Origin of the sequence: Microtetraspora sp. NBRC 16547, from assembly GCF_030268965.1 — a bacterium.
Lineage (GTDB): Bacteria > Actinomycetota > Actinomycetes > Streptosporangiales > Streptosporangiaceae > Microtetraspora.
Genome location: NZ_BSSE01000008.1, coordinates 1 through 112,819, shown reverse-complemented (window position 1 = coordinate 112,819; position 112,819 = coordinate 1). Strand labels below are relative to the sequence as shown.

Sequence of the window (112,819 nt, the reverse complement as noted above, 5' to 3'; positions counted from 1 at the left end):
CCCGCCCGGATGATCAAGTCGGACGAGCGGATGGCGCAGGTCCTGCGTCGCGCGGTGGAAGGCTACATCCGTCTCGAGACACTGACGAACGGGACCGACGAGGCACTCAGCGTCAGTTTCCGGGGAGCCAGTCTCCAGGTCGCGTTCTCCGAAGTCGCCGCCTTCGCCTCGGAGGCGCGGGACGCGGCCGGCCCTTATATGGTCCGCCGCCGCCGGTTCGTCGACATGCTCCTCGATCGGTTGATGCACGAGTACGCCACGGTCACACGGACGCGGATGGACGACAAGACGTTCCGTTTCCAACTGGAGAAACAAGCGCGGGTGGCGACACTGCTCAACTCCGTCTGGCCGGCGTTGAACGCCGGGCGCGTGCTGCGCGAACTGCTGGGCGACACGAAATCGCTCCGGAAGGCATCCACCGGACTCTTCACCACCGAGGAACAGCTCGCCATCGCCCGCCCGCAGGCCCGCCGGATCACGGACGAACACTGGACGATCGACGACCTGGTCTGCCTGGAGGAACTGCGCCACCTGCTGTCCGGAGAGGAACCACAGCGGTATCGCCACATCGTCGTGGACGAGGCGCAGGACCTCACTCCCATGCAGGCACGGTCTTTGGCCCGGCGCTGCCCGAGTGGGTCCATGACCGTGCTTGGTGACCTGGCGCAGGCCACCGGAGCCCGGCAGTACGACGTCTGGGGCCGGCTCGCGAACATCCTCGCGGGAAGCGCCCCCTGGCATATCGCGGAGCTCAGCACGGGATATCGCGTGCCCACCGAAGTCATGAACTTCGCCGCCCCGCTGGCCGCCCTCATCTCACCTTCAACGGCCTTTCCCGTATCGGTGCGCCCGCCAGCCGAGAGCGCCCTGACGTTGGTGCCGGTCGACCGAGAACACTTTGTGGCCGAGACAGTGAAGCGGGCGCTCGAACTCGCAGCATTGGATCGAGAACAGGCCAGGTCGGTTGCTCTGGTCGTTCCCGACGCGGAGACGGGGCGAGAGCTATCGGCCGCCTTGCCGGAATCGATGGAGCAGGTCTCGGTCATTCCCGCGCCGCTGGCCAAAGGGCTGGAGTTTGACCACGTGGTCGTGCTGGAACCCCGCGCGATCGCCGAGCAGGGCCCAGCCGGGCTCCGCCGGCTCTACGTGGCGATCACCAGATGTACTCAGACGCTGACCATCGTGCACTCAGCACCGCTACCCGTCGTACTCGGTGGCCCTGAAGACCTCGCTGTTGTCGAGGCCGAGCCAACCGTCTCCCGAGGAACCGCGGTCACGGCCATCATGGACGACATGCCCCCTTCCGAACGGTACGACAGCTATCAGGATTTCCTCGCTTCCCTAAGGGAACATGTCAGCGCTGACAGGCGAGACTTTCCACATGAGCGGCTGCGCCACAGTCTCATCTCCGACCTGTACGGCGCCCGCCTCCAGCCACTGAGCGACTCGCCCTTGGCCGATATCACCTGCCAGACCCCTAACGGATCCGCTGTCTACGAGGTCGTCGCCAAGGACGTCTCAACGTACGCGCAGATACGGAAGGCCGCCGTACGCCTGCTGGAGATCGACGGGGCCATGGACGAGCGTGCAGACCACCTCTTTCTCGTCCTCGCCGAGGCGCCTCAGGATGCCTGGGCCATCGACCTCCTGGACGAGACGTTCAACGTCTCCGTGATCTGGAAAAGCGGCACTGGATGGGAAGGCGCCCACGCGGACATTGCCTTGGGAGAGGTGCAGTCAGTGGCGACGCCGCACGAAGAGTAAGCACGCGCGGGCGGCCTTACTGGGACATTCAGGGGACCGTTTCCTGACCATCAAATTTCAGCCCCTACGCCACACGAGGAAGATTCGTTGTCGACGACACGTGAAAACTGACCCCCAGGCGACGACTGAAATCTGACCCCTCTGCTGTCACCGTGGAGGGTGATCAAGGTGGAGGACTGGGCGGAGATCCGCCGCTTGAGCCGGGCCGAAGGGATGCCGATCAAGGCGATCGCTCGGCGGATGGGCATCTCGAAGAACACCGTGAAACGCGCGTTGGCGGCCGAGGAACCGCCGAAGTACCAGCGGGCGAGCAAGGGGTCGATCGTGGACGCGGTGGAGCCGCAGATCCGGCAACTGCTGAAGGACTTCCCCGACATGCCCGCGACCGTGATCGCCGAGCGGATCGGCTGGACGAACTCGATCACGGTGCTCAAGGACCGGATCCGGACCCTGCGCCCGCACTACAAGCCCGCCGATCCGGCGTCACGAACGACGTATCAGCCGGGCGAGCTGGCACAGTGCGATCTGTGGTTCCCGCCGGTCAAGGTGCCGGTGGGCGCCGGACAGGCGGCCAGCCTGCCGGTGCTGGTGATGGTCTGCGGGTACTCGCGGTGGCTGATGGCACGGATGCTGCCCTCACGAGCGGCTGGCGATCTGTTCACCGGGATGTGGACGCTGCTGCGCATGCTGGGCGCCGTGCCCAAGACACTGGTCTGGGACAACGAGAGCGCGATCGGGCAGTGGAGGGGCGGCCGGCCGCAGCTGACCGGTGAGGCGAACGCGTTCCGCGGCACCCTGGGAGTGCGGATCCTGCAGTGCAAACCAGGCGACCCGGAGGCCAAAGGGCTGGTCGAGCGGGCCAACGGCTACCTGGAGACCTCGTTCCTGCCGGGCCGCTCGTTCACCGACCCGCACGATTTCAACGCGCAGCTGGATGGCTGGCTGGCGCATCGGGCCAACACCCGCCATCACCGGCGGATCGAGTGCAGGCCCGCGGACCGGATCGTCACCGACCTTGCCGCGATGGTGCCGCTGCCGCCGGTTGCGCCGGTGGTCGGGTGGCGCACAGCGACCCGGCTGGCGCGCGACCACTACGTGCGGGTCGCGTCCAATGATTACTCGGTGCACCCGTCGGTGGTCGGCCGGCTGGTCGAGGTGATGGCCGACCCGCAGCAGGTGACCGTCACCTGCGCGGGACAGGTAGTGGCCCGCCATGAGCGGTGCTGGGCCACCCACCAGACCATCACCGACCCCGACCACGCCCAGGCCGCGGCGGCGATGCGACACGCACAACGCCTCCAACTCGCCGCCCGCGTTCCGGCCGATATCCAGGTCGAGGAGCGCAGGCTCGGCGATTACGACGCTGCGCTGGGCGTCGAGGGGGTGGCGTGATGGCCTCCGCCACGACTACCAGCGCGGGTGTCGGCAGGAACGTTGCGGCCGAACTGGCCTACCTCACCCGGGTGTTGAAGGCCCCGTCGTTGCACGCGGCTGTCGAACGGCTCGGTGAGCGGGCCAGGGCCGAGTCCTGGACGCATGAGGAGTTCCTCGCCGCCTGCCTGCAGCGGGAGGTCGCCGCCCGCGAGTCTCACGGTGGTGAGGCTCGCATCCGCTCAGCCCGCTTCCCCGCGCGAAAGGCGTTGGAGGACTTCGACTTCGACCATCAGCGGTCCCTGAAACGGGAGGTCATCGCTCATCTGGGCACTCTCGACTTTGTCGCCGCGAAAGAGAACGTTGTCTTCCTCGGCCCGCCCGGTACTGGCAAGACTCACCTGTCGATTGGCCTGGGTATCCGGGCCTGCCAGGCGGGGCATCGGGTCGCTTTCGCCACCGCTGCTGCGTGGGTCGCCCGTCTCGCTGACGCTCATGCCGCCGGGCGGCTCCAGGACGAGCTGACCAAACTCGCTCGCATCCCCGTCCTCATCGTTGATGAGGTCGGCTACATCCCTTTCGAGCCCGAGGCTGCGAACTTGTTCTTTCAGCTGGTTTCCAGCCGATACGAACGCGCGTCGCTGATCGTCACCTCCAACAAGCCGTTCGGCCGCTGGGGTGAGGTCTTCGGTGACGATGTTGTCGCTGCTGCGATGATCGACCGCCTCGTCCATCATGCCGAGGTCATCAGCTTGAAGGGAGACAGCTACCGGCTGAAGAACCGAGATCTCGGTCGTGTTCCCGCAGCCGAGACCAGTAACGACCATCAGTAACAAGCCGTGGCAAACATCAACGTCAGGGGGTCAACTTTCAGGCGTCGATAAGGGGTCCGTTTTCGAGCGTCGTTGACAAGATTCGCTCCCGTGACAGACACGAAGCCGCCCCTGCTCAGCACCGATTCCATTGGTGCGATTGCAGACATCGCACGATCAACTCGTGACGCGGAACGCGCGTTCTCCTCGGTCGGCATCACGCTGCGCAGGAGGCCCGCCACGACGCATAGCGGCACCACGGTCGTTCCCAGCACGGCGAGCCATGTCTCCACCACGCTTCGCGGTCTCGACCTCGCCGATCCCGGCGTGGTCAGCGCCGTATTGCGCGCGACGATGACGCTGGCCGAGATCTACGAGTCGGCGCCTTCGACGGACAGGAGCAGGCTGGTGCGGCTACGCCACTGCCTCGCCGCCGACGGGTTCCCGCTCGACCCCAGCGGGGATCCGATGGCCGCCATCCGCGCTCTGGGCACCGCCGCCTCGGACGTCCTACCGGACGCGTCAGCCATCCGTGTCGAGTTGGCCCGACTGGAGAGATCCCTGGACGACGACCCCAGCCTGGCGATCGGTAAGGCGAAGAACCTCATCGAGGCCACGGCCAAGGCCGTTCTGGCTCAGCAGGGTCAGCCTGTCGGCAACAACCTGAACATCCCCACTCTGGTCAGAAAGACGATGGAGGCTCTGGGCGTCCACCCGGACCAGGTCGACGCCGCCACGTCACCCATCGTCCGGGCCATCCTGAGTGACCTGCAGGACATCGCACTTAGAATCGGCACGCTACGGAACAAGGCCGGTGACGGTCACGGCAGTACGTCCGCCGTGACCGGGATCGCGGCCAGGGACAGCCGTCTCGCGGTACGCACAGCCATCGCCTGGTGCGCATACATACTGGACACGCTCAGCGAACCCGGCGGACCATCACCGGCGTCAGGTCACTCCGGCAGTCCTGGCTGAGCCGCTCGCTGGGCGAACTCCTCACGTAGGTCGGAGAGCAGCTTCAGCCCGTTCTCCGTCGCCGCGTACCAGAACTCCCAGCCGTTGCAGCTCTTCACGTCGAGCACGGCGCAGGCGGCACCCGATGGCGTATCGAAGGTCTCGCCGTCGACGTCGATCTTTCCGTCCGAAGTCACGACCGCGGTCGCGTCTGTCCCGCGCTGGTGATCGATAAGGGTGGCGCCGACCTCCAGTAGGCCGAGGTCGATGAGGTCGGCGATCTTGACGCCGAAGACGCCATTAGGTTTCGGCACGGCCTCCAGGGCACCAGGGGCCGGGTATTTGGGGTGGTAGGACTGGTCCCGCAACAGGGTGAACGCGTCCCTAGTCACCTGCGCCATCAGATGACGGCGTGCCGTCAGGAAGGACTGGTAGTCCATCGCATGCCAGTTCTCCGGGAGGGCGTGCAGGTAGGCGTGCCTGGCCAGCTCGCCGGAGGGCAGGTTCGCCTCGGCGACCTCCTCCGGCCAGTACGCGGAGGGTTCCCTGTCGGAGATGGCGATGTTGGTGTACCACTCAACCAACGCCATGTTGGCGATCTGGTTGATCTTGTTGGTGTCCGTGACCTGAAGTGTTCCACGGAGATGCTTGCGCGGGAACAAGTGATGCCGTTCGATCCCTCTCTTGGCGATGACGGCGGGGTCGAGCCGGGCTCTGACGCGGATGCGGGACAGCAGCGCGGGCGCGTCGTGGATGTTGAGAGCGGCGATGTATGCCATTAGCGCCGGGGACTTCGCCGCTGAGGTGGCCAGGCCGTTAGGCAGCGTGATCGTCCAGAAGTCGTTGGTCAGCGTGTCGTTGATCAGGTTGTCGAGCGTCTCGCAGTAGCCGTCCGTGTCTCCGGGGGCAATGCCATCGAGCAGGGCAAAGTCCCGCTCCGCCTGGCTCTCGAACGAGCTCGAGTAGCGACCGGTGGTGTGCGCCATGAAGAACCAGCGCGCGATGACCTCGCGAAGCCGGGGAATCGGCACGCCGTAGTGGACCTTGCCGAAGAGCCACATCGCGTACGTGAACAGGATGGCGTTGTCACTGGAGATCATCTTGCTGCTGCGGAACCCGGCACGTTCCAGGCACAGGAGGAACTCGTGCCAGTGGGTGAGATTGAGAACGTGCGCCTGGGCCTCTTCGAGCTTTGCGAATCGCTCCTGCCTGCCCTGGGGAGAGTGGCTTCCCGACTCCGGATCCCGGCCACGCAGCAGGGTGTAGACGTTCTTCAACACCGCTCGCTGGAAGGCCAATGCGACGGTAACGCGGAGCAACTGCGGCGGCTGCGGCTGGATGTACCAGTTGAACGGGGAGGCCGTGTCGAGCGTGGGCGTCTTGGCGGCTCGGCAGAAGTCCTCGAGTTCCCGGCGGCCCTTCTCCCAGAACACGCTCATCAGCGTGAGGATGAAGTCGGCCTGGTTGAGCGTCACGCCCTCGCTGTTAATCCGTACGAAGATCTCGGCAACGCGTTCCTCGTCGACGTTGCTGGACAGCTCCATTACCTTGAACAAGTATCCGTCCAGGCCGCGCAACCGGCCCAGGGTCTCCGCGAGGCGATCGCTCTCGGCCTGGTCCAGGCTGCGTTTGGCCGTCAGCCGATCGTGGAACTCCCGTACCGTCTGAAGGAAGCTCTCCGCCGTCCAGAGCACGCTGATGTCCGGAATGAACTCGGGGTCTTTCTCAATGGCCGCGTCGGTGACCGCGAAGGTCTCGTCCGCCGGGCGGAATGCGATTCGAATGCGGGCCGCGGAGTAGTCCTCACGCAGGACCTCCATGCCCTTCATGACCGCGTACAGCGAGGTGAGCCGCTGCTGTCCATCGACGATCAGATAGCGAGGGACGGCTTTTCCGGTGCCGATCTGTCGGGCGCCCGGGTCGGCGTCGGTTTCCCAGAACAGCAGGAAGCCGACCGGGAACCCCTTGTACATGGAGTCGAAGAGTGAGCGGACCTTGGTCGCCTGCCAGACAAACGGACGCTGAATGTCGGGCAGCGCGATCTGCCCGAGATCGATGGCCTGGACCAGAAAGCTGACGGGGTAGCTGGAGTCCTTGAAAAGCATCGCAGCCATGATCACCTACAAGTCGGGGGCGAGGTAGCTGATCATTAACCCTAGCTGCGGAGTTCGAGGTCGTCCCTGGACTTGGAAAATCATCAGGACCTGGAGTCCATGGCTTCTTGTCCCGATTCCACTTGACACCCCAGTCCGATCGCCATCGCCACATGCGAGAGCTGGCACAGGGATGTCCATGTTCCCGATGGGCACGTCGCGGAGCGGATGATGTGCACCGCTTGCGTGCGCTCGGGGACATCCGCCAAGACCGTTGACGAGGTTCGCGGTCGAGGCGCGACCACTTCCCGATCATGGAATTGTGCACGATCTGTGCACGCGAGCACGCCACGAGCACGCAGAGGGGGGATCTCTATTCCAGAGAAGCCTTGAACTCTGCGTTTCCGCAGGTCAGGGCCATGATGATGAGCGCGCCCTGAGGGATTCGAACCCCCGACCGTCGGATTAGAAGTCCGATGCTCTATCCGGCTGAGCTAAGGGCGCTCGTGCCTAATTGTGCATGATCCTGCGAGTAGGTACGTACCCGGTCGGGCGACTGTTCCCCCGTGCGACCCAGGAAGATCAGATATGGGATGACCTTGGCGGGAGGAGTCGCCGGAATCAGGACCGTGACGCGGCTTCGGGAAGGGGGGCGCCCGAGGGGCTGCCACCACGTCCGATCAGGAAATCCGCTCCCCCGCACGACGCCGTGGGCGCAGGCGGCGGCCACCGTGGCCGGCAGCGTGAGAAGCCGACCGTGGTCGGCCGGACAGTTGAGACATCGGGCACCATGGAGGGATGACGCGGGCAGGCGAAGATTCCGGCGGCATGTCCGATGTGCTGCTCGACCCATCGGGCATGGTCACCGATCCGCGGTTCCGCATGCTGGCCGATCTCGTCGCGGACGGCGACGTGGTGGTCCTGAGCGGGGCCGGCCTGTCGACCGAGTCCGGCATCCCCGACTACCGCGGGGAGACCGGTCGCAGGCGGCGGGCCGAGCCGATGACGTACCAGACGTTCACCGGCAGCGCCGCGGCCCGCAGGCGCTACTGGGCACGCAGCCATCTGGGCTGGCGCCACATCGCGCGCGCCACCCCCAACGCCGGCCATCGCGCGGTCACCGGACTACAGGGTCGGGGGCTGATCGCCGGGATCATCACTCAGAACGTCGACGGCCTGCACCAGAGCTCCGGTTCCCGGAACGTGATCGAACTGCACGGCAGCCTCGACCGGGTCCGCTGTCTCGCCTGCGGTGAACGCACCCCTCGCCAACTGCTCGACGAGCGCCTGCGCGCGGCCAATCCCGGCTGGCACGCCCAGATCGCCGTGATCAACCCCGACGGCGACGCCGTACTCCCCGACGACCGGATCGACGCCTTCCACGTCCAGGACTGCCACAGCTGCGGCGGCGTGCTCAAACCCGACGTGGTGTTCTTCGGAGAGAACGTGCCACGACCACGGGTCCAGGACTGCTACGCGTTGATCGAGCGCGCCGGCATGCTGCTGGTTCTCGGTTCCTCGCTGACCGTGATGTCCGGCTACCGGTTTGTACGCCACGCCGCCGAACGTGCGATACCCATCGCGATCATCAACCGGGGGGCGACCAGGGGCGACGCCCATGCCCTCCTGACCTTCGACGTCCCTCTCGGCTCGGCCCTCACCGCGCTTCTCGCGGGAGTCGATCTGGCGCGGTGAACTCAGCAGCGGTCGCCGCGCTGATCGATGCCGTCGCATGAGGCCGGACTCCCATGCCACACTTTGCCGGTGCCCAGTACGGTTATACGACGAAAAATGGCTCTTTTGGCTATACGTCGCATAGCGGCAACGATGGTGGACTATGCACTGGTCATGGCATATGTCGGGGCACTGGTGCTGATCGGTGTCTCCGTCCGCGCGGCCGGGTTCTCCCTCACCTTCGGCATCGACGGCTTCGCCGGCCGAGCGGTCGCACAACTCGCCGCCATGGCGGTGCTCACCATCCCGGCCACGATGTGGCTCGCCTCCCGTGAGGCGTCGGAGCGGCGGGCGACGCCCGGCAAGCGCCTGCTCGGGCTGGCCGTCGCCACGCGGTCGGGAGAGACGCTGAGCCGGCCGCGAGCGTTCGCCCGGTCCGCGCTCAAGCTGCTGATCCCCTGGGAGCTGGCGCACACCGCGATCTGGAACGTCTTCACCTGGCCGGGAGCGCCCAGCGACGGCCTCAACATGGTCCTGTTCGCGTTGACCTATCTGCTGCTGATCGTCTACGCCGTCACGCTCTTCCTCGGCACCGGCCGGACACCGTACGACCGGCTCTGCGGGAGCGTGGTGTCGGAACCGGCTCGGCCCGGCGGCCTCACCGCGCGGGCGCACCCGCCCGCAGGGTCAGGGCGCTGACCCGTCCGGGAAGCTCGCCCGCTCCGCCGGATGCCGTGGCCCCACGCCCTCCCGGAACGACTCCGGAAGTTGTCGGTACGGCTTGATAGGGGTGGGCGATGCGCATCTCTCGCCTCCCGCTCGACGGCCAGCTCGCCGCCATGACCTCGACCCTGCGGACCAACCGGACGCTGATGGAGGTCCTGCGGCGGGCCCGGTCGATGGAGCTGCCGGGCTGGTACGTCGCCGCGGGCGCGATCGCGCAGACCATCTGGAACGGCACCACGGGGCGGCCACCCGAGCACGGCATCAAGGACTACGACCTGATCTACTTCGACGACGGAGACCTGTCGTGGGAGGCCGAGGACGAGGTCATCCGGGCAGGCCGGAGCCTGTTCGGCGAGCTGCCCGTGGAGATCCGCAACCAGGCGCGGGTGCACCTGTGGTACGAGGACAGGTGGGGGGTGCCCTGCCCTCCCCACGACTCCACCGAGTCGGGCATCGACTCCTTCCCATGCACCACCTGTCATCTCGGCGTACGGCTGACGCCGGCGGACAGCTGGCAGGTCTACGCGCCGCGCGGCCTCTCCGACGTGTTCGACCTCGTCCTGCGCCCCAACCCCGGGTTGGCTCCGCGCGAGGTCTACGACGCCAAGGTGGCCCGGTGGACCAGGGACTGGCCCGAGCTCACCGCCTTTCCCTGGCCACTATGACGTGCCTCCCTCGCCAGTCAGCCCGCCACAGTCAGTCCGCCAAGGTCAGCCCGCCTTGGTGTTGAACGCGACCACCGCGACCAGCTTCTTCTCGCCGTACTGCTCGGAGCGATGTACCGCATGGCGAGATGCCCCATGAGGTAGTTGACGCTTGTCAGGCCCTTGGAATCCCAGAACATGTTGTCGGGCAGCCTCCCGTCGAAGGGTGCTCGCGGCGGCGGCGGAGACGGCGGGGGCGATGCGCTGGGCCAGGGCGGTGTCCTGCGGCTGGGCGAGGATCACGTTCGTGCCCGACTTTGGCCGTCGACCAGCGCGGTGATCTCCTCGTCGGTGACGACGGTGGTTACAAAGGGCATAGATCGTATCAATAGCCCCAAACCGGATCTGAGTGGATGATCTGAACGTCAGCCTCAGCTACCGTGAAGCGTTATGACTGAGTCGGGAGCCGAACCGGAAGCCAAGCCGAGAGCGGGATCGGGAGCGGGCGAGACCCATCGGGTCACCGCGTTCTGGCGCGGCCTGGGCCTGCCCGGCCTGATCGACGTGCACACGCACTTCATGCCGGAACGGGTGCTGACCAAGGTGTGGGCGTACTTCGACGCCGTGGGCCCGCTGGTCGGCCGGCCCTGGCCGATCGCGTACCGGCTGGAGGAGGACGAACGGCTCGCGCGGCTGCGATCCTTCGGCGTCCTGGCCTTCACCTCGATGCTGTATCCACACAAACCGTCCATGGCGGCCTGGCTGAACGGCTGGGCCGCGGACTTCGCCGAGCGCACGCCCGACTGCCTGCACACGGCGACCTTCTTCCCCGAGCCCGACGCCGCGCGGTACGTCACGGAGGCGATCGAGTCCGGCGCGCGGGTGTTCAAGGCCCATCTCCAGGTAGGGGCGTACGACCCGAACGACCCGCTCCTGGACGACGTCTGGGGCGTGCTCGCGGAGACCGGCGTCCCCGTCGTGGCGCACTGCGGCTCCGGGCCGGCGCCAGGGCGGCACACCGGACCCGGCCCGATCGGCGCGGTGCTCGCCCGGCACCCTCGGCTGCAGCTGATCGTCGCGCACATGGGCCTGCCGGAGTACGCCGAGTTCCTCGACCTGGCCGCCCGCCATCCGTACGTCCATCTCGACACGACGATGGCCTTCACCGGGTTCACCGAGGAGGCCACCCCGTTCCCCCTGCGGGAGCTGCCCCGGCTGCTCGACCTCCAGGACCGGATCCTGTTCGGCAGCGACTTCCCCAACATCCCCTATCCGTACGCGGACGCCCTGGAGGCTCTCGCCGGGCTCGGGCTCGGGGACGACTGGCTGCGCGCCGCCTGCCACGACAACGCCGCGCGCCTCTTCCCGGCCACGACACCCGCGGCTACACCCGCGCCGCGATCCTGAGGTCGCGCTCGACCACCTCGACGTCCTCGACGTCCTCGACGTCCTCGCCCGTCAGCCGGAGCCCGTCGGCCACACCCAGCGGGTCCCCTGCACAGCGTTCCGGGACACCTGGGGTCACGGCCGTCCGGGCAGGCCGCGCTATGTTGTGCCGCATGGACGCACGCGCGCTACGCCCGCTGGGCCGTACCCGCCTGATGGTGACCCCGCTCGGTCTCGGGCTGGCCGCAGTGGGCCGTCCCGCGTACATCACGCTCGGCCGGGCCGAGGATCTCGGCCCCGACCGGAGCGTCGCCGCGATGCGGGTGCGGGCGTGGGACCTGCTCGACGCGGCCTGGGACGCCGGGGTGCGCTACTTCGACACCGCCCGTTCGTACGGCCTGGCCGAGGAGTTCCTCGCCGGATGGCTGCGCGAGCGCGGCATCGCCCCGGGGGCTGCGACCATCGGCTCCAAGTGGGGATACGCGTACGTCGGCGGCTGGCGGATGGACGCCCGAAACCACGAGGTGAAGGAGCTGTCGGCGGGGCAGCTGCGCCGCCAGCTGGAGGAGACGCGCGCCCTGCTCGGGGAGCATCTCTCGCTCTATCAGATCCACTCCGCGACCGTGGAGAGCGGAGTGCTCGACGACGAGGAGGTGCTCGTCCGGTTGCACGCGCTGCGCGCGGAGGGAGTCGCGGTCGGGCTCAGCACGACCGGGCCGCACCAGGCCGGGACGATCGAGCGGGCGGTCGAGAGCGGGGTCTTCGACACGGTGCAGTCGACCTGGAACCTGCTGGAACGCTCCTGCGACGCGGCGCTCGCCCGCGCGCACGAGGCCGGTCTCGGGGTGATCGTCAAGGAGGCGGTGGCGAACGGGCGGCTGACCGCCCAGGCGGCACCCGCCGCGCTCGCCGAGGCGGCCCGCGAGCGCGGCGTCACGCCGGACGCGATCGCGCTCGCCGCCGTACTCGCGCGGCCGTGGACCGGGGTGGTGCTGAGCGGCGCGGTCTCGGTGCCGCAGCTGCACAGCAACCTGACCGCGGCGGACGTCGAGTGGGACCAGGAGCTCGACGAGCGCCTCGCCGGGCTGGCGGAGGATCCGGAGACCTACTGGGACACCCGGGCCGCGCTCTCCTGGCGCTGAGCCCGGTTCCCGTACCCGGTTCCTGTACCACGTCACCGCGGCCGCGCTGCCCGGCTCACATGTTGATCATGTGCCCGGCCAGGCCGTGGATCGCCTCCTTGACGGCCTCGCCCAGCGTCGGGTGCGCGTGGACGTTGCGCGCCACCTCGTTGACGGTCAGGTCCCACTGCTGCGCCAGCGTCAGCTCCGGCAGCAGCTCCGTGACGTCGGGCCCGATCAGGTGGGCGCCGAGCAGCTCGCCGTACTTCGCGTCGCTGAGGATCTTGACGAAACCGACGGTGTCGCCGAGGCCGTGCGCCTTGCCGTTCGCGCTGAAGGGGAACTTCGCCACCTTCACATCGAAGCCCTGCTCGCGCGCCTGCGCCTCGGTCCACCCGAAGCTCGCGATCTGCGGCTGGCAGTACGTCGCCCTTGGGATCATGACGTAGTCCAGCTCCATGGTCTCGGCGTTCGCGATCGTCTCGGCCGCGACGACGCCCATGGCCTCGGCCGCGTGTGCGAGCATCAGCTTCGCCGTGACGTCGCCGATGGCGTAGATGTGCGGGACGCTGGTGCGGCACCGGCCGTCCACGTCGATGGCGCCCCGGTCGGTCACGCGTACCCCGGTGTTCTCCAGGCCGTATCCCGTGACGTTCGGCTGGAACCCGATGGCCTGCAGCACCTTGTCGGTCTCCAGGACCTGCTGCCTGCCCTCGTGCGACACCGTCACCCGGACCTTCTCGCCCGTGTCGTCGATGCCCTCGACCCGGGTGGAGGTGAGGACGTTGACGCCGAGCCGCCGGTAGCGCCGCGCCAGCTCAGCCGACACCTCCGCATCCTCCAGCGGGACCATCCGGTCGAAGAACTCCACGATGGTCACGTCCACGCCATAGCTGTTCAGCACGTAGCCGAACTCCACGCCGATGGCGCCCGCTCCCGCGATCACGATGCTGCCCGGCAGCTTGTCGCTGAGGATCTGCTCCTCGTACGTCACGACCCGCTCGCTCAGGGACGTGCCCGGCAGCAGCCTCGGGGACGCGCCCGCCGCGATGATGCAGGACCCGAACGTCACCGTCTCGGAGCCGCCGTCGTTCAAGGCCACCTGCAGGGTGTTGGCGTCGGTGAAGTGGCCACGCCCCTCGAACTGGGTGATCGCGTTCTTCTTCATCAGGTAGTGGACGCCCTTGACCCGGCCGTCCGCGACCTTGCGGCTGCGCTCGTAGGCCACCCCGTAGTCGAAGCCGACCTCGCCGTCGACGCGGATGCCGTACGTCTTCGCCTCGTTGGCGAACAGGTGCACCAGCTCGGCGTTGCGCAGCAGCGCCTTGGACGGGATGCACCCGACGTTGAGGCAGACGCCGCCCCAGTAGCGTTCCTCGATCACGGCCGTTTTGAGCCCGAGTTGGGCCGCGCGGATCGCCGCGACATATCCGCCTGGGCCGGCACCAAGCACGACCACGTCAAAGTGTTTGCTCATGGGCCAACAATAGGACGCGCCCCCGGACGCCGACCCGTCGCGCCGCCTGCCGTTTCAGGGTGGTCCGCATGTGATCGCGTGGACGCGCCGGTGCCGGGTATCACGCGCGGATGACCAGCGAGAAGGTCGCCTTCACCGGCGTACGGCAAACCCTCCTCGTCACCCTGTACGGCAGAGCGCTCGACAGCCGCTCGGACCACCCCGTCCTCGGGGACAGGACGGCGCAGGACACGGTCCGCCGTGTCGCGTACGACTTCACCACGTTCCGCATGAGCGGCGGCGAGGCGGCCGTCGTCGCCATGCGGGGACGGCAGTTCGACGAATGGACCGCCGAGTTCCTCGCCGCCCACCCGGACGCCACCGTTGTCCATCTGGGATGCGGCCTCGACGGCCGGGTCTTCCGGATCGCCCCGCCCCCCAGGGTGCGGTGGTTCGACGTGGACTACCCCGAGGTCGTCGACTTGCGCCGTCGCCTGTATCCCGAAAGTCCCGGATATCGGCTGATCGGATCGTCGGTGACCGATCCCGGATGGCTGCCCGAGATCCCTGGGGACCGCCCCACCCTGGTCGTGGCCGAGGGACTCACGATGTACCTCACCGACTCCAGCGTGGAGACGCTCGTCCACCGGATCGCCAACCACTTTTCCGTGGGCGGCCAGATCGTCTTCGACGCGGTCAGCCCGCTCGGCATACGGGCCCAGCGGCTCAACCGCATCCTGCGTACCACCGGCGCTACCCTCACCTGGGGTCTCGACGATCCCCATCGCCTGGAGAGCTGGGATCCACGATTCACGCTGCTCACCGAACTGGCCGTCGTGGACCTCCCCTGGATCGACCGCCTGCCGCCGCGCTACCGGTTGGCCTGCCGCCTCATGCAGCTGATCCCGGCGCTCCGAAAGGTGGGCCTCCTCCTGCGCTACCAGTTCTCCCCGTGACCGGTTGTCCCTGGCCTCCCCACCTCCACTCCGCTCCCCGCCACACCCAACTCGCCGTCGCCCGATACGCCGTCGCCCGATACGCCGTCGTCACGAAGCCCCGCCGCCATGAACGGGCGCGTATCGGCCCGCACGCCGCCGTTTCCGCCGAACCGGGGGTGGCCTGGCAGATCCGGGTCAGAAGGGCGGGATGTCGTCGGCCGGGTCGGGCGGCGGGCCGGACGTGGTTTCGGGTCCTGCCTCTTGCGCCGGGCTCGGTGCGGGGATGGGTTCTTCCCACCAGGCGGGTTCGTAGGTCCAGGTCGGCAGGAACGGGAGTTCGTCGTTGGCGGGGTCGGTGATGCTGCCCGCGCCATACCCGACAGCTGCGAGCCCGCCTACTCCGCTGGTTCCCGACCTGTCGGGCATGGCCCAGCCTGCAGGGGCGAAGGGCTCCGGCAGGGATTCGATGATCGGCGGCGGCTGAACCGGATAGCGGTGGCCGGTCCGGCTGATCCAGGTCACATGTCCTGGCGCGGTCTGGATGACCCGCCAGCCGTTGTCGCGCAGGTCATGGTCATGCGCACACGCGGCAGCCAGGTTGTCCTCGGTCGTGGGGCCGCCGTGGGCGTACTGGCGGGTGTGATCCAGCTCCGACCGGGTGGCCGGAGCACGACAGCCGGGATGGGAGCAGACCCTGTCGCGGATCTCGATCCGCCGCCGCAGTCCCGCTGTGGGGAACCGCCGCCGCGCATCCCCACCGGCCGCCCCACAGCCGACCACAGACCCTCGGGCAGCGTCGTTCTCCACAGCACCCTGCCGTACAGGCCCGCCTGCCGCAGCGCCGTCCCCCGCCGAACCATCACCTGCCGAAACGTCACCCGCAGAACTGCCACCAACAGAAGCGTCACCCGCCGAACCATCACCAGAAGCGTCACCCGCGGAACCATCACCTGCCGAACCGTCACCCGCACTGTGGCCGTGGCCGTCATCGTCGGTCGGAAAGCTCTGTTCGATGGCCTGGTCGTATTGGCGCATGACGTCAGCGATCACACCGGCCCAGCCGCCCTGGGCGTGGATGTCGGCGTACAGCGCCCGCAGCAGCGACAGCGGGAACTGCAACTCGACGATCCCACGACGGCGGACCGACACAGCCCTCGCGCGGGGATCCCCTTCTCGCTCCTGGTCCGACTCGTGGGCAGGCTTCGCCCTTGTCCCGCCGATGTCTGCGGAAGCGGTATCAGCTGCGGGGCGGGGCGTGGATGAGGTGTCAGGCGCGCGGCCGGGGCCGGGCGCCTCACAGGAATCGGACGCGTAAGGCGCGGCTGGTACCGGACCAAGCGCCGGCGGGGAACCGCGGCCGCCTGCGGGGCCGGAGTCCTGTTGACGACCGGCGGTCGGGCGGGATGCGGGAGGTGACGGTGTTGGAGGGGTCGGGCGGCGGGGCCACCCCGCAGGGCGGCGTCGGGTGATCCCGGCGTAGAGGAGGTGACCGTCCTCATCGCAGATGGCGAACCGCCACTCGCCGCCGATCTGTCGTTTGGCGAGCCTGCGGGCCAGATGAGCGTGAATCGGCCCCCACCCGGCAAGCTCTGAGGGCAGGTCGTCCAGGTGCATGAGCGTGGACACTCGAACCCGCAGCTCACCCGCCGCGAACCCCACCGGCTCCACCACGCCCGCGCTCGACTTCACGCTGCCGCCCTGAGCACTCCCAGCGCCACCGTCACCACGGCTACGGCTACGGCTGTGGCCACCATGGCCGCTGTCTCCATCGCCGTCGTCCTTACTGCCGTCCCGGCCGCTGTCGCCGTCGCCACTCCCACCACAGCCACCGCCGCCGCCGTCGCCGTCATCAGGGGCGCCCGCGTGGCTATCGCCACAGCCGTCATCGCCGTCGTCGCTGTCATTGGGGTCGTCCGCGCCGCCAGCGCCACAACCGCCAGGGCCACCGTCGCCGCCGTTGCCGTCACCGGGGGCGCCCGCGTGGCTATCGCCACAGCCGTCATCGCCGTCGTCGCTGTCATTGGGGTCGTCCGCGCCGCCATCGCCACAACCGCCAGGGCCACCGTCGCCGCCGTCGCCGTCATTGGGGGCATCCGCTCCGCCAGCGCCACAGCCGCCATCGCTGTCACCACAGCCACCGTCGCCATCGCCGAAGTCGTCGCCGGTGTGGTCGGGGTCGTCCCAGCTTTGGGGGTCGGGGTCCCCGCCTTGGGGGCCGGGGCCGTCCCAGCCGCAGGGGTCGGGGTCCGCGCCCTGGGGGTCAGGGTCGTCGAAAGGGGCGTCGGAGAGCTGGTCGTCGTAGTCGTCCTCCTCACCGGCCGCCTTACGGGCGGCGTTGGCGAACAGGACAGCGATGATCGCGTCGTCGTCCAGGCCCGACATGCTCCCCTCAAGCAAGCCGAGAAACACATCCGCCCGCACATGATCAATCGGGGCGTGCAGGCCACTCTTCTTCGCCCGCACCGCGATCGCATCCACCCGCGCGATCGCAGCGGCCGCCTGATCCACCGGCAACTGCTCGCCGGTGATACTCGCCGAACCATCGGCATGCCGCACCCCGATCACCCGCCGCTGGTGAACAGCCCGCTCATACTTACGGCGCGCCCAAGCCGGATCCGCGGCGATCAACAACTTCTTGATCTTCTCCCGCAGCTCACTCGTCGTCCACTTGCCCGCCTTGGGCAGCAGATGATCGGCGACAGCGCGGGCGAGTTCGATGGGGACGTCTTCCAGCCAGTCGCAGAACACCACCGCCCGCGCCTTGTCGATCAAACCCGCCGACAGGGCGTCCCGCACCCGCGGGAGACGAACTTTCAGGTCGTAGGCGAACCCGTATTCCCGCTCGGCGGCCCGGCGGGTGAGCCCCAACGCCGACCTGACCTCATCGGGTGAGTTCTTGTCCGGCTCCGCCATTTTCTCCATGCCGGAGACGGAAATCTCATACAGGCCGACTTCGGCCATCACGGTGGCTTTCCGGGCTTGCATGTGCGCTTCGAGGCGGGCGTATGCCTGCATGACGATGACGGCGTCGAAGCCGTCCAGCCTGGCGATATCGATCCCATCGAGCACGGCGGCCAGCTCCACGCCGGGGGCCATCAGCTCCAGGCCGGCGGGGATCGGCTGCCGTTCGATAATCACACCCGAACGCTAACAACCCCCACCGACAAAAACGCCTCCCAGACGACCCCGATAAAGCGCCGAAAAGAATTCACCTGGAATCACAGTTCTACTCCAATAACTCTTCTGCGATGACTAGAACGATCACGGGTGAGGGTGCATCCGATCCGTTCAGTCCCCAGCGGGCCCGGTGATCTCCAGCCGGTCGCCGACCAGATGGCAGGCTGTTCCCTCAATCACGCCGGTGGCGATCGGCCAGCCCTGCTCCAATGCACGGTCGTAACGTGGAAACTCCCGGGGGCTCGACAGGTAGCGGACAGCGGCCTGCAGGGCGTCGCGCCGATGGTCGGGCATCGTGGCGGGGCCTGGGTTGTCAGGTCGGCGATGACCGGACGGTGTCGTCCAGCGCGCCCAGGTCAACGTTGACGTCTGGTGACGCGAGGCGGGGCCTCTTTGGAACGATCCATATGCGAGCCTCACCGAAGGGTGCAAACATCGCCGGGCGACCTGGAAGGTGAATAACTTGAGTGAGCCCGCGGTTTGGCCGAACGAGACGACGGTGCCGTTGATGCCGTGCGCGTCAGTGGAGGAGACTTTGGCGTTCTATGAGGCGCTGGGGTTCGAGGCGACCTATAAACAAAGCAAGCCCTATGTCTATCTGGCGCTGCAGTGGAGCGGATTCCAGCTGCACTTCGGCCCGGCGCCCAAGGGCCTGGATCCGGCCCGGGAGGGGTCCGGAGGCTGCCTGGTCATGGTCGACGCCGTGGCGCCGTACCATGCGGCGTTCGTCGCGGCGATGCGCCGAGTCTACGGGAAAGTGCTGAGTTCCGGCCTTCCGCGGATCACCCGCTACCGGCCCGGCGCGTCCCGGTTCACGCTGATCGATCCGTCCGGGAACTCGATCATATTCATCCAGCGCGACGAGCCCGCCGAGCTGGAGTATGGCGGCTCGAAGAAGCTGACGGGCCTGGCCAAGGCGCTCGACAACGCCCGGATACTGCGCGAGTTCAAGAACGATGACCTGCAGGCCTTCCGTGCGCTCAAGTCCGCGGTGCGCAGGCACGGAGCGGACGCCTCGCTGGTCGAGCGGGCCATCGCCCTGTGCCACCTCATCGACTTGGCCATGGTCCTCGGTGAGCCCACCGATCCCTGGCTCGCCGATCTGCGTGGTCTGGAGCTCACCACTGACGACAAGCAGCGCATCGAGTCGGAACTCGGGCATCTCGCCGGACTTCAGGACTGGCTGTCGTCAGCTTCTCGGCCCTGAAGGGCCAAGCTTGCGGCTCCTCGCCGTACCTGGCAGGTACGGGTCAGGCCGCGTCGTCGGCAGCGTGACTCACTGCCCAACCCGCGACACCGCGCGAGGCGATGTTGCGGGCCGCGTTGACGTCGGCGTGCTCAGCGAAGCCGCACAACGTACACGAGAAAGTTGCCTGGCCCGGCCGGTTGGCCTTGTCCACATGCCCGCAGGCCGAGCAGGTCTGGGAGGTGTAGGCCGGATCGACGTGGATCACGGCGACCCCATGCCGGGCCGCCTTGTAGGCGATGAAGCTCCCCAACTGGTGGAAACTCCACGAGTGCAGCGTGACCCGCTGGGGCTTGCGGAGCCGTACCCGGTCACGGATCCCGCCCAGGTCTTCCAGGGCGATGCCGCGTCCGGTGCGTTCTGCCTCGGTCACGATGCGTTTGGCGATGCGGTGATTGGTGTCGGCGGCAAACCGCGCTTCCTTGCGGCGGCGCTTCTTCAGCAGCCGTTTGGCGGACCTGGTGGCCTTGGCCTGCAAACGGCGGCGCAGCTCCCGGTTGCGGTGGCGGACCGCGTTCAGGCCCTTACCGCAGTGGCGGGCGCCGTCGCTGGTGGTGGCGATGTTGGCGATGCCCAGATCCACACCTATGAACCCGTCGGGTTCGGTGACCGGAACATCAGGGATCTCACACGTCGCGTACAGAAACCACATGCCGTCCCGGCAGACCAGGTCGGATTCGCCCTTCCGGTACAAGGCGAGCGTCTTGAGCTGGTCGGCCGACCCGACGAACGCGACATTCTTCAACCGGCCGGCCGTGGTCCAGATCGACACCGTGCGCGCGTCGATCTGCCAGGACAGGCAGCGGTCATCGAACGGCTGCGCGGCACCGGCGCGGAAGGCGATCGGTTTGCTCTCGGCCCGCGCGCGGCGCCGGGAGCCTTCCGGTCCCAGGTTCTTGGCCCGGATGTTGGCTTTCAGTGTGGTGTAGGCGTCGGCGACCTTCTTGATCACATGTTGGGCGGCTTGCGCCCCCAACCCGCGCGCTTTCACCTCGCGATAGGTGTGCTTGCGCAGCGCGTACTCGCGCCGGTCCCCGGTTGTGAACGCGGTCGCCGAGGCGAAGTTCGCGGCGTCGTTGCAGGCGCGCAGGGTCGCCTCCAGCGCCGCCGCCTGCTCGGGCGTCGGCCGGAGCCTCACCTGCACCACCAGCTTCACATCGAACACATTATCGGCTGGTGCGCGTCGCCGTGATGGAAACCGAAACCGGATATCCGCAGACGTCGCGGTGTGGTCTACCGGTCTACAGCCTCCACGCGCATTCGGTCTTCCCCACCACGTACCGGCGTGGTGTGTTCACGGGCGAACTCCTGTCACGCTGCGAGGAGATCATGATCGAGGTGTGCGACAGTTTCGGAGCGGAGCTGCGCGAGTTCAACGGCGACAGCGACCACGTGCATCTGCTGGTGTGCTACCCACCCAAGGTGGCCCTGTCCGTCCTGGTCAACTCCCTCAAGGGCGTCTCGGCACGCCTGCTGCGCAAGGAGTTCCCCAGCCACATCCGCAAGTATCTGTGGGGCGGGCACTTCTGGCCTCCGTCCTACTTCGCCGCCTCCTGTGGCGGTGCCCGCCGAGACGGCAGACTCAGTCGGCTGCCGCTGTCGATCATCAGGAAGTACATCGAGAACCAGAAACGCCCGGACTAGCGTCCTGGCGGGGAGAGGGAAGCGATTCCTCCCGGGCGTGAACGCCCGGGGTTCCTCGCTAAATCACGCTCAATGTGATGCGGCTCCTTCTGAGGAAGCAAAGTTGATCAGGCGGTGAGGTTGTATTCGTCCTGGTTGTGAGCGTGGTGAACGCGGCGGTGCTCTCGAATGAGGTGGTAGCGCCTCCGAGCCGGGCACCACACTGTGCGCCGAGGAAGCGCCGCCAAGGCCAGCGGCCGGTCCGTGCCCGCCGAGGCGACCGGCGGGTTCTGCGCCGGAGCGGGTCCGTGCCGAAGATGGTCCGAGCCTGCCTGAGATGGTCCATGCCGGAGATGGTTCGTACTGGAGAAGGTCCGTCCGGAGATGGTCCGTGCCGCAGTTCGCGACCAGTACACCGCCGACCATGGGCGTGACCGCCGGCGGCGGGGTGACCGGATGGCCCTGGCAGAGATGGCCGCAGGCGAGAACGGCGGTAAAGCCGCCCGATATGGAGGAGCGCAGAGCCGATGCGAGGGCGGCGGGGAGCGGAGCGGAGGTGGGTGGTTGTGGAGGCGCGCGTAGGACCGTGCCAGCAACCACCGCGCCCGCGAACGCCGCGACAGCGGCATCACCAGGACGCAACTATCACGGCGCGCCGGAACAACCACCCACCGCAGCGCAGCGCAGCGACTTGGCCTACGGCGAATCAGACATCCGCGAAGTGTTGATGAAAGAACCTTCCGCAGTGATCGAAACACTTTCGAGAAACGTGCTCGATCACACGGAGGACTCGGCGGCCTGAGCCGCCCCACTGTCCTGGCCGGACTCCCCCACCGTCCTGGCCAAGCCGCCCCACCGTCCTGGCCAAGCCGCCCCACTGTCCTGGCCGGACTCCCCCACCGTCCTACCGTTGGGCTCCCCCACCGTCCCGGCCGGGCTCCCTACCGTCCGGCCTGTTCCGTACCGTACGAAGACGGCTGGCATGCTGGGAACATGGCCGGACAGGAGCTGTCCGTCACCGTCGCGCCCGAGTTGCGGCTGTTCCTCTCGCCTCGCCTGAGACGCGGCGAACCGGGGCCCGAGGGGACTGGAGAGACCGGAGCCGCGGACGCCCGAGCGGGGGAGACCGAGGTTCGGGTCGCCTATGACGGGACCTCGTCCCTCGGGCATGTGGTCGGGTCGATGGGCGTGCCGCTCACAGAGGTCGGCTCGCTGGCGGTGAACGGGCGTAGGGTGCCCCCGTCGTACCGACCGGGCCCGGGCGAGGCCGTACGCGTGCTGGGGATCGAGCGGCCGCAGCGCGTCCCGTCGCCCAGGTTCTTGCTCGACGTCCATCTGGGCACGCTGGCCCGGCGGCTGCGCGTGGTGGGCGTCGACGCCGCGTACCGGAACGATCTGGACGATGACACGTTGATCGAGCGGGCGAATGCCGAGCGGCGCGTGTTGCTGACACAGGATCGCGGGCTGCTCAGGCGCAGGGCATTGTGGTTGGGGGGATATGTCCGGGGCACCCGGGCGGACGAGCAACTTGCCGATGTGCTGGACAGGTTCGCGCCGCCGCTGGACCCATGGACGCGGTGCACGGCGTGCAACGGATTGCTGGTGCCGACGGGCAAGGCGGAGGTGGAGCGGATGTTGCCGCCGGGGACGCGCCGCACCTATGAGACGTTCGCCCGCTGCGGCGTGTGCCACCGGGTCTACTGGCACGGCGCGCACGGCGGCCACCTTGAGGCGATCATCGCCAAGGCTCGCCAACTCATGTGACATGTCCGGAATATGCAAACGACAGCCAGGCGCACTTCGCCCGGGTGTTCCGCGCGCTCGGCAGGCCCACTTCGGCCGGGTGTTCCGCGCGCTCACCGGGCAAGCCCACTTCGCCCGGGTGTTCCGCGCGCTCACCGGGCAAGCCCACTTCGGCCACACCCCAGCCAGGCCCGGTCAGCCGGAGTCGTACGGCAGCCGCCGCTGGATGGCGAGCAGCCACGCGATGGCCGGCAGGACCAGCAGCGCGCCCACCCCGAGCACGATCAGCGTGACGACGAGCACCTCGGGCCCCGCCGCCGCCTGCCGGTAGGTGAAAGCGGGCGGCAGCATCACGGGATACTGCGCGAGCGGCCACCCCCACATGACCGCGGTCACCGCGAGGATCGCCGTGACCCGGACCAGCAGGTAGGCGCGCGCCAAGAGCAGCCCGAGGGACGCGATCCCCATGGCGGCGCTGGCCACGACGGCGGGCAGCGCACGATGGGTGAGCCCGGCGAAGAGCGCGGGGGCGTCCAGGCGCAGTACGGCGATGCCCGCGAGCGCGACCACCCCCACCACGATCCCGGTGCCGATCGCCCTCCGGCGGAACCCTGCGGGGTCGAGCCCGGCCCGTACGGCGTCGTCGCACAGGTAGACGGCGGCCAGGTAGGCGCAGACGCCCACGGCGAGCACCCCGCCGTACATCGAGGTGGGGTTCACCCAGCTCGACAGCAGGTTTCCCGCGGCCAGGCCGGGCGGGACGCGGCCCGAGGCGATGGCGCCCGCGACCGTGCCCAGAAAGAACGGCGTGAGCACGGACGAGATCGCGAAGGACGCGCCGAACAGGCGTTGCTGCCACCATTCGGTGCTGGCCTTGCGGAAGACGAACGCCGAACCCCGGAAGATGATCCCGAGGGCGGCCAGCGTCAACGGGATGTAGAGCGTGGACATGATCGCCGCGAACACCGGCGGGAACCCGGTCCACAGGACGACCAGCACGAAGATCAGCCATACGTGGTTGGCCTCCCAGACCGGCCCGATCGCGTGCTCGATGAGCTTCCTGTTCTGGTGCTCGCGCCCGGCGAGCAGGTCCCAGACGCCGCCACCGAAGTCGGCGCCGCCCAGCAGCGCGTAGAGGGTGAGCCCCACCCACATCACGACCAGCAGGATCTGCGCGGCATCCATCAGTCGCGCTCCTGCGGGGCGAACGGCCGGACCGGCGCGGTCCTCGTCATGCGCCGCAGCACGTAGACGGTCGCCACGGTGAGGACGACGTAGACCAGCGCGACGATGAGGAACCCGATCCAGAGGCCGGGCGCCGGGTTCACCGCCTCGACCGTGCGCATCCTGCCGTACGCGATCCAGGGCTGGCGGCCCACCTCGGTCACGATCCAGCCCGCCTCGACCGCGACGACCGCGGCCACCCCGGCGACGGCGGCCAGCCGCAGGAACCACGGGGAGCGGGGCAGGTCCCGCCGCCGCCACCAGGTCAGCGCCAGCCAGGCGGACAGCAGGAGCAGGAAGAACCCGATCCCCACCATCGTGTCGAATCCCAGGTGGACGGGGTTGACCGGCGCCCGGTCGCGCGGGGGGACCAGGTCCAGGCCCTTCACGACCGTCGCGGGGCTGAACCCGACGAGCATCGACAGGCCGCTCGGGATCTCGACCGCGTAGTGCAGCGCGTCGCCGTACGCGATGCCGCCGAGGCTGAGCGGTGCGTGCGAGCGGGTGAGGAAGAGCCCCTCGGCCGCCGCGAGCTTGGCCGGCTGGTACTCGGCGAGGAACTTCGCCGCGTAGTCGCCGACGACGATCTGGATCGGCGAGAGCACCGCGCCGAGGGTGAACGGGATCAGGAACCCCAGCCGGTGGTAGCGGTCCCGGTGTCCGCGCAGCAGGGCCACCGCGTACACCCCGGCGGTGGCGAAAGCGGCCACCATGAACGCCGCCACGATCATGTGGATGGTCTGCGGCGGCGTGGCGGGGTTGAACATGGCCGCCCACGGGTCGACCCGGGTCACCCGGCCGTTCTCCAGGTCGAAGCCGCGCGGCTGGTTCATCCAGGCGTTGGCCGCCACCACGAAGAACGCCGACGACACGCCCGCGATCGCGATGGGCACCCCGCTCAGCAGGTGAGTGCGCGGCGACAGCCGGTCCCAGGCGTACAGGTAGATGCCGAGGAAGATCGCCTCGATGAAGAAGGCGACTCCCTCCATCGCGAACGGGACCCCGATCACCTGGCCGTACACGTCCATGAGGCCCGGCCACAGCAGGCCCATCTCGAAGCTGAGGATCGTGCCGGACACGGCGCCCACGGCGAAGAGCACGCCGATGGCCTTGGCCCAGCGCCGCGCCAGCAGCATGAGGTCGGCGTCACCCGTGCGCACGGCCCGCCATTCCACGAAGAGGAGCAGGCCGGGCATGCCCACGCCCAGGCAGGCGAGGATGATGTGCCAGCCGAGCGAGAGGCCCATCTGCAGCCGCGCCGCGAGCATGTCGGCCGGGCTGGCCGGGCCCGCCGCGAGGGCGAGCGGGCTCATCACGGCATCGCTCATCACGGCATCGCTCGCCATGGCAGCGCTCACCACGGCAGCGCTCATCATGGCAGCGCTCACCACGGCAGGGCTCACCACGGCAGGGCCCAATCGGATGACATATCACGACAAATCCCCATCGCGCATCGCCAGTAAACGACACTGGGCACACATATGATGCCGCTGCGTAATCTGCGCGTAATCGACGGGTGATCGGCGGGTAATCGACGGAACGGTGCCGCGACCTGAGGTCACAGCGCGCGCTCAGGCGACGGCCGGGTACGGCCGCGGGTCGATTTCGGGCGGTTCAGCGTGCCACGCTGAGCGCGAGGGCGAAGTCGCCGTCCGGGTCGGTGTACCAGCGGTCGAGGTCGAAGCCCGCCCGCGCCAACTCGCCCTCGACGCCCTCCTTGCGGAACTTTGCGCTGATCTCGGTGCGCATCTCCTCCCCGCGCACGAAGCAGACCGAGAGGTCGAGATCGCGTACGTGCACCCGCATGGGACGGGTGGCGCGCAGCCGCATCTCAATCCACTCGTTCTCCTCGTCGTACCGGGCGACGTGCGCGAAGTCGTCCGGGACGAAGTCGGCGCCCAGCTCCCTGTTGATCACGTGCAGCACGTTGCGGTTGAACGCGGCCGTCACCCCCTCGCCATCGTCGTACGCGGCGAGCAGGCGGCCCGGGTCCTTCACCAAATCCACTCCGAGGAGGAAGGCGTCGCCGGGCTTCCTGGTGGAGCGCAACTCCTTGAGGAACACCTCCCGAGCCTCGGGATCGAGGTTGCCGACGGTCCCGCCCAGGAAGGCCACCATCCCCGGCGGCAGCAGCGACAGGTGGTGCTCGAAGTCCGCGCACACCGGTCGTACGGCGAGGCGGGGGAAGCGCGCGGACAGCCGCCGCGCGGTGGCCCGGAGCGTGACCGCGTCCACGTCCACCGGCATGTAGACGCGCATGCCGGAAAGCAGCAGGCCGGTCTTCTCGCTGGTGCCGGAGCCGAGCTCGATCAAGGTGTCGGAGCCGCTCCGCCGCACGATGTCGGCGGCGTGGGACCGGAGGATGGCCAGCTCCCGCCGGGTCGGGTAGTACTCCTCCAGCCGGGTGATCCGAGAGAACAGCTCGCTGCCCGCCGCGTCGTAGAACCACTTGGGCGGCAGCCACTTCGGTTCGGAGGCGAGTCCGGTGCGTACGTCGCGTTCGAGTGCCTGGCGCAGATAACCGCCATCGAGATGGTTGATCACTTCCGCTCCTCGGATACGTGTCAGTTGCCGTGCTTGACGGGTCAGATACGTGTCACGCTCACGCCGTCGGGGGAGGCGAGAACCAGGGTCCGGTCGTCGACGGCACGCCAGCCCGGCCTGCCGTCCAGGGGCTCGCTCGCCAGGAGCACGCCCTCGTGAACATGGGTGAAAAGGGTGTCGCCCCACGCGGTGGCGACGATCTCGGTTCCCCCGCAGACGAGCAGGTTGAGCCGGGCCGCCGGATCCGCCCGCGCCGCCTCGGTGACGACCCGCGCCACCGCCTCGGCCACCGGCATGCCAGCGCGGAGCCGCGTGAACACGGCGGAGGCGAGCCACGCCGAGTCGCACGGGCTCTCGGGCTCGGTGTCGTCGAACACGCCGCTCCCGGCGACGGCCTCGCGCTCCACCCGGCCGTTGTGGCTGAGCAACCACCGCCCGTCGGCGAAGGGCGCCGTCGCGCTCTCCTCGATCGGCATGCCCGCGGTCGCGGACCGCACGGCCGCCAGCAGGCAGCCCGACCGCGCCACCTCGGCCAGCCCGGCCAGGTTGGCGTCCGCCCAGATGGGCACCGATCGGCGGTAGCGGACCGGCTCGGCCCGCGCCGGGTCGTACCAGCCCATGCCGAACCCGTCGGCGTTGACGGTCCCGTACCGCTGCAGCCGGGGCGCGTACGCCTGCCGGAGCAGGCCGTGCTCCGGGTCACCGATCAGCGACGACAGCGGCCGGGATGGCCCCAGCCAGGCCGCGTGCCTGCACACGCGCCCCTCACCCGGCCCCGCGGGCGCACCGGAACCCGGCGAAGATCTGCCGCCGGATCGGATAGTCCCAGTTGCGGAACGTCGTACGGACGGCCGTGGGGTGGGTGGCCCACGATCCACCGCGCAGCACGCGGTAGGTCTCGCCGAAGAACACCTCGCTGTATTCGGCGTAAGGGAAGCTGCGGAACCCCGGATAGGGCTGGAACCAGGACCCGGTCCACTCCCACACGTCGCCGATCAGCTGCTCCGCGCCGTACGGCCCGGCCCCGGCGGGGTACGCGCCGACGGGCGCCGGCCTGGCCGCCCGGTGGCCGACGTTGGCCTGGTCCGCCCCGGGGCCGGTGTCGCCCCACGGGAAGGTCCGGCCGCCGCAGGCCTTCTCCCACTCCGCCTCGGTCGGCAGCCGCTTGCCCGCCCACCGGGCGTAGGCGTCGGCCTCGTACCAGGAGACGTGCTGCACCGGCTCGTCCGGCGGCACCGGCTCCATCCGGCCGAAACGGCTGCGCCACCAGCCGTCATCGCCGTTCCCGGTCCAGAACAGCGGGGCGTGGATTCCCTGCTTCTGGAGCCACGCCCAGCCTTCCGGCCGCCACCAGCGCGGGTCGCCGTACCCGCCCTCCCCGATGAAGACGAGATAGTCGCGGTTGCTCACCGGCCAGCGGTCGATCCAGTACCCCGGCAGGTCCACCAGATGGGCGGGCCGCTCGTTGTCGTACGCCCAGGGCAGCGTGTCCGTCCCCATCATGAAGGGACCCGGAGGCACGAAGACCTCGGCGGGCGACGCCCCGGCCCGCGGGACGGAGGGATGGCGGCCGGGTGGGAGCTCGCCGTCCCGGACCAGCCCCGGCTCCCCGGACAGCTGCAGGGTGGCGAGCATCGTCTCGTCGTGCTGGTGCTCGTGCTGGACAACCAGGCCGAACACGAAACCTCCCGCGCGCAGCGGGTCGGGGTCGTCCAGGTCGACGGAGTCGAGCACGTCGAGGACCCGGCCCCGCACGCCGGAGATGTAGCGCCGCGCCTCCGCCGGGCTCAGGAGGGGAAGCGCGGGCCGGTCCTGGCGCGCGTGCTTGAACGCGTCGTACATGTCGTCGATCTCGGGCCGGAGCGGGGTGATCCCCCCGGCCTCGCGCAGCACCCACAGCTCCTCGTAGTTGCCGACGTGGGCGAGATCCCACACCAGCGGGGACATCAGCGGCGAGTGCTGGCGCACCAGCAGGTCGTCCTCGATGTCCGTGTACGCGAGCGACCGCTCCCGCGCGGCGGCCAGCTCGAAGGCGATCAGCTCCCTCCCCGGGCGAGTCTGCGAGGCCGGTCGCGGGTTCCGTTCCGGCTGGGCGAGCCGTTCTCTCATACGCGCGTCTCCAGGTCCAGGGCCGGGGAGCGGCCGGGTTCGATGTGCCGGGCGGCGAACATGTCCACCCGGTCGACCAGCCAGGGCTCCGCCCCCAGACGGGGCAGCGCCTCGGCCGCGGCGCGGAAGCACGTCTCGGCCGCCCGTCTCAGGCGGGGTTCGGCGAGGCCGAACCGGGCGGCCCGCGTCCAGGCCCCGCGCACCGGCCAGGCCGCGTCGAGTGCCGTGTCCCCCGCCCGGTCGTCCGTGACGAGCGCGTGGAGCACCGCCACGCAGACCGGCCAGTCGTCCGGCCCCTGGGCGTCGAGGTAGCGCGTCTCCATCCAGCCGCGCGGCCGTACCGGCGGGAAGAGGGTCGTCGCGTGGTAGGCCAGGTCGTCGCCGGTCGGCGGCCTCCCGGCGACCCGCGCGAAGTCCCGGTACGGCGAGCCGTCCAGGACCACCCGGCACCCGACGGCACCGTCCGCCGCTCCCCTGGCCTCGGCCGCGCGGTCGCGGACCAGCATGAGCCGGGCGTCGAGGAGGTACTCGGCCCACTCCGCCGCCGGGTCGCCCCCCGACGCCACGGGGGCCGTCCTGGTCCGGTCCAGGTGGTGCCAGACGGCCTGGCGGCCGGACATCCACCCGTCCCTCGGCGAGTTGGCGAAGGCCGCGACCAGCACCGGCCCGAGCAGGTGGGCCCGGTTCCAGCGGGCGCGGGGGTGCGCCCCGAAGTCGAGGTTCACCTGGACGGAGGCCGTCGAGCACATCATCAGCCGCCCGTACGGCAGGCCCAGGAAGGCCGCCATCGCGTCGTACCTCGGCAGGCGGAGCTGGCGCCTGGGCGGCCGGAGCTGGTCGAGGGCGCGGCCTCCGAGCACCAGCCCGGCTCCGGAGAACGCGAGCCGTACGGCGTCCAGGTCGGCGACGAGACCCGCCACGGCCTGCGACAACGAGAGCGGGGGTGCGGCGAGCTCCAGCTGCCCGCCCGGCTCGAACGTGGCGCGGCTCCCGCCGGGCAGCGGTGGAAGCGCGTCGGCGACGCGGGCGATGGGCACCTGGCGCGTCGGCGTCTCCGCGTCAAATACCAGGAACTCCAGCTCTACGCCCACCCGGTCCGTTTCGGTGCGCTGGAAGCACCCCCGTGCAAAAGCCTCAACATCCGTCATCGCCCCTCCAGCTACGGGTCCCGAGTCATCCCCATTGTGACCGACCTGTAGCGCAAAGTAGTTGAAAGTGAGCTTTGATCTGTTTTGGGAGTCAAGCGGCGGGAGACCAGTCGCGGTTGTCCATGCGGATCAGCGAGACGCCGACCGTCCCGAACGCCACGAGCAGGATGATCGGACCGGCGAGCCCCAGCCACAGGTTCCACGCGCTGGCGCCGAAGAGCCAGACGAGCATCCCGACGAGCACGGCGGCGGGGCTGGACGTGACGGTCGAGGTCACCGGCGTCAACCGGCTCCTCGCCAAGCTCGGCCTGCGCGACCGCGCCCAAGCCGTCCGGTACGCGTACGAGTCGGGGGTCGTCCGTCCGGGCGATGCCGGTAGCGTTGGGTGATATGACAGCTATCGATCCCGGCACCACTCCCGACACCATGGGTGCGCACGGCATTGGCGTTGCGACGATCGCCTCGGACGGCACCGTTCTCGACACCTGGTTCCCCGCCCCCGCCCTGGGCGATCCCCCGTCCGTGGGATCGCAGCGGCTGGCCGCCTCGGACGCGGGCGAGCTCGGCGCGCTCGTCGGCGCCGACCCGGCGCGCGGTGTCGAGGTGGTCGCGGTCCGCACCGGCATCGCCAAGCTGTCCGAGCCTCCGGTGGACGCGCACGACGCCTACCTGCGGCTGCACCTGCTGTCCGCCCGGCTGGTCCGCCCGCACGGGCTCAACCTGGACGGCCTCTTCGGCCTGCTCACCAACGTTGTGTGGACCAACCACGGCCCGTGCCCGGTCGACGGCTTCGAGAACACCCGGCTCCGGCTGCGGGCGCGCGGCCCGGTGACCGTCCACGGCGTGGACAAGTTCCCCCGGATGGTGGACTACGTCCTTCCGTCCGGCGTCCGGATCGCCGATGCCGACCGCGTACGGCTCGGCGCCCACCTGGCGGCCGGCACCACCGTGATGCACGAGGGCTTCGTCAACTTCAACGCCGGCACGCTGGGCACCTCCATGGTGGAGGGCCGCATCTCCGCCGGGGTCGTCGTGGGCGACGGGTCGGACGTCGGCGGCGGCGCGTCCATCATGGGCACCCTCTCCGGCGGCGGCAAGGAGGTCATCTCCATCGGCGAGCGCTGCCTGCTCGGCGCGAACTCCGGCATCGGCATCTCCCTCGGCGACGACTGCGTGGTCGAGGCCGGGTTGTACGTCACCGCCGGCACCAAGGTCACCCTCCCCGACGGGAGCACGGCCAAGGCCAAGGAGCTGTCCGGCCGCTCCGGCATGCTGCTGCGCCGCAACTCCACCACGGGCGCCGTCGAGGTCGTCCCGCGCAAGGGCACCGGCATCGAGCTGAACGCCGCCCTGCACGTCAACGACTGACAGTGATGATGTAGAGGTCTTCCGGTCCGCGGAGGTCGCGCGCGGCTCGCCGGTGCTGCACCGGCGAGCCAGGCCGCCGCGGACTGTGCCGCCGCGGACCGGGAAACCGTCGTACAGGATGTGGCCATGATCTCCAGAGAGCTGTACCACGGCACCGGCCCCGGGCCCGTCACACCAGATGGGTGCGCGGTGGACTACTACGCGATGCTGACCCCCAACGGTGAGCCGGAGCTCATCCACGCCGCCATCCCCGAGGAGGCCTCCATCCTCGAACTCGGCGCGGGAGCGGGCCGGATCACGCACAGCCTGCTGGCCCTCGGGCACGAGGTGGTCGCCGTGGACGAGTCGCCCGAGATGCTCGCGCACATCAAGGGAGCCGAGACCGTTCCCTCCCCCATCCAGTCGTTGGCGCTCCCCCGGAAGTTCGACGTCGTCCTCCTCATGTCATTCGTGATCGAGACGGCCGATGACGGGATGCGCCAGACGTTCCTGCGCACCTGCCGCGAGCACGTCGCCGACGGCGGGTCCGTGATCCTCCAGCGCAAGTCGCCCGAGTGGTACGACACGGTCGAGCCCTTCGAACGGGAGGCCGAGGACGGCCGTGTCGTCCGCATGACGGGAATCAGCCGGCCGGAACCCCACCTTCTCAGGGCGACCATGGAGTACACCGTCGGCGACCGGCGATGGACCCACACCTTCGTGAGCAGGCGCCTTGACGACGACTTCCTCGCGGCCGAGCTCGACGCCGCGGGGTTGACGATGTCGGGTTTCCTGGAGGGGAACCGCGAATGGGTCAGCGCTCTGCCGCAGGTCGGTTGAGCCGGCGAACCGGGAGCGGCCTGTCCCTGAGACGGCCCCGGAGCATCCCCTGACTTGTCCCTGAGGTTCCCCTTCACCGGGAGACTTCCGGGCGGCGAGGGCATAGCGTCGAAGCATGGGACGCATTCTTCTGATCGCCGCGCTGGTCGTGGTCGGCCTCCTCCTCATCGGCTCCATCATCGGGCTGGTCTTCAGCGCCCTGAAATGGGTCCTGATCATCGGCGCGATCGTCCTCGGCGTGATGCTCATCATGAAGAGCACCGGTTCACGCCACCACTGACCGCCGGAAAGCCGCCACCGACCGCCGGAAAGGGGCGGGCCCCGCCGGAATCGACGGGGCCCGCGGAGGAGACGCGGCTCAGACGGACGCGGCTCGGATGTGGGAGGCGCGGCTCACGAGAGGGGCGGGTAGGCGTTCTTGAGCAGAAACGTGCCGAACCGTCAGGTGGGGCGGATGAGGCCGCGACGGGTGGCGACCGCGACCGCCGCCGTACGGGAGTCCACGTCGAGCTTGGTGTAGATGTGCACGAGATGCGTCTTGACGGTCGTCTCGCTGAGGAACATCCGCTTGCTGATCTGCCGGTTGGACAGGCCCTCCGCAACGTGGCCGAGCACCTCCAGCTCTCTCGGGCTCAGCGTGCCCTCGGGTTCGCGTACGCGGCCGAGCAGCCGGGACGCGACGCTCGGCGCGAGCGCGCTGGCCCCGCTCGCGGCGGACCTGATCGCCGCGTGCAACTCCTCCGAGGGGGCGTCCTTCAGCAGGTAGCCGGTCGCGCCCGCTTCGATGGCCGCGAGGATGTCGGCGTCGGTGTCGAAGGTGGTGAGCACGAGGACGCGGGGCTTCCCCTCCCCCGCGATGATCCGCCGGGTCGCCTCGCTGCCGTGGATGCCGGGGCCGAGCCGCAGGTCCATCAGCACGACGTCCGGCCGCAGCCGCGCCGCCTCGGCGACGCCGTCCTCGCCGCCCGCGGCCTCGCCGACGAGTTCGAAGTCCGGCTGGCCGAGCAGCATGGCGCGGATGCCCGAACGGACCACCGGGTGGTCGTCGACCAGCAGGATCCGGATCGGCGCGCTCATCGGTCCTCCTTCTCGCTCGGCAGCGGCTTCTCGTTCGGCAGCGGCAGCGTCATCACCACGGCCGTTCCCTCGCCCGGGGTGGACTCGACGGCCAGGGTGCCGCCGAGTGCGGCGGCGCGGTCGCGCATGGCACGCAGGCCGTACCCCGTGCCGGGGCCGTCCGCGGGGATGCGCGCCGGGTCGAACCCCCGGCCGTCGTCGAACACGTCCAGCACGACCACGTCGTCCAGGTAGGTGAGGGTCACCCCCGCGTTGTCCGCGCCCGAGTGGCGGCCGACGTTGCCGAGCGCGCCCTGGGCGACCCGCAGCAGGGTCAGATCGTAGGCGGGAGGCAACTCGACCGGGTCGCCGGACACCTCGAACCGCACCCGCGTCGGCGTCCGCGCCGCGGCCGAGTCGCTGATCCTGCGCAGCGCCGCGGCGAGGGAGGAATGCTGCAGGGCGGGTGGCGCCAGACCCCGGACGAAGTTGCGCGCCTCCTCCAGGTTCTCCGCCGCCGCGCGCTCGGCCTCAAGCACCCGCTCCTCGGCGCTCTCCGGCTGGGTGGCGAGGTCGCGGCGGGCGGCCCGGAGCAGCAGGACGATGCTCGACATGCCCTGGGCGAGGGTGTCGTGGATCTCGCGGGCCAGGCGCTCACGCTCGGCCAGCGTGGCGGCGTCGCCCTCGGCGCGCACCAGCTTCTCGCGGGTGCGGACCAGGTCGTCGATCAGGAGCTGCCGCTGCTCGCTCTCGTGGTAGAGCGCCTTGTAGACCAGCGCCATGAGGATCGCCACGGCCGCGCCGATCATCGGTCCGATGACCTGCGGCGGGGTCAGGGTGCCCGCATGCCAGCTCCCCGCCGCGACGGCGGCGGCGGTCAGGACGACAACGCCGGGCACGGCCACGGGCAGGGGCAGCAGGTGGAGGTAGCCGAAGAACAGTGGGAAGGCCAGCCAGACGAAGCTCGGCGCGGCCAGCGCCAGCGCCGCCCATCCCAGGGTCACCAGGAGCAGCCAGATCCGGCCGAGGATCAGGTGCCTGCGCCCTCCGAAGTCGGGCAGCCGCGACTCGGCGAAGAGCCCCACCGCATAGAAGGCGCCCAGCAGGACGCCCCCGGCCACCACGGCCGTACGGTCCTCCTGCACGACGGCGAGCACGAGGAGCACCGCGAAGGTGCCGTGAATGGCCCACCTGAGCAGCCGCAAAGCCGGAGGAAACGGAAAGTCAATCATGTCTCACTCAGCGTAGGTCACCCCACACCCCGGTCTGAATCGTCCGAAAGGTGTATTCAGGTGGAGGAAAGACCCAAGAGCGACCTGCTCGCCGCCCCTGCCAGAGTGGGCGAGTAGCATCCGGAGGTCACACCTATCGCGAATGGGGAATCGTCATGACCGTCAAAGTGACCGTCACCGGCGCGGCCGGCCAGATCGGTTACGCGCTGCTCTTCCGCATCGCCTCGGGCCAGCTCCTGGGCCCGAACACTCCGGTGAAGCTGAGCCTGCTGGAGATCACTCCGGCGCTCAAGGCCGCCGAGGGCACCGCGATGGAGCTGGACGACTGCGCGTTCCCGCTCCTGCGCGGCATCGAGATCTCCGATGACCCCAACAAGGCCTTCGACGGCGCCAGCGTGGCGCTGCTCGTCGGCGCCCGTCCCCGCACCGCGGGCATGGAGCGCGGCGACCTCCTCCAGGCCAACGGCGGCATCTTCGGCCCGCAGGGCAAGGCGATCAACGACCACGCCGCGGATGACATCCGCGTGCTCGTCGTCGGCAACCCGGCCAACACCAACGCTCTCATCGCGCAGTCGGCCGCGCCGGACGTCCCGGCCGAGCGCTTCACCGCGATGACCCGCCTCGACCACAACCGCGCGGTCTCGCAGATCGCCGCCAAGCTCGGCGTCACGGTCTCCGACGTCAAGAAGATGACGATCTGGGGCAACCACTCCGCGACGCAGTACCCCGACCTCTTCCACGCCGAGGCCGGCGGCAAGATCGCCGCCGAGCAGGTGGAGGAGGCGTGGCTGCGCGACACGTTCATCCCGACCGTGGCCAAGCGCGGCGCCGCGATCATCGAGGCCCGGGGCGCCTCCAGCGCCGCCTCCGCCGCCAACGCGGCCATCGACCACGTGTACGACTGGGTCAACGGCACTCCCGAGGGCGACTGGACGTCGGCCTCGATCCCGTCCGACGGCTCGTACGGCGTGCCCGAGGGCCTCATCTCCTCCTTCCCCGTCGTCTCGAAGAACGGCAAGTGGGAGATCGTTCAGGGCCTGGAGATCGACGCGTTCTCGCGCGAGCGCATCGACGCCTCGGTCCGCGAGCTCGTCGAGGAGCGCGACGCCGTCAAGGAGCTCGGCCTCATCTAAGGGTCCCAGCGGAGTCCACAGACCCCCGCCGGTGTGTCACGACACATCGGCGGGGGTCTTCCTGTTTCGCGACACTCTTTCCACTGCTTTCGCGACACTGCGCGGAGGCGCAGTCATTGACACGATTTGCCATTCATGTGACAACGAGTTGAAGTTGATGCGGAGTCGTGACCAACCGGCCGCGGGACCCGCCTGTCTAACCAATGGGAAGAGAGGAGAGGCCCATGAAGACGATGATCCGGCCGGCCGCACGGGTGCCGGCCCGCCGCGCGATCACCGCGCTCGCCGCGGGGACCCTGGGGGCGCTGGCGACGCTGGGGGCGGCAGCCGTGCCGGCCCAGGCGCACACCCGGGCGCACGACATGATCAGGCACGTCTCCGTCAAGGGGTGCGACGACCGCGTGTACGAGAGGGTCCCCTGCGGGCCGTGGCGACTGGGCATGCACAGCGGGAAGACCGCGACGCTGCCCGACGCGCTCGTCTGGCCGCTCGACGCCAAGGGGAAGACGGTGAAGTACATGGCGGCGCCCATCGCGGTCAGCGGTGACGGCCGCTCCGTGGCGTACTTCCGCAAGAGCGACCGCCGGCTCGTCGTGCGCGAGTTGGGCGGGGCGGTCCACGTGATGCCCAAGATCAAGGGGCTGAACATGGAGACGGCCAAGCTCGACCTGTCGCAGGACGGCGGACACCTGCTCGTCGACTACTACAACGGCGCCTACAAGCGGCAGCCGACCCGTGTGTACGCCGTGTCAAACCCCGGCCAGGGTGCGGCCCTGCCCGCCGCGGCCTATAACGCGACCTTCAGCGGCGACGGTGAGACCCTCCTCACCGACTTCGACGCCGACGAGAACACCACCGCCCTGATCACTTACGACACGTCGGGGGCCGAGCTGGCCCGGGTCGACCCGCCCCAGGTCATCGCGAACAACCAGCCCCGCGCGCTGTCCTCCGACGGCCACACCGTCGCCGTCTACGCCGGATCGAGCCTCAAGCTGTACGACATGGCCACCGACCGGCTCATCCGGAGCCTCCGCGTCAAGCTGCCGGGCGGCACCCCGCCCTACATGATCGACTGGACCGGCGAGCAGCAGATCACCCTGCACGTCGACCGGGTGAAGAGCATGTGGATCGGCGAGTTCGACGCCGAGACCGGGGCGAGCAGGGTCCGGGACGCCTACCCGCTGCCCAAGGACGCGTTCGTCTTCGCGGCCTGCGGCGGCGGATGACGGCGACACCCCCGCGAGGAGCGCCACCACGAGCAGCACGCCCACCTCGGAGACGACCGTCAGCCGCTGGGTGAGACCCGCGGGCACCACCCCCGGGTCCAGGCCCACCACCCGCATCGCGTACGGCACCGTCACGAGGAGGAGCGACCCGAACGCGGTCAGGCTCAGGGCGCGGACGAGGCGCGAGCCGGTCCGCCGGGCGACGAGCAGGCCGGCCAGCGGCATGCAGACGAACGCCACGAACGCGGCGTAACGGTGGATCTCACCGGACATCGAGAGGGACATGCCCGGCCGATCGGTCGGGAAGCCCGCGACCAGCAGGATGCAGCCGGCCCAGCCGCCGACCAGCAGCGCCGCCCGGCGGTCCAGGCACGCGAGCCGTACGGCGTGGACGGCGGCCCCCACCGAGAGCAGCGACAGCGAGACGGGGAGCAGCCAGCCGTGCGGGGTGAACACGTAGTCGCTGATCATGTCCCGGAGGGGGTTGAGCTCCGAGAGGAGGTGCAGCAGCACCATCCCCGCCGCACCCGTGATGATCGCCATATATCCCAACACGATGCCCATGACTCATCACTCTGGCCAGGAGATCGACTCCGTCCCATCGGAGATCGACCGGACGCTTCCCCGACCTTTCCCCTAGGAACCCCTAGGGATCTCCGGGGTGATCCTCCGGGTCCGGCCCCGGGGCTGGGCAGTGTGCCTAGTGCCGTGACCGGCAAGGTTTGCCCGGAAGGAGCGGTGTCCAGGGCGGTGCATCGCAAGGCGGAGGAGGAGCTCGTAGCGGAGCCTACGAGCGACGACGACAACGCAGCGAGGTGCCGTCCTGGGCGACGCGACGGGGCAAAGATTGCCGGGAGGGGCACTAGGAAGTGGCCGCCATGTACCACCGGGCGTGGCCGTCGCCCCGCGTCAGCGAGTCGAGCCTGCGCGGCAGCTCCTGCCTGGAGAAGGGGTCGCCTGAGGCGTTGCGGATGTGGATGCCGACGGCGTACATGTCCCTGACTTCCATCAGGGTGCTGTATCCGGGCCAGCTCCGCAGATCCGAGCCGTACGCGTGGGCGAACGCGTCCACCTCGGCGGCGCTCAGGCCGAAGCGGCGCTGCCCGTGATAGGTGTGCACGAGGTCCCACTCGCGCGGCCCCACCGCGACGCCGTCCCAGTCGCACAGGACGACGTGGCCGTCCTGGCAGCGGAGCAGGTTGTCGATCCACGCGTCGCCGTGCAGCAGCACGGGCGGCCCGGTCTCCAGGGCCTGCCAGCCCCAGGTGAGGTGCTCGATCCGGTCGCTGAGCCAGGCCCGCTGGCCCGGGGTCAGCACCTCGGCCCAGTGCTCGACCGCGTGGCGCACCTCGGCCAGCGGGTCGGTGAGCCGGCGCAGCGCCATCGGCGGCACCGGCTCGTGGTGCAGGTTGCGCAGGACCCGGCCGAGCTCGCGCGTGGTCGGGCGGCCCCGCGACCGGACGTACCGCCAGAACGTGACCGCCCGGCCCTCGTGCACGATCGGCTGGCCCGGGATCTCGTCCACCGGACGTACGGTCGGGAAGCCGCGGTCGGCGAGCCACCGGGCGACGGCGAGCACCACGGGCAGCCGGGTCAGCGCGTCCGGGGCGGTCGCGATCCTGACGACCATGTCGCCCATGTCGCCGCGCAGCTTGAACACCGCGTTGCTGCGCAGCCGCATGAGCTGGGCGCCCCGGGCGTCCACCCCGATCCGCCGGCACACGTCCCGCAGCACCGTGTATGCCTCGTCGGACAGGCTGGACGTCGCGGACAGGTTCATAGGGCGAGCCGCGCCGCCGACTCGGCGAGCACCCGGTTCAGATGTCGTACGGCCGGTGTCCGCGGATCGACGTCGGCGAGCAGCGCCCTGGCCCGGGTGACCACGATCGAGGTGCGGTGCTCGGCCGGTACCTGGCTCAGCGCCTCGGCGGCGATCCGGCACGCCTCCTCCCCGTCACCGTGCCTGGCCAGGTGGGACGCCTGGTCCAGCAGGATCAGCGCGGGGTCGATCGTCTGGAAACCCGGCGGGAACGCGTCGATCGTCCGGAGCGGCTGGGCGTCGCCCAGCTCGATCAGTGTCCCGGTGCGGTAGAACATCATCCGCTTCTCGGTGAAGACGAAGGCCAGGTCGTCCTGGCTCAACCCCCGCATCCGGGCGAAGATCTGCTCGGCCTCGGCGAGGGCGATCCTGGCCGCCTTGCCCTTCCCCATGCGGGCCAGGGCGCGGGCCTCGGCCGCCGCCGCGAGCGCCGCCGGCGAGCTCGGCGCCGACCCGGCCAGCATCCGCGCCTCGCGCGCCAGCCGCACGGTCTCGTTGAGGTCGCCGTAGTAGTAGAGCAGCATCGTCTGCTGCGCCCGGACCAGGGCGCGCAGCCGCAGGTCCCCGACGTCGTCGGACGCCGCCCTGGCCGTGCCGTACCAGGCGTGGGCCTGCCGCGTGTCGCCGAGCTTCATCAGCGCGTCGGCCGACAGCAGGGCGAGCATCGTGGTCGCGGTGAGCAGGCGGCGCTGCGAGGAGGACGGCTGCCGCATCACGGTCAGCCTGCGCACGTCGGCGATCTCCAGCATGACCCGGCAGAGCATGGGCATCGGCGGAGTCGTCATGTACTCCCTGCGATAGCGCAGCACCTGCTCGTCCAGCCGGTCGAGCTGGTCCTCGGTGACGGTGCCGGTGGCGAGCGCCCGGTCGAGGTCGTGCCTGGTCCCCTCGACCTCCGCGAAGAACCGGCCGTTCGGCGTCCCCATGAGCTCGGCCTGGTGGAACAGCGCCCGCCGTTCGGTGTCGTCCGCAGCGTCGTCCGCAGTGTCGTCCACCGTGTCGTCGACGCGCACCGCCTCGGCGGGCCGGCCCGCCGCGACCACGACGACCTTCTGCCCGCCCGTGTCCTCGCAGTAGTCCGCGGCCAGGCCGAGCCGTACGGCGTTCGCCTGGTACAGGCGGGCCAGCAGGTCGATGGTCTGGGGGCGTGGCCTGGCCCGGTTGTTCTCCCAGGCGTTCAGCAGGTCGATGCTCGCCCGCGGCAGGCCGAGCGCGTGCCGCTCGCAGAGGTGTTCGAGCTCCTCGATCGCCTGCCGGGCCGACCATCCCCGTGCCAGCCGGTGGGCCTTGAGCATGCTCACGCCGCAGCATCCGTGGATGGCCTGGACCGTCTGCCACGGCGTCCACTGCCGGGCCGCGGCCTGCTCGCGCCAGCGACGAGCGCACGCGGGGGGATGCTCTCCTCGGGCCATGGTCCTGCCCTTCGCTGCTGCATGGAGTGTGTCGCCTGGTTACGGATATTTCCCACACGTTAACCGGCACGCACGCAACCCCTCGCACCGTTATGGGTTCGTGGCCGGGATCCGAGGGTGTTCCACGGATTTCCGGCGAGTTCCCTGGTTATCGCACGGTTTCGCGGATTGCGGCGGATTGCCGCTGGGTCCGCGGAGGTTCACGCTTTCCGGAGAAAGGTCCCGACGTCCCCGGAGAGACCCCATGCAGGCAGATCGCAACGAGGCGATGGACCACCTTGAGCGGCTGGCCGCCCAGCTCGAAGCCCACTCCTTCCAGGTGTGTCTGACCGCGCCGGCCGGGCTCGATCCGCGCCTGCGCGTGGTCAACCCCATGGAGCCCACCATCGCCGAGGACGTGCTGGCTTCGGATACCAACGACGGCGAGTGGTGGTACTGGCTGTCGTGGGCCGGTCGCATCGGGCACGCCTCCGACGTCGTCACCGCCGCCGAGCGCGTCGCCAGCGTCCTGCACGTGATCCGCCGATAGCGAGCCGCTATTCCCCCTTCGCCCGGCCGCACAATCCGCATTTCAGGATGCGCGGACCGGCGGCTATGCCGTGCGGTCGACAGCGGGCGGATTAGTCGCTTATCCTGGGCTAGGTGGGTCTTCGCCTTTACGATACACGCCGTCGCGCGGTCCGCGATTTCACCCCGCGAATTCCGGGAATGGCATCGATTTATCTTTGCGGTCCCACCGTGGTCGTGCCGCCGCATATCGGTCAGATCCGATCACAGGTGAATTTCGACATTCTGCACCGCTGGCTGCGACACAGCGGATACCGGGTCATTTTCTGCCGGAACGTCACCGACATCGAGGACAAGATAATCGGCAGGTCCCTTTCCGAGGGGATCCAGTGGTGGCGGATAACCGACCCCGTCCACCGGTCGTTCGACCGCGCCTACACCGCGCTGGGCTGCCTTCCGCCCAGCGTGGAGCCCCGGGCGACCGGCCACATCCCCGAGATGATCGAGCTCGTGGAGCAGCTTCTCGCGGCGGGCCACGCGTACGAGTCCGATGGCGACGTCTATTTCGAGGTCGATTCCTTCCCGGACTACGGGGCGCTTTCCCGGCAGCGGCCGGATAAAATACGGGTCACCGAGGAGAACGAACACGGAAAGCGCGACCCGCGTGATTTCGCATTGTGGAAGCGGGCGAAGTCGGGCGAGCCGATCTGGCACGCCCCGTGGGGCGACGGGCGTCCCGGATGGCACCTGGAATGCTCCGCCATGGCACGGAAATATCTTGGTCATGAATTCGATATCCACGGCGGCGGAGCGAACCTGATATTTCCGCACCATGAGAACGAACTGGCCCAGTCCCGGGCGGCTGGGGATTCTTTCGCGCGTTTCTGGGTGCACAACGGGCCGGTCACCCACCGCGGCGAGAAGATAAGAAAGCACGCACGCAATCCGCTCGCCGTGCACACCCTCCTCGACCGCGTACGCCCGATGGAACTCCGCTATTACCTGTCCGCCGCCCACTACCGGTCGCCGATGGAATTCTCCCCGGAGGCCGTCGAGGAAGCGGCGACCGCCTACCGGCGGATGGAGAGGTTCGTGCTCCGGGTCGGCACGGCCCCCGGTTCCGAGCTTCCCGCCCAGTTCAGCGCGGCCATGGACGGCGACCTCAACCTGCCCCAGGCCCTGTCGGTCGTACACGCGACGGTCACCGAAGGCCAGGCCGCGCTGAATCACGGCGACCAGGAAAGCGCCGCCGGGAAATGCCGGTCGGTGCGCGCGATGCTGAATGTCCTCGGCCTCGACCCGCTCGCCGACGACCGGCCGAGGGAAACGCGTCTCCACGACGTCGCGAGAGCCGTACTCCGCGTCGTGCGGAATCTCGCCGCGGCCGAAGGCGACCGCGAAAGATCAATGATCATGGAACGGCAGATCGACAGAGCACTCAAGAATCGCCGCGAATCGGCACTTATCCCGTAGTAAAGGCGCCTCCACCCCCGGCACGGCCCGCCACCGCCGCGCCATCCGCCCCGGTTCGCCTTCACCTCCCCCGGGAGGTCGGGGACCTGTCGCCGCCGTTCGGAATGCGATACCTACTAGTGACCATGAACGGGTGATCCTGACGTGTTCTTGGGAATCATGAAACCAAAAGGAGGGCCGGAATGAAGAGCATCCAGATCACCACGCGGCCTCGGCCGCCCAGGCGACCCCAGCCCATCGACCTGCGCACCCCTTCCGGGCGCGTCCTTCCCTTCTGACCATGAGCCTCTGACCCTGAGCTGACGAGCGGCCGCCGCCCGCGCCGCCCGATCCTCATGCTCCGCGAGCCGGCCACGTGCCGGTGGAGGATGGGGACGGCGCTTCACCCGCCGGCCGCGCCGGGCCGAGTTCCAGCGCGCGCACGCTGGCGGCGAGGGCGAGCGGCACCGCGAGCGCGAGCGTCATGGACAGCACCGCGATGCCGGAGTCGCTGGCCAGGGTGCCCACGACGCCGCTCACCAGCGCACCCGCCAGGCCGGCCCGCAGCATCGGAGCGCGGGCGAAGGCCATCGGCAGCGCCCCCGCGGTGACCTTTGCCGGATTGCACCACGCGAACACCAGGAACGCGAGCGCCGCCACCACGATGGGCAGCAGGTTCGCGTTGCCGAACGTGCGCAGCATCGCCTCCAGCTTCTGCTGGATCTGCGGGACCGCGTTGCCGTCCAGCGCCTGGCCGATGAAGCGTCCGAGGTGGGTCTGGTCGGCCGCCGGACGCAGGTGGTCGAGGAAGGCGACGGTCAGGGAGACCGTGGCTCCGCCCGCGCAGATCAACGCCAGACGCGGCGCGGAGAGCCTCCGGCCGGCCACCAGTACCGCCGTGACGACGATCGCGGACACGAAGCCGATGGTGCCGCCGAACTTGCTGCCCACACCCGGCCACGCCTCGAAGGCGACGCAGGCCGCGCCGAGAGCGACCACGGCGGCGACGGCGGCCCGGCGGTGACCGCGGCCGATCAGCCACTGGGCCATGACGGCGCCCAGGAACAGCACGGACGTGGCGAACAGCGCGTTCGGAATGTTACCCATCCCGTAGTAGCGGGCGCCGACCACGCCGGTGTAGCCCATGACGCCGTTGAGCTGGAGGGTCGTGCCGGTGACCAGGTCGGCGACCAGGACGAGGCCCGTGATCGCGGCCACGACGCTCCCCGGCCCGAGCAGCGCCCTCCGCCACGGCCCGGCGAGCGCGACGCAGACGATCGCCGCGTCGAAGGCCAGCGCTCCGGCGACGACGGCGAGCGCGGGCAGCGGGGCCCGCACCCACGGGAACATGTTGACCAGGTAGGTGGAGACCGGCAGCGCGGCCACCGCGAGCGCGGCCGCGCGCAGGACCGATCGGCCGCGCGGGTGGTTGCGGCGCAGCAGCAGGTACGCCGACACGTAGAACAGCACCTGGACGATCGCGAAGCCCGTGAAGAAGGCCCCGGTCATGTCGCGGACGGTCTGGCCGGCGAGGTCCGCCGCCACCAGCTCCCCCACCGCGTCGGCGGCCGGGGCGGCATGACCGGTGCTCGCCGTCCAGGGCAGGCCCATCACCACGCCGGGCGCGCTCAGACCGGCGACCGCGAGCACGGTCGCGGTGATGTCCGGCAGGGTGACCATGTCGTCGCGGCGGGTGGAGTCCGAGCCGACCCGGAGCCCGCCCGCGTCCGTCCGCTCCTGCCCGGCGGCGTCCGTCCGTTCCCGGGGCGTCCGCAGCATGGCGACCCGCAGGTGCGGCGTCCTGTCCCGGTCGCTGAGGCCCGCCACGAGCACCGTCGCGTCCGCCGGCAGCTTCGCCAGGACCTCGCCCACCTCGCGGTCGGCGGCACGCACGGCCTCCGCCCGGAGCGCCGCGGGCACGGACGCCTCGTCGGAGAGCCCGCCGGAGGCGAGGTACGGCCGGACGGCGGCGTCGACGTCGACCGCGATGACCGGGCACCGGCTCCAGCCGTCGGCGGGGAGATCCTCCGGGGTGGCGGCGTACGCGTCCACCCGGCCCGCGTGGTCGGCCAGGGCGAGCGCCGCGCCCGGGCCCACCGCCGTCGTGCACAGGCCCGCGTCGTGGATCGCCTGGCCGAGCCGCCCGGCGGCGTCCGCGTGGGCGTCGGCCCCGAAGGTCCGGCTGACGAGAGCGCCCTGTCCCTGCGCCTGCGGCGCCTCCGGCAGGCACCGCTCCCCCACGCTCGACCGGATGCCTGCGGAGACCGTCAGCCAGCCGTCGGCGGGGCAGGTCGCCGAGCCCACCGCGCGTACGGACAGGGAGCCGATCGCACTCTCGCCCGCCAGCTGCCACAGGTGGGGAGTCGCCTCCCGGTCGAGGTCGCTCCACCGCAGGCCGGGAACCCCGATCAGCGCGACGCGCGCCGCCTGGTCCCTCGACGCCGATGACGTCCCTGACTCCGGCGACGGCGTCCCGGCGTACGCGGCACCCGCCACACCGGCCGGTATCAGGCCGATGAGCAGCAGGACGAGTGCGCGGGTGAGGATCGCGATCGTACGCATGGACGCCGAGCCTAGTGCCGGCGGCCAGCTCGCTCACGCGGGCGGCGGTGACGTAGCCACCGGCAAGGTTTGCCTTTTGCCGGATGGCTAGGGACGGGCGCGGCGGACCAGTTCGTAGCAGCGCTCGAAGCCGTCGAGCACGGCCGGCCAGGAACACGCGACCGGCTCAACCTCGCGGTTGTGCGCGGCGATCGAGGTCCGCAGCCGCTCGTCCCGCACCAGCCGCGCGACCGCCGAGGCGAGCTCGCCGAAGCTCCGGCCGAGCAGGCCCTCCTTGCCCGGACGGACGAAGTCGGCGACCCCGCTCTGGGAGCGCGCGACCACCGGCACCCCCGCCGCCCTCGCCTCCAGGGCAGCCAGCCCGAACGACTCGCGCGGCGCCGGGGCGACGAACACGTCGGCCGAGCCGAGCAGTTCCTTGATCTGGTCCCGGGTGAACCTGCCGGGCAGCGACACCCAGTCCATCCCCTCGGCGCGCAGGTAACGTTCCATCGAGGCGCGCGCGGGGCCCTCCCCCACAATCGTCGCGCGCATCGCGATCCGGGCGGGCACCTTCGCGCGGGCCACCTTGAGCAGCTTGAGCAGGCGCACCGGCTGCTTGCGCGGCGCGAGTCGCCCGACCGCCACCACGTGCACGCCGTCCGCGCCCCCGCCCTCGCCCGCCTCCTTTGGGGCGGCGCTCCCGGGCGCGGTCCGCCAGGCGGCGACGTCCAGGCCGTTGGAGACCACCTGCACCGGGACGCCGGCCCCGGCCACGGCGCGGATGGGCCGGGCCGCCGCCTCGCTGACCGCCGTCACGGCGATGCCCCAGCGCCGCCACTCGAAGGCGGCCTGCAGGCCGAGGTAGAGGCCGGAGGTGACGGGATCCCACATGCTGTGCACCGTCACCACGACCGGCATCCCGGCCCGTACGGCGGCGCGCACGCCCTGCCACGCGAACGGCGAGACGGCGCCCGCGTGGACGTGCACGACGTCGGGCCGCCATCGGGTCATCAGCCGGATCAGGTGCGCGGTGCCCCGGGGGTGCACGGGGAGGTCGAACGGGAGCCCGGCCGTCAGGCGGCGCACTCCCGGGAGAGGCTCTCCGGGGGTCGCGGTCGCGACCTCGACGGTGTGACCCGCCTCTCGTTGCATCCCCACGAGGTCGGCCACCTGCACCTCGATGCCGCCGAGCCGCGGGAGGTAACAGTCACTGATGTGAAGGATCCTCACCAAACCAGACTGGCAGAGGCCGGGACCACCATCAAACCGTCGGTCCCGAGGCGTGGAATCATTGCGCTGTGTCGAGAACCGCGGTCTTCTTTCACGCTCATCCTGACGACGAGGCGCTGCTGACTGCCGGGACGATGGCGATGTTGGCCGCCGAGGGCCACCGGGTGGTGCTGGTGGTGGCGACCGCCGGAGAGCGGGGCCTCGCCGACCTGCCCCACGGCGACGAGCTGGGCAGGGCCCGAATGAGCGAGCTCCAGAAGTCGGCGGCGACGCTCGGGTGCGCGCGCGTCGTCCTGCTCGGGTACGGCGACTCGGGGCTGGCCATCGACGGCGGTGTGGCCGAGGAGCGCCCGGACAACGCGTTCATCGACGCGGACACCGAGGAGGCGGCGCAGCGGCTCGCCGCGGTCCTCAAGGAGGAGAGCGCCGACCTGCTGACCATCTACGACCCGGCCGGCGGGTACGGACATCCCGACCACGTCCAGGTGTACCGCGTCGGCACCCGGGCGGCGGAGATCGCCGGGACCCCCATCGTTCTCGAGGCCACGGTGAACCGCGACCCGCTCCTCAAGGGCGTACGGCTGGCCGCCCGCCTCTATCCCAAGATCGATGTCCGGAGTTTCGAGAGCTCCTACTCGCCGAGCCACGTGATCACACACCGGGTGAACGTCCGCAAGTACGCCCGGGCGAAGCGGGCGTCGATGGCCGCGCACGCCAGCCAGACGACCGGCGGCGACGGCGACCGCACCCTCGGCGTGCTGCTGAAGATCCCCTTCCTGGCGTACCGTCTGATCTTCGGCACGGAATGGTACGTCCGGCGCGACGTCCCGCAGGGGACCCGGCTGCGCCACCCCTTCGACTGATCCTTCCTCCTAGGGGCGGACACGACCCAGGTCTAAGGGGACGCTCCTCCCAAAGAAGGAGTCCCACCACTCGGCATTGCCGCCAGACTGGAACGCGGTCGCCGATGTGTTAGGGAGTTGACGGATGAGCAAGTGGTTGCGGGTCGTGCTGTCGATCGCCTCGCTCGGACTCGCGGCGGCTCTGATCGTCTTCCTCCCGAAGATCGTCGGGACGATGACCGGGGCGAAGGTGTCCTGGTCCGAGATCGGCGGCCTGTTCGGCACGCTGAGCTGGCAGATGGTCCTCCTGATGACGGCGGTCTGGCTGGCCAGCCTGCTGGCGTACACATTCGTGCTCACCGGCTCGCTGCCCGGCCTGACCCACGCCCAGGCGCTCACGCTGAACGCCGCGGGCAGCGCCGTCAGCAACCTGCTGCCCTTCGGAGGCGCGGCGGGTGTGGCGGTGACCTTCGGCATGACGCGCGGGTGGGGGTTCACCACCCGATCGGTCGTGGTGCTGACCCTGGTCAGCGGCATCTGGAACACGCTTTTCCGGTTCATCCTGCCGGCGGCCGGCATCCTCGCGCTGCTGATGTCCGGGCGGGCGCTGAGCCCGGCGGTCGCCGACGCCGGATGGGTGGGGGCGATCTCGATCCTCGTGCTGGTCGCCGTAGTCGCGTCGGCGCTGTACTGGGAGCGCGCGGCCCAGCTGCTCGGCCGCGCCCTCGACGCCCTCGTCCGGCTCGCCCCGCGGCGGATCCGGCCCGCGGAGCACCAGCTCTCCGACGCGCTCTTCCGGCTGCGCAAGGACACGACGGACGTCGTGCACAGCCGCTGGCCGACGCTCTCCCTCGGGATGATCGCCTTCCTCGTCCTCCAGTGGCTGATCCTCGTGCTGTGCCTGCACGGCACCGGCTCCTATCCGGGCCTGGCCGAGTCCGTCGCGGTCTTCGCGCTGTCGCGGGTGCTGACCAGCGCCCTGGCGACGCCGAGCGGGGCCGGTTTCATGGAGGCCGGTACGGCTCTCGCCCTGGTGGCGTTCGGCGCACCGGAAGCGGGGGCGACGGCCGCGGCCATCCTGTTCGGCTTCTGGACGTACACCATCGAGATCCCCTGGGGCGGCCTCGCGCTCGGCGGATGGGCGCTGTTCCGCCGCCGGGCCGGCGACCGGAGACCCGTCAAGGTCGACTGATGTGAACCCCTCAGGGGCAGGGTTTCCCGGGCGTGGACGCGATACTTTGTCCGCGGAGGATGACCGGGCTCGGCAGGCGCGAAACGAGGCCGTTGCTGCGAGCGACCCCCCGGCGCAGGCGACCATGACCACAGTGGCATTCCGGGTACTTGGACCGGTCGAAGCGTACGACGGCGGTCGGGAGCTCGACCTCGGCGGGTTGCGCCAGCGCGCCGTCCTCGCCCGCCTCCTGGTCGCCCGCGGCCAGGTCGTTCCGGTCGACACGCTGCTCTTCGACCTGTGGGACGACGCGCGGGGCGCCCAGTCCGGGCTCCAGGTCTACATCTCGCGGCTGCGCCGCGTCATCGAACCCGACCGGCCGCGCGGCGGACCGACCCGGCTGCTGGTGACCGTGGCGTCCGGGTACGCGCTGCGCGCCGCCCCCGAGCAGGTGGACGCGCTCCGCTTCGAGGCGACCGTACGGTCCGCCGGGGAACGGCTGGAGGAGAACCCGTCGTCCGCCAGGGCCCGGCTGGAGTCCGCGCTCGGCCTGTGGCAGGGCACGCCGTACTCCGACTTCGCCGAGCAGCCGTGGGCGGAGGCCGAGGTCGCGCGGCTGAGCGAGCTGCGACTGGTGGCGCGGGAGCGGTACGCCGACTCGGGACTGCGGATGGGCCTGCACGCCGAGACCGTCCCCGACCTGGAGGGGCTGACCGCGGAGCACCCGCTCCGCGAGGAGGGCTGGCGGCTGCTCGCCCTGGCCCTCTACCGCTGCGGCAGGCAGGGGGACGCGCTGGCCGCGCTCCGCCGGGCGCGGGCCGTGCTCTCCGACGAGCTGGGCATCGACCCCGGGCCGGCGCTGCGGAAGATGGAGGCCGACATCCTGGCGCAGGATCCCGGTCTGGACCTGGCGCCGTCGGCCCAGCGCCGGGTCCAGGAGGTGACCTCGTCCTGGCCGCCGCGACCCGTCGAGGCCGGGACCGTTCCCCCGCTCGAACCCGAGCCGTTCGTGGGGCGTGACGGCGAGCTGGCCACGCTCGCCGCGGCTGCGCCGCGCGCGCAGGCGGGCCGGTTCACGGTCGCGCTCATCGGCGGGGACGCGGGCGCCGGCAAGACCACGCTGCTCCGGCAGCTCGCCGCGCGGCTCGACGGCTGGGTCAGCGCCGCGGGCGGCTGTCCCGACAGCAGCGCGACGCCGCCGGGCTGGGCCTGGGTCGAGGTGCTCCGGACGCTGATCGCGCGAAGGGGCGCGGGCGAGTACGCCGCGCTGCTCGCGCCGCTGCTCGACGACACCGCGCCGGACACCGCCGACGACGAGGCGTCCGGCGGGTTCCGACTGCACCGCGCGGTCGGCGGCTACCTCTCCGCGGTCGCCCGCGAGGCGCCGCTGCTGATCACCCTTGAGGACCTGCACTGGGCCGACGAGCAGACGCTCGCGCTGCTACGCGCCCTGCCCAGCCTGCTGGCCGCCAGCCGGGTCCTGCTCGTGGTCACCTGCCGCGAGGGCGAGCTGAACGACCGGCAGCAGGACGTCCTGGCCGCGCTCGCCCGGCTGGCCCCCGTACGCGTCGGGCTGGACGGGCTGGACGACGCGTCGGTCGCCGAGCTGGTCCGGGCGACGTGCGTGCGCGACGTGGACGAGGAGGTCGTGGCCGCGATCGTCGAGCGGACCGGCGGCAACCCGTTCTTCGTCAAGGAGACGGTGCGGCTGTTCGAGGCCGAGGCGGACCTCTCGCAGGTGCCGTCCGGCGTGCGCGACGTGCTCCGCCGCCGGGTCGCCCGGCTGCCCGAGCGGGCGCAGCAGGTCCTGCTGCAGGCCGCGGTGATCGGCCGTGACGTGGACGTGGACGTGCTGGTGGACGTCTCCGGCGCCGAGGACGCGGTGGTGGACGCGGTCGAGGCCGGCCTGCTGGCGGGCCTGGTGACCGAGCCGGGTCCCGGGCTGCTCAGGTTCGACCACGACCTGGTGCGGGACACCATCTACTCCGACGCCTCGCGGCTGCGCAGGTCGCGGCTGCACGCCGCGGTCGCCTCGGTGATCGAGCGGCGCGCGCCCGCCGACGTGGCCGCGCTGGCCCACCACTACGAGGCCGCGGGCACCGTGGAGACGGCGGCGAAGGCGGAACGCTACGCGGGCCTGGCGGCGGAGCAGGCCGAGCGCCGCTTCGCGCACCGCGAGGCGGCGTCGCTGTGGCAGCGGGCCATCGCGGCGTTCGACCGGGCCCGCTCCGGAGGCGTAAAGGAGCGACTGGAGCTCCAGCTCAGGATGATCAGGGCGCTGGCGCTGTGCGGCGACATGACCGCGGCGCGGGCGCACCGCCGGGAGGCGATGGACGTCGCGCTGCCGCTCGGCGACCTGGAGCTGACCGCGCGGGTCGCGGCGGCGCTGGCCGTCCCGCACAAGGGCATCGCGCGTGACTTCACCCGGACCGCGTGGGAGATCGTCGACGTCACCGAGAAGGCGCTGGTCGAGCTCCCGGCCGGGGAGCAGTCCCTGCGCGCGAGCCTGCTGGCCACGCTGGCGCTCGAACTGGAGGGCTCCGCGACGCAGCGCGGCTACCAGGCGTCGCTGGAGGCCGAGGAGCTGGCGCGGTCGAGCGGCGACCCCGCGCTGCTCGCGACGGCGTTGAGCGGCCGGCTCCGCCAGTCGTACACCATGACCCAGGTGGACGAGCGGGAGACCATCGGCCGCGAGCTGCTGCGCGTCGGCGCCGAGTCCGGGCAGATCTCGGTGCGGACACTGGCGCACCTGGTCCTGCTGGAGTGCGCGGCGGCCCGCGGCGACTTCGCCGAGGCCGACTCCCATCTGGCGCAGGCCGAGCGGCTGGGACGGCAGTACGACCTGCCCGCTCCCGCCGCCGTGGGCGCCTGGTACGCGGGACAGCGCCTGATGATCACCGGCGACTACGCCGGGGCGGAGCGCGCCTACCGGAACGCGGCCCGGCTGACCGCGCGGGCGGGGATGCTGGAGGGCCGCCAGGACCTGCCGCTGATCGCCACGTTCTGCCTGCACCTCGTCGACGGACGCGCGGCCGAGATGGTCGAGCCGCTCGGGGAGGCGCATCTGCGAGGGGCGAAGTGGACCCCCGACGCGTACGCCCTGGCCCTCGCCGCGGCCGGGCATCTGAAAGACGCGCGGGCCGTCGCCACGTCCCGGGAACCGGTCAGAACCGACTTCCTGTACGAGCTGGCCCTGATCTGGCGGGCCCTCGCGGGCATGCTCCTCTCCGACACGGCCCGGATGCGGGAGGCGTACGAGCGGCTCGTGCCCTTCCGGGACAGGATCGCGGGAGCCGGCACGGGCGTGGTCGCGCTCTGGCCGGTGGCCCGGACCCTGGGCGATCTCGCCGTACGGCTCGGCCTGCCCGCGCGGGAGCACTACGAGAACGCGCTGGCCGTCGCGGAACGGGTGGGCGTCGAACGGTGGGTGTCCGAGGCCAGGGCGGCCCTATAGGCCTGTAAGGTAAGCCTGTCCTAAGCGAGATGTCCCAGAAGGGGTGGAAATGCCGGATCCGATGTCCGCCTCGCTCCTGGGCCTGCCCTTCTGGATCGTCGTCGCGATCGGCGTCGTGGCGCTGTTCGGCGTGTTCCAGGTCTACTACTGGGTCGGCCACAGACTCGGCCAGGCGCTCTACCGGTCGCGGCTCGGCAGGAAGATCGGCCAGGAGCGCATCCTCAAGGTCGAGAACGTCGTGCGCCGTTGGGGCGCGCTCGCCGTCTACGGCTGCTTCTGGGTGCCCGGCCTGCGACACTCCCTGCCCTGGGTGGCCGGGGTGCTCCGGATCGACTACCGGTGGTATCTCGTCGCCAGCGCCCTCGGCTGCCTGACGTGGGCGCCGATCACGGCGTTCGGGCTCTACGCCCTCCTGTGGGGGTGGCTCAAGCTCGCCGCCGGCTCCCCGCTCATCGCGATCGGCATCGCCGCGGTCGTGGTCGGCGCGATCGCCGCGTTCGTCATTTGGCGTCGTCGGCGCGCCAACGCGTGATCGTGTCATCATGTCGGGATGCGTATCGGGCTGATCGGCGCGCTGTCGGCCGCCGTCCTGGCATTCGGATCGGTCGGGCCGGCCGCCGCCACCGCGTCCGCCATCCCCTCCACCGCCTCCAGCGTCACCGCCTCCAGCGTCACCGTCCCCATGGGGATCCCCGCCGCCGCGACCGTGCGGGACGCGCCCACGGTGACCGCCCGCGCCGCGTACCTCGTGGACACGACGGCGGAAACGGTCCCGTTCGCCAAGCGCGACACGCGCCGCGTCCCGGTGGCCAGCCTCACCAAGGTCATGACGGCCTATGTGGTGCGCCAGGAGGCGTCACTCGACGACGTCATCACGATCACGGCCGCCGACGTCATGCACGCCGTCACGGGCGGCGCGACCAGCGGCGGCCTGCGGCCCGGTGAGCGGCTGACGGTTCGGGAGCTGCTCTACGCCCTGATGCTGCCCTCGGGGGCGGACGCCTCACACGCGCTGGCCGAGCGGTACGGCCCCGGCACCCGCGGCTTCGTCGACAAGATGAACGCCGCCGCCGCGAAGCTCGGCCTGAGGGACACTCGGTACGCCAACCCGGACGGTCTGCCCGCGAAGGGCGGCTACTCCACGGCCAGGGACCAGGTCGCCCTCGCCCGGATCGCGCTGGACGACCCGGTGATCGCCGTGATCGCGAAGAAGCGCACGCACACGGTGGCCGCGTCGAAGGTCCACCGCGCGCACGTCTGGCGCAACACGAACACGCTCCTCGGGTACGGCGCGATCGGGCTGAAGACGGGATACACCGCGGCCGCCGGGTTCTGCCTCACCTTCGCCGCGGTTCGGAACGAGCACACGTTCGTCGGCGTGGTCCTGGGCGAGGCCAGCGAGGCCAGCCGCCTCGCCACCGCACGCAAGCTCCTCGACTGGGCCGGCGAGGAGGTCTCGGACGCCTGAGCGCCGGCCCGCGCCGGTCGTGGAGACCCGCGACCGTCAGCCGGTCAGTGACCGGGGGCCGCGAGGAGATAGCAGGCGATCGCGGCCGCCGCGGCGACGTTGAGCGAGTCGACCTCCCTGCTCATCGGGATCCGTACGGCCTGGTCGGCCTCGGCCAGCCAGCGTGAGGACAGCCCGTCGCCCTCGGAGCCGAGCAGCAGCGCGTTCCGCCCGCCGGTGAGCGCCTCCTCGATCGGGATGGCGCTCTCGGCCGGGGTGAGCGCGAGCAGCCGGAACCCGTGGTCGCGGAGCTCCTCCAGGCCGTCGTGCCAGTCCTTCAGCCGCGCGTACGGCACGGAGAAGACGGAGCCCATCGACACCTTGACCGACCGGCGGTAGAGCGGGTCGGCGCATCGCGGCGACAGCACGATGGCGTCCACGCCGAGCGCGGCGGCGCAGCGGAAAATCGCGCCGACGTTGGTGTGATCAACCAAATCCTCCAGCACGACGACGTGCCGGGCGCCGCGCAGCACCTCGGCGACCGAGGGAAGCTCGCGCCGCTCCATCGAGGCGAGCGCGCCGCGGTGCACCTGGAAGCCGGTGATCCCCTCCATGACCTCGTCAGAGACCAGGTAGACGGTGACGTCCCCCGTGTCGCCGCCGGTGAGGTCGGCGAGCCGGTCCAGCCACTTGGCCGTCATCAGCATGGACCGGACCGGATGCCCGGCCGCGACCGCGCGGCGGATGACCTTCTCCCCCTCGGCGAGGAACAGGCCCCGGCCGCCTTCGAGGCTCTTGCGCAGATCGACATCGCGCAGCCGTACGTAGTCGGCGATGCGGGGATCCGCGGCGTCTTCGACGGGAATGACCACCCGCCAAGGGTACGGCGCGCGGCGCGCGATCCGCCCATTTTCCATCACCTACGGTGATCATCCCAGCAAGATGAGTATTTTGCCGCCTTAATCCTTACCAGTAGTGTTCCGTAAGCATTACCCAGGATCTCCCCTGAAAAGAGGACACCGTGGGCGGACGCCACCGCACAGACGAAACCGACGGCGGGTACGGCCCGCGCGAGCCGCGCCGCCGCCGCGCGAGCCGCGGCAAGGTGTTCGCACCCCTGGCGGGCGCGGTCGCACTCGCCGTTCTGTGCGGCGTGGCCGTGTACGTCGTGGTCAACAAGGACGAGGGCTGCGGCGGGGACAAGATCGGGCTCTCGGTGGTGGCCTCGCCGGACATCGAGCCGGCCATCGCCAAGGTGGCGGAGAAGTTCGGGAAGTCGGGCCGGACGGCGGGCGGCACGTGCGTCACCGTCTCGGTGAAGGCGGCGCAGTCGGCCGGGATCGCCAACGCGATGTCCAGCAGCGACCCCACCTCGGGGAAGGTCGATCCGGACGTCTGGGTCCCCGACTCCAGCCTGTGGCTGTCCGGCGCCGGCCTGGCCAAGGCGGGGCTGAAGGCATCCGGCAGCGCGGCGCGCTCCCCCGTCGTCCTCACCGCGTCCAAGACGGGGGCGGAGAAGCTCCAGGCGGCGTTCAGCCCGGCGAGCTGGACCGGCCTGTTGAGCGCCGCGAACGCCGCCAACCCCGACGGGCTGGCGAAGAAGGTCCGGGTGCTCGCGCTCGACCCGGCGCAGAACGCCGCCGGGCTCGGCGCGCTGCTCGCGGGCTCCTCCGTGCTGAAGGCGGGGGGCGGCAACGAGGAGCTGCTCGTGGGGGTGCTGCGCCAGCTCTCCGAGTCCACGGTCTCCTCGCCGGACAGCCTGTTCGCCACGCTCACCAAGGCGGCCGCGCGCATCCCGGTCGGCGTCGCCTCCGAGCAGTCCGTGTGGGCGTTCAACACGACGTCCCATCCGTCGGACCCGGCCGTCGCGCTCTATCCGGCCGAGGGCACCCTCAGCCTCGACTATCCGATCGTGATCACGTCCAAGGACCCGGCGGTGCGCGAGGCGGCCCATGCCTTCAGCACCGAGCTGACCTCGGCGTCGGGCCAGAAGATCGTGCAGGACCACGGCTTCCGCACGCCGCAGGGGAAGGGCGGTGGCGCGCTCGCCCCGGAGAACGGCGTCAACGCCAAGAATCCGGCCGAGCTGGCGCTCCCGGACGGCGCGTCGATCACCAAGCTGACCCAGGCGTGGCACCAGATCAAGCTGGGCACGAAGCTCCTCGCCCTGGTCGACATCTCCGGCACCATGGCCCTGCCCGCCGACAGCACGGGCGTGAGCCGCATGCGGGCCATCGGCAACGTCGCCATCGAGGGGCTGAAGCTGTTCCCGGACAAGGCCGAGGTGGGCACCTGGGCCTTCTCCGACAACCTCCGCGGCCAGGGCGTGGACTGGAAGGAAGTCGTGCCGATCGGGCCGCTCGCCCAGCAGATCGACGGCGTCACCCGGCGGGAACTCATCGCCCAGGCGATGCGGGACGTCCAGGCGATCCCGACGGGCAACACCGGCCTGAACGACACCCTGTGGGCCGCCTACCAGAAGATGACCAAGGACTACCAGGCGGACAAGGTCAACACGATCATCCTCTTCACGGACGGCGTCGGGAACGACGACCCCAACGGCGGGATCTCCAACCCCGGGATCCTGAAGAGGCTGAAGGAGGCCTACGACCCCAAGCGGCCGGTGAACATCCTGATCATCTCGTTCAACACCAACAAGGACGAGGACCGGGCGCAGATGACGGCGATCGCCAAGGCCACGGGAGGCGCGGCGTACTTCCCGCAGACCGTCCTGGAGATCCGCAACATCTTCCTGAAGGGGATCGCCCGGCGGCTGTGCGCGCCCAACTGCGGCGGCGCCCAGCCGTAGGGCGTGCGCCCGGTCCTCGGTCCTCATCCGATCAGAAGGCCAGACTCTGCCAGGTGGCCGCTTCGGCCGCGGTCAGCGCACGGGCGAAGATCGCCATCCGGTCCACGGCTCCGGACAGCCGCTGGCCGCCGCCCTGGTCGGCCGCGAACCGCAGCGGGCGCGTGGCGCACCCCATGATCCCATCGGCCGGGACCGAGGCACCGCCCACCCGGGCGCCGTCCACGTAGACGGTGACCGCGCCGTCGCGGCCCATCGTGACCACCAGATCGAGGTACCGCCCGGACGGCACGACCGCGTCGGTGATGACGTTCAGCCCGGCGCCGATGAAGCGCACCCTGTTGTCCGGAGTCAGATCGACGAGAACGCCGTCGGTGCCGGGGTTGCCGGACGGCTGCGAGTCGAACAGCCGCCGGTAGCCGGACGGCGCGGCCACCTTCACCCGGGCCGCGAACGTCGCCTCGCGCAGGAAGCCCAGCGTCGTCGGCGCCGTCGTCAGGTAGGTGGACCCGCCGAGCACGAGGCCGCCGTCCGCGTCGTAGGCGGCCGGGCCGGTGATGGTCGCGTCCCTGCCGTTTCCGGAGAGGTCGGCGACGGTCGTGCCGGAGGACGGGTCCCAGGCGACGAGGGGCGTCGCGGCGGACGGGACCACGCAGGGGGCCACCGCGAGCGCGGCCGTCCCGCTCGCCGACCAGCCGGATCCTCCGGTGAGCGTCGCGGCGATCCGCGCGACGCGCGATCCGTCGGCCGGCCCGGCCGTGACGGTGAACGTCTCGGTGCGGGTACGGCCGGGCGGCACAGCCGGGAGGTGACGCGAGGCGGGCTCGGCCGTCCAGCCCTCCGGCATACGCAGGGTGAGGTCGCCGGCGGGCACGGCGCGCTTGCCGGTCGCCGCGACGGTGACCTCCACGGGGAACGACGAGCCGGGTCCGGCCTCGGCGGGCGCCTTGACCGTGACGCGCGCGCCGGCCGCCACACGGTAGACGCCGCCGGCCTCCGCGGTGAAGGTGACCGCCGCGCCGTCACGGGTGTGCCGGACGGTGTGTCCCTGGTCGTCCACCAGGCGGTAGGGGCCGCTGAAGACCGCGTTGCGCACAGTCAGCGGACCCGCGGAGCCCGCCCGCAGGACGATCTCCGATACCGCTCCGTCCTTCCACGAGGCGTCGACGGTCACGTTGCCGCGGGCCCGCAGCCCGGCGTACGAGCCGGTCGGCCAGGCCGCGGGCAGCGCGGGCAGAACGTCGACGACGGAGTGCTGGCTCTGCAGCAACATCTCGGCGATGCCCGAGGTGGCGCCGAAGTTGCCGTCGATCTGGAACGGCGGGTGCGTGTCCCAGAGGTTGTCCAGCGTCGAGCTCTTCAGCTGCTCGCTGAGCATCTTGTGGGCGTGGTCGCCGTCGAGCAGCCGCGCCCAGAAGTTGATCTTCCATGCCTTGGACCAGCCGGTGCCGCCGTCGCCGCGCGCGGTCAGCGAGACCTTGGCCGCCTCGGCCTCCGGGGTGCCCACGACGATCTGGTTGCCCGGGTGCAGCGCGAACAGGTGGGAGACGTGCCGGTGGTCGTTGGTCGGAGAATCCCAGTCGGTCTTCCACTCCTGGAGCTGGCCCCAGGAGCCGATCCGGATGCCCGGGTCGAGCTTGGCCAGCGCGGCGCTCACCTCGTCCTGGAAGTCCTGGTCCAGATCGAGCTTCTTGGCGGCGGCGAGGGCGTTGGTGAGCGCCTCGCGCACGATCTGCTGCGACATCGAGGCGCCGGCGGAGAAGTCGCCCTGCTCCGGCGAGTAGCTCGGCGACACGACCAGCTTGCCGTCGCGCGGGTCGGTGTGCAGGAAGTCCAGCCAGAACTCGGCGGCACCCTTGATCACCGGATAGGCGGTGTTCCTCAGGTAGTCCACGTCACCGGTGAACCGGTAGCGGTCGTACAGGTGCTGCGTGGTCCAGGCCGCGGCCTCGGGGAACCAGAACGAAGAGGCATAGTTGTGGACGCCGGTGAAGCCGAACGGGTTGGTCTCGTTGTTGACGACCCAGCCGCGGGCGCCGTACATGTCCTGTGCGGTCTTGCGGCCGGGGGCGACCAGGGCGGAGACGAACAGGTCGTACGGCTGGGTGGTCTCATCCAGGTTCGTCTGCTCGGCCAGCCAGTAGTTCATCTGCAGGTTGATGTTGACGTGATAGTCGGCCGACCAGGGCGGGTTGGTCGAGTTGTTCCACACGCCCTGCAGGTTGGCGGGCAGGAGGTCGCCCTCGCGTGAGGAGGAGATCAGCAGGTACCGGCCGTAGGCGAAGAACATCGCCTCCAGCGCGCGGTCGTCGGCCGAGCCGCCGCCGGTGTAGTCGCGCCGGAGCTGGTCGGTCGGCACCCTTGGGGTGCCCTGCCCGAGGTCCAGCTTCACCCGGTCGAACAGCTTCCGGTAGTCGGCCAGGTGGGCCTGCCTGAGCTGGTCGTAGCTCTGGCCGGCCGCGGCGTCCACGGCAGCGGTGACCTTGGCGTGCGGGTCCTCGCCGCGGTAGGCGGGGTAGGCGTCGGAGTAGTCGGTGCCGGCTGACAGCACGAACACCGCGCTGTCCGCGCCGGTGACGGTGATCTTGTCCCCGGCGTCGGTACGGGTGCCGCCCTGGCTGACCACCTGCACCTGGGACTCGAACTTCATCTTGTTGTCGGCCAGGGCGCCGCGAATGGTGAGCCGGCCGTCGGCGGCGGTGACGGTCTTGTCGTTGCGCGGCGAGGTGTGCCGCAGCGTGAAGGAGACCTTGCCGCCCTGATCGGCGGAGAGGCGGCCGACGATCACGTTGCCGGGGTGGCTGGCGAAGTACTCACGAGAGTACGTGACGCCCTCAGCGGTGTAGGCGACCCGGGCCACGGCCTCACCCAGGCTCAGCTCGCGCCGGTAGCCGGTGGGGTTCTGCGGCGCGCCCGCGATGTCCAGGTAGAGGTCGCCGAAGGTCTGGTAGGCGCCGAAGCCGGTCTTGGGCTGTCCCAGCTTGGCCGCCACCGCGCCCGGCGACATCTTGCCGTCGCGGTCGATCTGCTGCTGGACCTCCGCGATGGCGTTCGGCCGCGGGGTCTTCCAGTTGCCGAAGTCGTAGTTCGGCGAGCCGGGACCACCGGTCCACAGGGTCTTCTCGTTGAACTGGATCTGCTCGGCGGCCACGCCACCGAAGATCTTGGCCCCCAGCGGACCGTTGCCGATGGGCAACGCCTGGGTCTCCCAGTTGGTGGCGGGCTTGTCGTACCAGAGGGTCAACTCATCGGGTGTCTGCTCGGCGGGTGCGGACGCCTGTCCGGCACGGGCCGGACCGGCCGCTCCGATCATTCCGGCGACCAGGGCGAACGCGGACAGGAAGGTAAGGCCTAAGCGTCGTTTGGGACGGACATGCACGGAAACCTCCGACGATCGGTCGATCTGGGCTCGTTCCTACACCGGAAACCTGACCGCAACAAGGTTTCCCCTCCGATGTTTTCTGGGTTGTGACCGTACGGCCGGAGCGAGGGATATCGGATGTGCGAGCGAAACAGCCCCGGGAGAGAATCGCTGACATTTCGGCATATATCCAGGTCACAGATCGGACTACCCGCCCTCAAAGTCTTGACATGAACGGGAACGCGTTTCAGCATCTCGATCGAGACATCCGATGTATGACCGAAGGATGCGGTGTGAAGCTGCTGCGAGTAGGACCTGTCGGACAGGAGAAGCCGGTGGTGAAGGATGCCGCCGGCAACCTGCGCGACATCGGAGCGCCCGAGATCGACGGGGCTTTCCTCGCTTCCGGGGGACGGCAGCGGCAGACAGTGGGCCGGGCGTGAGCCGCCGAATCGTGGCGCTTTCGACCCACGACATCCGCTTTCCCACGTCACGCGAGCTCGACGGCTCCGACGCGATGAACCCCGACCCCGACTACTCCGCCGCGTACGTGGTGCTGCGGACCGGCGACGGCGTCGAGGGGCACGGCTTCGCGTTCACGATCGGCCGCGGCAACGACGTGCAGACCGCCGCCATCAGGGCGCTGGAGCAGTACGTCATCGGGCGGGACACCGAGGACATCGGCGCGCTGTACAAGGAGATGGTCTACGACTCCCAGCTCCGCTGGCTCGGCCCGGAGAAGGGCGTCATGCACATGGCGATCTCCGCCGTGGTCAACGCCCTCTGGGACCTCCGGGCCCGGCTGGAGGGCAAGCCGTTGTGGCTGCTGCTCGGCGAGCTGCCGCCGGAGCGGATCGTCGACCTCGTCGACTTCCGCTACCTCAGCGACGCCCTCACCCCTGAGGAGGCCCTGGAGATCCTGCGCAGGGCCGAACCGGGCAGGCGCCAGCGGATCGCCCACCTGCGGGAGCACGGCTACCCGGCGTACACCACCTCCCCCGGCTGGCTCGGCTACGACGACGACAAGCTCAGGACGCGGTGCGAGGAGGCGCTCGACCAGGGCTTCAGGCAGATCAAGCTGAAGGTCGGCGCCAACCTCGACGACGACGTCCGCAGGTTCCGAGTCGCCCGCGAGGTGTGCGGCGACGACTTCCCGATCGCGATCGACGCCAACCAGCGCTGGGACGTCGACACGGCCGTCGCCTGGGTCAACGCGCTGAAGGAGTTCCGCCCACACTGGGTCGAGGAGCCGACCAGCCCCGACGACGTGCTCGGCCACGCGGCCATCGCGCGCGGCATCGCGCCGATCCCCGTCGCGACCGGCGAGCACGTGCAGAACAGGATCGTCTTCAAGCAGCTCCTCCAGACCGGGGCCATCTCCTACCTGCAGCTCGACTCGGCCAGGGTCGGCGGCGTGAACGAGAACATCGCGATCCTGCTGCTCGCCGCCAAGTTCGGCGTACCGGTCTGCCCGCACGCCGGCGGGGTCGGGCTGTGCGAGCTGGTCCAGCACCTGTCGATGTTCGACTACGTCGCGGTGAGCGGATCGATGGAGAACCGCATCATCGAGTACGTCGACCATCTGCACGAGCACTTCACCGATCCGGTCGTCATCGAGAACGGCTGCTACACCGCTCCGGCCTCGCCCGGGTTCAGCGCCCGGATGCGTCCGGAATCGATCGCCGCGTACAGCTTCCCCGGCGGCGCGGTCTGGAGGGAGTCATGACGCTCTCCACCACCGGCACGGTCCTCGCGGCCGACGGCGGCATGCACGGCCTCCGGCTCAGACCGGCCAGCTGAAACACCCCCCACCCCCTGAGGAAACAGAGGCAAACGATGCGGTTCGGCCCCGTGGTCGCAGGAGCGGCCCTCTTGACGATCATCACCGCGTGCGGCTCCACCACCGAGGACGCCGCCACGACCGGCGGCAGCGGCAGCGCCGGCGGCACGGCCTCGGGCGGGAAGGTCGGCATCGACCTCCCCCGCGCGGACTCCGACTTCTGGAACTCCTACAGCAAGTACGTCCCGCAGATGGCGGCCGAGCTCTCGGTCGACCTGATGAACCCGACGAACTCGCAGAACGACGTGGCCAAGTTGGTCGCCAACACCCAGGCGCTGGTCAGCCAGGGCGCCAAGGTGATCGTCATGGCTCCGCAGGACACCGGGGCCATCGCCTCGACCCTCCAGCAGCTGGAGAACAAGAAGATCCCGGTCGTCTCCGTGGACACCCGCCCCGACAAGGGCAACGTCTACATGGTCGTACGCGCCGACAACAAGGCGTACGGCACCAAGGCGTGCGAGTTCCTCGGCGAGAAGCTCGGCGGCAAGGGCAAGGTCGTCCAGCTCATGGGCGCGCTCAGCTCGATCAACGGCCGGGACCGGGCCGAGGCGTTCCGCGAGTGCATGAAGGCGAAGTTCCCCGGGATCACGGTCTTCGACGAGCCGACCGAGTGGGAGGGCAGCAAGGCGGCGTCCATGCTGCAGACCCGCCTGGAGCAGAACCCCGACATCAAGGGCGTTTACCTGCACGCGGGCGGCGTCCACCTGGCCCCGACGCTGCAGGTGCTGAAGGCCAAGGGCCTGCTGGTCCAGCCGGACGACCCCAAGCACGTGTTCGTCGTGTCCAACGACGGCATCCCGCAGGAGTTCGACGCGATCCGCAAGGGCGAGATCGACGCCACGGTCTCCCAGCCCGCCGACCTGTACGCGAAGTACGCGCTCTTCTACGCCAAGGCCGCGGCCGAGGGCAAGGCGTTCCAGCCCGGCCCGACCGACCACGACAGCACGATCATCTCGCTGCCGAACGGCCTCGAGGACCAGCTTCCCGCTCCGCTGGTCACCAAGGAGAACGTGGACGACAAGAACCTCTGGGGCAACCAGGTCCAATGAGCGTTCACGTCGAAGCCAGGAACGTCACCAAGCGGTTCGGGCCCACGGTCGCGCTCAACGGCGCGGGCATCTCCATCACCGAGGGCGAGACGCACGCGCTCATCGGCAGGAACGGCGCGGGCAAGTCCACGCTGGTGTCGATCCTGACCGGGCTCCAGGCTCCGGACGAGGGCGAGGTGCTGTTCTCGGGAGAGGCGGCGCCCGCCCTCGCCGACCGGGACGCGTGGCGGCGGCGGGTCGCCTGCGTCTACCAGAAGTCGACCATCATCCCCGCGCTGACCGTCGCGGAGAACCTCTTTCTCAACCGCCACCAGACGTCCGGCCGGCTCATCCAGTGGGGTGCGCTGCGGCGGAACGCCCGCGAGGTCCTCGAACGGTACGGCGTGGACGTGGACGCCGGGGCTCTCGCCGGAGACCTCGACGTCGAGCAGCGGCAGCTCGTCGAGATCGCCCGCGCGCTGTCGTTCGGCGCGCGGTTCATCATCCTGGACGAGCCGACCGCCCAGCTCGACGGCCCGGCCATCGAGCGGCTCTTCGAGCGGATGCGGGCTCTGCGCGAGCAGGGCGTGACCATGATGTACATCTCCCATCACCTGGACGAGGTGTACGAGATCTGCCAGAGCGTCACGGTCTTCCGCGACGCCCGGCACGTCGTCACCAAGCCGGTGTCCGAGCTGCCGCACGACGAGCTGGTCGCCGCGATGACCGGTGAGGCCACCACGGACTACCAGGCCAGGTCCCGCACGCCCGGTGCCGCGGTCGCGATCTCCGCGAGCGGGCTGTCCCTGCGGGACCGGTACCAGGACGTGTCGCTGGAGGTCCGCGTGGGAGAGCTGGTGGGGCTGGCCGGGTCGGGCAGCAGCGGCAAGGTCGGCCTGGCCGAGACCCTGGTCGGGCTGCGCAGAGCCGACGCCGGCACGGTCGTCATCAATGGGACCGCCGTCAAGCCGGGGGATGTGCCGTCCGCGCTCAGGGCGGGGCTCGGGTTCGTCCCCCAGGACCGGCACCGCGAGGGGTTCGTCCCGCTGCTGTCGATCGCCGAGAACGCGACCCTGCCGATCGCGCACAAGCTCGGCCGGTTCGGCACCGTGTTCCCGTCCAGGCGGCGGGCGCGAGCCGTACAGATGATCGAGGACCTGGACATCAAGACCGAGGGGCCGGACCAGCCCGTCGGCGACCTGTCCGGCGGCAACGCGCAGAAGGTCGTGCTCGCCAGGGCGCTGTCCGACTCGCCCGCCGCGCTGGTCGTGATCAACCCCACCGCCGGGGTGGACGTCAAGGCGAAGCAGTCGTTACTCGGCGCCGTCGAGGACGCGGTCGAGCGGGGCGCCGGTGCCGTACTGGTCTCCGACGAGCTCGACGACCTGCGGATCTGTGACCGGGTGCTGGTGATGTTCCACGGGAGGGTGGTCAAGGACGTGCCGCGCGGCTGGTCCGACCACGAGCTCGTGACCGCGATGGAAGGCATGGAAGAGTGAGCGCAGCGACCCCCTCGACGACACCTCCGACGACCCCTTCGACGGCGGCGGCACCGTCCGCGGGGCGCGCCCGCGCGGGTGGAGGACTGCGGCTCGGCCGCTTCAGGGACCTGACGCTGGTGCCGGTCATCGTCGTCCTGCTCGTCGTGGGCGCGCTCGTGGACCCGGTGTTCCTCACCGTGGGCAACCTCACGAACGTGCTCCAGCAGCAGTCCGCGCTGGCCCTGGTCGTGCTGGCGGAGGCGATGATCCTCATCGCGGGCAAGTTCGACCTGTCGCTGGAGTCGACCGTCGGCATGGCGCCCGCCATCACCGTGCTGGTGATCCCGGCCAGCGCTGGGCAAGGGGCGGGGAACACGGGGCTGCTCGCGATCCCGCTATGCCTGCTGATCGGAGCCGCGATCGGCGCGTTCAACGGCTTCCTGATCCTCAAGTTCCAGCTCTCGGCGTTCGTCGTCACGCTGGCGATGTTGATCGTCGTCCACGGCCTGCACCTCGGGCTGACCGGCGGCAAGAGCCTGTTCGAGCTGCCGGAGTCGATCATCTATCTGGGCGGCGCCACCTGGCTCGGCGTCCCCGCGTCGATCTGGATCGCGGGTGCCCTGTTCGCGGCGGGCATCGTCGGCCTCGGCTACTTCAGGGCCGGCCGCGCGCTCTACGCCATCGGCGGCAACGCCGACGCCGCGCGGGCGGCGGGCATCCGGGTGGACCGGGTGGTGTGGACGGTGTTCATCATCGGCGGCACGCTCGCCGCGCTCGCGGGCGTCCTCGAGACCGGCCGTCTCGGTGGCATCAGCGCCAACCAGGGCGTCGGCTGGATCTTCATGGTGTTCGCCGCGGCCGTCATCGGCGGCGTCAGCATGGACGGCGGCAAGGGCACCATCCTCGGGGCGCTCACCGGTGTCCTGGTCATCGGCCTGGTCGAGAACGTCCTCACCCTCAAGGGCGTGCCCGGCGAGTGGAAGCAGCTCGTCTACGGCGGCATCATCCTCGTCGCTCTCATGATCAGTCGGGTCGCCGGCGGGAAGGCGCAGGACTGATGTCAGGCCCGGATCCGGACCCCCACCAAGCGCGATAGCCGGAATTCCCCGAATTTCCACCAGTTTTCGCAGTTAATGCCGGTTGAGTATGACCTTTCATGTAGTAAACGACAGCCGTTGAGGCGGCGTCCTCCTCGTGTGGGGCCCGACAGGTTCTGGTTCCGTCCTCGGGGAGGAATGTCCGTTGCCCGCATGGCCGAACGTCAGCCGCGCCGACGACCGCCGTCTGCTGGAGGCACTGCGGCGCGGTGACTCGGAGGCGCCCGCCGGGCTCTACGACGCGTACGCCGACCGGCTGGCCGACTACGCCCACTCCGTGCTCGGCGACCAGGACCGGGCCGCACGGGCCGTACACCAGGCGCTCGTCGCCGCGCGGGCGAGCGCGCGGCGGCTGAAGGACCCGGCGCGCTTTCGCGCCTGGCTGTACGCGCTCGTCCGGTTCCAGTGCGCGGCTCGGCAGCAGGGCAGGGCGGCGCCCGTCGCGGTGCTCGACGACCCGGCGGACCCCGGGACCGCGGCGGTGGTGCGCGACGCGCTCGCCGATCTCGGGTCGGGCGAGCGCGAGATCCTCCACCTGTCCGTACGGCACGGCCTGACGCCCGCCGAGGTGGGATCGATCCTCGGGTTGACGTCGCGGCAGGCCACGGCGCGGCTGGCCCGGGCCAGGGAGCGCATGGAGAACGCCGCGGCGGCGGTCGTCCTGGCCGAAAGGGGGCGGGCACACTGCCCCGACCTGTCGGCGCTGGTCGAGTCCGGTACCGACGGCTCCCCCGGGCCGCTGTTGCGCAAGCGCCTGATCAGGCACATCGGCGGATGCGAGGTGTGCACCGAGGGCCGGCGCAGGCACGTGTCCGCAGACCACCTGCTCGACGCGATCCCGATCGCCTTTCCCCCGCTGTGTCCTGGGACGGTGGTGAAACGTCAAAAACGGACACGGACTCGGCGTCCGACGCATCGTCCGACTCGGCGTCCGGCTAACGGTCGGCACAGCGGTCGGCACAGCGGTCGGCACAGCGGTCGGCACAGCGGTCGGCACAGCATCCGGCGCGGTGGTCGGCACAGCATCCGGCGCGGTGGTCGGCACGGCATCGGTACGTCGTCCGGTGTGGCCTCCGATGTCGCCGGTAATAGGAGGACAAATGTGGCTAACGGTTATGGCAGGGCAAATTTCCCGATTGTCAGTTCTGACGGGTTGAGCATTCCCCCCGACGCCAGCGCCGCACTCAAATTCGATTAGCGCAAAAGTTGACCATTCAATTAACGCTTGTCGACATTTGGGATAAGATCCCCATTCCGGTGGGGCCGGGTAAACCGGGGGCCGAGGTAATGCGTCGCCATTGACGGACGCCTGTTGTGATTGGTCCCATAAATGGGCCCGCCAGCCGCGTCACAGTGACCTCTACCAGCCGGGAGACCAGGAGAAATGGGTAGGAATAATCGGACCATTCCGGTCGCCGTCCTCGGCGTGGCCTGCGCAGTTGGAGCTGTGCTCGCACTGGCCGACGTCGAGACGCCCATCCGGGTGATCCTCACCCCGATGTTCCTGTTCGTGGTTCCCGGAGCGGCGGTCGTCGGACTGTTGCGGGATCGTGACCCCCTCTCGGCACTTACGGTGGGCGCGGCCGCGAGTCTGGCTGTCAACGTCGTGCTCGCGGAAGCCATGGTGCTTTTCGACGCCTGGTCCCCCCGTGCCGGGGTGGCGACCGTCGGAATACTGAGCTTCTTCTTGTTGGTCATCCGGTTGCTGTACCGAGGAAACGCACCAGCCGAACGGGGGACGGGCACGAGGTGAAGACCATTCCGAAGCGGGCCGTACGACCGCTGGAATCGCTGGGATCGTTCCGCCCGCCGAACCCGCCGAACCCGCCGAACCCGTCGAATCCACCGAATCCGCACCGGAGCCGCCGAACCCGGTGAACACGCTCAATCCGCTGGAACCGCTGGAACCGCTGCCGCACGCCCTCGCCCGGCACCAGCGGGAGCCGCACCGCCAGTCCCTGCCCGTAAGACCGGGGTGGAACTCGCCATTCCATCCAGTCGCGCCGGTCCGTCGGGGTCTCCGCTCATGACAGACCGCCCGGAAGGACATCCCGCCATCATGAGTCCTGAGCACAGCGCCGCCTCCCCGTTCGCCGCCCTGCGCCCGCTGCCGACTGGCGGCCGCTTCACTCCTCTGGGGCCCCACCTGGCCATCGCCCCCACGGTGAGCGTCGTCGTCCCCGCGATGAACGAGGCGGAGAACCTCCCGCACGTGTTCGCCACGCTGCCCTCCTGGATCCACGAGGTCGTGCTGGTCGACGGCCATTCGACCGACGACACCATCGCGGTCGCCCGGCGGCTGCGGCCGGGACTGCGCGTGATCCGCCAGCGCGGGCGGGGCAAGGGGAACGCGCTCGCCGAGGGCTTCGCGGCCTGTACGGGCGAGATCATCGTGATGATCGACGCGGACGGGTCGACCGACGGCCGCGAGATCATCCAGTTCGTGAGCGCGCTGGTGAGCGGAGCCGATTTCGCCAAGGGGTCCCGCTACATCCCCGGAGGCGGGAGCGACGACCTCACGTTCACCCGCAGGCTGGGCAACACGCTGCTGCGCAGGCTGGTCAACCGCATCTACCGCACGCGCTACACGGACCTGTGCTACGGCTACAACGCCTTCTGGGCCCGCCACCTGCCGACGCTCGACCTCGACTGCGAGGGGTTCGAGGTCGAGACGCTGATGAACATCCGCGCGGCGCGGGCCGGCCTGCGCGTCCACGAGGTGCCGAGCCACGAGCGCTGCCGCCTCCACGGGGAGAGCAACCTGAACGCGGTGCGGGACGGCCTGCGCGTCCTGCGGACGATCCTCAGGGAGCGGCGGCGGCCCGCCGTACGGCCACACGCGCCGGCGCACGCCAAGGCAGCCGGCCAGACAGCCAACCAAGCCGCCAACCAGGGCGCGGCATGACGGCTCCCGCGACGCCACGGATCTCGGTCGTCATCTGCGTCTACACCGAGGAGCGCTGGGACGACATCAGGGCGGCGGTCGAGTCGGTCCGCCGCCAGCGCCGCGCACCGTACGAGCTGATCCTCGTGGTCGACCACAACATCGACCTGCATCTCAGGCTCACGACCGAGTACCCCGACGCCGTCGTGGTGGAGAACACCCACGAGCGCGGGCTGTCCGGCGGCAAGAACACCGGGGTGGAGGCCGCGCGCGGCGACGTCGTCGCCTTCCTCGACGACGACGCGGTCGCCGACCCCGGCTGGCTGGCCGCGTTCGAGCCCGGCTTCGCCGACCCGGCCGTGGCCGGCATCGGGGGGCTGACCCGGCCGCTGTGGGCCGCGGGCGGGCGTCCCCGGTGGTTCCCCGAGGAGTTCGACTGGACGATCGGCTGCACCTACCGCGGCATGCCCGTGGAGCGTGCCCCGATCCGCAACGTGATGGGCGGCAACGCCGCGTTCCGCAAGGAGGTCGTCGGCGCGGTCGGCGGGTTCAGCACGGGCATCGGACGCAACGTGCAGGGGCGCAGGAGCCGCCCGCTGGGCTGTGAGGAGACCGAGTTCTGCATCCGGCTCTCGCAGCGGCGGCCGGGGTCCGTGCTGCTGTTCGAGCCCCGCGCGGACATCGGGCACAAGGTCTCCGCCGAGCGGGCGCGGTTCGCCTACTTCCGGTCCCGCTGCTACGCCGAGGGCCTGTCCAAGGCGATCGTCACGAAGAGCGTGGGCGTGGGCGACGGGCTCTCCAGCGAACGCGACTACACCTTCAGGACGCTCCCCCTCGGTGTGCTGCGCGGCCTGGGCGACGCCGTACGCGGTGACCTCGCGGGCCTGGGCCGCGCGGCCGCGATCCTGATCGGACTGGCCTGGACGGCCTGGGGTTACCTGGTCGGCGGCCTGCGCGTGCGGACCCGCTCATGACGAGAGTTCCCATCCTGATGTACCACTCGGTGACGGACCGGCCCACGGCCGAGACCCGGCCGCTGGCCGTACGCCCGGGAGCCTTCGCCGAGCAGCTCGGATACCTGCGGGACGCGGGGTTCACGCCGCTCACGGTGGCCGACCTGGCGGCGGCGCTGCACGGCACGGGATCGGGGGTGCCCGACCGGCCCGTGGTGATCACCTTCGACGACGGGTACGCCGACTTCCACGAGGAGGCGCTGCCCGTGCTCGACCGGCTGGGCTTCCCGTCCACGGTCTTCCTCACCAGCGGCTGGGTGGCGGACGCCGGTTCCGAGGCCGCGGGCCGGCCGCTCGGCCGGATGCTGTCGTGGAGCCAGGCCCGCGAGGCGGCCGAGCACGGCGTGGAGATCGCCGGGCACAGCCACAGCCACCCGCAGCTCGACCAGATCAATGATCACGAGCTGCGTCAGGAACTTCGCCGCAACAAAGCGCTGCTGGAAGACCGGATCGGCCGCCCGGTGACCACGATGGCCTACCCGTACGGCTATTCGAGCGCCCGGGTGCGCCGCGAGGTGCGCGGGGTGGGCTACCGGGCGGCCTGCGCGGTGGGCAACGCGATCGCCGCCGACCGGCACGACCTGCTGGCCATCCCCCGGCTCACGGTGGGCCCGGCCACCACGATGGCCAGGTTCTCGCTGGCCGTGGAGGGCCGCGGGGTCCCCCTCGTCTACCTCAAGGAGCGCACGCTGACCAAGGGATACGCCGTGGTCCGCCGCGCGAGGTACGGCCTGCGCAAGATTGCCACTCGCCAGTAACAATCACGCGTCACGAGGTGTCAGCTCCGCCGCATAAGGGGAAAAACCAGGGCGATCGAGGATTGAGGGGGCACAGTGGCCCACGCATGGATGCCCGGCGCCAGCCGAATTCCCGCTCCCGAGGACTCCGGCCCCATGATCGGCGGAGTTCCGAGGGCCGTCTGGTTCATCTGGCCGACCGACCCTCTCGCGGTCTCGGCCAAGTCCGCCGCCCAACGCATGATCCAGCTCGGGTGCCCGGTCCACCTGGTCTGGAACCCCGTGACCGGAGAGATCGCCCAGTCTCTTCCCCCCACTCGCGCGGCCCGCGGACTGCCGGGCGACCGGGGACGTGAAGGACGGGTGTGCGTGCAGATCCGCGTGCTCGGCTCGGTGGAGCGGCCCTTCACCGACGGAAAGCTCGACGGCTTGGACGACATCCTGACCTGGCTGGACTCCTGGCGGGTGCCCAGGCGCTGGCCGGCCGGTCCTCCCCTGCCCGCGCCGCACTCGCTCACGGCCGAGCGCAGCCGCCGTCTCTGGGCGCGCGGCGGCCACTACGGCCACTCGCAGGTGCCGGGGACCGTCGAGGGCGACCCCGGCGGCATCGACGTGCACCGGATCACCGGCGAGAGCATGCCCGCGTTCGAGCTGCCCCGCCCGCGCGAGGAGTTCCGCCTGCTGGAACGGGTTATCTAGAACGCTCCCTGGTCACCCGCGACCAGTTCGCGGATGACGGCGCAGCCGCGCCTGACCCCGGAGAGCGAGGCGGAGCCGTACCCCAGGACGAGACCGTGGACCCGGACCGGCCCGTGGTGGTGGCGAGCGGTGGTGTCGAGCAGCACGCCCCGCGCCCGCGCCTGCTCCACCAGCGGGCCGACCGTGTCCGCCGGCAGCTCGACGAGGACGTGCAGGCCGGCGGTGTCGCCCTTCACGAGCGGTCCGAGGATCTCGACGACGGCCGCCCGGCGCCGCGCGTACTCCAGTCGCATCCTGCGCAGGTGCCGGTCCAGGTCGCCGCGCTGGAGCAGGGTCACGACCGCCCTCTGCAGCGGGCCGGAGGTGCGGTCGCCGAGCAGCTCCCGGCGCGCGACGATCTCCGCGAGCAGCTCCGGCGCGGCCACCAGCCAGCCGAGCCCCACGTCGGGGCTCAGCGACTTGGACAGGGTGCCGAGCAGCACGACCCGTGAGGGATCGAGGCCGTAGAGCGCGGGCAGCGGCGCGACGTCATAGCGGAACTCGGCGTCGTAGTCGTCCTCCACGATGATCGCGCCGGTGCGGCGTGCCCAGGCGAGGAGCCGCTCCCGCCGGGTGACGGGCAGCCGCCCGCCGAGCGGGAACTGGTGGGCCGGGGTCGTGTAGAGGACGTCCAGGTCGTCGGGCAGCTCCTCCACGATCACGCCCTGGTCGTCCACGGGGCAGGGGACGATCTCGGCTCCCCGCGCCCGCAGAACGTTCCTGGCCACCCGGTAACCGGGCTCCTCCACGCCCGCCCGGGCCCCGGGCGCGAGGAAGGTCGTGGCGAAGAGATCGAGCCCGTGCGCGGTGCCCCGGGTGACCAGCACGCTCTCCGGCCCGGCCGGTACGGCTCGCGCCCTGCGGAGGTGGTCGGCGAGCAGGGCGCGGAGGTCGGGATGCCCCCGGCAGTCCAGGGTGTCGCCGGGTGGCTCGTCTCCCGCGCGGCGCCAGGCCCGCCGCCAGGCGGCGGCGTCGTGGCCGGACGCCCACGGCCGTCCGGGCCGCAGGTCCACCACGTCCGCCGCCGGACGTGCCGGATCGACCGGCCCGCCCAGGACTTCCTGCCCTGGCTGGACTCCCTGCCCTGGCAGGCCTCCCCGCCCTGGCAGGCCTCCCCGCCCTGGCAGGCCTCCCCGCCCTGGCAGGCCTCCCTGCCCTGGCAGGCCTCCCTGCCCTGGCGCGACTGCCTGCCCTGGTAGGGCTCCCTGCCCGCCCATGCCTGCCGGATCGGCCATGCCTCCCGGCACGCCCCGTCCAGCTGCCACCCCGACCAAATCCGGAAATATCGTGATGTCCGCGACGTACGTACCGGATCCGCGCCTGCCGTCGAGCCAGCCCTCGGCGTAGAGCTGCTGGTAGGCGTCGGTCACGACGGTACGGCTGACACCGAGCAGCGCGGCCAGCGCGCGACTTGAGGGCAGCCGCTCCCCCGCCCGCAGCGCCCCACCGCGCATGGCGTCGCGGAGCTGGTCGGCCACCTGTACGGCGAGCGCCGCGGGAGCGAGTCGGTCCACCACCAGCGGCAGGTCGATGTGCGCCCGCGAAGCCCGCGAAGCTCGCGAAGCCGGCAAAGTGGTCCCCCGTTCAGGTGAGGAAGTGGCCATGTTCAGCGGTCCACTCGGCTCCTAACGTAACGGACATGCTTTCCACCACACCCCGGACCGCGCTGAACCGGGCCAAGGACCGCGCCCGCACCAACCGCGCCGACCTGCACGCCGTTCTGGACGCCGGGCTGATCTGCCATCTGGGCGTCCTGGTGGACGGGTCGCCGATGGTGATCCCCACCGGATACGGCCGGATCGGCGAGACGCTGTACGTGCACGGCTCCACCGGGGCCACCTCGCTGCGCGCCGCGCTCGCGTCGCCGGTCTGCGTGACGGTCACCCACGTGGACGGGATCGTGCTGGCCAGGTCGGCGTTCCACCACTCGGTGAACTACCGCTCGGCGATGATCTACGGCCTGGCACGGGAGGTGGAGGACCGGAGCGAGCGCCTCGACGGCCTGCGCGCGATCACCGAGCAGCTCGCCCCCGGCCAGTGGGACACGGTCCGCCCGCCCGACAAGAAGGAGCTGGCCGCGACGGCCGTTCTCGCCCTCTCGCTGTGCGAGGCGTCCGTCAAGGTACGGCAGGGCCCGCCGGTCGACGACGAGGAGGACTACGACCTGCCGATCTGGGCGGGCGTGCTGCCGTTGCGCGTCTCGTGGGGCACCCCCGAACCCGACCCCAGGCTCACCCCCGGCATCCCGGTTCCCGCGCACATCAACCGCACACCATGAGCGGTTCGTGAGTGAATCACATCACATTTGGGTTTATTTGGTGATCCGTCACTAAGCTACCGTCTCGTCATGCGCCGATGAGGAGACCTGATGTACGGGCAAACGGGCGCCTGGAGTGCCCCCGGTTATACCGAGATTCGAGAGCTGGGCACGGGGGGCGGCGGCCGGGTCGTGCTCGCCAAGCACGACGCCGACGGCATACAGGTGGCGGTCAAGTACCTTTCCGACGAGCTGCGCTCCGATCTCAACTTCGTCGGCAGGTTCCGGCACGAGGCGCACCTCCTCGCGCTCATGGAGCCCAGCCCGCACGCCGCGAGGTTCTACGAGTACATCGAGGCGCCGCTCGGCGCCGCCATCGTCATGGAGCTCGTCGACGGGGTGTCGCTGCGCGCGATGCTCCGCTCGGAGGGGCCGACCGGGCCGGAGGCCGCCCTCGCCGTGCTGAAGGGCTCGCTGCTCGGGCTGGCCGCCGCGCACTCCGTCGGGGTGGTCCATCGCGACTACAAGCCCGAGAACGTGATGGTCGAGGCCGACGGCATGAGCAAGCTGGTCGACTTCGGGATCGCCGCCCGGGCCGGCGAAGGGGTGAGCGCCTCCGGGACGCCGCCGTACATGGCCCCGGAGCAGTGGTCGGGAGGCACGGCGAGCCGGGCCACCGACGTGTACGCCGCCACCGTGGTCTTCTTCGAGTGCCTCACCGGCACCCGGCCTTTCCGGGCGCAGAACCTGCCCGCGCTCGCCCGCCAGCACCAGTCCACGCCTCCGCCGATCGAAGAGGTGCCCGTCGCGCTGCAGCAACTGATCGAGCGCGGCATGGCCAAGGACCCCGCCGATCGGCCGCCTTCGGCCGAGGCGTTCCTGCGGGAGTTGGAGGCCGTCGCCACCGAGGCGTACGGACCCACGTGGGAGGAGCGGGGACGGCGGCGTCTCGCGGCCCTCGCGGGCCTGCTGCTCCAGTTTTTCCCGCTGACCGAGGAGGCGCCCGAGGCCACCACGGCGCTCGCCGAGACACATCTCGGCGAGGGCCGGGGCAGCACATTCACCAAGGTCAGCGTCAGGATCGGCCTGGTGGCCGTCGCCCTGGCGGTGGTCGGAGGCGGCGCCGCCGCGCTGGTCGGGTCGTTCAGCGACGCCACGCCGCAGGCGGGAACGACGATCGAGACGCCGAGCGGAACGCCAGACCTCGGCATCGAGGATGACGTCGACATCGACCCGCAGACGGCCGAGCCCTCGGCGTCGCCGTCGCCAGAGCCGTCGAAACCAGCCGCCACCTCCCCCGCACCCAGCCCCACGCCGACGATCAAGAGCATCCCGCCGGTGGTCCCGACGGCGAAGCCGTCCCCGAGCAGGAAACCGACCCCCACGCGGACGCCGGTGTCGAGCCCGCGCCCCCAGCCGAGCCGGTCGACGCCGGAACCTGACCCCACGGTCGACATCGCCGACATCCCGTCGAGGCCGTCGTCCGCACCGACCCGGTCGCAGCCCCCCGCGACCACGCCGCCGGCGTCCACGCCGACGGACACCGGCCGGCCCACGGATCCCTCGACGCCCACGGACCCTCCCCGGCTGTCCTCGGAGCCCGTGCCGTCGGCCCCGATGGGGGTGTTCGCCCTCGGCCTGGTGACGACCGGCCTCGTTCCCGTCACACTTGCCGTGAAGAGGATGACAGGACGGCACCGAAGGCGGCGATAGATGGATGACGGCGGTTCCATCGCGGGGCATCGGCTGACCGGGCGCGCCCGGTCAGCCGAGGTCGGCATCTGGAGCGAGGCGATCTCCCCCGAGGGAACGCCGTCGGGAGTTCTGCGGTTCGACCCCGGGCTGGTCGCCGCACCGGCCGCCCGCGAACGGCTGGTCGCCGCGGTGACCGCCGACCGCCGCCTGTGGCAGGCCGGTCAGGGCGGCCTGCTCCCCGTCACGGACCTCGTCACCGCGCGGGGGGACATCTGGCTCATCACCGGGCGCGGGGCCATGCCCGTGCTCGCCGACCTGCTCGCCCAGGGCGGCCTGCCGCCCGGTCCCGGCGCGGTGGCGACGATCCTGACGGAGACCGCACAGGCCCTGCTCGCCCTACACGCGGCCGGGCTCGCCCACGGCGCGCTGCATCCCGGCACGATCGTGATCGCCGAGGACGGCTCGGCCGTGCTCGCCGAGCGCGGCCTGCTCGAAGCGCTCCGCGGGGAGCACGCGTCGCCGGAGCGGGACGTCGCGGCCTGGGTGACGCTCGCGCGCGGGCTCGCCGCGAGCTGGGCGGACGACCGCGCGGCCGGCGGCGGTGCCGGTACGGCCCGCCTGTTCGACAACGCCGCGGCCGCCGCCTCGGCCCACGGGCTCGCCGCCGCCCGCGACACCCTCCTCACCGGTCACGGCCTGCTCCCCCAGGGGTTCACCACCAGGGACGGGCTGCTCCGCACACTGCACCGGTGGTCGGTCTCCTCCGTCCCCACCTCTCCCGCACCCCCTGCCGCCGTGCCGGGGACGGCGCCGGCCACTGGGTCGGCCACTGGGTCGGCCATGGGCTCTGCCACTGGGGAGGCCGTGACCCTGCTGCATCTCCCGGACCCTGCGGCCCGTACGGCGCCGCCCCCGATGACAGGGCCTCCGACAGTGCCCCCAACAGGGCCCTCAATGGCAGGGCCCCCGATGACGAGTGAGTCCGCGACGGACGACGTGGTCATGCGCTTCGGACCCGGCGTGCCCACGGAGACGACGGCGGCCCAGATCTGGCGCTCCGGCGCGACCACGCACCTCGCCGCGGAGACGAACCGGAACAGCGGGCAGCGGAGGCGGGCCAGGCGCGGCGCGTGGGCCGGCTCGGTCCTGCTCGCGATGCTCCTCGCGGTGGTCATCCTGTGGCTGCGCTTCCAGCCGGCCGCCGACGTGCTCGTCCAGAAGGTGGACGTCCGTGGCCCCAAGAAGACCGTCGGCTGCGACGGCACGGCGTCGCTCGTCGGCACGGTCACGACCAACGGCGGCGGGGGCAGCATCCGCTACCTCTGGCTGCGCAGCGACGGGGTGCGGATGAAGGAGAGGGAGCAGAAGGTGCTCTCGGGGGACACCTCGGTGGAGCTTCCGCTGCGCTGGCAGGTCACGGGTTCCGGCGATTTCAAGGGCGTCGCCACGCTGCGAGTCCTTTCTCCCACGTCTTCGGGGAAGCCGCTCCAGGACAAAGCCTCGTTCTCGTATCGGTGCTGATCAGGGTGCTGATCAGCACCGGGCCACGCTGATCACGATTTGACCGCTGTTTCACAGGAACTCACAGCAACATCAGAGATGGTTGCCGATTTCCGCCAATCTCATGAAGAGTTCCGGGATTGCTAATGTGGCCCGCATGACGACGACGCCCGCCGGCTGGTACCCCGACCCGTACGGTTCTCCCCAATTGCGGTGGTGGGACGGCTCCCAGTGGACCGACGCGACGCATCCGATGGAGCAGAGCGGTTCCCAGCCGCAGGGCGGATTCCAGCAGGGCGGCTTCCAACAGCAGGGCGGTTTCCAGCCGCAGGGCGGCGACCAGTTGTGGGGGCCCTCGCCCCAGACGGCGCAGCTTCCCGTTCCCGACTTCGGGTCCCAGCCGCCGAAGTCGTCGTCGCCCTGGCCGTTGCTGCTCGGCGGGCTGGCGGTCGTCGTGGTCCTTGCCGTGGTGGCGGTCGGCGGATTGGTCTTCTTCAGGACCCAGAGCGCTGACGTGGTCGCCCGGCCCGGCACGGAGACGACGGCGCCGCCGCTCGACCACACCGTCCCACCGCAGGAGACGGAGTCGCCCCCGCCCCAGCAGCAGCTCACCGAGCTGCCGCAGCCGTCGGGCGGCCGGATCTCCGACTCGGTGACCGGGCTGTCGTACGCCTATCCCGGCCAGCAGTGGATCGTGCCGAAGGCCGCGGAGATCAACAACCCGAACAACGCGAAGATGCCGCTGTGGTCGAGCGGCTTCCAGGCCCTCTCCCAGCAGAACTTCGACGGCCGGAACGGCGACTGGGTCGCCTCGGTCTTCGCCGCGCCGCTGCCCTCGTTCTTCCCGTACAGCGGCCCGCAGGACCTGCGCAACCTCACCGGTGCGGTCCTGATCGCGTACGAGGGCGACTTCTACTCGCCCCAGCACACGCGGAAGATCCTGAGCAACAAGGCGATCAAGGTGAGCGACCGCGACGCCTGGATGACCGAGTTCGAGATGGATTTCACCGAGGAGTCCAAGCGCAACGGCTGGAAGTGGAAGACCGAGAAGGGCGTGTTCATCCTGGTGGACCGGGGTGCGGGGCAGCAGCCGGCCATGTTCTACGCCTCCGTGCCGGACAACCTCGACCAGTCCGTGCTCCAGCGTGTGGTGGACTCTCTCCAAGTGAGTTGAACGCCCTACTACCCTGGGTCTCATGACTGACCTGCTGGTCTGGATCGACTGTGAGATGACCGGGCTCGACCTCGGCCGTGACGCGCTCGTCGAGGTGGCCTGTGTCGTCACCGACGGCGAGCTGAACCAGCTTGACGATGGCGTGGACATCGTCATCAAACCCCCGCCCGAGGCGCTGGCCCAGATGTCCGAGGTGGTCCGCGAGATGCACACCGCCTCGGGCCTGCTGAGCGCGCTCCCCACCGGGGTGACGCTGGCCGAGGCGGAGACGATCGTGCTGGAGTACATCCGCTCCCACATCGGCGAGCCGAAGAAGGCGCCGCTGTGCGGCAACTCGATCGCCACGGACCGTTCGTTCATCGCCAGGGACATGCCGCTCGTGGACGGCTTCCTCCACTACCGCATGATCGACGTCTCCTCGATCAAGGAGCTGGCCCGCCGCTGGTACCCCCGGGCCTACTTCGCCTCCCCCGAGAAGCAGGGCGGCCACCGGGCGCTCGCGGACATCACCGAGAGCATCCGGGAGCTGCGCTACTACCGCGCGGCCGTCTTCGTCCCCCAGCCCGGCCCCGACACGGCCACCGCACGCGAGGTCGCGGAGGCCATCTCCACCGGCTGACCGGTCCGCACGCCGGCTCCGGGAGCGACAAATCGGTGAACGGCGCGCGGCGCGACATGACGACTCCGAAATACCGCTACACTTTTCTCGTACGCCGCCGAGTGCGGCGGACATGGTGGGTGTAGCTCAGCTGGCAGAGCGCCAGGTTGTGGTCCTGGATGTCGTGGGTTCAAGTCCCATCACTCACCCGGGAAGACGGCCGGTCCGAAAGGACCGGCCGTCTGCTTTTGTGGCGCGGCCACGAGAATGATCCACAAAACATGACCTACGCGCGTTATGCTCGCTCTCGACCGCTACGCCGGACGCGCGGGGGGCCTCGGCGATCTTGAGTCTGCCCGGGAGGCCAGATGAGAGTCGACGACCGCACCCCCCAGACGAGCCTGAGCAAACGCGAGGCCGAGGTCATGGACCTGATCGCCGTGGGCCACTCCAACGGGGAGATCGCACAGCGCCTCTTCCTCAGCGAGAAGACGGTCAAGAACCACGTCAACCGCATCTACGCCAAGCTCGGGGTCGAGTCGCGGACCGCGGCGATCGGCCGCTGGCGCGACTCGACCAGCGAGTGAGGGCCCGCCCGCTCACCTCGGGGCCAGGATCTCCCTGAGGCGGTCCAGGCCGTACTCCAGCTCGTCCGGCTGAACCGACAGCGCCGGGCGGAGCCGTACCGACCGCTCTCCGGACGGGAGGACCAGCACGCCGGACTCGCCCTCGTCACGCAGCCGCGCGATCACATCCGCCCGGTCGGGCACGTCGAAGGCGCACATGAGGCCGCGGCCGCGGGCGTTGGTGACCAGTCCCTCGGCTTCCAGCGTCTGGAGCCCGGACAGCAGCTTCTCTCCCAGGATCGCCGCCCTGGGGATCAGCTCGTCGCGTTCGATGATCTCCAGCATCCGGCGCGAGCGGACCATGTCCACCAGCCCGCCGCCCCAGGTGGAGTTGATCCGGCCGCTGACGTTGAAGACGTTGTCGGGAACCAGGTCCACCCTGCGGCCGGCCATCACCCCGCCCACCTGGACCTTCTTGGCGAAGACCACGACGTCGGGCGCCAGGCCGAGTTGCTGGTACGCCCAGGCGGTGCCGGTCAGCCCGACGCCCGTCTGGACCTCGTCCACGACGAAAAGCGCGTCGTTCTCGTGGCAGAGCGCCTGCATCGCCTGAAGGAACTCGGCGCGCATGTGGTTGTCTCCGCCCTCGCCCTGGACGGGTTCCGCGATGAAGCAGGCGATGTCGTGGGGGTTGCGGGCGAACGCGTCCCGCGCCTGCGCGAGGGCGCGCTCCTCGGCCTCCTCGACGTCGCCGAGGTGGATCGCGGGCACGTCGATCCGCGGCCAGGGGAACTTGGGGAAGCGGTCCGTCTTCACCGGGTCGGTGTTGGTGAGGGAGAGCGTGTAGCCGCTGCGGCCGTGGAAGGCACGGGTGAGGTGGAGGACCTTGGTGCCGAGGCCGGGGTGACGGCCATGGGCCTCATTCCAGCGGCTCTTCCAGTCGAAGGCGCACTTCAGGGCGTTCTCGACGGCGAGTGCGCCGCCCTCGACGAAGAACAGGTGCGGCAGGTCGGGGTCGCCGAGCACCCGGTGGAAGGTCTCGGTGAACTCCGCGAGGTGGGTGGTGTAGAGGTCGGGGTTGGCGGGCTTGTTCGCGGCCACGCGCGCGAGCAGGGCCATGAACGAGGGGTCGTCGGCGAAGGGGTTCATCCCCAGCGGCGACGAGGCGAAGAACGTGTAGAAGTCGAGATACCTCCGGCCGTCGCGCGCATCGACCAGCCAGGAGCCCGCGCTCCTGTCCAGATCGAGGACCAGCCGGAAGCCGTCGACGAGCAGGTGCCGGGCAAGGACATCGTGCACGGCGTTCGGGTCCATGTCGCCTCCACATTGAGCCGGGACAACACGATTCCCTCACAAGCGGTGTCAAATGTGAAGACTTTCCCGCCGTCTGACCGTCCTGGAGAACGTTTTACTACCACCTTGCTACAGCGCACGGAGGAAGCGCGCGGCGACCGGCACCGCCGCGTTGCGCCCGGTGCCGCCATGCTTCACGAACACGGCGAACGCGAGGTCGCCCTGATAGCCGATGAACCACGCGTGGTCCGGGCCGCCCTGCCAGTCCTCGGCGGTGCCGGTCTTTCCGGAGACGCCGTCGGGCAGCTCCGACCCGGCCGCGGTCCCCTCGGTCGTCACCGCGCTCATCAGCGCGCGCAGCCCGGTCACCGCCTCGCCGCTCAGCGGCACGCTCGCGGGCTGGGCGTGCCCCTCGATCCGCTCCGCCGTATCGGCGGGGAGCACCCGCGGCGGGCGCCAGGCGCCGCTCTGCACCGCCGCCGCGACCGTCGCCATGCACAGCGGGCTCGCCTCCACCGTGCCCTGCCCGAACGAGTCCTCCGCGAGCGCGTCCGGGTTCTCGGGCCGCTTGAGGCTGCCGCAGGTCCCCCCGACGCCGGTGGCGAGGCGGGTGCCGAAGCCGAAGGCCGCCGTCTGGTCCATCAGCCTGTCGGCGCTCAGGAGCTGGACCGAGAGCTGCGCGAACGTGGTGTTGCACGACAGCGCGTACGCCTGCCGGAGCGTGACGCTGCCGTGGTCCTTGCGCTGGTAGTTGTCGATGGTCCGCCCGTTCGGGATCGTGTAGGTCGCTGGGCAGGGCACCTGCGAGTCGGCGGTCAGTCCGGCGCTCAGCAGGGCGGCGGCGGTGACCGTCTTGAAGGTGGAGCCGGGCGCGTAGGTGCTGCGGAACGCCCCTTCGCCGCCCAGCCTGTCAGCGACCGCGAGCACCTCCCCGGTGGACGGCCGCACCGCGACGAGCGCGGCCGGCTGTTCGACCGGGTCCAGCGCCCGGGCGGCGGCCGCCTGCGTGAACGACTCGATCGTGGTCCGGGTCCCCTCCGGCTCGGACACGTCCTTCTCCAACAGGACCCGCTCCGGCTGCTGGGGGTTCCTGGCCATGATGGTCCACCCCACCTTCGTCCCGGACGGCGGCTGCGGAATCCTCGTCCCGAGCTCCGAGAGGTACTGCTCGGCGTAGCTCTCGTGCGGGAACGGGTGTCCCTCCTTGGTGAGGAACCGCGCGTCGGCCACCGGCTTGTCGACCCGGATCAGCTCGCCGCCCTCCGCCAGGGCGGGGTGCATCACGGCCGGGGTCCACAGGACCTTCCAGGTGAGATCCCGTACGGCCAGGCGCAGCGTCGAGGTGAAGTCCCAGGTCCCGCCGTATCCGGCGATCTTCCGTGAACCGGTGAAGCGGACCTCGGCCGTGTCCTCGCCGGTCATGGTGAGCTTGCCCGGCGTGAGCCGTACGAGCCGGGCGGCGAGCGCGTCGTCGAGCTGGCGGTGCTGGTCGGCGAAGCCGGCGGGCGGCTCGTCCACGAGCTCGCGCATCGACTCGTAGTCGCCGGTCGCCCAGTCGCTCAGGTAGGTGGCGGCCGTCTCCTTCGGCGTGCCCTCGACCTGCCGCTCCTCCTGGGGCGGCGACGGCGAGGGCACGAACACGAGCTCCGACGGTCTGCCGGCCCTGGTCTCGCCCCTCCCCGAAAGGAAGAGACCGGTGACGCTCGTGACGATGATGGTGACGACCAGCCCCACGAGGGCGACCAGCGCTCGTCTGCGCATACGGTTTCTCCTGGGGGGGTCGGAGTGCTCCCCCCGATATACCACGCATAGGGGGCAAAAGGTTGAGAGAACCGGTACAGGGCCGCTATCCGGTGACGTACGGCGAGGTGGAGCTCCTACGGGACCTCGACCGGCCCGACGGGTGGATGCTCGTGATGAGCGGCGTCGCCCAGTCGTACGTGGACCTGGCTGATCCGACCTATCTCGACTTCGACTACGTCCGGCTGATGGCGGAGGTGATCGACTGCCTCCCCGAGGGGCCGCTCGACACCGTGCACGTCGGCGGCGGGGCGTGCACGCTCCCCCGGTACCTCGCGGCGACGCGGCCGGGCTCCCGGCACATCGTGATCGAGCCGGACGCCGGGCTGGTCCAGCTCGTCCGCGAGCAGCTCAGGCTGAAGTCGGTGCCCCGGCTGAAGGTGCGTGTCCTGGACGGGCGTGCGGCCGCCTCCGGGCTGGACGACGCGTCGGCGGATCTGTTCCTCCTCGACGCGTTCTCCGGCGCCGTCATGCCGGCCGAGCTGGCCACCGCGGAGTACATGGCCGAGGTGGCGCGGATCCTCCGGCCGGACGGCACCCTGCTGATCAACGTGGCGGACGGCAAGGGCCTGCCGTTCGCCAGGCGGTTGCTCGCCACCGTGCTCGGCGCGTTCCGCCACGTCGTGCTGCTGGCCGAGCCCGGCATCCTGCGCGGGCGGCGCTTCGGGAACCTGATCGTGGCGGCGTCACGGGCGGAGCTGCCCGTCGGCCCGCTCACCCGACGGGCCGCGGGCGGCCTCACCCAGGCCCGCTGCCTGTACGGGAAGGAGCTGACGAACTTCGTCGCCGGCGCCGCCCCCATCCGGGACGGCGAGCCGGTCGTCACGCCCGTGCCGCCGCCCGGACTCTTCGATTGACGATCAGCTCGCTCCGTGGGCGGTCACGATCCCGTCGATGCGGGCGGCCAGCGTGTGGTCGAGTTCGGTCAGGCCGCCCGCGTCGTGGGTGGTGAGCGCGAGGTGCAGGGTGCGCCACCTGATGTCGATGTCGGGATGGTGGTTCATCGCCTCCGCCTCCTCCGCGATCGCGTCGACGATCGCGATGGCCGTACGGAAGTCGGGGGCGGTCACGGTCCTGCGGATCGTGTCGCCGTCGGTCTGCCATTCACTTGACTCACGCATGCCCCCAGGACATCACGAACCGGGAGCGACGCGCTATTTGGGGGACTAGGTTGGCGGCATGTGGGATCTTCGTCGGGAACTGTGCGAGTACGGCCGGAGAGCCGCCGACCTCGGCCTGGTCATCGGGACGTCCGGCAACCTCAGCGTCCGGGAGGGCGACCTGGTCGCGGTCACCCCCTCCGGTGTGGCCCTCGACCGGCTCAGGCCGGAGGACTGCCCGGTCGTGGACATGAAGGGCCTCCTCGTCGAGGGCGACGTGCGGCCGTCGTCGGAGACCCCCATGCACCTGGCCGTGTACGCCTCGACCGACGCGCGGGCGATCGTGCACACCCACTCGGTCTTCGCGACCGTGGTGGCGACGACCGCGACCGAGCTGCCGCCGATCCATTACAACGCCCTGCTCCTCGGCGGGGCGGTCCGCGTCGCCCCCTACGCGACGTACGGCACGCCGGAGCTGGCGGAGAACGTGCGCGCGGCGCTGGTGGGGAAGCAGGCCGCGCTGCTCGCCAACCACGGCGGGGTCACCATCGGCCCGACCCTGGAGAAGGCGTTCGAGGCGACCCGCCTGCTGGAGTGGCTGTGCGAGGTCTACGTGCGCGCGCTCGGCGTCGGCACCCCCACCGTCCTCACCGACGAGCAGCTCGCGGCCGTGGTCGAGCGCGCGTTCAGCCCGGGATGACCGTACGGCGGGCCAGGCCAAGGGGAAGGCCGCCGCTCCCGGCGATCTCGTCGTGGAACTTGCGCAGGTCGCCGGCGTAGTCGTCCCGGATCCGCCGGATCTCCAGCGCCCCGGTGAGGTACGACGGCGCCTGGGTCGGCCAGGCGCAGTATCGGTTGACCTCGCCCTTGGCGGTGCCCGGCGACAGCGACGCCTTGGTCGCCATGAACGTCTCGGCCTCCTCGATCGTCATGTCGCCGCAGTGCAGGGCGGTGTCCACGACGATCCGGGCGGCGCGGAAGATCCGGCAGTCCAGGTGGGCCAGCTCGGTCGCCGGGGTGTCGAAGTACCCCTGCTCGTGCAGCACGCCCTCGACGTACAGCGCCCAGCCCTCGGTGAAATAGGGCGTGCGGAAGATCTTGCGCACCTTCCTCGGGTTGGCCGCCATCCAGCTCAGATGCCAGTGGTGCCCCGGGTACGCCTCGTGGACGGCGATCGACGGCATCTGCGCCCGGCAGTTGGTGCGCAGGCGCTGGCGTACCTGCTCGGGGGTGAAGCCGTCCGGCGTGTACGGCACGAAGAAGACGCCGGCCCTGGACGCGCTGAGCGGCGGCGGCGCCAGATAGTTGGCCACCGCAAGGATGGGCCGCTGGAACTCCGGCGACGGGAGGACCTGGCACTCCTCCCCCTCGGGGAAGGTCACCAGGCCACGGTCGCGGACGAAGTCGCGGGCGCGCAGCGTCTCCGCTTCGTATTCGGCGCGCATGTCCGCGAGGGTCTCGGGGTGGTCGTCCATGAGGAACTCCATCGCGGCCCGCCAGTCCGCGCCCCACTCGCCGGAGCCGACGCGCGGGGCGACCTCGCGCATCCGCGCGTCGATCTCGTCCCAGGCCTGACGTCCCTTCTCGTGCAGCTCGGCCGCGCCGTACCCGAGCAGCTCCCGCTCGCGCAGCAGCGTGGAGTAGAGCTCCTCCCCCATGCGCCAGGTCCCGCCCGCGGTGAAGCCCTCAAGGAAGGTGACGAACGCGTCGAACGCGGCCGCGGCGGGCTCGGCGGCCGCCGCCAGCCGCGCGCGCAGGACGGGGTCGGCGACCTCGCCGGGAACCGTCTCGGTGAGGAAGCGCCGGGCCGTACGCGCCTGGTTCAGGCCTCGGGTGACGAGCAGGTCGGCGGCGAGGTCCGGGTCGAGGTTGTGGCGGCAGGCGTCGAGCACGGCGGGCACCTCGGCGAGTCGCGCGACCGCGTTCTCGACCAGCTCTGCCTCCGGCTTCAGCCGCTGCTGGAATGGTGTGAACATGGAGCCGAAGATCGCCCCGAGGTAGGGCGCGGGGTCGCGCCGCCACTCCGGCCACCGTGCGCTCGCCACCGCCCCGCGCAGATGGGAGACGACGAGGTCGCGGTCGATCTCGTCGTCCACGGTCCGGTCTTGCATGGTCCGGTCTTGCACAGTCCGGTCTTGCGCGGTCGCGGTCGGCTCGGCGGAGAGGCGTTCCAGCCAGCGCTCCGCCGCGCGCTCCCTGGCCGTGAACCCGGCCTCGCTGAAGTCGCCGAGCGTGTGGTCGTACCCGTCCGCTCCGAGCAGGGCTGCCCGGACCGGGTTTTCGGTGAAGTACCAGCCGATGAAGTCATCCAGCAGCGTCATGCTCAAGGACTCTATCCGCGAGACTGGATCACGAATCCCCGCAACAAGGAGCAAACGGTGCCCCTGCAGATGATCGGTGCCCCCGGCGACCCCGACCTGATCCGGCTGCCCTGGGACATCCCGCTGGAGGAGTGGCCCGACCATCACTTGGTGACCCTGCCGCGCGGCATCTCGCGGCACGTCGTGCGGTTCGTCCGGCTCTCGGGGCGGGTCTACGCGATCAAGGAGATCAGCGAGCGGTACGCCAAGCGGGAGTACAAGCTGCTGTGGGACCTGGCCCGGCTGGACGCCCCGTCCGTCGAGCCGGTCGCGGTCGTCACCGGGCGCACCGCCGCGGACGGCACCGAGCTGGACTCCGCGCTGATCACCCGGCACCTGCAGTTCTCGCTCCCCTACCGGGCCGTACTCTCCGGCGCGGTGCGGCCCGACACGCTGACGCGGCTGCTCGACGCCCTCGCCGTGCTGCTCGTCCGGCTCCACCTGGCGGGCTTCTACTGGGGCGACTGCTCGCTGTCCAACACGCTGTTCCGCCGCGACGCCGGAGCCTTCGCCGCGTACCTGGTGGACGCGGAGACCGGCGAGCTGCACCCGATGATCAGCGAAGGCCAGCGGACCCACGACATCGACGTGGCGCACGTCAACATCTACGGCGAGCTGCTCGACCTGGAGGCGGGCGAGCTGCTGCACCCGTCGATCGACCCGCTGGTCTTCGCCGGGCAGATCGTCGAGCGGTACGAGCGGCTGTGGAGCGAGCTGAACTCCGACGAGATCATCGAGGACGTCGACTGGCACATCGTCGAGCAGCGGATCAGGCGGCTCAACTCGCTCGGCTTCGACGTCGCCGAGATGATGGTCCGCAGGAAGGCGGGCACGGGGCGGCTGATCGTCCGGCCCAAGGTCGTGGACGCGGGGCACCACCAGCGCCGCCTGCTGCGGCTGACCGGCCTCGACGTGGAGGAGAACCAGGCCAGGCGGCTGCTGAACGACCTCGACTCGTTCCGGGTGTCGAACGGCCTGCGCCACGAGGACGAGGCGATCGTCGCGCACCGCTGGCTGGCCGAGGTCTTCCAGCCGGTGGTGAGCGGGATCCCGGCCGAGCTGCGGCGCAAGCTGGAGCCCGCCCAGCTCTTCCACGAGGTGCTCGACCACCGCTGGTTCATGTCCGAGGCGGCCGGGCACGACGTGGGCCTCGACGCCGCCGTCCGGTCGTACGTCGACAACGTGTTGGTGTTCAAGCCGGACGAGAACGCGGTGATCGTCGGTGACGACCCGCTGTCCCCTTGATCACCGCCTCCTGATCACCCGTCCCGGAGGTGGCGGGCGGCCTCGGCGATGTCGTCCTCATTGAAGACCCGGATGCCGTTCTGTTCGAGGAGGGCGGTGGTCACCCCCTGGCCGGGCGTCGTACGGCCGGCGAACGTGCCGTCGTAGACGCGCAGCGAGCCGCAGGACGGGCTGCCCTCCTTGAGGATCGCCACCCGGGCGCCGGAGGCCCTGGCGGCGTCGAGCGCCCGCCGCGCGCCCTCGACGAACGCCTCGGTCACGTCGTCGCCGTCCGGCGTCAGGATGCGCGCCGTCTCGGCCAGCACGGCCGCCCCGCCCGCGCCGCCCTCGATCTCCGCCGGGGGCCGGGGGACGGGAAGCCCGCCCGCCACTTCCGGACAGAACGGGACAAGTCTCCCCTCGGAGTTCCAGGTGGCGAGCAGCTCGTCCTCGCTCGTCTTGGCACCGCCGTCATAGCGCACCCGCCGGCCCAGGAGACATGCGCTGACCAGGACTCGTTCCATAACCCCTATTCTCCCCTATCCATAACCCAAAATATCCGAACACTCCTCACAATCGCTAGTAAAAGTAACTCTTCTATGCAGTTGGTGAATTTTCCTCCTTAAACGACTAATCCTTATAACTCACCTACTACCGGGATCGAAGGTGCGAGGTCCGCGCCCACCGGCTTCTCTAATGTTGGCCGCGCCGTATCGACGACCCGGCGAGGGAGTTGCGCGTGATCGGGATAGAGGACTGCCTTTCCGAGGCCATGACGATCCCCGGAGCACTTGACGCGATTCTCGTCGATCACACCAGCGGCATGGCGGTGGCCGCCGAGGGGGTCCCGTACCCCGAGGGGTCGGCCGCCGGGCTGAGCGAGGCGTTCCGCGCGACGCTCGACGGGCTCGCCCTCTCGACCCCCGACGGAACGATCCGAATCGAGGACGTGATCGTCACCACGGACCGGGCCTACCACCTGATCAAGCCCATGGAGACGATGTTCGACGGGCCGCTGCTCATCTGCCTCCGGCTGGATCCCGACCGCGCGAACCTCGCCCTCGCCATGCGCCGCCTCCAGGCCATCTCCCACCGGCTGATCGCCTCGTGATCCATGGCCACCACGACACTCGACTCCGTACTGACCGGACTCGCACAGGAAAAGGCCACCGGATCACTCCGGGTGGGCCGGAACGGCACGATCTTCCTCACCCGCGGCCAGGTGTCGTACGCCGAGAGCACTGGCACACCCGGCGTGGAGGAGCTGCTGACCGCGTCCGGGCGGATCAGCGCCACCGCGGTCAGGAAGGCGCGACAGGCCGCCGGCGCGGAGGGCGGCCAGGCGAACGGGGGCGATCTGCTGGTCGGCAAGGGCGTCCTCACCCGGGGCGAGCTGGAGTTCTGCGTCCTGGGAGCCACGCTCGACGCCTCGTACTTCCTGCTCGACCGGGCGCTCGATTCGGGGCTCGATGCGGCGGGAGCCCGTCCGGGGCCCCGGTCCCGGTTCAGGGACGGGGAACGGCACTGGCTCGGCACGCACTGGTTCTTCGACGTGCCCGGCCTCTTTCGGGAGTGCCGGCGGAGGAAGGCCCGATTGGACCGAGCATGGCCGTCGAGCGAACTCGACACACAGCCGGTGATCCCCGTCCGGCGTATCCCCGGCAGGCACGTGGTGCTGACCGCGCTGCAGTGGGAGGTGCTGCTCGGCGCGGACACCACCGCCACACCCGCCGAACTGGCCCGCCGCCTCGGGCGTCCCGCCTACTCGACACTGCTCGCCGTACGGGAACTGGGCGCGGCCGGGCTGCTCGCGACGCGGGGGGATCCACCCGCGCAGTCACCGCCGGTGCTGCCGAAACGCGGCGAGCGGTCCGGGCCGAGCTCCGGGCAGCGCTCTGGACCGAGCTCCGGACCGAGGGCCGAGCTGCGGCCCGGGGCCGGGCAGGACGCCGCGCAGCCGTACCTGCCGCCGGTCAGTGCCGACCCGACCGACGTGAACCTGCTCATCAGGCTGCGTGACGCACTGGAGGCGCTGCAGTGATCACCTGGCTCAAGCGGGCCGGAAAGGGCATTTCGATGGATCTACGCGGCGAAATACACGAGGAGATGCTCCTCCTCAGGGAACGCGCGCCCGAGATCACCGGCACGCTCACCTGCACGGTGGACGGCTTGCTCATCGCCACCGACATCGGCGGCCATACCGAGCAGACGGCGGCGCTCTCCTCTGCCCTGCTCTCGATGGCCCGAAGGATGACCGACCTCGTCCAGGTCGGCGCCCTCGAGGAGACCCTCATCTCCGGCATCCGTGGCCACGCCGCGTGCTACGCCGCGGGCCCCAAGCTCGTCCTCACCGTACTCGCCGGGCCTGGGGCCAACCTCGGCCTGCTCCGGATCGAGGGTCGTAAGACGGCGGCCAAGCTCGCCGCCATCGTCGAACGCGAATAGGAGAAACGCACATGGGGAACATCGACATCTCTCTCAAGGAGATGATGGCCGTCGAAGGCGCACTCGGCGCGGCCGTCGTCGACTACGGCAGCGGCATGGCACTCGGCACCCTCGGCGGCTCCAAGGACCTCGACCTCCAGGTCGCGGCCGCGGGCAACACCGAGGTGGTCAAGGCCAAGCTCCGCACGATGGAGTCGCTCCAGCTCAAGGACGCCATCGAGGACATCCTCATCACCCTCGGGTCGCAGTACCACATCATCCGCCCGGTCACCGGGCGCAGTGGCAAGGGCCTGTTCCTCTACATGGCTCTCGATCGGGGCAGGTCGAATCTCGCGATGGCCCGGCACCAGCTCAGGGCCATCGAGGAGCGGCTGGAGATCTGAACGTCCCCGGGAGGCCGCCCGTCCGGGAGGGCGGCCTCCCGGGGAACTGCCCACCCCGAGCCCGCCGCGCCAAAGGCGCGGCAAATCAGACACCGCGAGGGGCGCGACGGCGGTCTGACGAGGAGCGAGCGGGCGAGGCCGGGCGGAGCTACGGTGTTCCGCCCGGCCTTGGGTTGATTGGTTCAGGTGGGTTGGGTTATGGGCAGTTGCCGATATCGCTTTCGGAAGAGGCCAGGACGACGTTGGTCTTGGCCAGGCCGAGGGCGTCGACGGTGATGTGGGCGGCGTTGACGGTCAGGCCCTTGTCGGGGGTGGTGAATGGGGTCTGCTCGTTGAGGACGAGCTTGACGACGCCGACGTTGACCGCGGTGTTGGGTTGGATATTGGTGGGTTCTGCGATGACCACCGTGTTGCCGACCTTGAGGAAGGCGATCGTGGTGGTTCCGGTGGATCCAGCGCAGGTGGTGGTGGAGCTAGAGTTGATGGTCTTGACGGTGATCACCGGGATTCCGGTGATCCCGATGGTGGTGTCGTCGATGGAGGCGGTGGCCACGGATTTGCCGGGGAATTCGGTGGTGGCGACCTGGGCGCACAGGGTGTGCGCGGTGATCAGTCCGCTGAGGGTGGCGGTGCAGGGCACCGAGGTGGTGCTGGTCGAGGTGGTGGAGATGTGGCCAGTGTCGGGGGTGGGTGCGATGTTGACCAGTTGGATGCCGGCCAGGGAGGCGTCCGCGGTCAGGCCGTAGGCCCGTCCGGTCAGCCGCTGCGGCGTGACGGTGACTTGTTCGGCGCTGCACGGTGAGGTGACGGAGTTGTTGTGGGCGTCGCCGCTGTAGGTGGCGGCCCACCGGTAGGTGCCGGCCGCGCCGATGGTCACGTTGCCGGATACGGCGGTGCCGCTGCCGGACACCGTCCCGGCACGAGTCGCGATGGGCGTCGCACAGCCGGTGTCACCGGGCCCGAACAGCTGGAACGTGACGGTGCCCGTCGGTTGGAACCCGCCGGACAGGGTCGCTGTGTCAGAGACGTTCCCGCCCGCGGGCACCGGGCCCGATGGCGTCGTGGCGATCGATGGGGTCGCCTTTGGGACGTGTTCGGTGATCGTTTCAGTGAAGCCTGGTGACAGGACGCCGTTGAGCAGGAAGTCCACCTTGCAGGTAAGGGTGCTTCCCGGTACGGCTCCGGCGCCGACGGAGACGGTCTCAGTGAAGGTGGCCTCATCGCCGTTGGTCACCGTCCGACTGCCCGGGGCCAAGGACACCGACAGGTTCGGGTCGCAGTCACGCAGCTGGTGGGTGACCGTGACCGGCAGGTTGTGCAGGGCCGCCAGGATGGTGTCGCTGACCTCCGAGGGGTTGATGCCGGTGAACAGCCGTCCACCCGTGGCGTTGGTGATCGCGGTCGCTTGCCCGGTCGAGTCCAGCCCGTACGGGTCGTTCAGGTCGAACGCGAGCACGGTGATGTCGGCTGCCTGCAGGGCGCTGATCGCATCGCCCAGCGTATGGCCGTTGCTGGGGTCATGGCTGGGGGCGTCCCCGATCAGCAACACGATCCGAGAGCTGTTCGGCCGAAAGTGGACCGCCCCGGACGCGACCTGGAACAGACCGTTGATGCCGTCCTCGGGGAAGTCGCCGCCGCCCGTCGCGACCAGCGAGTTGAGACCATTGGTGACGTCGGTCTGGTTGGCGGTGAGGTTCTGTGCCACCCGGAACGCCGTCGCGTCCGCCGACACGTCCCTGTACTCGGCAACCGCGAAATGCGCGTCCGGCTGCGCCGAAGCGACGTTGGACAAGATGGTGTTCGCATTGGTCTGCACGTTCGAGATGACCTCGCCCATGCTCCCTGTTGTGTCGATCAGGACCGTGATATCCGGCTTGGGCGGGATCGCCGGAGTGGACACGGTCTTGGCGATCGTCGTCGATCCGCCCGGGGCCAGCTTCAGCGTCACGTCCGCCGGGGTGACCCCGGGCGCGGCGGACGCCGTCCCTACCCCGGCCACCAGCATTGCACCGGCCACCACCACGCACGCGGCGGCCCGTAATCTTCGCGTCATTCTCACGGTGTCATTCCTTCTGGTGTGGCGTTATGCCATACCGAATTCGGGATCGCTGGCCGTGCAGAATTGCTATGATTTCACCACCCGGGACGCCCTCTCCTCACGTGTTGGCGCGAGCGGATTACAAATCGCATTGGTTGACAACCTCGGCGACCTTTTCAGCGCCAGTCACTGACCAACGAGGCGGGGTGTGGCCACGGCCATATGGTGACTGGTCGGCGAATAGATGTAAATAGGCCACTTACGGCAAGTTCCCGACTGGCCGCAGTCGGCCACTCCGTGCCGATGAGAGGCGCCCGCGAGAAGCGATCTTTGCCGAGATCTTTTTAGGTATGCCCGATGAAATGAGTGATCCGCAGTTTGCCGCTTCAAAAAGAGTGGCCGTTTCCAGTCCTCCGGACCGTCTGAATTGCGGTTATGAGCATCGCCGCAGAGTCGACCGACGGCCTCCCACGCCCATTCGGCATCGGTCAGATCCGACGGATACGACGGCTTCCGGTCATGACTCCGGCACCCCGGCAAGGCACAACCGCTGGCGTCCAAAGCCGCGGGCGTGTAAACAGACACCACGGGCTCCTGGCTGCCGAGTTGCGTAGACAACACCTCAGCTACCAGGAGCCCGCTCCCGTCCGTAGGTGATCACTCAAAGACGACCTCAACCAGAGCATCCGCGGCCCCGGCTCCAGCGACCAAACCCTTTATCAGCAGGCTCTAAGGCGCCCCGAGCCCGCCGCGCCGAAGTCACGGCGAATCGGACGCTCTATAGTGCGACTAATGAATCGCCGGCGGCGGATCCTGGTGCTGCTCATCTGCTGCACCAGCCTGCTGATCGTGTCCCTGGACAACACGATCGTGAACGTGGCGCTGCCCTCCCTGGGACGGGACCTGAGCGCCCCCGTCTCCGGGCTGCAGTGGACGATCGACGCCTACACGCTCACGCTCGCCAGCCTGCTGATGTTGTCGGGGTCCACCGGCGACCGCGTCGGGAGGCGGCGCGTCTTCCAGATCGGGTTGCTCGTCTTCACGGGCGGGTCACTGCTGTGCAGCATCGCGCCGACCCTGGAGTGGCTGATCGCGTTCCGCGCCCTCCAGGCGGTCGGCGGGTCGATGCTCAACCCGGTGGCGCTGTCGATCATCACCAACACCTTCACCGACCCCCGCGAGCGCGCCCAGGCGATCGGCGTGTGGGGCGGCGTCGTCGGGATCAGCATGGCCCTCGGCCCGGTGGTCGGCGGCCTGCTGACCGACGGCGTCGGCTGGCGGGCCATCTTCTGGATCAACGTGCCGATCGGCCTGGTCGCGGTGCTGCTCGCCTGGCTGTTCGTCCCCGAGTCCAGGTCGGAGAAACCACGCAGGATCGACCCGGTGGGGCAGGCGCTCGTCATCGTCCTGCTGGCCTCCCTGACGTACGGGATCATCGAGGGGCAGGGGGTGGGCTGGACGTCGGACCTGATCATCGGCTGCTTCGTCGTCTCCGCGCTCTCCCTCGCGGCGCTGATCGTGTACGAGCCGCGCCGCGAGGAGCCGCTCATCGACGTGCGCTTCTTCCACAGCGCGCCGTTCTCGGGGGCGGCGGCCATCGCCGTAGCGAGCTTCGCCGCGCTCGGCATGTTCCTCTTCGTCAACACGCTCTATCTGCAGAACATCCGCGGCCTGTCGGCCCTGGACGCCGGGCTGTGCATGCTCCCCACCGCGTTGGCGACGCTGATCTTCGGGCCGTTGTCGGGACGGCTGGTCGGCGCGCGCGGGCCGCGGGTGCCGCTGCTCGCGGGCGGCGTCTGCATCGCCGTGGCCGGCGTGCTGCTCGCGCAGGTCACCCTGGTCACGCCCATCCCGGTCCTGCTGGGGATCTACCTCGTCTTCGGGCTCGGGTTCGCGGTGGTCAACCCGCCGATCACCAACACCGCCGTCTCCGGGATGCCGCTCTCCCAGGCCGGCGTCGCCGCCGCCGTCGCCTCGACCAGCCGCCAGGTCGGGCAGTCGTTCGGAGTGGCGATCGCCGGATCGGTGGTCGCCTCCGCCGTGCACGCCCCCGGTTTCATCCGGGCCGGCCACGTGGTCTGGTGGATCGTCGCCGCGTACGGACTGGTCGTCCTCGTCCTCGCCCTGGTCACCACGACCGGCTGGGCCAGGGCCACCGCCGAGCGCACAGCCGCGCGCCTGGCGCCGCACGAGCCGGTGGGGTCACCGTGATCGGGGACCGTCGGCCGGCCCCGTGTTTTCCAGCCCCGTGTCGTCCAGCCCCGTGTCGTCCAGCCCCGTGTCGTCCAGCCCTGTGTCGGCCAACTCCGTGAAGGAGTACGGCGGCCAGGGGCCGCTGAGATCCACGTCCGTCCCCGGCTCGCGGAACTTCGCGACCGCCGCGGCGAACTCCGGGCCGCGGTCCTCGTCGACGAGGTACGCGCCGTTCAGGACCATCCACTCGTCGCGTCCGGACAGCCGCGGATCCTGCGCCCGGTGCCTGCGGCCGGTGACGGCCAGGTCCAGCAGGGCGGTGTGGATGCGTTCGCCGCGGTCGGCCGCCTCATCACCCGTCGCCGCCGGGGACAGGGCGGCGGACAGGGCGGCCGGATCGACGTACACTTTCACACCCCATTCACTCCGGCCACTCACGTGGGAGAGCGCCTCGGCGAAGTCGGCGGCCCGCCGTCGCAGCAGATCGCGCACTTGCTCGTCCCCGCTGTACACGGTCACGAGCCGGACGGGGGCGGTCGGCCCGGTCTCGGCGACCGCGGCCACGACGCCGTGGTGCGCGCGGGCGGTCTCGCCCAGCCAGTCCGGGTCCTCCATCGAGCGGCGCAGTGACTCCTCGCCGAACTCGTCCAGCGGGACGGTGCTCACGTAGGCGGCCAGGCCACAGTCCGCGATCACCCGGACCGGCGCGCCCCCCACGCCCGTCAGACCGCCAGGAGGCCGGCGGCCCGCGTCCCCGGCGACCGCGTAGAGGTAGGTGCCGACGTCACCCACGGCCTCCTCCCGCTCATTCGAGCACCTCCCTCCCCGAAGACCGGACATGGAAACCCAAATAGCGAAGCATTGGACAAACTTGACGTCCGTCAAGGCCGTGCGGGGTCGCGGGTCTCGCGGCCGGGCCGGGCGGGGCCGGTCCCCCTAAAACAAATCGGGGCATACCGTGACGCAGTCTCTCCCTGCCCCGCACGCTTCCCATCACCGACGGGGGTACTGGGGAACCTGGACGTCAAGAAGTAACAAGGCTCCGAGAAAGAGGCCAACGGGGGGTTTCCCATGACGGAGACGAACACTTCATCGGTGCAGGGCGTGCCCGCCCAGCAGAGGGGCGCATCCGGCCGGACGGAAGCGGGCCGTACGGGGGGCACCAGCCTGATGACCGAATCGGGCCGCACCACCATCGCCGAGGGGGTCGTGGCGAAGATCTCAGGTCTGGCCGCCCGGGAGATATCCGGGGTCCACGACTTCGGCACCGCACCCGCCCGCGCCTTCGGCGCGCTCAAGGGCAGGATGGGCGTGGAGGACGCCATCACCCGCGGCATCTCCGTGGAGGTCGGCGAGCGCCAGGCCGCCGTGGACATCGATCTCGTCATCGACTACGGCGTGACGATTCCCGACGTCGCCGCGGCCGTCCGCGAGAACGTGATCAAAGCCGTCGGGCAGATGTGCGGGCTCGAGGTGACCGAGGTGAACGTCACGGTGGACGACGTCTACCTGCCGGCACAGGACGAGTCCCAGGGCACGGGGGAAGGAGCGCGGGTCCGGTGACCACCGGATCGAGTCCGGTGACCACCAGGTCGGGTCCGGTGACCACCGGATCGGGTCCGGAGACCACCGGATCGGGTCCGGAGACCACCGGATCGGGTCCGGAGACCACCGGATCGGGTCCGGAGACCACCGACGCCGGACGGGTCGACGCCAGGCGGATCGCCGAGCGGGTGACGTCCTGCCCCGACGTCGCCGGGCTCTCGGCCGGTCCGTTCGGAGCGATCGCCACCTATCTTCCCGGCGAATCCGTGCCGGGGATCTCCCTGCGCGGCGAGGAGATCGAGGTTCACGTGATCGTCCGGTACGGGAGGCCGATGCCCGAAATCGCGGCCGAGATCCGCGACGCCATCGGCGACCTCGCTCGCGGCAGGCGGGTCGACATCACGATCGACGACGTCACAGGCATCGAGGAACCCAGGAAGGTGAGGTCATCATGAACCAGTTCCCTGTTTGGTCCGTCGTCGGGCTCACGTTCGGCACGGTCCTCGGGATCGTCGGCGCCTTCGGCGGTCTCACCGCCTTCCTCGTCGTGCTGGTCCTCGGGGTGGTCGGCTTCTTCGTCGGCCTCGTCCTCGACGGCGGCGTCCAGATGCCGACGCTCCGGGCCGGGCGGCAATGACCGTCCAGACCGGGCGCGGCGTCACCACGGTCTCCGACCGCGCCTTCCTGAAGATCGCGAGGGAGGTGGCCGCCGACGACGAGCGGCTCGCGGAGCGGCCGCGGGTGACGGTCTCCGTCAGCGGAGGCATCGCCGCCGTGCGACTCGGTCTCGCCGTCCGGTATCCGGCGCCGGTGGCGCGGGTCGCGGCGGAGGCGCGCGAGCGGCTCAGGCGCCGGATGCGCGTCCTGACCGGCATCACCGTCGAGAACGTCGACGTCGACATCGTCCGGCTCGTGCCGTCACCGAGGAGCGGTCATGACTCTCCAAGGGGCGCAGGCCCCTGAACCTCCAGCGTCCCCCGCACGCGCGTCCGCGAGGACGCGGACGAGGGCCGCGCGTTACTTCCGTACCAGGCGGAAGGTCCCGGCGGCGATCGCCGCGATCGTCCTGTTCGCGGTCGGGCTGCTGACCGCCGTCGAGGTGATCTCGGCGCTGGTCGGCCATCCCGCGCTGATCGTGCCGTACGGCCCGGTGGTGGAATGGGCCCGCACCTCGGTCTGGCGGGACGGCACCGTCATGGCGTCCGCCGGCGTCATGGGGATCGTGGGACTGCTGCTCATCCTGCTCGGGACGGTGGCCGGACGGCCGCGGCTGGTGCCGTTGCGCAGCGGCGACCCCGACATGGTCATCGGAGTGTCGCGGCGCGTGCTGAGGCGGCTGCTCGGCGCGGTCGCGGGCCGGGTCGACGGGGTACGGCGGGCCCGGGCGGGCATCCGTGGACGGCGGGTGACGATCCACGCGGGCAGCGACCTGCGCGACACCGCCGCGGTCGAGGACCATGTGCGGGCCGTGGTGGAGGACGAATTGGCCGCGCTCGCGCCGGTCGGCCGGTTCACCGTGCGGACCAAGGTGAGGGGTGCCTCGTGAGACGGGGAAAGGCCTTCGGCCGGGGCATCGCGTGGTGTAACCGGCTGGGCCTGACGCTGCTCGGCCTGATCCTCTTCGCGGCGGGAGGAGCCGCCCTGGCGCGCGGCCTGGGCGTTTTCGGCGCGAGCGCGGCCCGGCAGCCGCTGCTGGCCGGTCCCGTCGCCTCGTTCGCCCGGACGACCGCGTGGTTCTGGCCGGCCGTCGCGGCCGCGGGCGTCGTGGTCGCGGTCATCGGCCTGGTCTGGCTGGTCGCGCTGCTCCGCGCCGACCGGTTGCGGCGCATGCGCCTGGAGTCCGGCCCCACAGGCGTCACCGAGATCGACGCCAGGGAGGCCGGTGCGGCGCTGGCCACGCGGGTGAGCGCCTACGGCGACGTGCAGCGGGCGCGGGCCGCGCTGCGCGGGACGAACGACGCGCCGGCCCTGGACCTGCGGGTGACCTCGCGGGATCCCCACCCGGACGCCCTGCTCGCGCGGCTGCACGACGAGGCGGTCCCCGACCTGCGCTCCGCGCTCGGGCTGGAACGCCTGCCCGCGCTGGTCCGGGTGGACTTCGTCACGGGCAGGCGGATCCGGGAGGTCCGCTGAGCCGCGGGTCAGGCGAGCGTGACGGTGACCGGGAGCTCCTTGATGCCGTTGACGAAGTTGGAGCGGACCCGGCGCTCGATCACGCCCGAAGGCGTACAGGCCGCCGAACTCGCCGAGCGCATCCTCGGCACACCGCCCGCCGCACTGCTCGCCCTGGATCCGGCCGACCTCGACGCCCTCGACCGCGTCATCTCCCGTCTCCTCGCCACCTGATGAACGGTTGCGGGGAGACGTGGTACTCACCGTTGATAAGTGCGCTGCGCTGCGGCGGTTGGCTGCCTCGGTGCGCGAGAAGCCCGCCCATGGTGATCGCCGTCGGCGCACTGCTCAGTGCCGTCCGGCAACCCCGTGCGTGGTTCGCACTGCTGGTGTCAGCGGGATCGTCGGCCCGCTCGCCTTCACCGCGCTCTACGGCGCGACCATCGATGCCGGGGACGGATGGGTGTGGGTCTGCGGCACGGTGCTGTATGTGCTGTGCGCTCCGGCGTTCGAGAGGGCTGCCCGCGAATGTGCCGGGCCGACTCGCTGGCGAGATCGAGCCGTCCATGACTGATCTCCTGGGGCCAAGGGGTCAGGCGGTGCGCTGAGGTGATCAGTGTCGCGCCCCGGGCCAGGCGTCGAGTGCCAGTTCGGCGGTTTCGGTTATGAACAGCCCGCATGGCTGCCCGACATGCGCAGATGAGACGTACGACCCGGCTTTCCCCTACCAACGTGCCCTGGCTCCCTGCTCAACGCTGCGCCGACTCGCCCACGGCCTACCGCAGCCGGACGACCCCAGACTGTCAGCAAAATTTGCTGACAGTCTGGGGTGTCTACGCGCGTGCTCGACACGAGGATTCGTGCTGATCCTCGAGGGTGGTTCTCGTTGAGAATCCACCCGGTTCATTTCAGAAGCAGAAGTCCCCGTAGTAGTCGAAGGCGCAGTCGCCGACGACAACTACGCCGCCGCTCCAGGGCCGACCCCAGGACCCGCCCCACGGGTTACCCCAGGGCCGACCCCAGGACGGGTTACCCCAGGGGCGACCCCAGGAGCCGCCGCCCGGCCGACCCCAGCCGCCCGGTCGGCCCCAGTCGCTGTGGGTGGTGTTGACTGCGGCGCTGTCGGCCTGCGCGACAGTAGCTGAGCTCTGCATTGTGAACGTCTCCGCCGAAGCGGCGACTGGCGCCATGACGGCGAGAGCGACGCAGGCGGAACTGGCCAGAAGTACGCGGTGGAGCATGCTTGTGGATCCTCTCCTGTCCAAGTGAAGTCACTAACTGTGACCGCTGCCACGCTACCCATCTGTTGATCATGGATCTGGACGGAGACACATCAAGGGACGGCAATTATGTGATCCTGTCGGCGGCTTGCCCCGTGGGAACGAGGCGATCCGATGGCCCGCCACATCCGACGGAACAGTCTGGCCGAATCATGAGTCTGATTTCCGACCTGCGGCGAGAAGGAGGCCAAGGACGAGACGGGGCGCCTACGGCCGGCAGCCGGGGCGGCGGTGAGCGGAGCGGAGTGCGGGTGGTTGCTCCGGCGCGCGTAAGACCGTGCCATGTACCACCGCGCCCGAAGCCGCGAAGCGGTGTCGCCAGAAATCAGCTATCACGGCGCGCCGGGGCAACTGCCCGCCGCAGCGCAGCGGTCACCATTCAGCGACGCGCACCAGGCACGGCTACGCTCCCCCACCGGCCTGGACCTCAAGGAGAGGTCCAGGCCCGGGGCGTCGCCGACGCGCCGGTACCGGTCAGGCGAGGGTGACGGTGACCGGGAGCTCCTTGATGCCGTTGACGAAGTTGGAGCGGACTCGGCGGATGTCACCGGCGAGCTTGATGTCGGCGAGGCGCGGCAGCAGCTCCTCGAACATGATCCGGATCTCCAGCCGGGCGAGCGCGTTGCCCAGGCAGAAGTGCGGGCTGCCCTTGCCGAAGGTGATGTGGTCGTTGTTCTGCCGGGTCACGTCGAAGGTGTAGGGCGACTCGAAGGCCCGCTCGTCGCGGTTGCCGGAGGCGAACCACATGACGACCTTGTCGCCTTCGGCGATCTTCTGCCCGTGCATCTCGACGTCCCGGGTCGCCGTACGGCGGAAGTGGTAGACCGGGGAGGCCCAGCGCAGGAACTCCTCCACCGCGTTCGGCATCAGGGAGAGGTCCTGCCGGAGCTTCTCCGCCTGCTCGGGGTGCTCGATCAGGGCGCGCATCGTGTGGGAGATCGCGTGCCGGGTGGTCTCGTTGCCGGCCACCACGAGCAGCAGGAAGTAGTTGTCGAAGTCGGTCGGCGAGAGCGGCACGCCGTCGATCGGGGTCTCGTTGACCAGCTTGCTGACCAGGTCGGTGCCGTTGCCTCCGCGGCGCTGCTTGGCCAGCTCGCGGCCGTACTCGAAGACCTCGACGGAGGCGGGGCTGCGGAACGGCAGGTCGCGGTACTTCTCGCTCTCCTCGCTGTGCAGGAGGACGTCGGCGTAGTCCGGGTCGGTGTTGCCGATGATCCGGTTGCCCCAGTCGATGAGCTGCTGGGTGTCGTCCGAGGGCACGTAGAGCATCTTGGCCAGCACGTTGATCGGGAAGTCGGCGGAGACCTCCTTCACGAAGTCGAACGTGCCCTTGGCGAGGGCCGCGTCCAGGGTCCGGGCGGTGAGCCCGCGCAGGAAGACCTCGTACCCGGCGACGGCCCTGGGGGTGAACTCCCGCTGCAGGATGCGGCGGAGCACGCTGTGCCGCGGCCCGTCGGTCTCCAGGATTGATCGCCGGATGGTGGCCTGCCGGTCGTCCACCTCTTCCAGGTTCACGAACTTCATCGAGGTGAAGGTCTCGGCGTCCCGGTCGGCGCGGACGATGTCGGCGTGACGGGTGAGCGACCAGAAGCCGCTGCCGTGCGCGCCCTCGTCCTGCCAGTGCACCGGGGCCTGTTCGCGCAGCACGTCGAACATGCGCCACGGGGTGTCGCCGTCGAGGAACTTGTCGTTGTCCGCCAGGTCGACGTCTTCCAGGCGCATTGATCCTCCAGAAGGGGTTGAAGAAATACCAGGTGGCTACAGGTGGTAGGCGTACTCGCGGAACTCCCAGTCGGTGATGAACTGGGAGAAGCGCTCGACCTCGTTGCGCTTGTAGGCGAGGTAGGCGGTGGTGAAGTCGTTGCCGAGGACCTCGCACAGCGCCGTGTCGGCGCTCAGGGCGTCGAGCGCGACGGGCAGCGACATCGGCAGCACGGGGGCCTTGCTGGTGTCGTAGCCGTAACCCGACAGCGGGGCGGGCGGCTCGACGCGGTCGCGGATGCCGAGGTAGACGGCCGCGAGCAGGCCCGCGATGCCGAGGTAGGGGTTGGCCGAAGCGTCGCCGAGCCGCAGCTCCAGGCGGGCGCCGGCTCCGCGCTCCGGCGGGACGCGCAGCATGGCGCTGCGGTTGTCCAGGCCCCAGTCGATCAGCCAGGGGGCGAGCGTGTCCGGCCCGAACCGCTTGTAGGAGTTGATCGTGGGGTTGAGCAGGGCGGCGAGCGCGGGCGCGTGCGCGATGATCCCGCCGATGGCGTGCCTGGCGCTCTCCGAGAGCCCGTACGCCCCGGAGGGGTCGTCGAAGACGTTGCGCCCGCTCTCGTCCGCGCAGGAGACGTGGACGTGGAAGCCGGAGCCGCCCTCGTCGTTGAACGGCTTGGCCATGAAGGTCGCCAGCATGCCGTCGCGGCGGGCCAGCTCCTTGATGGCGGACTTGAAGCGGAACGCCCGGTCGGCGGCGTCGACCGCGTCGGAGTGGTCCAGGTTGATCTCGAACTGGCCGCCGGAGAACTCGTGGTTGCCCATGGTGACGCCGAGGTCCATCCCCCGGAGTGTGCGCAGGGTGCGCAGCACGTGCCCGCCCTTGTCGCCCTTGGCGCCGACGACGTAGACGTTGCCGAGCGCGTCGTCGTAGCGCTTCCAGCCCGCGCCGTCGGGCTCCATCAGGAAGTACTCGAGCTCGGGGCCGATCACGCCGGTCAGTCCCAGCTCGGCCAGCCGCGCGGCGGCGGCGCGGACGACCTCGCGCGGCGACTCGGGGAACGCCTCCCCGGTGGCCGGGTTGACCGCGTCGCCGAGACAGTAGGCCACGCCGGGCTCCCAGGCCAGCGGGACGAGCGTGGACAGGTCGGGGCGGATCGAGATGTCGGGAAGCCCCTCGTCCAGGCCGCCGGGCACCGGGACGACGTCGCCCTGGGGGGAGGTGTAGTAGACCGCGCGGCAGAACGCCACGCCGCTCTCGCACACGTCGGGAAGCCGCTCCACGAGCACGTCCTTGCCGCGGTCGGTGCCGATGAGGTCGGGATAGCCGATACGGATGACGTCGATGCCCTGCTCCTGCAGGCGCTGGACGGTCCGTTCCGCAGACTCCGCGCTCACGTAGCCTCCTCGATAGTTCCAGGACATGGGGGGTTCATTTGGGTGCAAACAATACGCGCGAATTCGGCGGACAACAAGAGCCCATCTATCGAAGATATCTGCGACACCTCGTGACAACCCGCAGCTCAGCGCATATCGTATGGGTCCAAATGAACTGTGTTACCCCCAAGGAGGCGCCGTGGCGAAGCTGCGCGGTTTCTACACGCCCAAGACCGTGACCGGCCGGTCCTCGCTGGTTCCCAGCCCGCCGTGGTACTACTCCGGCGACCTGCTCACCGTGGAGTACCGCACCGACCCCGCCAAGGTGGCCGCGCTGCTCCCCGAGCCGCTCGCGCTCGCCGAGGAGGACCCCGGCGCGGTGGCGGTGATCTGGGCGGACTGGCAGTCGTGCTCCGGCGGGCAGGAGGAGCTCCTCGACCCCGTCCGGTCGCAGTACAAGGAGTGCTTCGTCGTGGTGCGCTGCTCCTACCAGGGGCAGACGTATTCCCGCTGCGTCTACATCTGGGTGGACAAGGACTTCGCCATCGCCCGCGGCGTGCACCAGGGCTACCCCAAGAAGCTCGGCTCCATCCACATGACCCGCCCGCACCCGTTCGGGCAGGCGGCACCGCGGATCGGCGAGGGGGGCGTCTTCGGCGCCACCGTCGCCGCCGCGGACCGGCGCGTTGCCCAGGCCGTCGTACGGCTCCGCGAGCCCAGCGAGACGAACGGCTTCGTCAACGGCCACCCGATGGCCCACAACCGCTGGCTGCAGTCCATCGAGCCGGGCAAGGGGCTGGCCCTGGACGAGCTGATCGTCACGGGCGGCGCGTCCTTCGAGGGCGGCCAGGCGTGGGCCGGCGACGCCGAGATCGAGCTGTTCGACTCCCCCACCGAGGAGCTCGCGGACCTCACCGTGGACGAGGTCATCGGCGGCTACTACCGCCAGGTCGGAGTCGTCTGGAACGGCGGCACCCTGCTGACGTCGGGCGCGTCCGGCGCCGAGTAGTGGCCGGTTGAACGGAAGTCGGTCGAACGGAAGTCGGCTGAACGGAAGTCGGTCGAACGGAAAAGGAGGGCCGGGTCACCCGGCCCTCCTTTTCCATGCTTTCTCCGGTTCCGTGCTTTCTCTGCTCAGGCCGCTACTCCACGGGAGCGCCGTGCCCGATCCGGGCGTAGGTCTCCGGGTCGCGCGCCTTGATGCGCAGGCCGTACCCGATGCCGATGACGCCGGCGAGCAGGACGAGGCCGGGGATCAGCCAGTTCAGGATCGAGTCCGGCGGGGTGCCGAGCAGGGCGTGGAAGTTCACCACGGCGAGCACGAGGATCACCGCCAGGGTCGCGCCGGCCAGCGCGGGGGCGATCACGCGGCTGAAACCGTTCTCACCGCGCCGGTCGCGGCGGAAGAACCCGATGACCGACACCGAGGTGACCACCAGCAGCAGGATCACGCCGAGCGCGCCGAGGTTGGTGAACCAGTTGAACAGCGTGTCCGTCGGGTTGCCGCCGAGGACGCCGAAGCCCGTCACAACCACGGCCGCGAAGATCGTCTGGGTGAGCGAGCCGGCGTACGGGGAGCCGTGCTTCGGGTGGGAGTCGCCGAGGCGGCTCGGCAGAACGCCCTCGCGGCCGAGCGCGAAGAAGTAGCGCGCCACCGCGTTGTGGAAGGACAGCAGGGCCGCGAACACCGCGGTGACCATGAACACCTGGGCGATGGTGGAGAAGCTGGAGCCGAGCGTGTTGCCCCCGAGGATGAACACCAGGTCGGGGCCGTTCTTCGCAGACTCGTCGACGATCTTGTCGACGCCGGTGCCCATCGACATCGCCCACGCGGTGAAGGCGTAGAAGACGCCGATCACGGCGACGGCGATGTAGGTGGCGCGGCTGACGGTGCGGCGCGGGTCGCGGCACTCCTCGCTGTAGATCGCGCCGGACTCGAAGCCCATGAACGAGGCCATCACCCAGCAGAACCCGGCGCCGACCGCTCCGGTCGTCAGGGCGCTCCAGGTGAACGGCTCCGCGGACAGCCCGGAGGGGGCGTTTCCGATCTGTGCCAGGTCGAAGATCAGCACGGTGAGGCTCTCGCACACCAGCAGGATGGCGAGGACCTTGGCGTTCAGGTCGATCCTGCGGTAGCCGAGGAACGCGATCAGCGCGAGGGCCACCAGCGAGGACACCCACCAGGGCACGTCCACGCCAAGATGCGCCGAGACCAGCCCGGACGCGGCGAACCCGAACAGGCCGTAGAGGCCGACCTGCATGGCGTTGTACGCGACGAGGGCGACGAACGAGGCGCCGACTCCCGTGACCCGGCCGAGCCCCTGGGCGATATAGGAATAGAACGCGCCGGCGTTGGAGATGTGCCGGCTCATCGCGGCGTACCCGGCGGAGAAGGTGGCGAGCACGGCCGCGAGGATGAGGTAGATGAGCGGGACGCCGGTCACGCCGGTCGTGCCGTAGCTCATCGGGAGGCCACCGGCCGCGACGGTCAGCGGGGAGGACGCGGCCACCACGAAGAAGACGATGTCCGGGACACCGATGCGTCGGCGGGAGAGCGCGTGCGTCGCGGACTGTTCACCGGCTGAAAGCCGTCCGGTGGCGATTGCCTCATCGGCCATGGCAACCTTCCATATTGGGGGGAGCGGGGTCATTCCTTGCGTGATCCGCCCGCTCACCGGTCCGACCACAGGACTTCGCGAGATCGTTTGCATGCGTACGACCTGCCGTTTGGCGGATCGTATGTGTACAAATGAACTTGACGCAAGAGTTGACATGAAAGGAGCCGGGGTGCCCGCGCATTATTCGCTGTCGGAGACCGAGGAGGCGGTGAAGCGTCGACTGGGGTCCATTCCGGTCCGGCGCGAGGCGCTCGCCGCCGTCTCCAACCTCTATCGCGCGGCCGCCGCCGTCCGGCAGCACCTGGAGAACTCCGCACTGCGCTCGGCGGAGCTCACCTGGAGCGCGTTCGTCGTGCTGTGGGTGGTGTGGCTCTGGGAGGAGATCGAGACCCGCCACGCCGCCGCGGAGGCGGGCATCTCCAAGGGCACCCTCACCGGCATCATCAAGACCCTGGAGTCGCGCGGCCTGGCGGAGCGCCGCCAGCACCCCGACGACGGGCGGCTGGCGCTGCTGCGACTCACCCCCGAGGGGCTCGCACTGATGGAGAAGTTGTTCCCGGCGTTCAACGACGAGGAGTCGTTCGTGGTCGGCGCACTGGAGGACGAGGAGTCCCTGCACCTCGCCGACACGTTGCGGCGCATCGTCACGCACCTGGAGGAGCACGGCGAGGAGCGCAGGGAGAGCCTGCGCCGCGAGACCCCCGCGCCGCCGCGCCGCGGGGGCCGCCGCAGGTCAAGCTGACGCGGCCGCCGCAGGTCAAGCTGACGCGGCCGCCGCGACCAGGCCGTCGAAGATGCGCTGGTTGACGGGGTCCGTCGCCGCCGTGTCCTCCGGATGCCACTGGACGCCGAGGAACCAGCCCGCGCGCTCGAACGCGCCGGTGGACGGCCGCGCGGCCAGCTCGGCGGCCTCGACCGTGCCGTCCTCGGCGTGGGCGGTGGCCACCAGGCCGTGCCCCAGCGACGACGCGCACTGGTGGTGATAGCAGGAGGACTCGACCTTCTCCGTGCCGGTCACCTGAGCGAGCAGCGAGCCCGGCCGTACGCGCACCGGGTGGACGAGGTGGCGGTGGTCCGGCTCCATGTGCTGCTGCAGCCGCCCCCCGAGCGCGACGTTGACGACCTGGAGACCACGGCAGATGGCCAGGGTCGGCAGGCCGGTGTGCAGCGCGTGCCGGGCCGCCGCGAGGTCGAAGGCGTCCTGCTCGGCGTCCACGTCGTATACGCTCTCGTGCGCCGTGGCGTCGCCGTACGCCGAGGGGGCGAGGTCGCCCCCACCGGGGAGCAGCAGCCCGTCCACGGCGGCCAGCCGGTCGCCGGCCTCGTCCGCGCCCACGGGATGCATGAGGAAGGGCTCGCCGCCGGCACGGTAGACGGCGTCGGCGAGCGCCCTCGCGGTCACCACGGCCGAATAGCGGAGCGCGGACGTGGTGGCGGCGAACCGCGAGGGAATCGCGATGATCGGCCGGCGATCGGGCATCCCAGTCTCCTTGCAAGTTGTTTGACTCCAAACGATAGCGTCATATTGACTCGCCGTGAGGGCGCGACCTAAATTGTTTGGAACCAAACGACTTGGAGGGGCGGATGGCCACTGTCGGGGATGTCACGATCCAGGAAGATCACTGGATCGGGGGCGAACGAGTCTCCTCACCTGCGACGTTCGACGACGTCTCACCGATCGACGGACAGGTGATCGCGCGCGTCGCACGCGGCGGCGCGAAGGAGGCCGACGAGGCGGTCCGGGCCGCGACCAAAGCGTTCCCCGCGTGGGCGCGTACGAGCCGTGAGGAGCGGGCGCGTCTGCTGCACGCGATCGCCGACGGAGTCGAGAAGCGGTTGGACCAGCTCGCGATCGTGGAGACGACCGACAACGGCGCTCTGCTGCGTTCGCACCTGCGCGGCGTGATGCCCCGGGTGGCGCACAACTTCCGCTTCTTCGCCGACTGGCTGCTCGGGCTCGGGCACGACGACTTCGAGACCCGCGGGCACCGCAACCACGTGTCGTGGGACCCGGCCGGGGTCTGCGCCCTGATCACGCCGTGGAACGCCCCGCTCATGCTGGCCACCTGGAAGATCGCCCCCGCGCTCGCCGCCGGGGACACGGTCGTCCTGAAGCCGGCCGAGTGGTCGCCCCTCACGGCGTCCCTGCTCGCCGAGATCACGGTCGAGGCCGGGCTGCCCAACGGCGTCTTCAACGTCATCCAGGGCTACGGCGAGGAGGTCGGCGCCCCCCTGGTCGCCAACCCCGACGTCCGCCGGATCAGCTTCACCGGTTCCGTCCCCACCGCGCGGCACATCGCCCGGGCCGCGGCGGCCAACCTGACCCCGCTCTCCCTCGAGCTCGGCGGCAAGTCCCCGCTGATCGTGTTCGCCGACGCCGACCTCGACCTGGCCGTGAACCTCGCGGTCGAGCAGTACGACAACGCCGGGCAGGTCTGCCTCGCCGGGACCCGGCTGCTGGTCGAGGAGAGCATCGCCGCCGAGTTCACCGAGCGGTTCGTCGCCAAGGCCGCCACACTTCGCCAGGGCGACCCGCGCGACCTCGCCACCGACATCGGCCCCAACATCCACCGCGAGCACGTCGAGCGGATCGACGGGTTCGTCCAGCGGGCCATCGCCGCCGGAGCCACCCCCGTCATCGGCGGCGGCCCCAACACCGACCTCGGCGGGCTCTACTACCGGCCGACCCTGTTCACCGGCGTGGCCGCGGACAGCGAGATCGTCAACGAGGAGGTCTTCGGGCCGGTCCTCACGCTCCAGACGTTCCGCACCGAGGAGGAGGCCGTCGAGATGGCCAACTCCACCAAGTTCGGGCTGGCCGCCACCCTGGCGACCGGATCGCGCGAGCGGGCCGACCGGGTCACCGAGCGGCTGGTCGCCGGCACCGTCTGGGTCAACTGCTTCTTCGTCCGCGACCTCCAGGCGCCGTTCGGCGGCGCGCGGCAGTCGGGCGTCGGCCGCGAGGGCGGCGACTGGAGCTTCGACTTCTACTGCGACGTCAAGAACACCGTCACCGCGCCGGGAGGCTGGAATGGGTGAAATCGTCGGCGCGGGCATCCTCGCCCACGCCCCCACGATCATGCTGCCCCTCGAAGTCCGCAAGGAGCTCAACGAGGGTAAGGAGATCAGCATCGTCCCCGGGCTGCGACGCCTGCGGGAAGAGGTGTTCGAGACCGTCGACTACGACACCGTGATCGTGCTCGACTCGCACTGGGCGACCACCGTGGAGTTCGTGGTCACCGCGCAGGACCGGCGTTCCGGGCTCTTCACCTCCGAGGAGCTCCCCCGCGGCATGTGCCGGATCCCCTACGACTTCCCCGGCGACCCCGAGCTGGCCCACCTGATCGCGGCCCAGCAGGAGAAGCACTCCACCTGGATCACCGCGATCGACGACCACCACCTGCCGATCTTCTACGCCACGGTCAACCTGTGGAAGTACCTCGGCGTCGAGGGCAAGCGGTGGATCTCGATCGGTATGTGCCAGACCGCCGAGACCGAGGACAACCTCCGGCTGGGCCGCGCGGTCGGCGACGCCGTCGCGGCCAGCGACCGCAAGGTCCTGCTGATCGCCTCCGGCGCGTTCTCGCACACCTTCTGGCCGCTGCGCCACCTGCGCGCCCACGAGTCCAGCGACCCCGTCCACGTCTTCTCCCCCGAGGCGCGGGCCGCCGACGAGGAGCGCATCGAGTGGATGCTGGCGGGCGACCACGCCCGCGTGCTCGACACGATGGACGAGTTCTACCGTTTCAAGCCCGAGGCCCGGTTCGGCCACTACCTGATGATGGCCGGCGCCCTCGGCGAGCGCGACCTCACCGCGCCGGGACGGCTCTACAGCGAGTACGAGAACGCCACCGGGACCGGCCAGGTGCACGTCTGGTTCGACCGCCCCGAGGCCGGGTTCGCGGCTCCGCACGCCACGGACGACTCCGGTGACCCGTACCCCTACCCGTTCACCCTCGAAGGGACCCGTTGATGCCCGAGTACCGCAGGATCCTCCTGGACGGCGCCGCCACCCAGGTACGCCGGGAGGGTGACGAGCTGGTCAGCGCCGACGGCCGCGTGGTGGGCGTCGACGACGCCGTCCACCTGCCGCCGAGCGTGCCGAGCAAGATCGTCGCCGTCCACCTGAACCACCGCAGCCGGGTCGAGGAGTTCATGACCTCGCTGCCGCCGGCGCCGACCTACTTCCACAAGCCGACCTCGGCGCTGAACGGCCACAAGGGCGCGATCGTCCGTCCCGAGCGGTGCAAGTACCTCAACTACGAGGGCGAGGTGGCCCTCGTCATCGGCCGCACCGCGCGGGGCATCTCGCCGCAGGAGGCCGGGGACTACATCGCTGGCTACACCATCGGCAACGACTACGGCCTGCACGACTTCCGCGACACCGACGCCGGATCGATGCTCCGCGTGAAGGGCTCGGACACGCTCTGCCCGCTCGGCCCCGGCCTCGTCACCGACTGGGACTTCCACGGCAAGCGGCTGCGCACGTACGTCAACGGCAAGGTCGTGCAGGACGGCTCCACCGACGAGATGGAGTGGGACATGCACTACCTCGTCGCCGACATCGCCCGCACGATCACGCTCTACCCGGGCGACGTGCTGCTGTCGGGCACCCCGGCCAACTCGCGGCCGGTCCAGCCCGGCGACGTCGTCGAGGTCGAGGTCGAGGGCCTCGGCAAGCTGACCAACCACATCGTCCAGGGCCCCGCCCCCATCCGTGACGACTGCGGCGCGCAGCCCACCGAGTCCGAGGAGGTCATCTCGACCACCTTCGGCGGTGACTGGGAGTTCCGCGGCATCCGCGCCCCGAAGCGATAGAGCGTTAGAAGGAGTAGTAACCATGAAGGTCATCGTCGACATGGACGTCTGCAAGGACCACGGGCAGTGCGTCTTCTCCGCCCCCGAGGTCTTCCAGATCAACGAGAACGGCCGACTGGTCTACGAGGCCGAGCCCGACGAGTCGCTGCGCGACGCCGTCGAGGAGGCCGCCGACGTCTGCCCGCTCCAGGCCATCACGATCGAGGGCTGACGACCGTGGGCCAGCGCATCGTGATCGCGGGCGCCTCCATGGGCGGCCTGCGCGCGGCCGAGCGGCTGCGTGCCTCCGGCTACACCGGAGAGATCGTCGCCGTCGGCGACGAGACCCACATGCCGTACAACCGGCCGCCGCTCTCCAAGGAGGCCCTCGCCTCGGAGGTGACCCACGAGGCGGTCGCGTTCCGGCTGCGTCCGGCCGTCGCCGACGTGACGTGGCGGCTCGGCGTCCCGATCGCCTCCGCCGACCTGGAGGCGCGAGCCGTACGGCTCGCGGACGGTGCCGAGCTGGCCTACGACGGCCTGGTGATCGCCACCGGGATGCGGCCTCGGCGGCTGCCCACGCCCGGCCCCACGGCGGGCCGGCACGTGGTGCGGACGCTTGAGGACGCCTGCGCGCTGCGGAGCGAGCTGGGCCCGGACGCCCGTGTGCTGGTCATCGGAGCCGGTTTCATCGGATGCGAGGTCGCCGCGACGGCGCGGCTCCTCGGCGCCGACGTGACCGTGGTCGCGCCGGAGGCGGTGCCCATGCGCCGCCCGCTCGGCGACGACCTGGGCGCCGCGCTCCAGCGCCGACACGAGCAGCAGGGAGTCCGGTTCCTGCTGGGCCGTACCGTCGCCGCCTTCCTCGGCGAGGACCGGGTCACCGGCGCCGAGTTGTCGGACGGCACCCGCCTCGACGCGGGCGTCGTCGTCGAGGCGGTCGGCTCGGCCTCCAACACCGAATGGCTGGACGGCAACGGCCTCGACCTGTCCGACGGTGTGCTGTGCGACAACGCGCTGCGCGTCGAGGGACGGCCCGGCGTGGTGGCGGTGGGCGACGTGGCCCGCTTCCCCAACCCGCGCTACGACGGCGTGGCCCGCCGGATCGAGCACTGGAGCATCCCGACCGACACGGCCAAGCGGGCCGCCGTCACGCTGATGACCGACCTCGGGCTGTCCGGGCACGACCCCGCGCCCTTCGCGCCGCTGCCGACCTTCTGGAGCGACCAGTACGACCTGCGCATCCAGTCGTTCGGCGCCCCGGCGCTGGGCGCGGACGACATCCGGGTCCTGGAAGGCGACCTCGACGGCGAGGTCGTGGTCGGCTACCACACCGACGGCGCCCTCGTCGGCGTCGTACTGATCGGCCTCCCGTCCGCCGTCGCGCGCTACCGCGCCGAGCTGATGCGCAACTCCGTCGCCGCCTGAACCCGGAGAACCCCATGGACACGCCGCTGGACACGCCGCTGGGCACGCTGCGCAATGTGATCGCCGGGGAGAGCCGCGACCCGGTCTCCGGCGAGTGGATGGACCTCGTCGATCCCTCCACCGAGAAGGTGTACGCCAGGGCCCCCCGCTCCGGCGCCGACGACGTCGCCGCGGCCGTCGCCGCCGCGACCGAGGCGGGCCGTACGTGGCGGCGCACCACCCCGGCCGAGCGGCAGCGCCTGCTGCTCGAACTCGCCGACCTCATGGAGGCCGAGCGCGACGCGCTCGCTGACGCCGAGGTGCGCTCCACCGGCAAGCCGCGCGGCACGGCGCTGCGCGTCGACGTGGACGGCTCCGTGGACGCGATCCGGTACTTCGCCGGAGCGGCCCGCGTCCTCGAAGGCCTCGGCGCGACCGAGTACGCCGAGGGCCACACCTCGTTCATCAGGCGGGAGCCGGTCGGCGTGGTCGCCCAGGTGACGCCGTGGAACTACCCCCTGATGATGGCCGCCTGGAAGATCGGACCGGCCCTGGCCGCCGGGAACACGCTGGTCATGAAGCCCTCGGACACGACGCCCGGCTCCACCGTGCTGCTCGGCGAGCTGTGCGCCCGGGTCTTCCCTCCCGGCGTGGTGAACGTCGTGTGCGGCGACCGGGACACCGGCCGGGCGCTCGTCGAGCACCGGGGCGTGGAGATGGTCGCCATCACCGGCTCCACCCGGGCCGGAGCCGAGGTGATGGCGTCGGCCGCCGCCGACCTCAAGGACGTCCACCTGGAGCTCGGCGGCAAGGCCCCGGCCGTGGTCTTCGGTGACGTGGACGTGGCCGCCACCGCGCGTTCCATCGCCGAGGCGGCGTACTTCAACACCGGGCAGGACTGCACCGCCATCACCCGCGTCCTGGTCGAGGACCGGATCCACGACGCGTTCACCGCCGCGCTCGCCGAGGCGGCCGCGTCACTCACCGTCGGAGCCCCCGACGAGGAGGGTGTCTACGTCGGCCCCTCCAACAACGCCGCGCAGATCGAGCGGGTCGCCGGGTTCGTCGACCGGCTGCCCGCGCACGCCCGCGTGGTCACCGGAGGCGTACGGCTGGACCGGCCCGGCTACTTCTTCGCCCCCACCGTGGTCGCCGGGGTGCGGCAGGACGACGAGATCATCCAGCAGGAGATCTTCGGCCCCGTCGTGACCGTCCAGCCGTTCGCGAGCGAGGACGAGGCGATCGAGCTGGCCAACGGTGTCGACTACGCCCTCGCGGCCAGCGTGTGGACCAGGGACACCGGCCGGGCCATGCGGCTCACCTCCGCGCTCGACTTCGGCGCGGTGTGGGTCAACTGCCACCAGGTGATCCTCCCGGAGATGCCGCACGGCGGCTTCAAGCACTCCGGCACCGGCAAGGACCTGTCCCGGTACGGCTTCGACGCCTACACCCGCGTCAAGCACGTGATGATCAGCCACGCCTGAAGTGCTCGGCGAACCAGTCGCGGGCGAGCTCGGCCACGGCCTCCAGCGCCCCCGGCTCCTCGAACAGGTGGGTCGCGCCCGGCACGATCCGTAGCTGGTTCTCGCAGCGGAGCCGCTGCTGGGCGGCCTGGTTGAGGCCCAGCACCACGTGGTCGTCGCCTCCGACGATGAGCAGCGTCGCCGCGCGCACGGCGGACAGCCGCTCCCCCGCGAGATCCGGCCGCCCGCCGCGTGACACGATCGCCGCGACGTCGCTGTCCGGTTCCGCCGCCGCCCACAAGGCGGCGGCGGCGCCGGTGCTCGCCCCGAAGTAGCCCACCGACAGGCCGTCCGCCTCCGGTCGGCCTCGCAGCCAGGCCGTCGCCGCCGCCAGCCGTTCCGCCAGCAACCGGATGTCGAACACGTTGGCCCGGTCGATCTCCTCATCCGGAGTGAGCAGATCGAACAGCAGCGTGCCCAGCCCCTCCCTGTTGAGCGCCGCCGCCACATAGCGGTTGCGCGGGCTGTGCCGGCTGCTGCCACTCCCGTGCACGAACACGACGATCCCCTGCGCGTCCTCGGGTACGGTCAACCGGCCCGCGAGCGGAACGCCCGCGGCGTCCAGCTCGACCTCCCCGGCGAACCCCGGAGGGGTCTGGGCCCGGTGGAGCAGCTCCACCACCTGCTCATCGCTGGTCTGCGGAAAGTCCGAATACCACGCGCCGATCGCGTACAGATCGTGCGGAGCCTGAAGGCACACCACCTCGTCGGCGTCCTTGCGCAGCGACGCGATCGTGTCCGGCGCGCCCACCGGGACCGCCAGCACGACTCGTCCCGCGCCCTGCGTTCGGGCTACCCGGCACGCCGCCCGCGCCGTCCCTCCTGTCGCGACTCCGTCGTCCACCACGATGACCGTGCGGCCGGTGAAGTCGACCCGGGGCCGTCCCCCTCGGAACCTCTCTCCCCTGCGACTCAGTTCCTCCCGCTCGGCCTCCTCCACTTCGGCTATCTGTTCCTTGGTGACGCTCGCGAGCCGTATGATCTCGGGGTTCAGGACGCGCACGCCCCCCTCCCCGATGGCTCCGAACCCGAGTTCCGGCTGGTACGGCACGCCGAGCTTGCGCACCACGATCACGTCGAGCGGAGCGCCGAGGGCTCTGGCCACCTCGTACGCCACCACGACACCGCCCCGGGGCAGTCCCACGACGACCACATCGGCACCGCTGAGCCGGTCCCGCAGCCGCTCGCCCAGACGGGTTCCCGCGTCACGCCGGTCAGCGAACACGACCGCTCACCTCCTCACCGCGTGAGGTCCTCCTTTCCGCCCTTCCCTGTCATCGAGGTCCGATGCCGCCCTGCGCGTTCCTAACCTGAACGATCTCCCTCCACCGGCCGCCTCTCCGTGTCAACGCGTTCGGCCGCGAACGCATGCGGTCCCCCGTCCACGACGCGTGGGTCCCGCTCCCGCCGGCGATGACGAGATATGGCGTGATGTGCAAGTCGCTCGCCTGACGGAGACGGTCACACCGACCGACCTCACGGAGGCTGACTCACGGAGGCCGACGGGCATTCGGCGCGGCACGATGCGGGAACGGCGCGGCACGATGCGGGAACGGCGCGGCACGATGCGGGAACGGCGGGGCGTGGTGCGGGAACGGGGCGCGGGCGTCCACGGTCGTCTGAGTGGACGGCCTCCCGATTCCTGCCACTGTCGCAATTGGGGCTTCCCGGGCATCTGGCGCCGCGGGTGTGGATCGCTGCGCTGCGGTGGGTGGTTGTTCCGGCGCGCCGTGATAGTTGCGTCCTGGTGATGCCGCTCTCGCGGCCATCGCGGGCGCGGTGGTTGCTGGCACGGTCTCACGCGCGCCTCCACAACCACCCACCTCCGCTCCGCTCGCCGCCGCCTCCAGTTCGCCGCCGCCTCCAGTTCGCCGACACCGCGCCGGCAGTTTGCCCGCCGACCAGGAGGCCGGACAGCAAGGGCGAGCCGTTTGGCGGGCGGACGAGCGCAACGGGGGCGGGGGCCCGTGCCCCCGGCACCACCCCGCACGATCCCCTGCCTCGCTGCCATGAGTGCGACTGATCCAGGTCACATGTCCTGGTGCGCTTTGGATGACCCGCCCGTGTCGGCCCGCATACTGCTGTTTCCCCTGAAACGGGGTGGTGTGGAAGATCCGGATCAGAAGGGCGGGATGTCGTCCTCCGGGGCCGGCGCCGCAGCCGGTGACGCCGTGGCCACCGCGTCCAGTGATGCCGTGGCCACCGCGTCCGCTGTGACCGGTTCGTTGAGGGGCTCCTCCCACCACGCGGGTTCGTAGGTCCAGGTCGGCAGGAACGGGAGTTCGTCGTTGGCGGGGTCGGTGATGCTGCCCGCGCCGTACCCGACAGCCGCGAGCCCGCCTACCCCGCCGGTTCCCGACCGGCCGGGCATGGCCCAGCCTCCGGG

General features: G+C 70.3%; 105 protein-coding genes, 2 tRNA genes and 1 pseudogene (1 of these 108 cut by a window edge). 69 read left to right on the top strand and 39 right to left on the bottom strand.

The window, feature by feature from the left end; genetic code table 11:
• From QSK17_RS14200 to QSK17_RS14185, 4 genes are all read left to right on the top strand, one after another.
• Positions 1 to 1,764, top strand: partial view of a HelD family protein gene (locus tag QSK17_RS14200; RefSeq protein WP_285705159.1) — the 3' portion only. The gene continues 231 nt to the left of window position 1, outside the view; the window shows 1,764 of its 1,995 coding nt (coding positions 232-1,995); its start codon lies off the left edge, out of view; the stop codon is at positions 1,762 to 1,764.
• A 159-nt stretch (positions 1,765 to 1,923) separates the two neighbouring features.
• A complete protein-coding gene (gene istA, locus QSK17_RS14195) occupies positions 1,924 to 3,156 on the top strand; it encodes an IS21 family transposase (protein ID WP_285705158.1) in 1,233 nt (410 codons plus the stop codon).
• Positions 3,156 to 3,968, top strand: a complete 813-nt coding sequence (gene istB, locus QSK17_RS14190) for an IS21-like element helper ATPase IstB (RefSeq protein WP_285705157.1) — start codon at positions 3,156 to 3,158, stop codon at positions 3,966 to 3,968. The genes istA and istB overlap by 1 nt, the downstream gene beginning before the upstream one ends.
• A gap of 90 nt (positions 3,969 to 4,058) precedes the next feature.
• Complete coding sequence (locus QSK17_RS14185; RefSeq protein ID WP_285705156.1) at positions 4,059 to 4,922, top strand: abortive infection family protein; 864 nt, start codon at positions 4,059 to 4,061, stop codon at positions 4,920 to 4,922.
• Here the strand turns inward: QSK17_RS14185 and QSK17_RS14180 are convergent.
• Positions 4,901 to 7,015 (bottom strand): GmrSD restriction endonuclease domain-containing protein, encoded by a 2,115-nt coding sequence (locus QSK17_RS14180; RefSeq protein WP_285705155.1) that lies wholly within the window; start codon positions 7,013 to 7,015, stop codon positions 4,901 to 4,903. The genes QSK17_RS14185 and QSK17_RS14180 overlap by 22 nt on opposite strands.
• A gap of 409 nt (positions 7,016 to 7,424) precedes the next feature.
• Positions 7,425 to 7,498 (bottom strand) — tRNA-Arg (locus tag QSK17_RS14175).
• A gap of 294 nt (positions 7,499 to 7,792) precedes the next feature.
• Here QSK17_RS14175 and QSK17_RS14170 point away from each other — a divergent pair.
• From QSK17_RS14170 to QSK17_RS14160, 3 genes are all read left to right on the top strand, one after another.
• Positions 7,793 to 8,689, top strand: a complete 897-nt coding sequence (locus QSK17_RS14170; RefSeq protein ID WP_285705154.1) for an NAD-dependent protein deacetylase — start codon at positions 7,793 to 7,795, stop codon at positions 8,687 to 8,689.
• Positions 8,690 to 8,716: 27 nt separating this feature from the next.
• Positions 8,717 to 9,367 (top strand): RDD family protein, encoded by a 651-nt coding sequence (locus tag QSK17_RS14165; protein ID WP_352231798.1) that lies wholly within the window; start codon positions 8,717 to 8,719, stop codon positions 9,365 to 9,367.
• Positions 9,368 to 9,465: 98 nt separating this feature from the next.
• Positions 9,466 to 10,059 carry a nucleotidyltransferase family protein gene (locus QSK17_RS14160; protein WP_285705152.1) on the top strand — a complete coding sequence of 198 codons (594 nt, stop codon included), beginning with the start codon at positions 9,466 to 9,468 and terminating at the stop codon, positions 10,057 to 10,059.
• 45 nt (positions 10,060 to 10,104) lie between these two features.
• On the opposite strand, the gene QSK17_RS14155 is transcribed toward QSK17_RS14160, so the two are convergent.
• A complete protein-coding gene (locus QSK17_RS14155; RefSeq protein WP_285705151.1) occupies positions 10,105 to 10,341 on the bottom strand; it encodes a hypothetical protein in 237 nt (78 codons plus the stop codon).
• Between the two features lie 147 nt (positions 10,342 to 10,488).
• Here QSK17_RS14155 and QSK17_RS14150 point away from each other — a divergent pair, with 147 nt between their 5' ends.
• On the top strand, positions 10,489 to 11,445 hold the full coding sequence (locus tag QSK17_RS14150; protein WP_285705150.1) for an amidohydrolase family protein: 957 nt from the start codon (positions 10,489 to 10,491) through the stop codon (positions 11,443 to 11,445).
• On the opposite strand, the gene QSK17_RS14145 is transcribed toward QSK17_RS14150, so the two are convergent.
• Positions 11,423 to 11,563 carry a hypothetical protein gene (locus QSK17_RS14145; protein WP_285705149.1) on the bottom strand — a complete coding sequence of 47 codons (141 nt, stop codon included), beginning with the start codon at positions 11,561 to 11,563 and terminating at the stop codon, positions 11,423 to 11,425. The genes QSK17_RS14150 and QSK17_RS14145 overlap by 23 nt on opposite strands.
• 34 nt (positions 11,564 to 11,597) lie before the next feature.
• Between QSK17_RS14145 and QSK17_RS14140 the strand changes: the two genes are divergently transcribed.
• Positions 11,598 to 12,566 carry an aldo/keto reductase gene (locus QSK17_RS14140; protein ID WP_285705148.1) on the top strand — a complete coding sequence of 323 codons (969 nt, stop codon included), beginning with the start codon at positions 11,598 to 11,600 and terminating at the stop codon, positions 12,564 to 12,566.
• 55 nt (positions 12,567 to 12,621) lie between these two features.
• Here QSK17_RS14140 and lpdA read toward each other — a convergent pair whose 3' ends face one another.
• Positions 12,622 to 14,022: a dihydrolipoyl dehydrogenase gene (gene lpdA, locus QSK17_RS14135; RefSeq protein ID WP_285705147.1), complete on the bottom strand. Its 1,401-nt coding sequence runs from the start codon at positions 14,020 to 14,022 to the stop codon at positions 12,622 to 12,624.
• A gap of 110 nt (positions 14,023 to 14,132) precedes the next feature.
• Here lpdA and QSK17_RS14130 point away from each other — a divergent pair, with 110 nt between their 5' ends.
• Entirely contained in the window at positions 14,133 to 14,957 is an 825-nt protein-coding gene (locus QSK17_RS14130; RefSeq protein ID WP_285705146.1) for a class I SAM-dependent methyltransferase, read from the top strand.
• A 177-nt stretch (positions 14,958 to 15,134) separates the two neighbouring features.
• Here the strand turns inward: QSK17_RS14130 and QSK17_RS14125 are convergent, their stop codons facing one another.
• On the bottom strand, positions 15,135 to 18,077 hold the full coding sequence (locus QSK17_RS14125; protein WP_285705145.1) for an HNH endonuclease signature motif containing protein: 2,943 nt from the start codon (positions 18,075 to 18,077) through the stop codon (positions 15,135 to 15,137).
• A gap of 150 nt (positions 18,078 to 18,227) precedes the next feature.
• Entirely contained in the window at positions 18,228 to 18,410 is a 183-nt protein-coding gene (locus QSK17_RS14120; RefSeq protein ID WP_285705274.1) for a hypothetical protein, read from the bottom strand.
• 169 nt (positions 18,411 to 18,579) lie between these two features.
• Here QSK17_RS14120 and QSK17_RS14115 point away from each other — a divergent pair, with 169 nt between their 5' ends.
• Positions 18,580 to 19,323 (top strand): DUF8817 family protein, encoded by a 744-nt coding sequence (locus tag QSK17_RS14115; protein WP_502889206.1) that lies wholly within the window; start codon positions 18,580 to 18,582, stop codon positions 19,321 to 19,323.
• Between the two features lie 43 nt (positions 19,324 to 19,366).
• On the opposite strand, the gene QSK17_RS14110 is transcribed toward QSK17_RS14115, so the two are convergent.
• Complete coding sequence (locus QSK17_RS14110) at positions 19,367 to 20,518, bottom strand: RNA-guided endonuclease InsQ/TnpB family protein (RefSeq protein WP_285705144.1); 1,152 nt, start codon at positions 20,516 to 20,518, stop codon at positions 19,367 to 19,369.
• A 35-nt stretch (positions 20,519 to 20,553) separates the two neighbouring features.
• Between QSK17_RS14110 and tnpA the strand changes: the two genes are divergently transcribed.
• From tnpA to QSK17_RS14095, 3 genes are all read left to right on the top strand, one after another.
• Positions 20,554 to 21,006, top strand: a complete 453-nt coding sequence (tnpA, locus tag QSK17_RS14105; protein WP_285705271.1) for an IS200/IS605 family transposase — start codon at positions 20,554 to 20,556, stop codon at positions 21,004 to 21,006.
• A 565-nt stretch (positions 21,007 to 21,571) separates the two neighbouring features.
• Positions 21,572 to 21,787, top strand: a complete 216-nt coding sequence (locus QSK17_RS14100; protein ID WP_285705143.1) for a hypothetical protein — start codon at positions 21,572 to 21,574, stop codon at positions 21,785 to 21,787.
• Positions 21,788 to 21,978: 191 nt separating this feature from the next.
• Entirely contained in the window at positions 21,979 to 22,749 is a 771-nt protein-coding gene (locus QSK17_RS14095) for a Mut7-C RNAse domain-containing protein (RefSeq protein WP_285705142.1), read from the top strand.
• A gap of 174 nt (positions 22,750 to 22,923) precedes the next feature.
• On the opposite strand, the gene QSK17_RS14090 is transcribed toward QSK17_RS14095, so the two are convergent.
• The 7 genes from QSK17_RS14090 to QSK17_RS14060 form a co-directional block, all read right to left on the bottom strand.
• Positions 22,924 to 23,913, bottom strand: coding sequence for a cytochrome d ubiquinol oxidase subunit II (locus tag QSK17_RS14090; RefSeq protein WP_285705141.1), 990 nt, complete (start codon positions 23,911 to 23,913; stop codon positions 22,924 to 22,926).
• Entirely contained in the window at positions 23,913 to 25,298 is a 1,386-nt protein-coding gene (locus QSK17_RS14085; protein WP_285705140.1) for a cytochrome ubiquinol oxidase subunit I, read from the bottom strand. The genes QSK17_RS14090 and QSK17_RS14085 overlap by 1 nt, the downstream gene beginning before the upstream one ends.
• Positions 25,299 to 25,566: 268 nt before the next feature.
• Entirely contained in the window at positions 25,567 to 26,496 is a 930-nt protein-coding gene (gene egtD / locus QSK17_RS14080) for an L-histidine N(alpha)-methyltransferase (RefSeq protein ID WP_285705139.1), read from the bottom strand.
• 41 nt (positions 26,497 to 26,537) lie between these two features.
• Positions 26,538 to 27,254 carry an ergothioneine biosynthesis protein EgtC gene (egtC, locus tag QSK17_RS14075; RefSeq protein WP_285705138.1) on the bottom strand — a complete coding sequence of 239 codons (717 nt, stop codon included), beginning with the start codon at positions 27,252 to 27,254 and terminating at the stop codon, positions 26,538 to 26,540.
• Positions 27,255 to 27,261: 7 nt separating this feature from the next.
• Positions 27,262 to 28,605: an ergothioneine biosynthesis protein EgtB gene (gene egtB, locus QSK17_RS14070; RefSeq protein ID WP_285705137.1), complete on the bottom strand. Its 1,344-nt coding sequence runs from the start codon at positions 28,603 to 28,605 to the stop codon at positions 27,262 to 27,264.
• The gene (locus QSK17_RS14065) at positions 28,602 to 29,753 is read right to left on the bottom strand and encodes a glutamate-cysteine ligase family protein (protein ID WP_285705136.1); all 1,152 of its coding nucleotides are present in this window, start codon (positions 29,751 to 29,753) and stop codon (positions 28,602 to 28,604) included. Before QSK17_RS14065 ends, egtB begins: the two co-directional genes overlap by 4 nt.
• A gap of 91 nt (positions 29,754 to 29,844) precedes the next feature.
• A complete protein-coding gene (locus tag QSK17_RS14060) occupies positions 29,845 to 30,030 on the bottom strand; it encodes a hypothetical protein (RefSeq protein ID WP_285705135.1) in 186 nt (61 codons plus the stop codon).
• Between QSK17_RS14060 and QSK17_RS14055 the strand changes: the two genes are divergently transcribed.
• From QSK17_RS14055 to QSK17_RS14040, 4 genes are all read left to right on the top strand, one after another.
• Positions 30,014 to 30,142 carry a helix-turn-helix domain-containing protein gene (locus QSK17_RS14055; RefSeq protein ID WP_285705134.1) on the top strand — a complete coding sequence of 43 codons (129 nt, stop codon included), beginning with the start codon at positions 30,014 to 30,016 and terminating at the stop codon, positions 30,140 to 30,142. The genes QSK17_RS14060 and QSK17_RS14055 overlap by 17 nt on opposite strands.
• Before the next feature lies 1 nt (position 30,143).
• On the top strand, positions 30,144 to 31,121 hold the full coding sequence (dapD, locus tag QSK17_RS14050) for a 2,3,4,5-tetrahydropyridine-2,6-dicarboxylate N-succinyltransferase (protein WP_285705133.1): 978 nt from the start codon (positions 30,144 to 30,146) through the stop codon (positions 31,119 to 31,121).
• Positions 31,122 to 31,247: 126 nt separating this feature from the next.
• A complete protein-coding gene (locus QSK17_RS14045; protein WP_285705132.1) occupies positions 31,248 to 31,940 on the top strand; it encodes a class I SAM-dependent methyltransferase in 693 nt (230 codons plus the stop codon).
• Positions 31,941 to 32,055: 115 nt separating this feature from the next.
• Positions 32,056 to 32,220, top strand: coding sequence for a hypothetical protein (locus QSK17_RS14040; RefSeq protein ID WP_285705131.1), 165 nt, complete (start codon positions 32,056 to 32,058; stop codon positions 32,218 to 32,220).
• 161 nt (positions 32,221 to 32,381) lie between these two features.
• Here the strand turns inward: QSK17_RS14040 and QSK17_RS14035 are convergent, their stop codons facing one another.
• Both QSK17_RS14035 and QSK17_RS14030 read right to left on the bottom strand, forming a co-directional pair.
• Positions 32,382 to 33,017: a response regulator gene (locus QSK17_RS14035; protein ID WP_285705130.1), complete on the bottom strand. Its 636-nt coding sequence runs from the start codon at positions 33,015 to 33,017 to the stop codon at positions 32,382 to 32,384.
• Positions 33,014 to 34,228, bottom strand: a complete 1,215-nt coding sequence (locus QSK17_RS14030) for a sensor histidine kinase (RefSeq protein ID WP_285705129.1) — start codon at positions 34,226 to 34,228, stop codon at positions 33,014 to 33,016. Before QSK17_RS14030 ends, QSK17_RS14035 begins: the two co-directional genes overlap by 4 nt.
• Positions 34,229 to 34,383: 155 nt before the next feature.
• On the opposite strand from QSK17_RS14030, the gene QSK17_RS14025 reads away from it, so the two are divergent.
• Both QSK17_RS14025 and QSK17_RS14020 read left to right on the top strand, forming a co-directional pair.
• The gene (locus QSK17_RS14025; protein WP_285705128.1) at positions 34,384 to 35,361 is read left to right on the top strand and encodes a malate dehydrogenase; all 978 of its coding nucleotides are present in this window, start codon (positions 34,384 to 34,386) and stop codon (positions 35,359 to 35,361) included.
• Positions 35,362 to 35,585: 224 nt separating this feature from the next.
• Positions 35,586 to 36,587: a hypothetical protein gene (locus QSK17_RS14020; protein ID WP_285705127.1), complete on the top strand. Its 1,002-nt coding sequence runs from the start codon at positions 35,586 to 35,588 to the stop codon at positions 36,585 to 36,587.
• 78 nt (positions 36,588 to 36,665) lie between these two features.
• Here QSK17_RS14020 and QSK17_RS36145 read toward each other — a convergent pair.
• The 3 genes and pseudogenes from QSK17_RS36145 to QSK17_RS14000 form a co-directional block, all read right to left on the bottom strand.
• A pseudogene (locus QSK17_RS36145) lies at positions 36,666 to 37,103 on the bottom strand (DUF998 domain-containing protein); the annotation flags it as partial.
• A 346-nt stretch (positions 37,104 to 37,449) separates the two neighbouring features.
• A complete protein-coding gene (locus tag QSK17_RS14005) occupies positions 37,450 to 38,367 on the bottom strand; it encodes a phosphotransferase enzyme family protein (protein ID WP_285705124.1) in 918 nt (305 codons plus the stop codon).
• Positions 38,364 to 39,818 carry a helix-turn-helix domain-containing protein gene (locus QSK17_RS14000; RefSeq protein ID WP_285705123.1) on the bottom strand — a complete coding sequence of 485 codons (1,455 nt, stop codon included), beginning with the start codon at positions 39,816 to 39,818 and terminating at the stop codon, positions 38,364 to 38,366. The genes QSK17_RS14005 and QSK17_RS14000 overlap by 4 nt, the downstream gene beginning before the upstream one ends.
• Before the next feature lie 244 nt (positions 39,819 to 40,062).
• On the opposite strand from QSK17_RS14000, the gene QSK17_RS13995 reads away from it, so the two are divergent.
• Together QSK17_RS13995 and cysS are read left to right on the top strand one after the other, a co-directional pair.
• Positions 40,063 to 40,347 carry a hypothetical protein gene (locus QSK17_RS13995; RefSeq protein ID WP_285705122.1) on the top strand — a complete coding sequence of 95 codons (285 nt, stop codon included), beginning with the start codon at positions 40,063 to 40,065 and terminating at the stop codon, positions 40,345 to 40,347.
• Positions 40,348 to 40,460: 113 nt separating this feature from the next.
• A complete protein-coding gene (cysS, locus tag QSK17_RS13990) occupies positions 40,461 to 41,798 on the top strand; it encodes a cysteine--tRNA ligase (RefSeq protein WP_285705121.1) in 1,338 nt (445 codons plus the stop codon).
• A 333-nt stretch (positions 41,799 to 42,131) separates the two neighbouring features.
• On the opposite strand, the gene QSK17_RS13985 is transcribed toward cysS, so the two are convergent.
• Together QSK17_RS13985 and QSK17_RS13980 are read right to left on the bottom strand one after the other, a co-directional pair.
• Positions 42,132 to 44,339 carry a hypothetical protein gene (locus tag QSK17_RS13985; protein ID WP_285705120.1) on the bottom strand — a complete coding sequence of 736 codons (2,208 nt, stop codon included), beginning with the start codon at positions 44,337 to 44,339 and terminating at the stop codon, positions 42,132 to 42,134.
• Positions 44,340 to 44,426: 87 nt separating this feature from the next.
• Positions 44,427 to 45,551, bottom strand: coding sequence for a glycosyltransferase family 4 protein (locus tag QSK17_RS13980; RefSeq protein WP_285705119.1), 1,125 nt, complete (start codon positions 45,549 to 45,551; stop codon positions 44,427 to 44,429).
• Between the two features lie 68 nt (positions 45,552 to 45,619).
• Between QSK17_RS13980 and QSK17_RS13975 the strand changes: the two genes are divergently transcribed.
• The 5 genes from QSK17_RS13975 (at position 45,620) to QSK17_RS13955 (ending at position 52,486) form a co-directional block, all read left to right on the top strand.
• Entirely contained in the window at positions 45,620 to 46,414 is a 795-nt protein-coding gene (locus QSK17_RS13975; RefSeq protein ID WP_285705118.1) for a PIG-L deacetylase family protein, read from the top strand.
• Between the two features lie 124 nt (positions 46,415 to 46,538).
• Positions 46,539 to 47,585, top strand: a complete 1,047-nt coding sequence (locus tag QSK17_RS13970) for a lysylphosphatidylglycerol synthase domain-containing protein (protein ID WP_285705117.1) — start codon at positions 46,539 to 46,541, stop codon at positions 47,583 to 47,585.
• A 124-nt stretch (positions 47,586 to 47,709) separates the two neighbouring features.
• Positions 47,710 to 51,018: an ATP-binding protein gene (locus tag QSK17_RS13965; protein WP_285705116.1), complete on the top strand. Its 3,309-nt coding sequence runs from the start codon at positions 47,710 to 47,712 to the stop codon at positions 51,016 to 51,018.
• Between the two features lie 49 nt (positions 51,019 to 51,067).
• On the top strand, positions 51,068 to 51,550 hold the full coding sequence (locus QSK17_RS13960) for a DedA family protein (protein WP_285705115.1): 483 nt from the start codon (positions 51,068 to 51,070) through the stop codon (positions 51,548 to 51,550).
• An 18-nt stretch (positions 51,551 to 51,568) separates the two neighbouring features.
• Positions 51,569 to 52,486, top strand: a complete 918-nt coding sequence (locus QSK17_RS13955) for a D-alanyl-D-alanine carboxypeptidase family protein (RefSeq protein WP_285705114.1) — start codon at positions 51,569 to 51,571, stop codon at positions 52,484 to 52,486.
• 44 nt (positions 52,487 to 52,530) lie between these two features.
• Here QSK17_RS13955 and QSK17_RS13950 read toward each other — a convergent pair whose 3' ends face one another.
• Positions 52,531 to 53,337, bottom strand: a complete 807-nt coding sequence (locus QSK17_RS13950; protein WP_285705113.1) for a TrmH family RNA methyltransferase — start codon at positions 53,335 to 53,337, stop codon at positions 52,531 to 52,533.
• A gap of 149 nt (positions 53,338 to 53,486) precedes the next feature.
• Between QSK17_RS13950 and QSK17_RS13945 the strand changes: the two genes are divergently transcribed.
• Positions 53,487 to 55,274: a substrate-binding and VWA domain-containing protein gene (locus QSK17_RS13945; protein ID WP_285705112.1), complete on the top strand. Its 1,788-nt coding sequence runs from the start codon at positions 53,487 to 53,489 to the stop codon at positions 55,272 to 55,274.
• A gap of 31 nt (positions 55,275 to 55,305) precedes the next feature.
• Here QSK17_RS13945 and QSK17_RS13940 read toward each other — a convergent pair whose 3' ends face one another.
• Positions 55,306 to 58,650 (bottom strand): glycosyl hydrolase family 95 catalytic domain-containing protein, encoded by a 3,345-nt coding sequence (locus QSK17_RS13940; protein WP_285705111.1) that lies wholly within the window; start codon positions 58,648 to 58,650, stop codon positions 55,306 to 55,308.
• Between the two features lie 275 nt (positions 58,651 to 58,925).
• Here QSK17_RS13940 and QSK17_RS13935 point away from each other — a divergent pair, with 275 nt between their 5' ends.
• The 11 genes from QSK17_RS13935 to QSK17_RS13885 all read left to right on the top strand — a co-directional run bounded on the left by QSK17_RS13935 (position 58,926) and on the right by QSK17_RS13885 (position 69,411).
• Entirely contained in the window at positions 58,926 to 59,075 is a 150-nt protein-coding gene (locus tag QSK17_RS13935) for a hypothetical protein (RefSeq protein ID WP_285705110.1), read from the top strand.
• The gene (locus QSK17_RS13930) at positions 59,072 to 60,358 is read left to right on the top strand and encodes an enolase C-terminal domain-like protein (protein WP_285705109.1); all 1,287 of its coding nucleotides are present in this window, start codon (positions 59,072 to 59,074) and stop codon (positions 60,356 to 60,358) included. Before QSK17_RS13935 ends, QSK17_RS13930 begins: the two co-directional genes overlap by 4 nt.
• Before the next feature lie 146 nt (positions 60,359 to 60,504).
• Positions 60,505 to 61,521: a sugar ABC transporter substrate-binding protein gene (locus tag QSK17_RS13925; RefSeq protein ID WP_285705108.1), complete on the top strand. Its 1,017-nt coding sequence runs from the start codon at positions 60,505 to 60,507 to the stop codon at positions 61,519 to 61,521.
• Entirely contained in the window at positions 61,518 to 62,999 is a 1,482-nt protein-coding gene (locus QSK17_RS13920) for a sugar ABC transporter ATP-binding protein (RefSeq protein WP_285705107.1), read from the top strand. The genes QSK17_RS13925 and QSK17_RS13920 overlap by 4 nt, the downstream gene beginning before the upstream one ends.
• Positions 62,996 to 64,039 carry an ABC transporter permease gene (locus QSK17_RS13915; protein WP_285705106.1) on the top strand — a complete coding sequence of 348 codons (1,044 nt, stop codon included), beginning with the start codon at positions 62,996 to 62,998 and terminating at the stop codon, positions 64,037 to 64,039. The genes QSK17_RS13920 and QSK17_RS13915 overlap by 4 nt, the downstream gene beginning before the upstream one ends.
• Before the next feature lie 184 nt (positions 64,040 to 64,223).
• Complete coding sequence (locus tag QSK17_RS13910) at positions 64,224 to 65,276, top strand: RNA polymerase sigma factor (protein ID WP_285705105.1); 1,053 nt, start codon at positions 64,224 to 64,226, stop codon at positions 65,274 to 65,276.
• 186 nt (positions 65,277 to 65,462) lie between these two features.
• Complete coding sequence (locus tag QSK17_RS13905; protein WP_285705104.1) at positions 65,463 to 65,831, top strand: hypothetical protein; 369 nt, start codon at positions 65,463 to 65,465, stop codon at positions 65,829 to 65,831.
• A gap of 306 nt (positions 65,832 to 66,137) precedes the next feature.
• Positions 66,138 to 66,983 carry a glycosyltransferase family 2 protein gene (locus QSK17_RS13900; protein WP_285705103.1) on the top strand — a complete coding sequence of 282 codons (846 nt, stop codon included), beginning with the start codon at positions 66,138 to 66,140 and terminating at the stop codon, positions 66,981 to 66,983.
• The gene (locus tag QSK17_RS13895; protein WP_285705102.1) at positions 66,980 to 67,936 is read left to right on the top strand and encodes a glycosyltransferase family 2 protein; all 957 of its coding nucleotides are present in this window, start codon (positions 66,980 to 66,982) and stop codon (positions 67,934 to 67,936) included. The genes QSK17_RS13900 and QSK17_RS13895 overlap by 4 nt, the downstream gene beginning before the upstream one ends.
• Positions 67,933 to 68,733 carry a polysaccharide deacetylase family protein gene (locus QSK17_RS13890; protein WP_285705101.1) on the top strand — a complete coding sequence of 267 codons (801 nt, stop codon included), beginning with the start codon at positions 67,933 to 67,935 and terminating at the stop codon, positions 68,731 to 68,733. Before QSK17_RS13895 ends, QSK17_RS13890 begins: the two co-directional genes overlap by 4 nt.
• A gap of 135 nt (positions 68,734 to 68,868) precedes the next feature.
• On the top strand, positions 68,869 to 69,411 hold the full coding sequence (locus QSK17_RS13885; RefSeq protein ID WP_285705100.1) for a hypothetical protein: 543 nt from the start codon (positions 68,869 to 68,871) through the stop codon (positions 69,409 to 69,411).
• On the opposite strand, the gene QSK17_RS13880 is transcribed toward QSK17_RS13885, so the two are convergent.
• Complete coding sequence (locus QSK17_RS13880) at positions 69,408 to 71,054, bottom strand: aminotransferase-like domain-containing protein (protein ID WP_285705099.1); 1,647 nt, start codon at positions 71,052 to 71,054, stop codon at positions 69,408 to 69,410. The genes QSK17_RS13885 and QSK17_RS13880 overlap by 4 nt on opposite strands.
• A 35-nt stretch (positions 71,055 to 71,089) precedes the next feature.
• On the opposite strand from QSK17_RS13880, the gene QSK17_RS13875 reads away from it, so the two are divergent.
• From QSK17_RS13875 to QSK17_RS13845, 7 genes are all read left to right on the top strand, one after another.
• Entirely contained in the window at positions 71,090 to 71,728 is a 639-nt protein-coding gene (locus QSK17_RS13875; RefSeq protein ID WP_285705098.1) for a pyridoxamine 5'-phosphate oxidase family protein, read from the top strand.
• 90 nt (positions 71,729 to 71,818) lie between these two features.
• Entirely contained in the window at positions 71,819 to 73,420 is a 1,602-nt protein-coding gene (locus QSK17_RS13870) for a serine/threonine-protein kinase (protein WP_285705097.1), read from the top strand.
• Positions 73,421 to 74,923, top strand: coding sequence for a protein kinase family protein (locus QSK17_RS13865; protein ID WP_285705096.1), 1,503 nt, complete (start codon positions 73,421 to 73,423; stop codon positions 74,921 to 74,923). It begins immediately after the preceding gene.
• Positions 74,924 to 75,059: 136 nt separating this feature from the next.
• Positions 75,060 to 76,076 carry a DUF2510 domain-containing protein gene (locus QSK17_RS13860; protein ID WP_285705095.1) on the top strand — a complete coding sequence of 339 codons (1,017 nt, stop codon included), beginning with the start codon at positions 75,060 to 75,062 and terminating at the stop codon, positions 76,074 to 76,076.
• 22 nt (positions 76,077 to 76,098) lie between these two features.
• Complete coding sequence (gene orn / locus QSK17_RS13855) at positions 76,099 to 76,695, top strand: oligoribonuclease (RefSeq protein ID WP_285705094.1); 597 nt, start codon at positions 76,099 to 76,101, stop codon at positions 76,693 to 76,695.
• A gap of 115 nt (positions 76,696 to 76,810) precedes the next feature.
• Positions 76,811 to 76,883 (top strand) — tRNA-His (locus tag QSK17_RS13850).
• Positions 76,884 to 77,042: 159 nt separating this feature from the next.
• Positions 77,043 to 77,261, top strand: a complete 219-nt coding sequence (locus tag QSK17_RS13845) for a helix-turn-helix domain-containing protein (RefSeq protein WP_285705093.1) — start codon at positions 77,043 to 77,045, stop codon at positions 77,259 to 77,261.
• Positions 77,262 to 77,273: 12 nt separating this feature from the next.
• Here the strand turns inward: QSK17_RS13845 and lat are convergent, their stop codons facing one another.
• Together lat and QSK17_RS13835 are read right to left on the bottom strand one after the other, a co-directional pair.
• Entirely contained in the window at positions 77,274 to 78,554 is a 1,281-nt protein-coding gene (gene lat / locus QSK17_RS13840) for an L-lysine 6-transaminase (protein WP_285705092.1), read from the bottom strand.
• Between the two features lie 108 nt (positions 78,555 to 78,662).
• Positions 78,663 to 80,294 carry a penicillin-binding transpeptidase domain-containing protein gene (locus tag QSK17_RS13835; RefSeq protein ID WP_285705091.1) on the bottom strand — a complete coding sequence of 544 codons (1,632 nt, stop codon included), beginning with the start codon at positions 80,292 to 80,294 and terminating at the stop codon, positions 78,663 to 78,665.
• A gap of 62 nt (positions 80,295 to 80,356) precedes the next feature.
• Here QSK17_RS13835 and QSK17_RS13830 point away from each other — a divergent pair, with 62 nt between their 5' ends.
• Positions 80,357 to 81,190 carry a spermidine synthase gene (locus QSK17_RS13830; protein ID WP_285705090.1) on the top strand — a complete coding sequence of 278 codons (834 nt, stop codon included), beginning with the start codon at positions 80,357 to 80,359 and terminating at the stop codon, positions 81,188 to 81,190.
• 3 nt (positions 81,191 to 81,193) lie between these two features.
• On the opposite strand, the gene QSK17_RS13825 is transcribed toward QSK17_RS13830, so the two are convergent.
• Positions 81,194 to 81,454 carry a 4a-hydroxytetrahydrobiopterin dehydratase gene (locus tag QSK17_RS13825; protein ID WP_285705089.1) on the bottom strand — a complete coding sequence of 87 codons (261 nt, stop codon included), beginning with the start codon at positions 81,452 to 81,454 and terminating at the stop codon, positions 81,194 to 81,196.
• Positions 81,455 to 81,512: 58 nt separating this feature from the next.
• Here QSK17_RS13825 and QSK17_RS13820 point away from each other — a divergent pair, with 58 nt between their 5' ends.
• On the top strand, positions 81,513 to 82,133 hold the full coding sequence (locus QSK17_RS13820; RefSeq protein WP_285705088.1) for a class II aldolase/adducin family protein: 621 nt from the start codon (positions 81,513 to 81,515) through the stop codon (positions 82,131 to 82,133).
• Here QSK17_RS13820 and QSK17_RS13815 read toward each other — a convergent pair.
• Positions 82,120 to 83,754: a DUF885 domain-containing protein gene (locus QSK17_RS13815; RefSeq protein ID WP_285705087.1), complete on the bottom strand. Its 1,635-nt coding sequence runs from the start codon at positions 83,752 to 83,754 to the stop codon at positions 82,120 to 82,122. The two genes, QSK17_RS13820 and QSK17_RS13815, sit on opposite strands and share 14 nt — an antisense overlap.
• Before the next feature lie 57 nt (positions 83,755 to 83,811).
• Here QSK17_RS13815 and QSK17_RS13810 point away from each other — a divergent pair, with 57 nt between their 5' ends.
• The gene (locus QSK17_RS13810; protein WP_285705086.1) at positions 83,812 to 85,038 is read left to right on the top strand and encodes a DUF4032 domain-containing protein; all 1,227 of its coding nucleotides are present in this window, start codon (positions 83,812 to 83,814) and stop codon (positions 85,036 to 85,038) included.
• Positions 85,039 to 85,052: 14 nt separating this feature from the next.
• Here QSK17_RS13810 and QSK17_RS13805 read toward each other — a convergent pair whose 3' ends face one another.
• The gene (locus tag QSK17_RS13805; protein WP_285705085.1) at positions 85,053 to 85,541 is read right to left on the bottom strand and encodes a 2-thiouracil desulfurase family protein; all 489 of its coding nucleotides are present in this window, start codon (positions 85,539 to 85,541) and stop codon (positions 85,053 to 85,055) included.
• Between the two features lie 215 nt (positions 85,542 to 85,756).
• Between QSK17_RS13805 and QSK17_RS13800 the strand changes: the two genes are divergently transcribed.
• The 4 genes from QSK17_RS13800 to QSK17_RS13785 are packed head-to-tail and all read left to right on the top strand — an operon-like array spanning position 85,757 to position 87,845.
• Positions 85,757 to 86,128, top strand: a complete 372-nt coding sequence (locus QSK17_RS13800; RefSeq protein WP_285705084.1) for a roadblock/LC7 domain-containing protein — start codon at positions 85,757 to 85,759, stop codon at positions 86,126 to 86,128.
• A gap of 3 nt (positions 86,129 to 86,131) precedes the next feature.
• The gene (locus tag QSK17_RS13795; RefSeq protein WP_285705083.1) at positions 86,132 to 87,058 is read left to right on the top strand and encodes a hypothetical protein; all 927 of its coding nucleotides are present in this window, start codon (positions 86,132 to 86,134) and stop codon (positions 87,056 to 87,058) included.
• Positions 87,055 to 87,462, top strand: a complete 408-nt coding sequence (locus QSK17_RS13790) for a roadblock/LC7 domain-containing protein (RefSeq protein ID WP_285705082.1) — start codon at positions 87,055 to 87,057, stop codon at positions 87,460 to 87,462. The genes QSK17_RS13795 and QSK17_RS13790 overlap by 4 nt, the downstream gene beginning before the upstream one ends.
• Before the next feature lie 11 nt (positions 87,463 to 87,473).
• Positions 87,474 to 87,845 (top strand): hypothetical protein, encoded by a 372-nt coding sequence (locus QSK17_RS13785; RefSeq protein ID WP_285705081.1) that lies wholly within the window; start codon positions 87,474 to 87,476, stop codon positions 87,843 to 87,845.
• A 196-nt stretch (positions 87,846 to 88,041) separates the two neighbouring features.
• On the opposite strand, the gene QSK17_RS13780 is transcribed toward QSK17_RS13785, so the two are convergent.
• Positions 88,042 to 89,898, bottom strand: coding sequence for a vWA domain-containing protein (locus QSK17_RS13780; RefSeq protein ID WP_285705270.1), 1,857 nt, complete (start codon positions 89,896 to 89,898; stop codon positions 88,042 to 88,044).
• A gap of 777 nt (positions 89,899 to 90,675) precedes the next feature.
• On the opposite strand from QSK17_RS13780, the gene QSK17_RS13775 reads away from it, so the two are divergent.
• A complete protein-coding gene (locus QSK17_RS13775; protein WP_285705080.1) occupies positions 90,676 to 92,094 on the top strand; it encodes a DHA2 family efflux MFS transporter permease subunit in 1,419 nt (472 codons plus the stop codon).
• Here the strand turns inward: QSK17_RS13775 and QSK17_RS13770 are convergent.
• The gene (locus QSK17_RS13770) at positions 92,086 to 92,868 is read right to left on the bottom strand and encodes a GvpL/GvpF family gas vesicle protein (RefSeq protein ID WP_285705079.1); all 783 of its coding nucleotides are present in this window, start codon (positions 92,866 to 92,868) and stop codon (positions 92,086 to 92,088) included. The genes QSK17_RS13775 and QSK17_RS13770 overlap by 9 nt on opposite strands.
• Positions 92,869 to 93,147: 279 nt before the next feature.
• On the opposite strand from QSK17_RS13770, the gene QSK17_RS13765 reads away from it, so the two are divergent.
• Genes QSK17_RS13765 through QSK17_RS13735 form a run of 7 tightly spaced genes read left to right on the top strand, consistent with a single transcriptional unit; the run spans position 93,148 to position 95,967 of the window.
• Positions 93,148 to 93,639, top strand: coding sequence for an Asp23/Gls24 family envelope stress response protein (locus tag QSK17_RS13765; protein ID WP_285705078.1), 492 nt, complete (start codon positions 93,148 to 93,150; stop codon positions 93,637 to 93,639).
• On the top strand, positions 93,636 to 94,076 hold the full coding sequence (locus QSK17_RS13760; protein WP_285705077.1) for an Asp23/Gls24 family envelope stress response protein: 441 nt from the start codon (positions 93,636 to 93,638) through the stop codon (positions 94,074 to 94,076). The genes QSK17_RS13765 and QSK17_RS13760 overlap by 4 nt, the downstream gene beginning before the upstream one ends.
• On the top strand, positions 94,073 to 94,258 hold the full coding sequence (locus QSK17_RS13755) for a hypothetical protein (protein WP_285705076.1): 186 nt from the start codon (positions 94,073 to 94,075) through the stop codon (positions 94,256 to 94,258). Before QSK17_RS13760 ends, QSK17_RS13755 begins: the two co-directional genes overlap by 4 nt.
• Complete coding sequence (locus tag QSK17_RS13750) at positions 94,255 to 94,584, top strand: hypothetical protein (RefSeq protein WP_285705075.1); 330 nt, start codon at positions 94,255 to 94,257, stop codon at positions 94,582 to 94,584. Before QSK17_RS13755 ends, QSK17_RS13750 begins: the two co-directional genes overlap by 4 nt.
• Positions 94,556 to 95,167, top strand: coding sequence for a DUF6286 domain-containing protein (locus QSK17_RS13745; protein ID WP_285705074.1), 612 nt, complete (start codon positions 94,556 to 94,558; stop codon positions 95,165 to 95,167). The genes QSK17_RS13750 and QSK17_RS13745 overlap by 29 nt, the downstream gene beginning before the upstream one ends.
• Entirely contained in the window at positions 95,164 to 95,754 is a 591-nt protein-coding gene (locus tag QSK17_RS13740) for an alkaline shock response membrane anchor protein AmaP (protein WP_285705073.1), read from the top strand. Before QSK17_RS13745 ends, QSK17_RS13740 begins: the two co-directional genes overlap by 4 nt.
• A gap of 42 nt (positions 95,755 to 95,796) precedes the next feature.
• Entirely contained in the window at positions 95,797 to 95,967 is a 171-nt protein-coding gene (locus tag QSK17_RS13735) for a hypothetical protein (RefSeq protein ID WP_285705072.1), read from the top strand.
• Between the two features lie 674 nt (positions 95,968 to 96,641).
• Here the strand turns inward: QSK17_RS13735 and QSK17_RS13730 are convergent.
• The 3 genes from QSK17_RS13730 to QSK17_RS13720 all read right to left on the bottom strand — a co-directional run bounded on the left by QSK17_RS13730 (position 96,642) and on the right by QSK17_RS13720 (position 100,109).
• On the bottom strand, positions 96,642 to 96,974 hold the full coding sequence (locus QSK17_RS13730; protein WP_285705071.1) for a hypothetical protein: 333 nt from the start codon (positions 96,972 to 96,974) through the stop codon (positions 96,642 to 96,644).
• A gap of 513 nt (positions 96,975 to 97,487) precedes the next feature.
• Positions 97,488 to 98,735 carry a cytochrome P450 gene (locus QSK17_RS13725; RefSeq protein WP_285705070.1) on the bottom strand — a complete coding sequence of 416 codons (1,248 nt, stop codon included), beginning with the start codon at positions 98,733 to 98,735 and terminating at the stop codon, positions 97,488 to 97,490.
• 36 nt (positions 98,736 to 98,771) lie between these two features.
• Positions 98,772 to 100,109: a glutamine synthetase family protein gene (locus QSK17_RS13720; RefSeq protein WP_285705069.1), complete on the bottom strand. Its 1,338-nt coding sequence runs from the start codon at positions 100,107 to 100,109 to the stop codon at positions 98,772 to 98,774.
• Positions 100,110 to 100,287: 178 nt separating this feature from the next.
• Between QSK17_RS13720 and QSK17_RS13715 the strand changes: the two genes are divergently transcribed.
• Positions 100,288 to 101,097: an acetoacetate decarboxylase family protein gene (locus QSK17_RS13715; RefSeq protein WP_285705068.1), complete on the top strand. Its 810-nt coding sequence runs from the start codon at positions 100,288 to 100,290 to the stop codon at positions 101,095 to 101,097.
• A gap of 133 nt (positions 101,098 to 101,230) precedes the next feature.
• On the opposite strand, the gene QSK17_RS13710 is transcribed toward QSK17_RS13715, so the two are convergent.
• Positions 101,231 to 102,706, bottom strand: coding sequence for an APC family permease (locus tag QSK17_RS13710; RefSeq protein WP_285705067.1), 1,476 nt, complete (start codon positions 102,704 to 102,706; stop codon positions 101,231 to 101,233).
• Between the two features lie 169 nt (positions 102,707 to 102,875).
• Here QSK17_RS13710 and QSK17_RS13705 point away from each other — a divergent pair, with 169 nt between their 5' ends.
• Complete coding sequence (locus QSK17_RS13705) at positions 102,876 to 103,448, top strand: MarR family winged helix-turn-helix transcriptional regulator (RefSeq protein WP_285705066.1); 573 nt, start codon at positions 102,876 to 102,878, stop codon at positions 103,446 to 103,448.
• 15 nt (positions 103,449 to 103,463) lie between these two features.
• Here QSK17_RS13705 and QSK17_RS13700 read toward each other — a convergent pair whose 3' ends face one another.
• Positions 103,464 to 104,186, bottom strand: coding sequence for a gamma-glutamyl-gamma-aminobutyrate hydrolase family protein (locus tag QSK17_RS13700; RefSeq protein WP_285705065.1), 723 nt, complete (start codon positions 104,184 to 104,186; stop codon positions 103,464 to 103,466).
• Positions 104,187 to 104,290: 104 nt separating this feature from the next.
• Between QSK17_RS13700 and QSK17_RS13695 the strand changes: the two genes are divergently transcribed.
• The 6 genes from QSK17_RS13695 to QSK17_RS13670 are packed head-to-tail and all read left to right on the top strand — an operon-like array spanning position 104,291 to position 110,394.
• Complete coding sequence (locus tag QSK17_RS13695; protein ID WP_285705064.1) at positions 104,291 to 105,745, top strand: aldehyde dehydrogenase; 1,455 nt, start codon at positions 104,291 to 104,293, stop codon at positions 105,743 to 105,745.
• Positions 105,738 to 106,679, top strand: a complete 942-nt coding sequence (locus tag QSK17_RS13690; RefSeq protein ID WP_285705063.1) for a DODA-type extradiol aromatic ring-opening family dioxygenase — start codon at positions 105,738 to 105,740, stop codon at positions 106,677 to 106,679. The genes QSK17_RS13695 and QSK17_RS13690 overlap by 8 nt, the downstream gene beginning before the upstream one ends.
• Positions 106,679 to 107,524, top strand: coding sequence for a fumarylacetoacetate hydrolase family protein (locus tag QSK17_RS13685; RefSeq protein ID WP_285705062.1), 846 nt, complete (start codon positions 106,679 to 106,681; stop codon positions 107,522 to 107,524). Before QSK17_RS13690 ends, QSK17_RS13685 begins: the two co-directional genes overlap by 1 nt.
• A 22-nt stretch (positions 107,525 to 107,546) precedes the next feature.
• Positions 107,547 to 107,735: a ferredoxin gene (locus tag QSK17_RS13680; protein WP_067173231.1), complete on the top strand. Its 189-nt coding sequence runs from the start codon at positions 107,547 to 107,549 to the stop codon at positions 107,733 to 107,735.
• Positions 107,736 to 107,740: 5 nt separating this feature from the next.
• Entirely contained in the window at positions 107,741 to 108,931 is a 1,191-nt protein-coding gene (locus QSK17_RS13675) for an NAD(P)/FAD-dependent oxidoreductase (RefSeq protein WP_285705061.1), read from the top strand.
• Positions 108,932 to 108,945: 14 nt separating this feature from the next.
• Entirely contained in the window at positions 108,946 to 110,394 is a 1,449-nt protein-coding gene (locus tag QSK17_RS13670; RefSeq protein ID WP_285705060.1) for a gamma-aminobutyraldehyde dehydrogenase, read from the top strand.
• Here the strand turns inward: QSK17_RS13670 and QSK17_RS13665 are convergent.
• Both QSK17_RS13665 and QSK17_RS13660 read right to left on the bottom strand, forming a co-directional pair.
• Positions 110,381 to 111,658 carry a phosphoribosyltransferase family protein gene (locus tag QSK17_RS13665; protein WP_285705059.1) on the bottom strand — a complete coding sequence of 426 codons (1,278 nt, stop codon included), beginning with the start codon at positions 111,656 to 111,658 and terminating at the stop codon, positions 110,381 to 110,383. The genes QSK17_RS13670 and QSK17_RS13665 overlap by 14 nt on opposite strands.
• Before the next feature lie 894 nt (positions 111,659 to 112,552).
• Positions 112,553 to 112,819, bottom strand: a 267-nt coding sequence (locus tag QSK17_RS13660) for a hypothetical protein (RefSeq protein WP_285705058.1), incomplete at its 5' end; no start/stop codon positions are given.

Excerpts from the sequence above, each read along its gene's own strand:
- istB (WP_285705157.1), top strand. The coding sequence starts at position 3,156 with ATGGCCTCCGCCACGACTACCAGCGCGGGTGTCGGCAGGAACGTTGCG.
- QSK17_RS14180 (WP_285705155.1), bottom strand. The coding sequence starts at position 7,015 with ATGGCTGCGATGCTTTTCAAGGACTCCAGCTACCCCGTCAGCTTTCTG.
- QSK17_RS14170 (WP_285705154.1), top strand. The coding sequence starts at position 7,793 with ATGACGCGGGCAGGCGAAGATTCCGGCGGCATGTCCGATGTGCTGCTC.
- QSK17_RS14165 (WP_352231798.1), top strand. The coding sequence starts at position 8,717 with ATGCCGTCGCATGAGGCCGGACTCCCATGCCACACTTTGCCGGTGCCC.
- QSK17_RS14160 (WP_285705152.1), top strand. The coding sequence starts at position 9,466 with ATGCGCATCTCTCGCCTCCCGCTCGACGGCCAGCTCGCCGCCATGACC.
- QSK17_RS14150 (WP_285705150.1), top strand. The coding sequence starts at position 10,489 with ATGACTGAGTCGGGAGCCGAACCGGAAGCCAAGCCGAGAGCGGGATCG.
- QSK17_RS14140 (WP_285705148.1), top strand. The coding sequence starts at position 11,598 with ATGGACGCACGCGCGCTACGCCCGCTGGGCCGTACCCGCCTGATGGTG.
- lpdA (WP_285705147.1), bottom strand. The coding sequence starts at position 14,022 with ATGAGCAAACACTTTGACGTGGTCGTGCTTGGTGCCGGCCCAGGCGGA.
- QSK17_RS14130 (WP_285705146.1), top strand. The coding sequence starts at position 14,133 with ATGACCAGCGAGAAGGTCGCCTTCACCGGCGTACGGCAAACCCTCCTC.
- QSK17_RS14120 (WP_285705274.1), bottom strand. The coding sequence starts at position 18,410 with ATGCCCGACCATCGGCGCGACGCCCTGCAGGCCGCTGTCCGCTACCTG.
- tnpA (WP_285705271.1), top strand. The coding sequence starts at position 20,554 with ATGGAAACCGAAACCGGATATCCGCAGACGTCGCGGTGTGGTCTACCG.
- QSK17_RS14095 (WP_285705142.1), top strand. The coding sequence starts at position 21,979 with ATGGCCGGACAGGAGCTGTCCGTCACCGTCGCGCCCGAGTTGCGGCTG.
- QSK17_RS14090 (WP_285705141.1), bottom strand. The coding sequence starts at position 23,913 with ATGGATGCCGCGCAGATCCTGCTGGTCGTGATGTGGGTGGGGCTCACC.
- QSK17_RS14085 (WP_285705140.1), bottom strand. The coding sequence starts at position 25,298 with ATGGCGAGCGATGCCGTGATGAGCGATGCCGTGATGAGCCCGCTCGCC.
- egtB (WP_285705137.1), bottom strand. The coding sequence starts at position 28,605 with ATGAGAGAACGGCTCGCCCAGCCGGAACGGAACCCGCGACCGGCCTCG.
- QSK17_RS14065 (WP_285705136.1), bottom strand. The coding sequence starts at position 29,753 with ATGACGGATGTTGAGGCTTTTGCACGGGGGTGCTTCCAGCGCACCGAA.
- dapD (WP_285705133.1), top strand. The coding sequence starts at position 30,144 with ATGACAGCTATCGATCCCGGCACCACTCCCGACACCATGGGTGCGCAC.
- QSK17_RS14045 (WP_285705132.1), top strand. The coding sequence starts at position 31,248 with ATGATCTCCAGAGAGCTGTACCACGGCACCGGCCCCGGGCCCGTCACA.
- QSK17_RS14040 (WP_285705131.1), top strand. The coding sequence starts at position 32,056 with ATGGGACGCATTCTTCTGATCGCCGCGCTGGTCGTGGTCGGCCTCCTC.
- QSK17_RS14035 (WP_285705130.1), bottom strand. The coding sequence starts at position 33,017 with ATGAGCGCGCCGATCCGGATCCTGCTGGTCGACGACCACCCGGTGGTC.
- QSK17_RS14030 (WP_285705129.1), bottom strand. The coding sequence starts at position 34,228 with ATGATTGACTTTCCGTTTCCTCCGGCTTTGCGGCTGCTCAGGTGGGCC.
- QSK17_RS14025 (WP_285705128.1), top strand. The coding sequence starts at position 34,384 with ATGACCGTCAAAGTGACCGTCACCGGCGCGGCCGGCCAGATCGGTTAC.
- QSK17_RS14020 (WP_285705127.1), top strand. The coding sequence starts at position 35,586 with ATGAAGACGATGATCCGGCCGGCCGCACGGGTGCCGGCCCGCCGCGCG.
- QSK17_RS14005 (WP_285705124.1), bottom strand. The coding sequence starts at position 38,367 with ATGAACCTGTCCGCGACGTCCAGCCTGTCCGACGAGGCATACACGGTG.
- QSK17_RS14000 (WP_285705123.1), bottom strand. The coding sequence starts at position 39,818 with ATGGCCCGAGGAGAGCATCCCCCCGCGTGCGCTCGTCGCTGGCGCGAG.
- QSK17_RS13995 (WP_285705122.1), top strand. The coding sequence starts at position 40,063 with ATGCAGGCAGATCGCAACGAGGCGATGGACCACCTTGAGCGGCTGGCC.
- QSK17_RS13985 (WP_285705120.1), bottom strand. The coding sequence starts at position 44,339 with ATGCGTACGATCGCGATCCTCACCCGCGCACTCGTCCTGCTGCTCATC.
- QSK17_RS13970 (WP_285705117.1), top strand. The coding sequence starts at position 46,539 with ATGAGCAAGTGGTTGCGGGTCGTGCTGTCGATCGCCTCGCTCGGACTC.
- QSK17_RS13965 (WP_285705116.1), top strand. The coding sequence starts at position 47,710 with ATGACCACAGTGGCATTCCGGGTACTTGGACCGGTCGAAGCGTACGAC.
- QSK17_RS13960 (WP_285705115.1), top strand. The coding sequence starts at position 51,068 with ATGCCGGATCCGATGTCCGCCTCGCTCCTGGGCCTGCCCTTCTGGATC.
- QSK17_RS13955 (WP_285705114.1), top strand. The coding sequence starts at position 51,569 with ATGCGTATCGGGCTGATCGGCGCGCTGTCGGCCGCCGTCCTGGCATTC.
- QSK17_RS13920 (WP_285705107.1), top strand. The coding sequence starts at position 61,518 with ATGAGCGTTCACGTCGAAGCCAGGAACGTCACCAAGCGGTTCGGGCCC.
- QSK17_RS13905 (WP_285705104.1), top strand. The coding sequence starts at position 65,463 with ATGGGTAGGAATAATCGGACCATTCCGGTCGCCGTCCTCGGCGTGGCC.
- QSK17_RS13900 (WP_285705103.1), top strand. The coding sequence starts at position 66,138 with ATGAGTCCTGAGCACAGCGCCGCCTCCCCGTTCGCCGCCCTGCGCCCG.
- QSK17_RS13895 (WP_285705102.1), top strand. The coding sequence starts at position 66,980 with ATGACGGCTCCCGCGACGCCACGGATCTCGGTCGTCATCTGCGTCTAC.
- QSK17_RS13890 (WP_285705101.1), top strand. The coding sequence starts at position 67,933 with ATGACGAGAGTTCCCATCCTGATGTACCACTCGGTGACGGACCGGCCC.
- QSK17_RS13885 (WP_285705100.1), top strand. The coding sequence starts at position 68,869 with ATGATCGGCGGAGTTCCGAGGGCCGTCTGGTTCATCTGGCCGACCGAC.
- QSK17_RS13880 (WP_285705099.1), bottom strand. The coding sequence starts at position 71,054 with ATGGCCACTTCCTCACCTGAACGGGGGACCACTTTGCCGGCTTCGCGA.
- QSK17_RS13875 (WP_285705098.1), top strand. The coding sequence starts at position 71,090 with ATGCTTTCCACCACACCCCGGACCGCGCTGAACCGGGCCAAGGACCGC.
- QSK17_RS13870 (WP_285705097.1), top strand. The coding sequence starts at position 71,819 with ATGTACGGGCAAACGGGCGCCTGGAGTGCCCCCGGTTATACCGAGATT.
- QSK17_RS13865 (WP_285705096.1), top strand. The coding sequence starts at position 73,421 with ATGGATGACGGCGGTTCCATCGCGGGGCATCGGCTGACCGGGCGCGCC.
- QSK17_RS13860 (WP_285705095.1), top strand. The coding sequence starts at position 75,060 with ATGACGACGACGCCCGCCGGCTGGTACCCCGACCCGTACGGTTCTCCC.
- orn (WP_285705094.1), top strand. The coding sequence starts at position 76,099 with ATGACTGACCTGCTGGTCTGGATCGACTGTGAGATGACCGGGCTCGAC.
- QSK17_RS13845 (WP_285705093.1), top strand. The coding sequence starts at position 77,043 with ATGAGAGTCGACGACCGCACCCCCCAGACGAGCCTGAGCAAACGCGAG.
- lat (WP_285705092.1), bottom strand. The coding sequence starts at position 78,554 with ATGGACCCGAACGCCGTGCACGATGTCCTTGCCCGGCACCTGCTCGTC.
- QSK17_RS13835 (WP_285705091.1), bottom strand. The coding sequence starts at position 80,294 with ATGCGCAGACGAGCGCTGGTCGCCCTCGTGGGGCTGGTCGTCACCATC.
- QSK17_RS13825 (WP_285705089.1), bottom strand. The coding sequence starts at position 81,454 with ATGCGTGAGTCAAGTGAATGGCAGACCGACGGCGACACGATCCGCAGG.
- QSK17_RS13820 (WP_285705088.1), top strand. The coding sequence starts at position 81,513 with ATGTGGGATCTTCGTCGGGAACTGTGCGAGTACGGCCGGAGAGCCGCC.
- QSK17_RS13815 (WP_285705087.1), bottom strand. The coding sequence starts at position 83,754 with ATGACGCTGCTGGATGACTTCATCGGCTGGTACTTCACCGAAAACCCG.
- QSK17_RS13805 (WP_285705085.1), bottom strand. The coding sequence starts at position 85,541 with ATGGAACGAGTCCTGGTCAGCGCATGTCTCCTGGGCCGGCGGGTGCGC.
- QSK17_RS13795 (WP_285705083.1), top strand. The coding sequence starts at position 86,132 with ATGGCCACCACGACACTCGACTCCGTACTGACCGGACTCGCACAGGAA.
- QSK17_RS13785 (WP_285705081.1), top strand. The coding sequence starts at position 87,474 with ATGGGGAACATCGACATCTCTCTCAAGGAGATGATGGCCGTCGAAGGC.
- QSK17_RS13780 (WP_285705270.1), bottom strand. The coding sequence starts at position 89,898 with ATGACGCGAAGATTACGGGCCGCCGCGTGCGTGGTGGTGGCCGGTGCA.
- QSK17_RS13775 (WP_285705080.1), top strand. The coding sequence starts at position 90,676 with ATGAATCGCCGGCGGCGGATCCTGGTGCTGCTCATCTGCTGCACCAGC.
- QSK17_RS13765 (WP_285705078.1), top strand. The coding sequence starts at position 93,148 with ATGACGGAGACGAACACTTCATCGGTGCAGGGCGTGCCCGCCCAGCAG.
- QSK17_RS13755 (WP_285705076.1), top strand. The coding sequence starts at position 94,073 with ATGAACCAGTTCCCTGTTTGGTCCGTCGTCGGGCTCACGTTCGGCACG.
- QSK17_RS13750 (WP_285705075.1), top strand. The coding sequence starts at position 94,255 with ATGACCGTCCAGACCGGGCGCGGCGTCACCACGGTCTCCGACCGCGCC.
- QSK17_RS13745 (WP_285705074.1), top strand. The coding sequence starts at position 94,556 with ATGACTCTCCAAGGGGCGCAGGCCCCTGAACCTCCAGCGTCCCCCGCA.
- QSK17_RS13735 (WP_285705072.1), top strand. The coding sequence starts at position 95,797 with ATGCCGTTGACGAAGTTGGAGCGGACCCGGCGCTCGATCACGCCCGAA.
- QSK17_RS13730 (WP_285705071.1), bottom strand. The coding sequence starts at position 96,974 with ATGCTCCACCGCGTACTTCTGGCCAGTTCCGCCTGCGTCGCTCTCGCC.
- QSK17_RS13725 (WP_285705070.1), bottom strand. The coding sequence starts at position 98,735 with ATGCGCCTGGAAGACGTCGACCTGGCGGACAACGACAAGTTCCTCGAC.
- QSK17_RS13710 (WP_285705067.1), bottom strand. The coding sequence starts at position 102,706 with ATGGCCGATGAGGCAATCGCCACCGGACGGCTTTCAGCCGGTGAACAG.
- QSK17_RS13700 (WP_285705065.1), bottom strand. The coding sequence starts at position 104,186 with ATGCCCGATCGCCGGCCGATCATCGCGATTCCCTCGCGGTTCGCCGCC.
- QSK17_RS13695 (WP_285705064.1), top strand. The coding sequence starts at position 104,291 with ATGGCCACTGTCGGGGATGTCACGATCCAGGAAGATCACTGGATCGGG.
- QSK17_RS13690 (WP_285705063.1), top strand. The coding sequence starts at position 105,738 with ATGGGTGAAATCGTCGGCGCGGGCATCCTCGCCCACGCCCCCACGATC.
- QSK17_RS13685 (WP_285705062.1), top strand. The coding sequence starts at position 106,679 with ATGCCCGAGTACCGCAGGATCCTCCTGGACGGCGCCGCCACCCAGGTA.
- QSK17_RS13680 (WP_067173231.1), top strand. The coding sequence starts at position 107,547 with ATGAAGGTCATCGTCGACATGGACGTCTGCAAGGACCACGGGCAGTGC.
- QSK17_RS13670 (WP_285705060.1), top strand. The coding sequence starts at position 108,946 with ATGGACACGCCGCTGGACACGCCGCTGGGCACGCTGCGCAATGTGATC.